The 104779-nt window shown below is 67.6% G+C and carries 96 protein-coding genes, 1 tRNA gene, 3 pseudogenes and 1 other annotated feature (1 of these 101 running past the window's edge); of the genes and pseudogenes, 48 read left to right on the forward strand and 52 right to left on the reverse strand.

The genetic code is table 11. From position 1 onward, the window contains the following. From tpiA to tsaD, 6 genes are all read right to left on the reverse strand, one after another. Positions 1–222: the 5' end (the start) of a triose-phosphate isomerase gene (gene tpiA, locus C1704_RS10655; protein ID WP_104302714.1), read on the reverse strand. Its footprint begins 519 nt before the window's first position; 222 of the gene's 741 nt are visible here — the first part of the coding sequence; the start codon lies at positions 220–222; its stop codon lies beyond the left edge, outside the window. A 32-nt stretch (positions 223–254) separates the two neighbouring features. Then, the gene (locus C1704_RS10660; protein WP_104302715.1) at positions 255–1265 is read right to left on the reverse strand and encodes an NAD(P)H-quinone oxidoreductase; all 1011 of its coding nucleotides are present in this window, start codon (positions 1263–1265) and stop codon (positions 255–257) included. Positions 1266–1293: 28 nt separating this feature from the next. After that, positions 1294–3441, reverse strand: coding sequence for a polyribonucleotide nucleotidyltransferase (pnp, locus tag C1704_RS10665; protein ID WP_104302716.1), 2148 nt, complete (start codon positions 3439–3441; stop codon positions 1294–1296). Between the two features lie 201 nt (positions 3442–3642). Then, the gene (rpsO, locus tag C1704_RS10670; RefSeq protein WP_104302717.1) at positions 3643–3912 is read right to left on the reverse strand and encodes a 30S ribosomal protein S15; all 270 of its coding nucleotides are present in this window, start codon (positions 3910–3912) and stop codon (positions 3643–3645) included. A 166-nt stretch (positions 3913–4078) separates the two neighbouring features. Then, on the reverse strand, positions 4079–5371 hold the full coding sequence (locus C1704_RS10675) for a branched-chain amino acid ABC transporter substrate-binding protein (protein WP_104302718.1): 1293 nt from the start codon (positions 5369–5371) through the stop codon (positions 4079–4081). Positions 5372–5459: 88 nt separating this feature from the next. Continuing rightward, positions 5460–6494, reverse strand: coding sequence for a tRNA (adenosine(37)-N6)-threonylcarbamoyltransferase complex transferase subunit TsaD (gene tsaD / locus C1704_RS10680; protein WP_104302719.1), 1035 nt, complete (start codon positions 6492–6494; stop codon positions 5460–5462). 221 nt (positions 6495–6715) lie between these two features. Between tsaD and C1704_RS10685 the strand changes: the two genes are divergently transcribed. From C1704_RS10685 to C1704_RS10705, 5 genes are all read left to right on the forward strand, one after another. Further along, positions 6716–6988, forward strand: coding sequence for a hypothetical protein (locus C1704_RS10685; RefSeq protein WP_104302720.1), 273 nt, complete (start codon positions 6716–6718; stop codon positions 6986–6988). Between the two features lie 45 nt (positions 6989–7033). After that, on the forward strand, positions 7034–7666 hold the full coding sequence (locus C1704_RS10690; RefSeq protein WP_104302721.1) for an ANTAR domain-containing response regulator: 633 nt from the start codon (positions 7034–7036) through the stop codon (positions 7664–7666). A gap of 299 nt (positions 7667–7965) precedes the next feature. Continuing rightward, positions 7966–9219 carry a CmpA/NrtA family ABC transporter substrate-binding protein gene (locus tag C1704_RS10695; RefSeq protein ID WP_104302722.1) on the forward strand — a complete coding sequence of 418 codons (1254 nt, stop codon included), beginning with the start codon at positions 7966–7968 and terminating at the stop codon, positions 9217–9219. Between the two features lie 22 nt (positions 9220–9241). After that, positions 9242–10138, forward strand: coding sequence for a nitrate ABC transporter permease (gene ntrB / locus C1704_RS10700; protein WP_104302723.1), 897 nt, complete (start codon positions 9242–9244; stop codon positions 10136–10138). 11 nt (positions 10139–10149) lie between these two features. Then, complete coding sequence (locus tag C1704_RS10705; RefSeq protein WP_104302724.1) at positions 10150–10953, forward strand: ABC transporter ATP-binding protein; 804 nt, start codon at positions 10150–10152, stop codon at positions 10951–10953. Here the strand turns inward: C1704_RS10705 and lgt are convergent. Beyond that, complete coding sequence (gene lgt, locus C1704_RS10710; protein WP_104302725.1) at positions 10929–11738, reverse strand: prolipoprotein diacylglyceryl transferase; 810 nt, start codon at positions 11736–11738, stop codon at positions 10929–10931. The two genes, C1704_RS10705 and lgt, sit on opposite strands and share 25 nt — an antisense overlap. Then, positions 11738–12646, reverse strand: a complete 909-nt coding sequence (locus tag C1704_RS10715) for a LysR family transcriptional regulator (protein WP_104302726.1) — start codon at positions 12644–12646, stop codon at positions 11738–11740. The genes lgt and C1704_RS10715 overlap by 1 nt, the downstream gene beginning before the upstream one ends. A gap of 126 nt (positions 12647–12772) precedes the next feature. Between C1704_RS10715 and ilvD the strand changes: the two genes are divergently transcribed. Beyond that, positions 12773–14452 (forward strand): dihydroxy-acid dehydratase, encoded by a 1680-nt coding sequence (gene ilvD / locus C1704_RS10720; protein ID WP_104302727.1) that lies wholly within the window; start codon positions 12773–12775, stop codon positions 14450–14452. Between the two features lie 7 nt (positions 14453–14459). On the opposite strand, the gene C1704_RS10725 is transcribed toward ilvD, so the two are convergent. Beyond that, a complete protein-coding gene (locus C1704_RS10725; protein WP_104302728.1) occupies positions 14460–14705 on the reverse strand; it encodes a TIGR04438 family Trp-rich protein in 246 nt (81 codons plus the stop codon). A 107-nt stretch (positions 14706–14812) separates the two neighbouring features. Here C1704_RS10725 and C1704_RS10730 point away from each other — a divergent pair, with 107 nt between their 5' ends. Then, positions 14813–15115 carry a c-type cytochrome gene (locus tag C1704_RS10730; RefSeq protein WP_104302729.1) on the forward strand — a complete coding sequence of 101 codons (303 nt, stop codon included), beginning with the start codon at positions 14813–14815 and terminating at the stop codon, positions 15113–15115. A gap of 56 nt (positions 15116–15171) precedes the next feature. On the opposite strand, the gene pabB is transcribed toward C1704_RS10730, so the two are convergent. Both pabB and acs read right to left on the reverse strand, forming a co-directional pair. Further along, positions 15172–16908, reverse strand: a complete 1737-nt coding sequence (gene pabB, locus C1704_RS10735) for an aminodeoxychorismate synthase component I (protein WP_104302730.1) — start codon at positions 16906–16908, stop codon at positions 15172–15174. 55 nt (positions 16909–16963) lie between these two features. Further along, the gene (gene acs / locus C1704_RS10740; protein ID WP_104302731.1) at positions 16964–18931 is read right to left on the reverse strand and encodes an acetate--CoA ligase; all 1968 of its coding nucleotides are present in this window, start codon (positions 18929–18931) and stop codon (positions 16964–16966) included. Between the two features lie 249 nt (positions 18932–19180). On the opposite strand from acs, the gene C1704_RS10745 reads away from it, so the two are divergent. The 9 genes from C1704_RS10745 (at position 19181) to mnhG (ending at position 26095) form a co-directional block, all read left to right on the forward strand. Continuing rightward, positions 19181–19783, forward strand: a complete 603-nt coding sequence (locus C1704_RS10745; protein WP_104302732.1) for a YqhA family protein — start codon at positions 19181–19183, stop codon at positions 19781–19783. Between the two features lie 8 nt (positions 19784–19791). Further along, positions 19792–20337 carry a DUF2062 domain-containing protein gene (locus tag C1704_RS10750; protein WP_104302733.1) on the forward strand — a complete coding sequence of 182 codons (546 nt, stop codon included), beginning with the start codon at positions 19792–19794 and terminating at the stop codon, positions 20335–20337. 195 nt (positions 20338–20532) lie between these two features. Next, on the forward strand, positions 20533–22785 hold the full coding sequence (gene mbhE, locus C1704_RS10755; RefSeq protein WP_170064678.1) for a hydrogen gas-evolving membrane-bound hydrogenase subunit E: 2253 nt from the start codon (positions 20533–20535) through the stop codon (positions 22783–22785). Continuing rightward, on the forward strand, positions 22782–23240 hold the full coding sequence (locus C1704_RS10760) for an MnhB domain-containing protein (protein WP_104302735.1): 459 nt from the start codon (positions 22782–22784) through the stop codon (positions 23238–23240). The genes mbhE and C1704_RS10760 overlap by 4 nt, the downstream gene beginning before the upstream one ends. Then, on the forward strand, positions 23237–23650 hold the full coding sequence (locus tag C1704_RS10765) for a sodium:proton antiporter (protein WP_104302736.1): 414 nt from the start codon (positions 23237–23239) through the stop codon (positions 23648–23650). Before C1704_RS10760 ends, C1704_RS10765 begins: the two co-directional genes overlap by 4 nt. Next, positions 23647–25101 carry a proton-conducting transporter transmembrane domain-containing protein gene (locus C1704_RS10770; protein ID WP_104302737.1) on the forward strand — a complete coding sequence of 485 codons (1455 nt, stop codon included), beginning with the start codon at positions 23647–23649 and terminating at the stop codon, positions 25099–25101. Before C1704_RS10765 ends, C1704_RS10770 begins: the two co-directional genes overlap by 4 nt. Positions 25102–25119: 18 nt before the next feature. Beyond that, the gene (locus C1704_RS10775) at positions 25120–25479 is read left to right on the forward strand and encodes a Na+/H+ antiporter subunit E (protein ID WP_104302738.1); all 360 of its coding nucleotides are present in this window, start codon (positions 25120–25122) and stop codon (positions 25477–25479) included. Further along, positions 25476–25754, forward strand: coding sequence for an MrpF/PhaF family protein (locus C1704_RS10780; protein WP_104302739.1), 279 nt, complete (start codon positions 25476–25478; stop codon positions 25752–25754). Before C1704_RS10775 ends, C1704_RS10780 begins: the two co-directional genes overlap by 4 nt. Next, positions 25751–26095 carry a monovalent cation/H(+) antiporter subunit G gene (gene mnhG, locus C1704_RS10785; protein ID WP_104302740.1) on the forward strand — a complete coding sequence of 115 codons (345 nt, stop codon included), beginning with the start codon at positions 25751–25753 and terminating at the stop codon, positions 26093–26095. The genes C1704_RS10780 and mnhG overlap by 4 nt, the downstream gene beginning before the upstream one ends. On the opposite strand, the gene C1704_RS10790 is transcribed toward mnhG, so the two are convergent. Genes C1704_RS10790 through C1704_RS10815 form a run of 6 tightly spaced genes read right to left on the reverse strand, consistent with a single transcriptional unit; the run spans position 26080 to position 32038 of the window. Then, complete coding sequence (locus C1704_RS10790; protein ID WP_104302741.1) at positions 26080–26421, reverse strand: Na+/H+ antiporter subunit G; 342 nt, start codon at positions 26419–26421, stop codon at positions 26080–26082. The two genes, mnhG and C1704_RS10790, sit on opposite strands and share 16 nt — an antisense overlap. A gap of 8 nt (positions 26422–26429) precedes the next feature. Further along, positions 26430–26714: a K+/H+ antiporter subunit F gene (locus C1704_RS10795; RefSeq protein ID WP_104302742.1), complete on the reverse strand. Its 285-nt coding sequence runs from the start codon at positions 26712–26714 to the stop codon at positions 26430–26432. After that, positions 26711–27259 (reverse strand): Na+/H+ antiporter subunit E, encoded by a 549-nt coding sequence (locus C1704_RS10800; protein WP_104302743.1) that lies wholly within the window; start codon positions 27257–27259, stop codon positions 26711–26713. Before C1704_RS10800 ends, C1704_RS10795 begins: the two co-directional genes overlap by 4 nt. Continuing rightward, on the reverse strand, positions 27256–28863 hold the full coding sequence (locus tag C1704_RS10805) for a monovalent cation/H+ antiporter subunit D (protein WP_104302744.1): 1608 nt from the start codon (positions 28861–28863) through the stop codon (positions 27256–27258). The genes C1704_RS10800 and C1704_RS10805 overlap by 4 nt, the downstream gene beginning before the upstream one ends. Then, a complete protein-coding gene (locus C1704_RS10810) occupies positions 28860–29204 on the reverse strand; it encodes a Na+/H+ antiporter subunit C (RefSeq protein ID WP_104302745.1) in 345 nt (114 codons plus the stop codon). The genes C1704_RS10805 and C1704_RS10810 overlap by 4 nt, the downstream gene beginning before the upstream one ends. Then, entirely contained in the window at positions 29201–32038 is a 2838-nt protein-coding gene (locus tag C1704_RS10815; RefSeq protein WP_104302746.1) for a monovalent cation/H+ antiporter subunit A, read from the reverse strand. The genes C1704_RS10810 and C1704_RS10815 overlap by 4 nt, the downstream gene beginning before the upstream one ends. A gap of 240 nt (positions 32039–32278) precedes the next feature. On the opposite strand from C1704_RS10815, the gene C1704_RS10820 reads away from it, so the two are divergent. Together C1704_RS10820 and C1704_RS10825 are read left to right on the forward strand one after the other, a co-directional pair. Then, positions 32279–33805, forward strand: a complete 1527-nt coding sequence (locus C1704_RS10820; RefSeq protein ID WP_104302747.1) for a fumarate hydratase — start codon at positions 32279–32281, stop codon at positions 33803–33805. A gap of 94 nt (positions 33806–33899) precedes the next feature. Beyond that, on the forward strand, positions 33900–35381 hold the full coding sequence (locus C1704_RS10825) for a potassium/proton antiporter (protein ID WP_104302748.1): 1482 nt from the start codon (positions 33900–33902) through the stop codon (positions 35379–35381). A 44-nt stretch (positions 35382–35425) separates the two neighbouring features. Here C1704_RS10825 and C1704_RS10830 read toward each other — a convergent pair whose 3' ends face one another. From C1704_RS10830 to C1704_RS10840, 3 genes are all read right to left on the reverse strand, one after another. Continuing rightward, positions 35426–37186, reverse strand: coding sequence for a cation:proton antiporter (locus C1704_RS10830; protein WP_104302749.1), 1761 nt, complete (start codon positions 37184–37186; stop codon positions 35426–35428). Positions 37187–37240: 54 nt separating this feature from the next. Beyond that, positions 37241–38572 carry a mechanosensitive ion channel family protein gene (locus C1704_RS10835; protein ID WP_104302750.1) on the reverse strand — a complete coding sequence of 444 codons (1332 nt, stop codon included), beginning with the start codon at positions 38570–38572 and terminating at the stop codon, positions 37241–37243. 68 nt (positions 38573–38640) lie between these two features. Continuing rightward, positions 38641–39576, reverse strand: coding sequence for a histone deacetylase family protein (locus C1704_RS10840; protein ID WP_104302751.1), 936 nt, complete (start codon positions 39574–39576; stop codon positions 38641–38643). Positions 39577–39626: 50 nt separating this feature from the next. Between C1704_RS10840 and C1704_RS10845 the strand changes: the two genes are divergently transcribed. The 4 genes from C1704_RS10845 to mltB are packed head-to-tail and all read left to right on the forward strand — an operon-like array spanning position 39627 to position 44772. Further along, entirely contained in the window at positions 39627–40565 is a 939-nt protein-coding gene (locus C1704_RS10845) for an AAA family ATPase (protein ID WP_419186795.1), read from the forward strand. Between the two features lie 4 nt (positions 40566–40569). Then, positions 40570–41562 carry a DUF58 domain-containing protein gene (locus C1704_RS10850; protein WP_104302753.1) on the forward strand — a complete coding sequence of 331 codons (993 nt, stop codon included), beginning with the start codon at positions 40570–40572 and terminating at the stop codon, positions 41560–41562. Beyond that, positions 41559–43655 (forward strand): transglutaminase TgpA family protein, encoded by a 2097-nt coding sequence (locus C1704_RS10855; RefSeq protein ID WP_104302754.1) that lies wholly within the window; start codon positions 41559–41561, stop codon positions 43653–43655. The genes C1704_RS10850 and C1704_RS10855 overlap by 4 nt, the downstream gene beginning before the upstream one ends. After that, positions 43648–44772 carry a lytic murein transglycosylase B gene (gene mltB, locus C1704_RS10860; RefSeq protein ID WP_104302804.1) on the forward strand — a complete coding sequence of 375 codons (1125 nt, stop codon included), beginning with the start codon at positions 43648–43650 and terminating at the stop codon, positions 44770–44772. The genes C1704_RS10855 and mltB overlap by 8 nt, the downstream gene beginning before the upstream one ends. On the opposite strand, the gene C1704_RS10865 is transcribed toward mltB, so the two are convergent. The 7 genes from C1704_RS10865 to C1704_RS10895 form a co-directional block, all read right to left on the reverse strand. Further along, positions 44759–44971, reverse strand: a complete 213-nt coding sequence (locus C1704_RS10865; RefSeq protein WP_104302755.1) for a hypothetical protein — start codon at positions 44969–44971, stop codon at positions 44759–44761. The two genes, mltB and C1704_RS10865, sit on opposite strands and share 14 nt — an antisense overlap. 99 nt (positions 44972–45070) lie before the next feature. Further along, positions 45071–45949 carry a transglutaminase family protein gene (locus C1704_RS10870; protein WP_104302756.1) on the reverse strand — a complete coding sequence of 293 codons (879 nt, stop codon included), beginning with the start codon at positions 45947–45949 and terminating at the stop codon, positions 45071–45073. An 18-nt stretch (positions 45950–45967) separates the two neighbouring features. Beyond that, a complete protein-coding gene (locus C1704_RS10875) occupies positions 45968–48415 on the reverse strand; it encodes a circularly permuted type 2 ATP-grasp protein (RefSeq protein WP_104302757.1) in 2448 nt (815 codons plus the stop codon). 35 nt (positions 48416–48450) lie between these two features. Then, on the reverse strand, positions 48451–51831 hold the full coding sequence (locus tag C1704_RS10880) for a transglutaminase family protein (RefSeq protein WP_104302758.1): 3381 nt from the start codon (positions 51829–51831) through the stop codon (positions 48451–48453). Between the two features lie 8 nt (positions 51832–51839). Then, positions 51840–52799, reverse strand: a complete 960-nt coding sequence (locus C1704_RS10885; RefSeq protein ID WP_104302759.1) for an alpha-E domain-containing protein — start codon at positions 52797–52799, stop codon at positions 51840–51842. Between the two features lie 2 nt (positions 52800–52801). Next, positions 52802–54238, reverse strand: coding sequence for a circularly permuted type 2 ATP-grasp protein (locus C1704_RS10890; RefSeq protein ID WP_104302760.1), 1437 nt, complete (start codon positions 54236–54238; stop codon positions 52802–52804). A 68-nt stretch (positions 54239–54306) separates the two neighbouring features. Next, on the reverse strand, positions 54307–56775 hold the full coding sequence (locus C1704_RS10895) for a ComEC/Rec2 family competence protein (protein ID WP_104302761.1): 2469 nt from the start codon (positions 56773–56775) through the stop codon (positions 54307–54309). Between the two features lie 77 nt (positions 56776–56852). On the opposite strand from C1704_RS10895, the gene C1704_RS10900 reads away from it, so the two are divergent. From C1704_RS10900 to C1704_RS10910, 3 genes are read left to right on the forward strand one after another with little or no spacing between them, the layout of a single operon-like run. Then, positions 56853–57308, forward strand: a complete 456-nt coding sequence (locus C1704_RS10900; protein ID WP_104302762.1) for a RidA family protein — start codon at positions 56853–56855, stop codon at positions 57306–57308. A 10-nt stretch (positions 57309–57318) separates the two neighbouring features. Next, positions 57319–57795, forward strand: a complete 477-nt coding sequence (locus tag C1704_RS10905) for a disulfide bond formation protein B (RefSeq protein WP_104302763.1) — start codon at positions 57319–57321, stop codon at positions 57793–57795. A gap of 15 nt (positions 57796–57810) precedes the next feature. Beyond that, positions 57811–58971 (forward strand): zinc-binding metallopeptidase family protein, encoded by a 1161-nt coding sequence (locus C1704_RS10910; protein ID WP_104302764.1) that lies wholly within the window; start codon positions 57811–57813, stop codon positions 58969–58971. Here C1704_RS10910 and parC read toward each other — a convergent pair. From parC to C1704_RS10925, 3 genes are read right to left on the reverse strand one after another with little or no spacing between them, the layout of a single operon-like run. Further along, positions 58960–61272 carry a DNA topoisomerase IV subunit A gene (parC, locus tag C1704_RS10915; RefSeq protein ID WP_245876452.1) on the reverse strand — a complete coding sequence of 771 codons (2313 nt, stop codon included), beginning with the start codon at positions 61270–61272 and terminating at the stop codon, positions 58960–58962. The genes C1704_RS10910 and parC overlap by 12 nt on opposite strands. Next, a complete protein-coding gene (locus C1704_RS10920) occupies positions 61269–61814 on the reverse strand; it encodes a GNAT family N-acetyltransferase (RefSeq protein WP_104302766.1) in 546 nt (181 codons plus the stop codon). The genes parC and C1704_RS10920 overlap by 4 nt, the downstream gene beginning before the upstream one ends. Before the next feature lie 10 nt (positions 61815–61824). After that, a complete protein-coding gene (locus tag C1704_RS10925; protein ID WP_104302767.1) occupies positions 61825–63819 on the reverse strand; it encodes a DNA topoisomerase IV subunit B in 1995 nt (664 codons plus the stop codon). A gap of 137 nt (positions 63820–63956) precedes the next feature. On the opposite strand from C1704_RS10925, the gene C1704_RS10930 reads away from it, so the two are divergent. The 7 genes from C1704_RS10930 (at position 63957) to bamC (ending at position 69643) form a co-directional block, all read left to right on the forward strand. Continuing rightward, positions 63957–64688 carry a hypothetical protein gene (locus C1704_RS10930; protein WP_104302768.1) on the forward strand — a complete coding sequence of 244 codons (732 nt, stop codon included), beginning with the start codon at positions 63957–63959 and terminating at the stop codon, positions 64686–64688. 62 nt (positions 64689–64750) lie between these two features. After that, on the forward strand, positions 64751–65986 hold the full coding sequence (locus C1704_RS10935) for an MFS transporter (RefSeq protein WP_245876453.1): 1236 nt from the start codon (positions 64751–64753) through the stop codon (positions 65984–65986). Positions 65987–65993: 7 nt separating this feature from the next. Then, the gene (locus C1704_RS17585; RefSeq protein WP_170064675.1) at positions 65994–66134 is read left to right on the forward strand and encodes a hypothetical protein; all 141 of its coding nucleotides are present in this window, start codon (positions 65994–65996) and stop codon (positions 66132–66134) included. A 7-nt stretch (positions 66135–66141) separates the two neighbouring features. Next, positions 66142–66948, forward strand: coding sequence for an SDR family oxidoreductase (locus tag C1704_RS10940; protein ID WP_104302770.1), 807 nt, complete (start codon positions 66142–66144; stop codon positions 66946–66948). Further along, positions 66945–67511 (forward strand): class I SAM-dependent methyltransferase, encoded by a 567-nt coding sequence (locus C1704_RS10945; protein ID WP_104302771.1) that lies wholly within the window; start codon positions 66945–66947, stop codon positions 67509–67511. Before C1704_RS10940 ends, C1704_RS10945 begins: the two co-directional genes overlap by 4 nt. A gap of 56 nt (positions 67512–67567) precedes the next feature. Beyond that, complete coding sequence (dapA, locus tag C1704_RS10950; RefSeq protein WP_104302772.1) at positions 67568–68449, forward strand: 4-hydroxy-tetrahydrodipicolinate synthase; 882 nt, start codon at positions 67568–67570, stop codon at positions 68447–68449. Between the two features lie 66 nt (positions 68450–68515). Continuing rightward, a complete protein-coding gene (bamC, locus tag C1704_RS10955; RefSeq protein ID WP_245876454.1) occupies positions 68516–69643 on the forward strand; it encodes an outer membrane protein assembly factor BamC in 1128 nt (375 codons plus the stop codon). A 119-nt stretch (positions 69644–69762) separates the two neighbouring features. On the opposite strand, the gene C1704_RS10960 is transcribed toward bamC, so the two are convergent. The 3 genes from C1704_RS10960 to C1704_RS10970 form a co-directional block, all read right to left on the reverse strand. After that, positions 69763–70008: a hypothetical protein gene (locus tag C1704_RS10960; RefSeq protein ID WP_104302773.1), complete on the reverse strand. Its 246-nt coding sequence runs from the start codon at positions 70006–70008 to the stop codon at positions 69763–69765. A gap of 119 nt (positions 70009–70127) precedes the next feature. Continuing rightward, entirely contained in the window at positions 70128–70631 is a 504-nt protein-coding gene (locus tag C1704_RS10965; RefSeq protein ID WP_104302774.1) for a hypothetical protein, read from the reverse strand. A gap of 18 nt (positions 70632–70649) precedes the next feature. Beyond that, positions 70650–71783, reverse strand: coding sequence for a JmjC domain-containing protein (locus tag C1704_RS10970; RefSeq protein WP_104302806.1), 1134 nt, complete (start codon positions 71781–71783; stop codon positions 70650–70652). Positions 71784–71808: 25 nt separating this feature from the next. Between C1704_RS10970 and C1704_RS10975 the strand changes: the two genes are divergently transcribed. Then, on the forward strand, positions 71809–72306 hold the full coding sequence (locus tag C1704_RS10975; protein ID WP_104302807.1) for an FKBP-type peptidyl-prolyl cis-trans isomerase: 498 nt from the start codon (positions 71809–71811) through the stop codon (positions 72304–72306). A gap of 6 nt (positions 72307–72312) precedes the next feature. On the opposite strand, the gene dut is transcribed toward C1704_RS10975, so the two are convergent. Further along, positions 72313–72762: a dUTP diphosphatase gene (dut, locus tag C1704_RS10980; RefSeq protein WP_104302775.1), complete on the reverse strand. Its 450-nt coding sequence runs from the start codon at positions 72760–72762 to the stop codon at positions 72313–72315. Then, a complete protein-coding gene (gene coaBC / locus C1704_RS10985; protein WP_245876455.1) occupies positions 72759–74009 on the reverse strand; it encodes a bifunctional phosphopantothenoylcysteine decarboxylase/phosphopantothenate--cysteine ligase CoaBC in 1251 nt (416 codons plus the stop codon). The genes dut and coaBC overlap by 4 nt, the downstream gene beginning before the upstream one ends. A gap of 107 nt (positions 74010–74116) precedes the next feature. Between coaBC and C1704_RS10990 the strand changes: the two genes are divergently transcribed. Genes C1704_RS10990 through C1704_RS11000 form a run of 3 tightly spaced genes read left to right on the forward strand, consistent with a single transcriptional unit; the run spans position 74117 to position 77052 of the window. Next, entirely contained in the window at positions 74117–74677 is a 561-nt protein-coding gene (locus C1704_RS10990) for a GbsR/MarR family transcriptional regulator (RefSeq protein ID WP_211286922.1), read from the forward strand. A gap of 21 nt (positions 74678–74698) precedes the next feature. Beyond that, the gene (locus C1704_RS10995) at positions 74699–76060 is read left to right on the forward strand and encodes a cytochrome ubiquinol oxidase subunit I (RefSeq protein ID WP_104302778.1); all 1362 of its coding nucleotides are present in this window, start codon (positions 74699–74701) and stop codon (positions 76058–76060) included. Then, on the forward strand, positions 76057–77052 hold the full coding sequence (locus C1704_RS11000; RefSeq protein WP_104302779.1) for a cytochrome d ubiquinol oxidase subunit II: 996 nt from the start codon (positions 76057–76059) through the stop codon (positions 77050–77052). The genes C1704_RS10995 and C1704_RS11000 overlap by 4 nt, the downstream gene beginning before the upstream one ends. A 9-nt stretch (positions 77053–77061) precedes the next feature. Here the strand turns inward: C1704_RS11000 and C1704_RS11005 are convergent, their stop codons facing one another. Both C1704_RS11005 and alaS read right to left on the reverse strand, forming a co-directional pair. Next, complete coding sequence (locus tag C1704_RS11005; RefSeq protein ID WP_146076070.1) at positions 77062–77670, reverse strand: NMCC_0638 family (lipo)protein; 609 nt, start codon at positions 77668–77670, stop codon at positions 77062–77064. A 13-nt stretch (positions 77671–77683) separates the two neighbouring features. Further along, positions 77684–80311 carry an alanine--tRNA ligase gene (gene alaS, locus C1704_RS11010; RefSeq protein WP_104302781.1) on the reverse strand — a complete coding sequence of 876 codons (2628 nt, stop codon included), beginning with the start codon at positions 80309–80311 and terminating at the stop codon, positions 77684–77686. A 195-nt stretch (positions 80312–80506) separates the two neighbouring features. Between alaS and C1704_RS11015 the strand changes: the two genes are divergently transcribed. Beyond that, positions 80507–81985 carry an NAD-dependent succinate-semialdehyde dehydrogenase gene (locus C1704_RS11015; protein ID WP_104302782.1) on the forward strand — a complete coding sequence of 493 codons (1479 nt, stop codon included), beginning with the start codon at positions 80507–80509 and terminating at the stop codon, positions 81983–81985. Between the two features lie 21 nt (positions 81986–82006). On the opposite strand, the gene C1704_RS11020 is transcribed toward C1704_RS11015, so the two are convergent. The 8 genes from C1704_RS11020 to C1704_RS11050 form a co-directional block, all read right to left on the reverse strand. Next, positions 82007–83524, reverse strand: coding sequence for a phospholipase D-like domain-containing protein (locus C1704_RS11020; protein WP_146076071.1), 1518 nt, complete (start codon positions 83522–83524; stop codon positions 82007–82009). A gap of 99 nt (positions 83525–83623) precedes the next feature. Then, positions 83624–83697, reverse strand: a tRNA-Gly gene (locus tag C1704_RS11025). A gap of 253 nt (positions 83698–83950) precedes the next feature. After that, positions 83951–84610 (reverse strand): nucleotidyl transferase AbiEii/AbiGii toxin family protein, encoded by a 660-nt coding sequence (locus C1704_RS11030; protein ID WP_104302784.1) that lies wholly within the window; start codon positions 84608–84610, stop codon positions 83951–83953. A 10-nt stretch (positions 84611–84620) separates the two neighbouring features. Beyond that, positions 84621–85112: a helix-turn-helix transcriptional regulator gene (locus tag C1704_RS11035; protein ID WP_104302785.1), complete on the reverse strand. Its 492-nt coding sequence runs from the start codon at positions 85110–85112 to the stop codon at positions 84621–84623. Positions 85113–85149: 37 nt separating this feature from the next. After that, entirely contained in the window at positions 85150–85722 is a 573-nt protein-coding gene (locus tag C1704_RS11040; protein WP_146076072.1) for a PD-(D/E)XK nuclease family protein, read from the reverse strand. Continuing rightward, positions 85719–86189 (reverse strand): CFI-box-CTERM domain-containing protein, encoded by a 471-nt coding sequence (locus C1704_RS17950; protein ID WP_336469942.1) that lies wholly within the window; start codon positions 86187–86189, stop codon positions 85719–85721. The genes C1704_RS11040 and C1704_RS17950 overlap by 4 nt, the downstream gene beginning before the upstream one ends. After that, positions 86186–86479 (reverse strand): hypothetical protein, encoded by a 294-nt coding sequence (locus C1704_RS11045; RefSeq protein ID WP_104302787.1) that lies wholly within the window; start codon positions 86477–86479, stop codon positions 86186–86188. Before C1704_RS11045 ends, C1704_RS17950 begins: the two co-directional genes overlap by 4 nt. Next, positions 86476–87525 (reverse strand): PRTRC system protein D, encoded by a 1050-nt coding sequence (locus C1704_RS11050; RefSeq protein WP_104302788.1) that lies wholly within the window; start codon positions 87523–87525, stop codon positions 86476–86478. Before C1704_RS11050 ends, C1704_RS11045 begins: the two co-directional genes overlap by 4 nt. Positions 87526–88457: 932 nt before the next feature. Here C1704_RS11050 and C1704_RS11055 point away from each other — a divergent pair. Continuing rightward, positions 88458–88844: a hypothetical protein gene (locus C1704_RS11055; protein WP_104302789.1), complete on the forward strand. Its 387-nt coding sequence runs from the start codon at positions 88458–88460 to the stop codon at positions 88842–88844. Next, a complete protein-coding gene (locus C1704_RS11060) occupies positions 88825–90132 on the forward strand; it encodes a phage integrase N-terminal domain-containing protein (RefSeq protein ID WP_245876456.1) in 1308 nt (435 codons plus the stop codon). The genes C1704_RS11055 and C1704_RS11060 overlap by 20 nt, the downstream gene beginning before the upstream one ends. A gap of 28 nt (positions 90133–90160) precedes the next feature. Here the strand turns inward: C1704_RS11060 and C1704_RS11065 are convergent, their stop codons facing one another. The 3 genes and pseudogenes from C1704_RS11065 to C1704_RS11075 form a co-directional block, all read right to left on the reverse strand. Next, positions 90161–92296, reverse strand: a complete 2136-nt coding sequence (locus C1704_RS11065; protein WP_104302791.1) for a ParB/RepB/Spo0J family partition protein — start codon at positions 92294–92296, stop codon at positions 90161–90163. 138 nt (positions 92297–92434) lie between these two features. Continuing rightward, complete coding sequence (locus C1704_RS11070) at positions 92435–92893, reverse strand: helix-turn-helix domain-containing protein (RefSeq protein ID WP_104302792.1); 459 nt, start codon at positions 92891–92893, stop codon at positions 92435–92437. 264 nt (positions 92894–93157) lie between these two features. Further along, positions 93158–93490, reverse strand: a pseudogene (locus C1704_RS11075) (integrase core domain-containing protein); the annotation flags it as partial. Positions 93491–93533: 43 nt separating this feature from the next. On the opposite strand from C1704_RS11075, the gene C1704_RS11080 reads away from it, so the two are divergent. Beyond that, the gene (locus C1704_RS11080) at positions 93534–94928 is read left to right on the forward strand and encodes an IS30 family transposase (RefSeq protein ID WP_211286923.1); all 1395 of its coding nucleotides are present in this window, start codon (positions 93534–93536) and stop codon (positions 94926–94928) included. A gap of 250 nt (positions 94929–95178) precedes the next feature. Here the strand turns inward: C1704_RS11080 and C1704_RS11085 are convergent. Beyond that, positions 95179–96107: pseudogene (locus tag C1704_RS11085) on the reverse strand (IS3 family transposase); the annotation flags it as partial. Continuing rightward, positions 95713–95829: a sequence feature (AL1L pseudoknot), on the reverse strand. It overlaps the preceding pseudogene by 117 nt. 499 nt (positions 96108–96606) lie before the next feature. Continuing rightward, positions 96607–97383 (reverse strand): sterol desaturase family protein, encoded by a 777-nt coding sequence (locus C1704_RS11090; protein WP_211286924.1) that lies wholly within the window; start codon positions 97381–97383, stop codon positions 96607–96609. 242 nt (positions 97384–97625) lie between these two features. Here C1704_RS11090 and C1704_RS11095 point away from each other — a divergent pair, with 242 nt between their 5' ends. Both C1704_RS11095 and C1704_RS17980 read left to right on the forward strand, forming a co-directional pair. Further along, complete coding sequence (locus C1704_RS11095) at positions 97626–98246, forward strand: cation efflux transmembrane domain-containing protein (protein ID WP_245876457.1); 621 nt, start codon at positions 97626–97628, stop codon at positions 98244–98246. Between the two features lie 193 nt (positions 98247–98439). Beyond that, positions 98440–98535 (forward strand): annotated as a pseudogene (locus tag C1704_RS17980) (hypothetical protein); the annotation flags it as partial. 38 nt (positions 98536–98573) lie between these two features. On the opposite strand, the gene C1704_RS18010 reads toward C1704_RS17980, so the two are convergent. Further along, the gene (locus tag C1704_RS18010) at positions 98574–98723 is read right to left on the reverse strand and encodes a hypothetical protein (protein WP_425342755.1); all 150 of its coding nucleotides are present in this window, start codon (positions 98721–98723) and stop codon (positions 98574–98576) included. Here C1704_RS18010 and C1704_RS11100 point away from each other — a divergent pair. The 6 genes from C1704_RS11100 to C1704_RS17870 are packed head-to-tail and all read left to right on the forward strand — an operon-like array spanning position 98722 to position 104021. After that, on the forward strand, positions 98722–101361 hold the full coding sequence (locus C1704_RS11100; RefSeq protein WP_425342752.1) for a heavy metal translocating P-type ATPase: 2640 nt from the start codon (positions 98722–98724) through the stop codon (positions 101359–101361). The genes C1704_RS18010 and C1704_RS11100 overlap by 2 nt on opposite strands. Beyond that, on the forward strand, positions 101342–101845 hold the full coding sequence (lspA, locus tag C1704_RS11105; protein ID WP_104302796.1) for a signal peptidase II: 504 nt from the start codon (positions 101342–101344) through the stop codon (positions 101843–101845). Before C1704_RS11100 ends, lspA begins: the two co-directional genes overlap by 20 nt. Continuing rightward, positions 101838–102620: a helix-turn-helix transcriptional regulator gene (locus tag C1704_RS11110; protein ID WP_104302797.1), complete on the forward strand. Its 783-nt coding sequence runs from the start codon at positions 101838–101840 to the stop codon at positions 102618–102620. The genes lspA and C1704_RS11110 overlap by 8 nt, the downstream gene beginning before the upstream one ends. Positions 102621–102638: 18 nt before the next feature. Beyond that, a complete protein-coding gene (locus C1704_RS11115) occupies positions 102639–103487 on the forward strand; it encodes an undecaprenyl-diphosphate phosphatase (RefSeq protein WP_104302798.1) in 849 nt (282 codons plus the stop codon). Between the two features lie 34 nt (positions 103488–103521). Continuing rightward, complete coding sequence (locus C1704_RS11120) at positions 103522–103914, forward strand: TlpA family protein disulfide reductase (protein ID WP_245876458.1); 393 nt, start codon at positions 103522–103524, stop codon at positions 103912–103914. Then, a complete protein-coding gene (locus C1704_RS17870; RefSeq protein WP_259371316.1) occupies positions 103896–104021 on the forward strand; it encodes a hypothetical protein in 126 nt (41 codons plus the stop codon). Before C1704_RS11120 ends, C1704_RS17870 begins: the two co-directional genes overlap by 19 nt. A gap of 102 nt (positions 104022–104123) precedes the next feature. Here the strand turns inward: C1704_RS17870 and C1704_RS11125 are convergent, their stop codons facing one another. Then, positions 104124–104681, reverse strand: coding sequence for a thiol:disulfide interchange protein DsbA/DsbL (locus C1704_RS11125; RefSeq protein ID WP_104302799.1), 558 nt, complete (start codon positions 104679–104681; stop codon positions 104124–104126). Positions 104682–104779: the final 98 nt, after the last annotated feature.

The raw sequence follows: 104779 nt of genomic DNA on the forward strand, positions 1-104779 counted from the left end.
GCCGGTGTAGGCGCCCTGCTCATGTGCGGAGCAGTCCTGCGCACCCAGCGCGATGTGACTGCCCTGCAAGGCCAGCACGCAGGCTGCCAGATAGGGATAAGGCGGGCACACGGCCGTGTCGCACACGAAAGGCTCGGCCGCACGCAAGCCGGCCAGCAGCTCGGCGTTGGCCGCCAGACTGCCGTGCATCTTCCAGTTCCCGATGACAAGTTTGCGTCGCATGCAGGGGCTCCACGCGGACAAAGCCACAAATTTTATGAGGAGACGCGCTCGGCCGACGTCCACACCAGGGCAAGCTTGCCGATGTGCTGGTTGGACTCCATCAACGCATGCGCCTGTGCCGCCTCGGCCGGATCGAAGGTGCGAAACACCACGGGCACGATGCGCCGCGCAGCCAGCAAGGGCCACACACGCTCGCGCAGTTCGCGAGCGATCTGCGCCTTGAAGGCCACCGGCCGGGGACGCAAGGTCGAGCCCGTCACGGTGAGGCGACGGCGCATCAGGGCGTTGAGGTCCAGCTCGGACTTGGCACCCCGCTGCAGGGCGATGATGACCAGTCGGCCGTCGTCGGCCAGGCAGGTGATCTCGCGCGGCAGATAGTCGCCAGCCACCATGTCGAGGATGACGTCGGCACCCCGGCCATCCGTCAACGCGCGCGTACGCTCGGCGAAGTCCTCGGTCTTGTAGTTGATCGCGTGATCGGCCCCGAGCTTCAGGCAGGCAGCACATTTGTCGTCGGAGCCCACCGTGGCGATCACGGTGGCACCGAAGGCCTTGGCCAGCTGAATGGCTGTGACGCCGATCCCGCTGGTGCCTCCCTGCACGAGCAGGGTTTCCCCAGGCTGCAGGCGGCCGCGCTGGAACACGTTGGACCACACCGTGAAGAAGGTCTCGGGCAGACCGGAGGCTTCAACGTCGGACCACCCCTCAGGCACCGGCAGGCACTGGGCGACTGGTGCTACGCACAGCTCGGCGTAACCGCCGCCCTGCACCAGGGCACAGACGCGGTCGCCCACCTTGAGACCGGCTTCAGACAAGGCCTGAGCGTCGCCGGCCACGATCTCGCCAGCCACTTCCAGGCCCGGCAGATCGGAGGCTCCCGGCGGCACGGGGTAGAGGCCCTTGCGCTGCAGCACGTCGGGCCGGTTCACACCGGAAGCCCCGACGCGGATCAACACCTCGCCCACCCCGGCGACGGGGTCGGGGCGTTCGGTCAGGCGCAGCACCTCGGGTGCGCCGTACTCGACGATCTCAACCGCTTTCATGGTCGGATGACGGACGCCAGCGCCCGGCTCACTGCTGCTGTTGTTGCTGCTGCTGTTCCTGGGCCTCGCGCTCGCCGGCAGGAGCCCGCTCGGCCAGAGCCTTCATCGACAGCTTCACGCGGCCCTTCTCGTCGGTCTCGAGCACCTTCACGCGCACGATCTGGCCCTCTTGCAGGTAGTCAGTGACCTTGGCCACACGCTCATGGGCGATCTGGCTGATGTGCAGCAGGCCGTCCTTGCCCGGCAGCAGGTTCACCAGCGCACCGAACTCGAGGATCTTGGTGATCGGGCCTTCGTAGATCTTGCCCACCTCGACTTCGGCGGTGATCTCCTCGATGCGCTTCCTGGCGATCTCGGCCTTCTCGCCATCGGTGGAGGCGATGGTGATGGTGCCGTCCTCGGCGATGTCGATCTGGGTGCCGGTCTCTTCCGTCAGGGCGCGGATGGTGGCGCCGCCCTTGCCGATCACGTCCCGGATCTTCTCCGGGTTGATCTTCATGGTGTACAGGCGCGGTGCGAACTGCGACACCTCGGTCTTGGCGCCACCGACCGCTTCGACCATCTTGCCCAGGATGTGCATGCGCGCTTCCTTGGCCTGCGCCAGCGCCACCTGCATGATCTCCTTGGTGATGCCTTGGATCTTGATGTCCATCTGCAAGGCCGTCACGCCCTCGGTCGTGCCGGCCACCTTGAAGTCCATGTCGCCGAGGTGGTCCTCGTCACCCAGGATGTCGGTGAGCACCGCGAAGCGGTTGCCTTCCTTGATCAGGCCCATGGCAATGCCGGCCACATGTGCCTTCAGGGGCACACCGGCGTCCATCAGGGCCAGGCAGCCGCCACAGACCGAGGCCATCGAGGACGATCCGTTGGACTCGGTCACCTCGGACACCACGCGCATGGCGTAGGCGAAGTCTTCCTTGGACGGCAGCACGGCAACCAAGGCGCGCTTGGCCAGGCGGCCATGGCCGATCTCGCGACGCTTGGGGCTTCCCACGCGGCCCGTCTCGCCGGTGGCGAACGGGGGCATGTTGTAGTGCAGCATGAAGCGGTCGGTAAACTCGCCGCCCAGCGCATCGATCTTCTGCGCGTCACGGTCGGTGCCCAGCGTGGCCACGGCCAGCGCCTGGGTTTCGCCGCGGGTGAACAGGGCCGAGCCGTGGGTGCGCGGCAACACGCTGGTGCGGATCTCGATGGGGCGCACGGTGCGGGTGTCACGGCCATCGATGCGAGGTTCGCCGGCCAGGATCTGGCTGCGCACGATGCGCGCTTCGATCTCGAACAGCAGGCCCTCGACCTTGACCTCGTCGAACTCGACGCCTTCGGCTGCCAGAGCCGACTTCACGGCGGCATAGGCTTCCCGGCAGGCCTGGGTACGGGCTTGCTTGGAACGGATCTGGTAGGCGGCACGCAGCTTGTCTTCAGCCAGGGCCGTGACCTTGGCGATGAAGGACTCGTCCTTGGGCGGCGGCTGCCAATCCCACTCAGGCTTGCCGGCCTGACGCACCAGTTCGTGGATGGCGTCGATCGCGATCTTGCCCTGTTCGTGGCCGAAGACCACGGCGCCAAGCATCACGTCCTCGGGCAGCTGGTCGGCCTCGGACTCGACCATCAGCACCGCGGCCTCGGTACCGGCCACCACGAGGTCCATGCGCGACTGCGTCTGCTGGGTCTTGCCCGGATTCAGGACGTATTCGCCATTGATGTAGCCCACGCGGGCTGCACCGATGGGGCCGTTGAAGGGAATGCCGGAGATGGACAGCGCCGCGCTGGTGGCAATCATCGCGGGGATGTCGGCGTCGACCTCGGGGTTGAGCGACAGCACGTGGACGACCACCTGCACTTCATTGAAGAAACCTTCAGGGAAAAGCGGGCGGATGGGGCGATCGATCAGGCGGGACGTCAGGGTCTCCAGTTCGCTGGGGCGACCTTCACGCTTGAAGAAGCTACCGGGGATCTTGCCGGCGGCATAGGTCTTCTCGATGTAGTCGACGGTCAACGGGAAGAAGTCCTGCCCCGCTTTCGCTGACTTGGCCGCCACCACAGTGGCCAGGACGACGGTGTCGTCCATGTTGACCACCACCGCACCGGTGGCCTGACGGGCGATTTCACCCGTCTCCATCGTGACGGTGTGCTGGCCCCATTGGAAGGTCTTGGTGATCTTGTTGAACATGCTCATGGCAGTCTCCAGTGATGTGCGCGCATGAGGTTGCGCGTGATACCCGAAGCCTCGTCACCGGAGCGGAGTGCCATTCCAGGGCGCCTGACCCGCAGGCGCATTGGAATGACACAGCAACCCCATTGCAGTGGCGCGGTCTCCGACAAAAAACAAGGAGCCTGTGCTGGGGTCCCAGACAGGCTCCTGGTCATCTCGGGGCGCTTACTTGCGCAGGCCGAGCTTCTGAATCAGCGCCGTGTAGCGGTCGGCGTCCTTGTCTTTCAGGTAGGCCAGCAGACGCTTGCGGCGGTTGACCATCTTCAGCAGGCCACGGCGACCATGATGGTCCTTCTTGTGGAGCTGGAAATGGGGAGTGAGTTCGTTGATGCGGGCGGTCAGCAGGGCCACCTGCACTTCGGGCGAGCCGGTGTCGGCGGTGCCGCGGGCGTGGGCCTTGATGATCTCGGCCTTGCTCAGATCTGCGATCGACATATCGTTCCTGGTGAATCGACCGCCCCGACGCGAGAGTGCCCCCTGGCGTCGGCAGCGGTTTCGTGGTTACTTGCGGTCGCGGGTGAAACCTCCCCACGCCGTGCCTGTTCTGCAGCGATGAACTGCAAAACCGCATGATTGTACACGACCTGTATGGATCGCCCGCTCAGGGGCGCTGCATCTGGCACTGATGCGGCTGTTCGGTGCGTGCCGCAGGCACGTGGCGCACCGTGACAAACCCATAGCCCGAGCCCTCGTTATCGAAGCGCACCCCCTCCCCGCCCGCCTTCTGCATCAGGCTCACGTAGAGCGGCTGGATGAACTGATGATCGGCCGCCCGCATGGTCCCGTGGTGAAAACCGCCCAGCCCCGCGCCGTCGTAACGGGCGCCCTCGAGGGCCCGAGCAACCGGCAGCGGATCGGTGGAGCCCGCGCGCTCGATGGCCGCGACCAGCATCTCAACCATGGCCTGCATGCGGGCATGCACGTAGTCATCGGCGGGACGGGGAAAGCGCTCGCGGAAGGCCGCATAGAACCGGTCAGAGGCGGCGCCCCCTACGTTGGGATGCCATTCGGCCACGGCCAGCACCTGGCCCACGCCCGCCTCCCCGATGGCCGCCGGCACGCCCAGCGCGTTGCCATAGAAGGTATAGAAGCGGGCCTTGAGGCCCACTTCGCGCGCTGCCTTGATCATCAGCGTCAGGTCGTTACCCCAGTTGCCCGTGACCACGGCCTGGGCGCCGGACGCCTTGATCTTGGCCACATACGGCAGGAAGTCCTTGATGCGCCCCATCGGGTGCAACTCTTCGCCGACGATCTTCAAGTCCGGCCGGCGCTGGGCCAGCATCTCGCGGCTCTTGCGCACCACATGCTGGCCGAAGCTGTAGTCCTGGCCGATGAGGTAGACACTGTCGACCGAACGGTCCTCGGCCAGCACGTCCATCAGGGCGGACAGACGCATGTCGGCGTGAGCATCGAAGCGGAAGTGCCAGAAGCTGCAGCGCTCGTTGGTGAGGATGGGGTCGACCGCGGAATAGTTCAGGAACAGCACGCGCCGCGCCGGGTCACGCTCGTTGTGCTTGTTGATGGCATCGATCAGGGCCGCTGCCGTCGCGGAACTGTTGCCCTGGGCCACGAAGGCAATGCGCTGGTCCACGGCAGAGCGCAGCATGGACAGGGCCTCCTCGGTGTTGCCCTTGCTGTCCAGGCGCACGATCTCCAGCGGGCGGGCACCACCGGGCAACTGCACCCCCCCGCGGGCGTTGACCCGTTCGGCAGCCCAGGCCAGGTTGCGATGCACCGCCTCGCCGGCATTCGCAAACGGACCCGACAGGCCCTCGATCAGGCCGATGCGCACGGGCTCAATGCGCGACTGAGCCGCCGCAGTGGTGATCAGACCCAAGGTGGCGGCCATCAAGGCCAAGCCGGTTCGCAAGGTGTTCTTGACAAGAGTTCTCATGTTCAGAAGGGCGTAACGGCCCGGTTGCGGATCGGGCGCGCATTGTGCCAGGGAAAACCCGGTGTGCGATCACCGCCCGACCGGCGGGTCAGGCTGCCGCCAGATCCCAGCGCGGAGCGATGTCGAAGGCATAGTCGCGGCGCGCCCGCTGCGGCTCCCGCTGAAGCCGCATGGCCGCCGCCAGGGCGATCATGGCCCCGTTGTCGGTGCACAGATGAAGCTCGGGGTAGTGCACCCGCCAGCCGCGGCGCTGCGCCTGGGCATCCAGCATCGCCCGCAGCCGTCGGTTTGCCCCGACGCCACCGGCGACGACCAGCCGGCTCAGGCCGGTCTGCTTCAGCGCTGCCAGCGATTTCTTCACCAGCACGTCCACGATGGCAGCCTGCGTGGAGGCGGCCAGATGCGCGCGGTCCTGCTCGCACACGCGGTCGCCAAGCTTGCGCACTTGAGTCCAGACGGCCGTCTTCAGCCCGGCAAAGGAGAAGTCCAGAGTGCCACTGTGCAGCAGCGGGCGCGGCAAGGTGAACACGTCGGGATCGCCGAATTCGGCCAGCCGGGCCAGGGCGGGCCCACCGGGATACCCCAGCCCCAGGAGCTTGGCCGACTTGTCGAAGGCTTCGCCGGCTGCATCGTCGATGGTCTCGCCCAGCAACTCGTAGCGGCCGACGTCTTCGACCCGCATGAGCTGGGTGTGGCCCCCGGACACCAGCAAGGCGACAAAAGGGAACTCGGGCGGGTCGGCCGACAGGAAGGGCGAGAGCAGGTGGCCTTCCAGGTGGTGCACGCCGACCACGGGGCGGTCCAGGGCGGCCCCCAGCGCACAGGCCAGGCCGGCCCCCACCAGCAGCGCTCCGGCCAGGCCGGGCCCGCGCGTGTAGGCGATGGTGTCAATGTCCTCCAGCCCGCAACCGGCCTGCGCCAGCACCTGACGTGTCAGGGGCAGCACGCGCCGGATGTGGTCGCGCGACGCCAGCTCCGGCACCACGCCGCCATAGGCCTGGTGCATGTCGATCTGGCTGTGCAGGGCATGGGCAAGCAAGCGTGGGGGGGCCGCCGGGCCCTCGGCACGCACCAAGGCCACGCCCGTCTCGTCGCAGGAGGATTCGATGCCTAGAACCAACATCCGGCCAGTGTATCGCCCTGGGGTTGTCCCGAAGTCTGGGCCGTTTTGGGGCAGCCTGTAACAACCTGGCACGATTTGTTAGCGCTTTGTCACAACTCCACCCTAGGGAATGCACGACACTGCGCCGAATTCCCTTCACAGGGAAGTGCACGGACGGTTAGCCTTGAAACCGTTCAGTTGCCGAAGATAGCGGCGATTCGACCGCACTGTCGTTTGGGATCATGAAGGAATACAAGCTTTCGGGGTGGCCTGAGCTGCCTCCCGCTTACCAACGCACCGCCTACCAGCGGATGTTGCACCAGATGTCCCAGGGCTTCGTCCCCCTGACGATGCTGGTGCGCGCCAGTGGCCTGGGTCGCGATGCGGTCCAGCACTTTCTGGCACAACTCAGCACCCGTGGCGTGCTGATCGAGCGCACCCCGCCGCGTGCGCCTCTGGGGGCCGGCATGGCCACCCGCTCGATGGCGTGGCTGCGCCGCACCCTGCGCGTCTGAGCTTCTCCGGCCCTTGCATGGCCCGATAGTTGCTGCGGGGCGGGCATGAGCCCGCCGACCGCCCTGCGCATTCTCATCGTCGCACCGGAAACGCTCACGCCCGACCCGGACGATGCCATCGCCGGATGGCAGGCTGAGCGCTCGCGCAGCCTGCGCATCGGGCTGCTGGAGGCAGGCTGCAACATCGTGGCCGTGCTCCCTGCCGACGTGTTCCTGCCCGAGCGGCTGGCCCAGATCCAGCCCGACATGATCATCGTGGATGCCGAGAGCGAGGCGCGCGACACGCTGGAGCACGTGGTGATGGCCACGCGTGATGCCCGCCGGCCCATCGTGCTCTTCACCGACGACGAGGACACGACCCACGTGCGAGATGCCATCGCGGCGGGCGTCAACGCCTACGTGGTGGCGGGCCTGGCACCGGAACGCGTCAAGCCGGTGCTGGAGGTGGCCATGGCTCGTTTCCAGCACGAGGAAGGCCTGCGGCGCGAACTGGCCGACGCCAGGACCCAATTGCAGGAGCGCAAGCTGGTCGATCGCGCCAAAGGCATCCTGATGACCCGCCAGGGCTGCTCGGAGGCCGAGGCCTACGCACGCTTGCGCAAGATGTCGATGGACAAGGGCTTGCGCCTGGCCGACCTGGCGCAGCGCCTGATCGACGCCAACGAGTTGCTGGCCTGAAGACCGGGTTCGCACCGGGATTGTGCGCCGCACCATGATTCATTAGGCACTGAGCGCGGCGCGCGCACCGCGCAGGGGCACCCCGGCCTGATTCTCGGCCCTTGGTCGCTGCCGCGGCCTGGCACGGCTCCTGCTTTGAGCTGTCTGCGCAGGTCAATGGTGACCGGCGCAAACGGCCCGCAGGCGTCAAGGACGACGCCCAGGCCCCAGGACGAAGGCGTCCCCACCGGTCTGTGAACGCAGGCCGTGTGAGGACGCCTTTTCTGTTTGGTGCTTCGATGAAATCAAGGACGCGACGCATGAAAGCCCACGACCTGCTCAAGGCCCGCCTGAGCCGCCGGACCCTGCTCAAGACCACGGCCGCTGCCAGCGCCACCGGGATGGTGCCAGGACTGCACACCGCCGTCTGGGCCCAGGGCTCGGACAAGCCCGAAAAGGAAGAGGTGCGGATCGGCTTCATCCCATTGACCGACTGCGCCTCCGTGGTGATGGCTTCGGTGCTGGGCATCGACAAGAAGCACGGCGTGAAGATCATCCCCACGAAGGAAGCCTCGTGGGCCGGTGTGCGCGACAAACTGGTCAACGGCGAGCTCGACATGGCGCACGTGCTGTGGGGACTGGTCTACGGCGTGCACGTGGGCGTGAGCGGCCCCAAGAAGGACATGGCCGTGCTGATGAACCTGAACCACAACGGTCAAGCCATCACACTGTCGAAGAAGCTCTCCGACAAGGGCGCCGTGGACGGGCCGACGCTTGCCAAGCTGATGGCGAGCGAGAAGCGTGAATACACCTTCGCGCAGACCTTCCCCACCGGTACGCACGCGATGTGGCTGTACTACTGGCTGGCCAGTGCGGGCATCAACCCCATGCGCGACGCCAAGGTCATCACCGTGCCCCCACCCCAGATGGTGGCCAACATGCGCGTGGGCAACATGGATGGCTACTGCGTGGGCGAGCCCTGGAACCACCGGGCCATTGCCGACGGCATCGGCATCACGGCCGCCACCACACAGGACATCTGGAAAGACCATCCCGAGAAGGCGCTGGGCACGACGGCCGAGTTCACCAAGAAGTTCCCCAACACCTGCCGCGCGGTGGTGGCAGCGATCCTCGAAGCCAGCAAGTGGATCGATGCCGGACTGCAGAACAAGCTGAAGATGGCCGAGATCGTGGCCGACCGCGCCTATGTGAACACCAGCGTGGACGTGATCAACCAGCGCATCCTGGGCCGCTACCAGAACGGCCTGGGCAAGACCTGGGACGACCCCAACCACATGAAGTTCTTCAACGATGGCGCGGTGAACTTCCCTTACCTGAGCGACGGCATGTGGTTCCTCACCCAGCACAAGCGCTGGGGTCTGATCAAGGAACACCCGAACTACCTGGAGGTGGCCCGTCAGATCAACCAGATCGACCTGTACAGGCAGGCCGCGTCGGCCGCGAAGGTGAACGTCCCGAAGGACATGCTGCGCTCCAGCAAGCTCATCGACGGGGTGGTCTGGGACGGGAAGGATCCGGCCAAGTACGCCGACAGTTTCAAGGTGAACGTCTGACACCCTCGCCCAGGAGAACATCATGGTCAGTGCCGTTTTTCACCCTTCCGTCGGTGAATCGCAGGTCGCAACACCGGCGGCTCCCCCAGCGCGCACCAAGCCGGCAATGCAGGCCCCGGCGGCGACCCAGCCGGCGCGCGTTCCCATCGACTGGCGCGGCTGGGCCCTCACCCTGCTGGCGCCGGTCTTCGGCGTGGCCCTGCTGATCGGCATCTGGGGACTGGCCACCGTCAACAGCACCAGCTTCCCCACGCCGGGCGCCACCTGGGAGGCCGCAGTCAAGCTCTTCGCCGACCCGTTCTACCGCAACGGGCCGAACGACCAGGGCATCGGCTGGAACGTGCTCTATTCGCTGGAACGCGTGGGCATGGGCTTCGGCCTGGCCGCTCTGGTGGGCATCCCGATGGGCTTCCTGATCGGTCGGTTTGCCATCGTCAACAGCATGTTCTCGCCCATCGTGAGCCTGCTGCGCCCAGTCTCCCCGCTGGCCTGGCTGCCCATTGGCCTGCTGGTGTTCAAGGCGGCCAACCCGGCGGCCATCTGGACCATCTTCATCTGCTCGATCTGGCCCATGATCATCAACACGGCGGTGGGCGTGCAGCGGGTGCCGCAGGACTACCTGAACGTGGCGCGCGTGCTCAACCTGTCGGAGTGGAAGGTGATCACCAAGATCCTGCTGCCCTCGGTGCTGCCCTACATGCTGACCGGTGTGCGCCTGTCGGTGGGCACGGCCTGGCTGGTGATCGTGGCCGCCGAGATGCTGACCGGCGGCGTGGGCATCGGCTTCTGGGTCTGGGACGAGTGGAACAACCTCAATGTGCAGCACATCCTGATCGCGATCTTCGTGATCGGCATCGTGGGCCTGCTGCTTGAACAAGCCCTCATCTTCATCGCCAAACGCTTCAGCTACGCCGAGTGAAAGGACGGATCATGACCCAGCATTTCATCCAGGTGCAGTCGGCCGAGATGGTCTTCCACACCAGGAAGGGCCGCTTTCACGCGCTGCGCGACATCCACCTCGACGTCGATCGCGGCGAGTTCGTGACGCTCATCGGTCACTCGGGCTGCGGCAAGTCGACGCTGCTCAACCTGATCGCGGGGCTGCTCAAGCCTACGGCGGGCGTGCTGCTGTGCGACAACCGCGAGATCCGCGAGCCCGGACCCGAACGGGCCGTGGTGTTCCAGAACCACTCGCTGCTGCCCTGGCTCACCTGCTTCGAGAACGTCTACCTGGCGGTGGACCGTGTGTTCGGTGGCAAGGAGTCGAAAGCACAACTGAAGGCGCGCACCCAGGCGGCGCTGGAACTGGTGGGGATGGGGCATGCCACCGCCAAGCGCCCGCACGAGATCTCGGGCGGCATGAAGCAGCGCGTGGGCATCGCCCGTGCGCTGGCCATGGAGCCCAAGGTGCTGCTGATGGACGAGCCGTTCGGCGCCCTGGATGCCCTCACCCGCGCCCACCTGCAGGACGAGCTGCTGAAGATCGTGGCCCGTACCCAGAGCACGGTCGTGATGGTGACGCACGATGTGGACGAGGCGGTGCTGCTGTCCGATCGCATCGTGATGATGACCAACGGACCGGCGGCCACCATCGGCGAGATCCTGCACGTGGACCTGGCACGCCCGCGCGACCGCGTGTCACTGGCCGAGGATGCCCGCTACATCGCCTGCCGCAAGGCGGTGCTGGACTTCCTCTACACCCGCCACGCTCATGTGGACCGGCTGGCCGCCTGACGGCCGGACCACCACCACAGCGCCACGCCGGCCGCAATCATCGGCAGGCACAGCCACTGGCCCATGCTGAGGTTCAGGGCCAGCAGGCCCAGGAAGCTGTCGGGCTCTCGGAAGTATTCCGCGATGAAGCGGAAGACCCCATAGCCCGCCAGGAAGGCCCCCGACACCTGGCCGGTGGCGCGGGGCTTGCGCGCGTACACCCACAGCAGCACGAACAGCAGCAGGCCCTCCAGCGCAAACTGGTACAGGGGCGACGGGTGGCGCGGGATGTCGGTGCCCGATTGCGGATACACCATGGCCCAGGGCAGGCTCGGGTCGGCCGCGCGGCCCCAGAGTTCGCCGTTGATGAAGTTGCCGATGCGGCCCGAGGCCAGGCCTGTCGGGACGCAGGGCGCGATCAGGTCGGTCACCTCGAGAAAGCGGCGCTTGCGCTGCCAGGCGAACAGCGCCATCGCGCCCATCACCCCGAGCAGGCCCCCGTGGAAGGCCATCCCGCCCTTCCATACGGCGAAGATCTCGAGCGGGTTTTCCGCGTAGTAGCCGGGCTTGTAGAACAGCACGTAGCCCAGGCGGCCGCCGATGATCACGCCCAGCACGCCGTAGAAGAGCAGGTCCTCGACATCGCGACGCGTCCAGCCGGTGTCGGCATAGGGCGGGCGCCCCACGCGGATCGAGGCCAGCCACAGGAAGAGGCCGAAGGCGACGAGGTAGGTCAGGCCATACCAATGGATGGCCACGGGCCCGATCTGCAGGGCCACGGGGTCGAACTGGGGATGCACGAGCATCAGGGAGTTTCCTTGTGGGAGGACAGCTCTGCAGCCGTCACATGATCGACAAAGCGGCGCACGACCGGGTGCTGCGGCAGCCGCCACACCAGGCTGGTCTCGCAAGCCAGGCCGGCATCCTCGACCGCCCGGTAGACGACCCCGGGACGTTGCAGCCGCGTGACCGATTCGGGCACCCAGGCCACGCCGATGCCGGCGGACACCAGGTTCACGATGGTCTGCATCTGGATGGCTTCCTGGGCGATGCGCGGTCCGGCCTGCCGGTCGCGATAGAACGCAAGCATCGCATCATAAAGCGAGGGGCTGATGACCCTCGGGAAGATCACCAGGGGCTCGCTCAGCACCGGCGTCGCCTTCACCCGCACCTGGGCCGCAAGCGGATGGTCGGCCGGCAGCGCCAGCACCAGGGGCTCGCCCAGCACCCGCACGGCGCCGAAGCCGCTCAGGCGGTCGCCCGGCGCGTGGAGCACAAACCCGGCGTCGATCTCGCCGGCCTCGAAGGCGGCCAGCTGCACGTCCAGCGTGGCCTCGCGCAGCGCCAGCTCCACCCCGGGATGGGCCTCACGGAAGGTCTTGAGCCAGCCGGGCAGCGGCCCGTAGCCGATGGTGGAGACAAAGCCCAGGCGCAGCCGCCCCAGCGTGCCCTGGGCGGCTGCGCGCGCCAGCGGCCCGAACTGCTCGGCCTCGGCCAGCAGGCGGCGGGCCTGCGGCAGCAGGGCCAGACCTGCCGGGCTGAGGGCCACCGAGCGCCGCGTGCGGTGGAACAGCTCGGCGCCCAGCAGGCTTTCGAGCTGGCGGATGCCCATGGTCAGCGGCGGCTGGGTCATGTGCAGACGTTCGGCGGCCCGGCCGAAATGCAGCTCCTCGGCCACCGCCACGAATTGCCTGAGATGGCGCAGCTCCAGCATTGATCTACCAGAAGAATCAGAATCGCTTGAAAGATATATTGGAATCGATTGTGCCAGCGCTGCATACTGCGCCCTGGCCGGCCGCCTGCCGCCCCTCCCCCACGACCCCCACCCCAAGGACGAGCCATGAGCTACAACCGCCGCTCGAAGAACATCACCGAAGGCGTTGCCCGCGCACCCAACCGTTCCATGTACTACGGCATGGGCTACCAGGAGTCGGACTTCGGCAAGCCCATGATCGGCGTGGCCAACGGCCACTCGACGATCACGCCCTGCAACTCCGGCCTGCAGCGCCTGGCCGACGCGGCCGTGGAAGGTCTCAAGGCCGCGGGCGCCAACCCCCAGATCTTCGGCACGCCCACCATCAGCGATGGCATGGCCATGGGCACCGAGGGCATGAAGTACTCGCTGGTGTCGCGCGAGGTGATCTCCGACTGTGTGGAAACCTGCGTGGGCGGGCAGTGGATGGACGGTGTCATCGTCATCGGCGGCTGCGACAAGAACATGCCCGGCGGCATGATGGGCATGCTGCGCGCCAACGTGCCCAGCCTCTACATCTACGGCGGCACCATCCTGCCAGGCCGCTACAAGGGCCAGGACCTCAACATCGTGAGCGTGTTCGAGGCCGTGGGCCAGTTCACCGCCGGCAAGATGAGCGAGGAGGACTTCTGCGAGATCGAGCGCCGCGCGATTCCCGGCAGCGGCTCCTGCGGCGGCATGTACACCGCCAACACGATGAGCTCGTCCTTCGAGGCCCTGGGCATGAGCCTGCCCTATTCGTCCACGATGGCCAACGTCGAAGACGAAGTGGTCGAGAACGTCAAGAAAGCCGCCGCCGTGCTGGTCGAAGCCGTCAAGAAGGACCTCAAGCCGCGCGACATCGTCACCAAGAAGGCCATCGAAAACGCCGTGGCGGTGATCATGGCCACCGGCGGCTCGACCAACGCAGTGCTGCACTACCTGGCCATCGCGCACGCGGCCGGGGTGGATTGGACGATCGACGATTTCGAGCGCATGCGCAAGAAGGTCCCCGTGCTGTGCGACCTCAAGCCCAGCGGCAAGTACCTGGCCATCGACCTGCATCGCGCCGGCGGCATCCCGGCCGTGATGAAGGAACTGCTCAAAGCCGGCCTGCTGCACGGCGACTGCATGACCATCACCGGCAAGACCGTGGCGGAGAACCTGGCCGACGTGCCTGAGCTCTCCCCCCACCAGGACGTGATCCGCCCGGTCAGCAAGCCCATTTATGCCCAGGGTCACCTGGCCATCCTGAAGGGCAACCTGGCCCCCGAGGGCTGCGTGGCCAAGATCACGGGCCTGAAGAACCCGCAGATCACGGGCCCGGCGCGCGTGTTCGATGATGAGCAATCAGCGCTGGCGGCCATCATGTCCAAGCAGATCCAGGCCGGGGATGTGATGGTGCTGCGCTACCTGGGCCCCAAGGGTGGACCGGGCATGCCCGAGATGCTGGCCCCCACAGGGGCGCTGATCGGCCAAGGGCTGGGCGAGTCGGTCGGACTGATCACCGACGGCCGTTTCTCGGGCGGGACCTGGGGCATGGTGGTGGGCCACGTGGCGCCCGAAGCCGCCGAAGGCGGCACCATCGCCCTGGTGAAGGAAGGCGACACCATCACCATCGACGCCCACACGCTGACGCTGCAGCTGCACGTCAGCGACGAGGAACTGGCCAAGCGCCGTGCGGCCTGGACCCCACCCGCCCCGCGCTACACCCGCGGCGTGCTGGCCAAGTTCGCGAAGCTGGCCAGCAGCGCCAGCTCCGGCGCCGTCCTCGACAAGTTCGAGTGAGCGGGCGTCAGATCTTGCGTTTACGGGGTTCCTGACCCAGAGCGGCCAAGTTCTTCTTGCGCCGCTCTTTCTTTTTCTCTTCCAGCTTGTCCATCTCACGTCGCTTGGTATAGCCCGAGGCGTCGGCCCAGGCCCACCACACCACCGCCAGCGCAAAGGGCGACAGAACGATCCACCACGACCATTCGGCCACGGCGCCGAACTCGGCGAGCTTCAGCAGGATCAGAAGGACACCCAGGATGATGAAATACATGCAGGACTCCACGGGCTTTGCGTCGGCCACGCGCCAGACGTCAACCCCAACGCCTAGAATTCGTTGACATCACTGTAAATCAACCCCACGAACGCCGAAAGGACGACATGAAGTCTCTTCTCGCTCTCGCCGCGCTGGCCTGTCTGAGCGCACCCGTGATGGCCAGCCAGCAACTGGCCCAGCAGAAAGCCTGCATGGCCTGCCACGCCGTTGACAAGAAACTCGTCGGTCCCTCGTACAAGGACATTGCCGCCAAGTACGCCGACCAGAAGGATGCTGTGGACAAGCTGGCCCAGAAGGTCATCAAGGGGGGTTCCGGCGTCTGGGGCCCGGTCCCGATGCCGGCCAACGCCTCCGTCAGTGAGGCAGACGCCAAGACCCTGGTGCAATGGATCCTGACCCACAAGTGATCCCGGCGCCGCAGTGCACCTGACATCGCACCCCGCTACGGCGGGGTGTTGTTTTTTCAGCGCTGCAGTTCGGCGGCCAGCCAGCCCCGCAGGCTGTTGAGGAAGGCCAGCCCTTGCGCCCGGGCGAGATCCTCGCGGCGCACCACCTGCTCGGCCACACGCCCCTCGCGCAGGGCCCGTGCCCGTCCGATGCCGCCCAGCAGACCGCACGACAGCGGCGGCGTCACCCAGCGGCCGTCGAGCTTCACCGCCACGTTGCCGCGGGTGAATTCGGTAAGCTCGCCCGATTCGTTCCAGAGCAAGGTGTCGAAGACCGCCGGATCGGTGGGCGCAAGAGCGTCGTAGTGCGCGCGCCGCGTGGTCTTGAAGCGAACGAACTCGCTGCGCGCATCGGCAAAGGGTTGGGCTGCCAATCGCACCCGTACCGGCTGTGCCATGGGGCCGAGCACAAAAGCTTCGGCACGACACGTCCCCAGGGCGTCGGCGAGCAGCCGCACTCGCCACACGCCTTGCGGATGGGTTGCGGCCACATGGGCCAGGGCATCGGCAGCAGCGCTTTCGTGCCAGGCGAAGCCGAAATGGCGGGCGGCAGCGGCCATGCGCGCCAGATGTTCGGTCGGGTGCAGCAGAACCCCCTCCTCCAGCCTCATCGTCTCGAGCAGCTCGAAGGGTGACTGCGCGCGCACCAGGAAAGCCTGCTTGCTGCGCCATTCAGCCCACTCGCCCGCTGCGTCGGCGTCGGCCGTGATGCCGCTGCCGATGCCGCAGCGCGCCTGGCCGCCGTCCACGCTGACGGTGCGGATGGGGACGTTGAACGTGGCTGAACCGTCAGGACGCACCACGCCCACGGCCCCGCAGTAGATGCCGCGCGGCCCCGCCTCGAGTTCGCGGATCCAGTGCATGGCCCGCAGCTTGGGCGCCCCCGTGACCGAGCCGCAGGGAAAGAGCGCCCGGAAGATGTCGACCAGGCCAACCCCGTGGCGTACCCGTGCGGTGACGTCGGAGGTCATCTGCCACACGGTGGGCAGGGCCTGCGTGTGGAAGAGCCGGGGCACCTGGACGCCGTGGGGCTGCGCCACCCGCGAGAGATCGTTGCGGATCAGGTCCACGATCATCAGGTTTTCGGCGCGCTCCTTGTCGCTGGTACGCAGGTGCTCGGCACGGCGCGCGTCCAGCTGCGGATCCGCCTCCCGCGCCGCCGTGCCCTTCATGGGGCGCGACAGCAGCTGTGGGCCGCGCCAATCAAAGAAGAGTTCGGGGGACACCGACAGCACCTGCTGGGCGCCTGTGTCGAGGTAGGCGGCATATCCGTCCGGCTGGGCGCGGTGCAGCGCATGGAACAGCCCACGGGGATTGCCTGCAAAGGCGCTGCGCCACGGTGCGGTGAAGTTGATCTGGTAGACCTCGCCATCGGCGATGGCCGCGTGGATGCGGTCGATGGCCAGCTCGAATGCAGTCCGGTCGATCCCCCCGCTCCATGACAGCGGCTCATAGGGAAGGTCCGAAAGCGCCGGCCAGGGCTGGGTCTGGTCGAAGACGGCGAACCACGCCAGCGGCCCATCTGCCGGATGGACGACCATTCCGGCATCGAAGGCCGGAGCCGCCTCGTAGGCGACGAAGCCCACGCACCATCGGCCCCGCCGCGCCTCGGCCTCGACCCGTTCCAGCACCGACGGCACCTCGTCCAGGCGGCGCGTCTGCAGCACCGTGAGCGGGTCGAAAAAGGCGAGGCGCTCCCGCGACGCCCCCTCGACGGGCGCGATGAAGTCGATCAGGGCGGTGGGGGCAGGCACGGGCGCAAGACGGGGACGGCGGATGGGGCCGCCAGTCTAGCGCCCGCGAAAGGCCTCAGTTGGCCTGTGACAACTGCTCAAGGATGGCCGGGTTCTCCAGGGTGCTGGTGTCCTGGGTGATGGCTTCGCCCTTGGCGATCGAGCGCAGCAGGCGGCGCATGATCTTGCCCGAGCGGGTCTTGGGCAGGTTGTCGCCGAAGCGGATGTCCTTGGGCTTGGCGATCGGGCCGATCTCCTTGCCCACCCAGTTGCGCAGTTCGGCAGCGATCTTCTTCGCCTCCTCGCCAGTGGGACGCGGACGCTTGAGCACCACGAAGGCGCAGATGGCTTCACCGGTGGTGTCGTCCGGACGGCCCACCACCGCGGCTTCGGCGACCAGTTCGGTGCAGCTCACCAGGGCGGACTCGATTTCCATCGTGCCCATGCGGTGGCCCGAGACATTGAGCACGTCGTCGATCCGCCCGGTGATGGTGAAGTAGCCCGTCCTGGCGTCGCGGATGGCACCGTCGCCGGCCAGGTAGTAGCCCTTGAGTTCGGGCGGGTAGTAGCTCTTCTTGAAACGCTCCGGGTCGCCCCAGATGGTGCGGATCATGCTGGGCCAGGGTTTCTTGACCACCAGGATGCCACCCTGGCCGTTGGGCACGTCATTGCCGGTTTCATCGACGATGGCAGCCTGGATGCCCGGGAAAGGCAGCGTGCACGAGCCCGGCACCAAGGGCGTGGCGCCTGGCAGCGGGGTGATCATGTGGCCGCCCGTTTCGGTCTGCCAGAAGGTGTCGACGATCGGGCAGCGCCCGCCCCCCACGTTGGCGTGATACCACTCCCAGGCCGCCGGGTTGATGGGCTCGCCCACCGAGCCGAGGATGCGCAGGCTGGAGAGGTCATAGCGCTTCGGATGGACCGCCTCGTTGCTCTCGGCCGCCTTGATGAGCGAGCGGATGGCCGTGGGTGCGGTGTAGAAGATGGTGACCTTGTGGTCCTGGATCATGCGCCAGAAACGGCCGGCGTCCGGGAAGGTGGGCACGCCCTCGAAGACGATTTCGGTGCCACCCAGCGCCAGGGGGCCATAGGTGATGTAGGTGTGGCCGGTGACCCAGCCGATGTCGGCCGTGCACCAGAAAATGTCGTTGTCCTTCAGGTCGAAGGTCCACTTGGTGGTGAGCGCGGCATGCAGCAGATAGCCGCCGGTGCTGTGCTGCACGCCCTTGGGCTTGCCGGTGGAGCCCGAGGTGTAGAGCAGGAAGAGCGGATGCTCGGCCTCGACCCATTCCGGCTCACAGGTGGCCGGCTGGTTCTGCGTGACCTCGTGCAGCCACGCATCGCGGGCGGGGTCGAAGGCCACGTTGCCGCCGGTGCGGCGGTACACGATGACCTTGCGGATGGTCTCGCAGCCCCCCAGCCCCAGCGCCTCGTCGACGATGGCCTTGAGCGGCAGCTGCTTGCCGCCGCGGACCTGCTCGTCGGCCGTGAGCACCATCACGGCACCGGCATCCTGGATGCGGTCGCGCAGCGACTGGGCTGAAAACCCACCGAAAACGACGGAATGGGTGGCGCCGATGCGGGCGCAGGCCTGCATGGCCACCACGCCCTCGACCGACATGGGCATGTAGATCACCACGCGGTCGCCCTTCTTCACCCCCTGGGCCTTGAGCGCATTGGCCAGGCGGCAGGTGCGCTCGAGCAGCTCGCGGTAAGTGACCCGCGTGACCTGGCCGTTGTCGGCCTCGAAGATGATGGCCACCTTGTCGCCCAACCCCCGCTCGACGTTGCGGTCCAGGCAGTTGTAGGAGACGTTGAGCGTGCCGTCCTCGAACCACTTGTAGAAGGGGGCATTGCTGGCGTTGAGCACCTTGGTGAAAGGCTGCTTCCAGGTGACCAGTTCGCGGGCCAGTCGGGCCCAGAACCCCTCGTAGTCGGCCTCAGCCTCGGCGCACAGCTTGTCGTAGGCCGCCATGCCGGACACGTGGGCGCCGGCAACGATCTGGGCAGGCGGGGGATAGAGCTTGCTCTCCTGGTCGGACATGGGATGTCTCCTGTCGGTGGTCGGTCAAATCCGGATGGTGCGAAACCTTAGGGGGAGGCTCTTACGAAGGCCTTACTCTGGCGCCCTCGGTTTTACCCCGACATGCGCCCGCCATAAAGGCCTGGAATACTTCCACACGCGCCGGTGAGGCGGCCGTGTCACTTCGCACGGTCGGCCCGCAGCGAGCCCCGCCGATAGTGTCGGCTGGCCCTAGAATCCGCGACATTCCGTAGTATCCCTAGGCCGTTGATGAGCGCCATTCCCGACCCCCGGGCCACCCGGCTGCGCCCGCTGCCCAACCTGATCTTTGCCAGCCGCTGGCTGCAGTTGCCCCTCTACCTGGGGCTGATCGTCGCCCAGGGGGTGTACGTCTTTCACTTCTGGGTGGAGCTGGTGCACCTGCTGGAGGCGGTGTTCGGAAGCCAGGAAGCGCTGACCAAGCTGGTCACCAGCATCGGTTACAAGACGGATGTGCAGGTCACGGCGCTGAACGAGACCATCATCATGCTGGTGGTGCTGGCGCTCATCGACGTGGTCATGATCTCCAATCTGCTGATCATGGTGATCGTGGGCGGCTACGAGACTTTCGTTTCGCGGCTCAAGCTCGAAGGGCACCCCGACCAGCCGGAATGGCTCAGCCACGTGAATGCCTCGGTGCTGAAAGTCAAGCTGGCCACGGCCATCATCGGCATCTCGTCCATCCATCTGCTCAAGACCTTCATCAATGCCGGCAACTATGACGAGAAGGTGCTGATCTGGCAGACGCTGATCCACATCGCCTTCCTCTTCTCGGCCCTGGCCATCGCCCTGGCCGACCGGCTGATGAGCCACTCGACTGCCGACTCTCACTGAACCTCTCCATGAAGCGCTGGGTGCCCACCCGTGAGCAGTTGCTGGCGTCCAAGTGGCTGCGCCCGGTGGCGCACCGCCTGAAGGACGAGCACCTGTGGCACCTCGACCGCCATTCGGTGGCGCGGGCCGTGGGGATCGGCCTGTTCTTCGGCTTCATGCTGCCCTTCGCGCAGTTCCTGTTTGCGGTGGTGACGGCGGTCTTCCTGCGGGCGAACGTGGCCGTGGCTGCCGCCTCGACCCTGGTGACCAACCCCTTCACCTTCCCGCCGGTGTACTGGCTCGCCTACCAGATCGGCAGCTGGATCCTGAGCGCCGAGCGCGGCGAGGTGGTGGCGCAGGCCCTGGAGGCGCACGTCGAAACGCTGGCGGCCCAGCAAGGCTGGTGGCAGGCGCTGTGGCATTCCATCCAGGCAACCGGCACGCCCTTGCTGCTGGGGCTGACCGTGCTGGCCGTCACCAGTTCGGTGCTGGGCTACCTGGCCGTGTGGCTGCTGTGGCGGCCTCGCGCCCAGCACGACGTGGCCTCACACGAGGCCGGATCCGGCGAGACCTGATCCGATTGCGGGAACTTCCGCGCGACGACCGGCTCCATGGGGGGTCGGGCGTCGCGGCATCGCCGCGACGCGTTTGTTTTTTGCTACGCTGTGCAGGACCCCTGTCTGCGCAGCGTTGTTGCGCGCATCCGCCCCATGGCCACAATCACAACAAGCGCGCCAGCCCACCCACACCCGGACGCCGGCGGTCTCGGCTTGGCCGGACGAGCGGCATTCACTGCCGTTCCCGTGGTGGCGCTGGCTTGGGTTCTCTGGCTGCTGACAACCCAGTCCCTGCCCGTCCAGGGTCAGATCGCATGGATTCCCGATCTGGGGATCGACCTCGCCTGGCGCATCGACGGCCTGTCGGCGTTGATGTTGCTGATGATCACGGGCGTGGGCAGCGCCGTGTTCGTCTATGCCGGCGGCTACCTGGCCGGCCATCCGCAGCAGTCGAGGCTGTACGTGCTGCTCTCGCTCTTCATGCTGGCGATGATCGGCTGCGTGACGGCGGACAACCTCATCGTGCTCTTTGTGTTCTGGGAGCTCACCAGCCTCACCTCCTTCCTGCTGGTGGGCTTCAACCACACCGAGTTGTCCAGCCGCAAATCGGCCCAGCAGGCCTTCCTGGTCACGGGCACCGGGGGGCTCGCCTTGCTGGCCGGTCTGCTGCTGCTCGGGCAGCAGGTGGGCACCTACTCGCTGTCGGCCCTCATCGAGCAGATCCCCTATGAGGCCCCCACCCCGGCACTCACCACCGCGCTGGTCCTGATCCTCGTCGGCGCCTTCACCAAGAGCGCCCAGTTCCCCTTCCATTTCTGGCTTCCCAACGCAATGTCGGCACCGACGCCGGTGTCGGCCTACCTGCACTCGGCCACGATGGTGAAGCTGGGCGTGTACCTGCTGGCGCGGCTGGATCCGGCATTCGGCGAATGGGACCTCTGGGAAATCGCGCTCAAGACGGCAGGCTCGATCACGGCCGCCTGGGGCATGGTGCTGGCGCTGCGTGAGCGTGATCTCAAGCGCATCCTGGCCTGGTCCACCGTCGCCACCCTGGGCACCCTGGTGGTGCTCATCGGTCTGCGCGGCGAAGGTGCCACGGTGGCTGTGGGCGCACTCCTGCTGGCCCATGCGCTGTACAAGGCACCGCTGTTCTTTGTGGCTGGCAACATCGACCACGGAACGGGCACCCGGGTGATCGACCGCCTGGGCGGTCTGCGCAAGGCCATGCCCTTCACGGCAGCGGCTGCCCTCCTGGCCGGCGCCTCCATGGCCGGCATGCCGCTGTCCTTCGGCTACATCGTCAAGGACGTGATCCTGGAGGTGAAGAGCGCCGACGACGTCTTTGCCTTCGCGCGCGCAGCCAACACGGTCTTCGGGGCGATCGCGGTGGCCGTGGCTGGTGTGGCCGCTCTGCGAGTGTTCTGGCGCCATCCCGGCGCGAACGAGACCCCGCACGCCCACGAGGGTGGCCCTGCCCTCGTGCTGCCCCCTCTGGTGCTGGCCAGCGTGGGCATCGGCCTGGGCCTCTTCCCCTTCTTCGTGGACGAACTGCTGGCCGACGCCTCCCTGGCCATGACGCCGGGCACGGAAGCCATCGTGATCAGCCTGGCGCTGGAGATCGGCCCGTCGCTTGGGTCCCTGGCCGTCACCTTGCTGATCGGTGCCCTGATCTATGTGTTCTGGGATCCGCTGCACCGGCTCTTCGAGGCCTTGGGAGCGAAGATTGGCCGCATTGGCATGGCGTCCCACTACGAGCGTTCGCTGGTGTGGCTTCCCAAGGCGGCTGCGGCGGTGACACGACGCCTGCAGCACGGGCGCCTGCCCGGGTACATGACGCTGACGATCGGTGCCGTCTCGGTGGGTCTGCTCGCAGCCCTCGGCCCCGCGTTGCTGACCTTGCCCGGGCCGATGCCGGGGCCCTGGTCCTGGGGTGTGGTGGGTTCGGTGATGCTGATCGGCCTGGGGGCTGTGGCGGCGGCCCTGCTGCGCGACCGGCTCACCCTGCTGCTGGCCAGTGGCCTGGTGGGCTATGGCAGTGCGGCGCTGTTCCTGTTCGTCGGCGCGCCCGACCTCGCTTTCACCCAGTTCACCGTGGAAACGGTGTTCGTCGTGGTCGTGGCGGCGGTGCTGCTCAAGCTCAAGCGCCTGGGGCGACCGGCATCGATCGAGGAGCCCGCCTGGCGGCCCGGTGCCGCGTTCGTGTCGATGGCTTTCGCCACCCTGATCACGGCCTTGCTGCTGCTGACCGTGGCCACCCCCTTCGATGCCTTCCTCTCCGACTTCTTTGCCCAGCGCAGCGTGCCCGAGGCCTACGGGCGCAATGTGGTCAACGTGATCCTGGTGGACTTCCGAGCCCTGGACACCCTGGGCGAGATCGCCGTGGTGGCGCTTTCCTTCCTGGCAGCCCTGCCACTGTTGCGCAGTCTGCGCGGGGCGTCTGAGGCACAGCAGGAGGGCCGTCGATGAACCCGCGCATCGTGATCCTCGACGTGGTGGCCCGCGTGTTGTACTGGGTCATCCTGGCAGCATCGATCTGGGTGCTGCTGCGTGGCCACAACGAACCTGGCGGCGGCTTCATCGGGGCCCTGGTGGCCGTGAGCGCGTCCGTGCTGTGGGGCATCGCACGCTCGCCCGCCGAGGCCGCGCGGCGCCTGCCCACCGGGTCGGCCGTCGGCCTGGCCGCGCTGGGTGTGCTGCTGGCGGGACTGTCGGGCCTGCCCGCCGTCTGGCAGGGTCAGGCCTTCCTCACGCACTGGTGGGGCAGTCTCAACCTCGGGTTCACCGAGTTCAAGATCTCGACCGTGCTGCTCTTCGACATCGGCGTCTATCTGTGCGTGTGGGGCGCGCTGGCCGGCTACGCCCTCGCGCTCATCGACATCGATGAGCCTTTGTCCAAGGATTCCAAGGAGACCCGATCATGACCTGGGCGCTGGCCGCCGCTGTGTGGATTTCCGTGGCCCTGGGCCTGTACCTTGCGCTCTCGCGCGACGTGCTGCGCTGTGTGCTCGGCCTGGCCGTGCTGGGCGCCGGGGCCAACCTCGTGCTGTTTTCTGCCGGCCGCATCGGCTCGACGCAACCGCCTGTGGTGCCGCTGGGCGAGAGTGTGCTCGCCGGTGCGGCGAACCCGCTGCCCCAGGCGCTGGTGCTCACGGCAATCGTGATCGGCTTTGCCCTGATGTGCTTCTCGCTGGTGCTGGTGCTTCGCCTGATCGAGCGGGCGCGCACGGATGATGCGCTGGCGCTTCGCGAGGCCGAACCCGAACCCACCGACCCCGTCAAGCCGCCGCTGCCCACGCGGGAGGCTGACGCCCGTGCAGGGAGCACCGCATGAGCGTGAGCTTCCTGGCTGTCTCCCCGGTGCTGGTGCCGCTGGGCACCGCCATGCTGGCCACGGCGGCTTCCCGGCGACCGGGTCTGCAACAGGCCATCAGCTTTGCGGGCATCGCCGCGCTGGCCGTGTGCGCGCTGATGCTGGTCGCACAGGCCTCCTCCGGCGTCCCGGCTGTCGCTCAGTTCGGGGGCTGGGTGGCCCCCTTCGGCATCGAGTTCGTGGTGGACGGAACCGGCGCTTCGCTGGTGCTGATCACGGCGCTGATGGGGGTGGCCTCCCTGCTCTTCCTGGTGAGCGACGCCGATCCGGGGCCACGTCATCCGCTGTTGCTGCCCCTGGTGCACGGGGTGCTCGCCGGCGTGGGGGGCTCCTTCAGCACAGCCGACCTCTTCAACCTCTATGTGTGGTTCGAGGTGATGCTGATCTGCTCCGTCGGCCTCTTTGCGATCGGCGGCCGTGTGGACCAGCTCGACGGCACCTTCAAGTACCTGGCGCTCAACCTCTTCGGAACCATGCTGCTGCTGATGAGCGTGGGCCTGATCTACGGCGCCACCGGTCACCTCAACTTCACGGCATTGGGCGAAGCGTCTGCCCAGTGGCCGCCGGCCCTGGGGCTCGCCCTGCTGGCCGCGTTGACACTGTCCTTCCTGATCAAGGCGGGCGCCTTCCCGCTGTTTGCCTGGCTGCCGGCGTCCTACCACACGCTGCCCGCTCCGGTGCTCGCCCTGTTTGCCGGCCTGCTCACCAAGGTGGGTGTCTATGCCGTGCTGCGCACGCTGGGCGACGTGTTCAGCCCGGCACCTCAGGTGCTCTACGAGGCCCTGGGCTGGATTGCCGCCGCCACGATGATCACCGGCGTGCTGGGGGCCGCCTACCACTGGGACATCCGCCGCATCCTGGCCTTCCACATCGTTAGCCAGATCGGCTACATCCTGCTCGGCATCGCGCTGGCCACGCCGGAAGGGCACGCCGCCACGCTCTTCTACACCTTGCACCACATCGTGGTGAAGGCCAACCTCTTCCTCATCGGCGCGATCGTCTGGGCGCTGACCGGCAGCTACGACCTGCGCCGCATCGGCGGGCTGTATGCCCTCAAGCCGCTGCTGGCCGTGCTTTTCCTGATCCCGGCGCTGTCGCTGGTGGGCATTCCGCCGCTGTCGGGCTTCTGGGCCAAGCTGCTCATCCTTCGCGAGGCCATCGCCCAGGAACGCATCGTGTGGACGGTGGCCGCCCTGCTGGTGAGCGTGCTCACGCTGTACTCGATGATGAAGATCTGGATGGAAGCCTTCTGGAAGGCTCATCCTGACGAGACCTGGCAACCCGCCCGGGTGCGACTGGGCGCCGCCTATCTGGCCACGACGGGCCTGGCCGCCGTGACACTGTGGATCAGCCTGTCGCCGCAGAGCCTGCTGGGCTACGCAACGGCCGCGGTGGCCGGGTTTGGCCGCTGAGGGCCGGGGAGCATCACCATGTCCATCCTGCGTCATCCCCTGGTCAGTCTCGTGCTGCTGCTGCGCTTCCTGCGCGCGGTGGTGGTCTCGGGCTGGCAGACCGTGCGTGTCATCCTGCGCGCCAGCGGACCCGGTGGAGAACGTCCGCCGGTGGGTTTCGTGCGCATCCGCTTCGCACCCATGAGCGAACAAGGGGCGGCCCTGCTGGGCTGCATGATCTCCCTCACACCGGGCACCACCACCATCGACATCGACATGGAGCGTCACGAAATGCTGCTGCACATGCTCGACACCACCGACGTCCCGGCTGTCGTGAACGGCATCCGAAACGACTTCGAGCGCTACCTCGTCATTCTTTTCGGAAAGGGTCGGGCATGATCGTCAGCCTGCTCGTCCTGTGCGCGCTGGCGGCCTCGGTGCTGGCCACTGTGCGCATCGTGAAGGGGCCCACCCATGCCGATCGCGTCGTCGCCCTGGACATCCTGCTGGCGGCCGGAGTGGCGCTGTGCGTGGCGGCCTCCCTGGCGACCTCGCGCACGGTGTTCATGGATGTGGGGATCGGCCTGGCCCTGGTCGGTTTTGTGGCCACCATCGGCTGGGCCCGCCTGATCGACCGGGCGCCCCGCGAAGGGACCGGGGAGGTGTCACGATGAACGGCTTGCTGGAGATCGTCGGCTCGCTGCTACTGCTTGCGGGTGCCATCTTGATCCTGATTGCCGCCTGGGGTGTGATTCGACTGCCCGATGCCCTGGCCCGCCAGCACGCAGCCACAAAGGCCGGGACGCTGGCGCTGGCCTGCGTGTGCGTGGGCGCGATGCTGTGGGCGCAGGACACCGGCTGGACCCTGCGCCTGCTGGTCATCCTGGCCTTCCTGCTGGCGACCTTGCCCGTGGCATCCCACCTGCTCGCACGCGCCGCCGTCCGCGAGAGCCAGGCCCAGGACGAGCTGGACGCGGCGCGCCTGGTCGATACGCAGTCTCAGGGGCGCGGCTGATCCTCAGGAACCGGCGCTTTGGAGCGGTTGCGCAGGTGCATGGCCGCCTTCGCCAGGAGGTTGGCTGACACCGGGGCGGTCACGAACAGGAAGAGCGTGATGAGCAGCTCATGCAGGCCGTAGCGGCCCTCGGCCCAGTTGGTGGCCATGCTGGCGACGAGCACGCCGCCCACGCCCAGCGTCGTGGCCTTGGTGGGGGCATGCAGGCGCATGTAGAAATCGGGGAAGCGCAACATCCCGATGGCCCCCACCAGGGCAAACACCCCGCCGACCACGAGCATCAGCGCGATGCCGGCCTGCAGGACCCAATGCAATTCAGTCCACATCGTTCACCTCACTCCAGCACGTCGCCGCGGCTGAGATAGCGCGCCAGGGCCACCGTCGAGGCAAAGCCCAGCAACGCGATGATCAGCGCCGCCTCGAAGAAAAGCTCGGTGCCGAAGCGCATGCCGAACAGGATGACCAGGGCCACCACATTGATGTACATCGTGTCCAGGGCCAGCACACGGTCGGTCACCTCGGGGCCACGCAGCAAGCGCCAGGCACACAGCAGCAGGGCCAGGCCCACCGCCACGAAGGCGAAATCGAGCGCCCAGTCGATCAGGGGCCATCCGTTCATCCGAGGATCTCCATCAACGGTTGTTCATAGCGCTGCTGGATCTGCTCGACCAGCGCCTGCGGATCGCTGCAGTCCAGGGCATGCACCAGGATCTCGTGTCGTTCGTCATCGACGATGCACGACACCGTGCCCGGCGTGGTGGTGATGATGGTGGCCAGCAGCGTGATCGCCCCCGGCTGCTGCAGCCGCAGCGGAACGCGGACCCAGGCCGGCTGGGGGTTGGATCCCGGCGAGAGCACGATGCGCGCCACCGTGAGGTTGGACACGACAATGTCCCACAGCACGATGATGACGAAACGCAAAGCCAGCCCCAGGCGCCGGGGCGCCATCGCCGGGCCAAGAAACCCATGGATGAGGCGTGGCACGAGCAGCCCCAGCACGATGGCCGCGAGGATCTGAGCGGGCGCGAGGCTTTCCTGCAGCAGCAGCCACACGGCGGCAAGCAACAGGGACAGGGCCGGATGGGCCCACCAGCGACGTGGGCCCAGCTGCTCGCGTCGCGTCCCGGTCCCTGCGGACGATGGGGAGTGCGGGGGTTGGATCATCGTGGAGCCTCCTTGCGCACGCGGTAGGGACGGGTGGTGTCGGCCTGCTCTCCGCCCACGTCGCGCAGCGCCGCGCGCGCATAAGCAGAGCGATCGCTCAGTTGCATTGCCGTGGCCTCGGTGTAACGCTGGATGGGTGCCGCCAGCACGCTCAGTGCCACGCTGGCTGCCAGCAGCAAGAACGTGGCCGCGACCAGCTTGGGGCTCGCCCCGGAGGTGCCGCAAGCGGGCAGGTCGTCACGCACATGCCAGAAGAGGATGCTGCCGGCACGGGCCAGGCCCACAAGGGTCAGGAAGCCCACCACGAGCACCACCGACCACACGGCGGTGTGCCAGGCGTGGCTGCTGGCGGCCTCCAGGATCATCAGCTTGCCGATGAAGCCCGGCAGCGGCGGCAAGCCTGCCGTGGACGCCGCCGCCAGCAGCAGCATCAGCCCGAGCAGTGCCGGTTGGGCCACTGGTGAAGCCGGCACCAGCTGGGTCGATGCGTCTCCCCGCTGTGCGCCCACCAGTTCGGCCAGCAGGAACAGGCCGGCGATCACCAGGGTGCTGTTGAGCATGTAGTAGAGCGCCGCAGACCAGGCCTCGGCCGAGAACAGCCCGATACCGGCCAGCACGGTGCCCACGGAGGCCACCGTCAGCCAGGCCACCAGCCGCGGCAAGGTGCGCGACGCGAGGGCACCACACACCCCCACGGCGCTGGTCAGCAGGGCCAGCGGAAGCAGCACGGGCTCCACCGTCAGGGCGGCATCCCCGGCCCCGGCGCCGAAGACCACGCCGTGCACCCGCACGATGGCGTAAACCCCTACCTTGGTCATGATGGCAAAAAGAGCCGCCACCGGCGGACTGGCCGCCGAGTAGGTGGCCGGCAGCCACATGGCCAGGGGCATCAGTGCCGCCTTGAAGCCGAACACCACCAGCAGCACCAGGGCAGCCGCCTGCAGCACCACGGATTCCGGTGTCGTGACCTTGGGCACCCGCAAGGCAAGGTCGGCAAGGTTGAGCGTGCCGGTCTTGGCGTAGATGAGCGCCACGCCGATCAGGAAGAGCGACGAGGCCGCGAGGTTCAGCACCACATAGTGCACGCCCACGCGGAAGCGCTCCTTCCCCTGCCCGTGCACCATCAGGACATAGGACGCAATGAGCAGCACCTCGAAGAAGACGAACAGGTTGAACAGATCGCCGGTCACGAACGCACCGTTCAACCCCATGAGCTGGAACTGGAAGATGGCGTGGAAGTAGCGGCCATGCGCATCCCAGCCCCCCGTGGCGTACCACAGCACCGGCAGGGCCACGCAGGAGGTGAGCAGCAGCATCATCGCCCCGAGGCGATCGATGAGCACCATGATGCCGAAGGGGGCCGGCCAGTCGCCCACCTCGTAGGCCTTGAGATCCCCCTGACCCGCCTCGATGGCCAGACGTGCGGCAATGACCAGACCCAGGATGACCGACGTCAGCGCGATGCGACGCGCCCACAGCAGCTTGCGGTGGCCATGGCTGCCATGGGCATCGCCCCCATGGTCGCCGATGAGCAGCAGCACGACCGCCGTGAGGGCCGGTAGCAGCACGGGCAGGATGGGCAGGTGTTCGCTGAACCAGTTCATGCCTGCTCCGCCTTGTCCGGATGCCCATCGACGTGGTCGCTGCCATTCTCATGGCGGCTGCGCAGCGCCATCTCGATCACGAAGCCGGTGGTGGCGAATCCGATCACGATGGCGGTGAGCACCAGGGCCTGGGGCAACGGGTCGGCCACGGCGCTGCCTTCGGTGAGGATGGGGGGTGCGGCACTCCACAGTCGCCCCATCGCGAAGATGAAGACGTTGACCGCATAGCCCAGCAGGGTCAGGCCAATCACCACTGGGAAGGTGCGCCCGCGCAGCAGCAGATAGATGCCACACGCGGTCACCCAGCCGATGCCCGTGGCCACGAGGAACTCCATCGTCATGCCGTCACTCCCTTGTCCTTGGCCACTTCCTTGCTGGCCGCTCCCAGCACCGACAGCATCAGCATCGTTGCTCCCACCACCGTGATGTAGACCCCCAGGTCGAAGAGTGCCGCGGTGGCCAGCGGCAGCTCACCCAGCACCGGCACGACAGGATGGCCGTGCGCACTGGTCAGGAAGGGTTTGCCGAAGAAGAAGGCCCCCACGCCAGTGAGCCAGGCGATGCCCAGGCCGATGCCGATCCAGCGCACGAAGCGCCGCCCGGCCGCGCCGCGCAGCACGGCCTCGGCACGCGCCTGACCCATGGCCATGTACTGCAGCACCAGGGCCACCGCCGTGATCAGGCCGGCGATGAAGCCACCGCCGGGCAGGTTGTGCCCTCGCCAGAAGATGAAGGCACTGACCACCAGGGCCAGCGGCAGCACGAGGCGGGCCACGACACGCAGCATGAGCGGCTCCTGGCTGTAGCTCCAGGCGCGGCCCTGCGGATCCACCGTCGGGCGGCGCACGCGCATGCCATCGAGCAGGGCCAGCACGCCCAGGGCTGCGATGCCAAGGACGGTGATCTCGCCGAAGGTGTCGTAGCCGCGGAAGTCGACCAGGATGACGTTCACCGCGTTCGTGCCCCCGCCTTCGGGCAGCGACTTTTCCAGGAAGTACCAGGAGATCGAATCGTGATCCCGCGTGAGCATCAGCCAGCTCACCCAGGCCACGCCACCGCCACCGGCCAGGGCGAGCAGGCCGTCGCGCAGCTTGCGGCCGGTGCTCGACTCCGCCGGGGTGGTCTGCGGCAGCAGCGCCAGGCCCATCAGCAGCAGCACGGTGGACACCACGTCCACCGACAGCTGGGTCATGGCGAGATCCGGCGCCGACAGGGCGATGAAGGCCAGCGAGGTGACCAGCCCCACCGCACCCGCCAGGACCACCGCGATATAGCGCTGGCGGTGGGCCCGCAGCAGCGCAGCGCCCACCACCAGCAGAACGCCCCAGATGGCGATCGCCACGGGCGGCGCCGGCAACAGTTCGCGCCCCTGGGCACCGAGGTTGTCGGCTGCCGGGAGCCAGAAGGGCCAGGCGGCCAGACCAATGGCCAGCGCGATCATCCAGGCGAGGTAGCGCTGCAACGACCCGTTCTCCAGCGCACCACTGATGCGACCGGCGAGCCCGAACAGGCCGTCAATGAACGCCGTGAAGACGGCCTTGCCACTGAAAGCGCCGGGCAGGTAACGGTGCAGGCGACCCCCGGACTGCATGGCGAAGTAGTAGAGGGCCCCGCCGCCCACTGCAATCGCGCTCATCAGCAGCGGCAGGTTGAAACCATGCCACAGGGCCGGGTGGAATTCCGGCGGCGGCGCACCCAGCACCGCGGTGGCGGCCACCACCACCAGCGGCCCCGTGAGCAGTGCCGGCATCAGACCCACGGCAATGCAGATCACCACGAGGAGTGCCACAGGCGCCTTCATACCCCACGGGGGTTCATGCGGGTGCCCCGGCAGGTCCTTGGCCGGGCCGTTGAAGAAGACGTCATGCACCAGTCGCAGCGAATACGCCATCGAGAAGAGGCCGCCCAGGGTCGCCAGCACCGGCACCAGCCAGTTCAGCGACCCCCAGAACTGCGCGTGCACCGCCTGCTCGAGCATCATCTCCTTGGACAGGAAGCCGTTGAAGGGCGGCAGCCCGGCCATCGAGGCCGAGGCCAGCAGCGCAAAGCTGCCGATCCAGGGCATGGCCTTCATCAGGCCGCCCAGGCGGCGCATGTCGCGCGTGCCGGTTTCGTGGTCGACGATGCCTGCCGTCATGAACAGCGCGGCCTTGAAGCTGGCGTGATTGAGGATGTGGAAGATGGCCACCACGGCCGACATCGGCGAGGACAGGCCGATCAGGAAGGCGATGAAGCCGAGGTGACTGATCGTCGAGTAGGCCAGGAGTCCCTTCAGGTCGTGCTTGAACAGCGCCACGAAGGCGGCGAAGACCATGGTGACCAGACCCACGGTGGCCACGATGCTCTCGAAGAGCACGTTGCCACCGATCACCGGGTACAGGCGCGCCAGCAGGAAGAGGCCCGCCTTCACCATGGTGGCCGAATGCAGGTAGGCCGACACCGGCGTGGGCGCCGCCATGGCCTCGGGCAGCCAGAAGTGGAAGGGAAACTGGGCGCTCTTGGTGAAGCAGCCCAGGAGGATGAGGATCAGCGCCACCGGGAACATCGGATGGGCCTGGATCTCGGCGCCACGACCCAGCATCTGCGAAAGCTCGTAGGTGCCAGCGATCTGCCCCAGCACCACAAAGCCCGCCAGCAGGGTCAGGCCCCCGCCGCCGGTGACGGCCAGGGCCATGCGAGCGCCGGCGCGCGACTCCTCCTTGTTTCCCCAGTAGCCGATCAGCAGGAACGATGAGATGCTGGTCAGCTCCCAGAACACCACCAGCAGCAGCAGGTTGTCTGACAGCACGATGCCCAGCATCGCGGCCATGAACAGCATCAAGGTGCTGAAGAACTTGCCGGCCGGATCGTCGTGATGCAGGTAGAACGCGGCATACAGCACGATGAGGATGCCGATGCCGCTGATCAGCGCGGCGAACATCCAGGCCAGGCCATCGAGGCGGAAGCCGAGGTTCAGGCCGATGGCCGGCACCCAGGGTGCGTGGTGCAGCACGGTCTGACCATCGAAGACAGCGCCGGCCTGGCTGGCGAGCAGAGCCAATGCCGCCGCGGCCACCAGGCCTGCCGCCCAGGCGGTGGCACGGCGGCGGGCCGGGGTCTCCACCCGGCCGAGCCAGAAGCACAGGACGGTGCCCAGCACCAGGGGCAGCAAGACGACCGTGGCAAGGAGGTTCATCGTGTGAGACAGGTAGGTGGCAGGACTGGCCCCCCGTAGGGGTCGAGCACACAAAAAACGGCTGATTGTAGAAACATGTGGGCACAACCTTCCCTTGTGGCAACCACGCAGGCGATCCTGGGGACGCTGTCATGTCCATGCAAGGTGGATCGGTTCTCCTCGGGGCCGACCACGCCGGGATCGCTAAAATCAACGGGTTTGCGGCTCCGGCCCTCCTCGCTCCACAACCTCGAAGCCCCCATGACCACCACGATCCAGCACGACGACCTCGTCGAAAGCGTGGCTGCCGCCCTGCAGTACATCAGCTACTACCACCCGGCCGACTACATCGCCCACCTGGCGCGGGCCTACGAGCGCGAGGAGTCGCCGGCCGCCAAGGACGCGATCGCGCAGATCCTCACCAACTCGAAGATGAGTGCCGAGGGCCGCCGCCCGATCTGCCAGGACACCGGCATCGTGAACGTCTTCCTGAAGATCGGCATGGACGTGCGCTTCGCCAACTTCCCCGGCTCGATCGCCGATGCCATCAACGAGGGCGTGCGCCGCGGCTATCTGAACCCGGACAACAAGCTGCGCGCCTCGGTGCTGGCCGACCCGCACTTCGAGCGCAAGAACACCAAGGACAACACGCCGGCCGTCATCCACATGGAGCTGGTGCCCGGCAACACCGTGGACGTGACGGTGGCCGCCAAGGGGGGCGGCTCCGAGAACAAGACCAAGTTCGTGATGATGAACCCCAGCGACTCGCTGGTGGACTGGGTGCTCAAGACCGTGCCCCAGATGGGTGCCGGGTGGTGCCCGCCGGGCGTGCTGGGCATCGGCATCGGCGGCACGGCCGAGAAGGCGATGCTGCTGGCCAAGGAATCGCTGATGGAAGACATCGACATGTACGAGCTCCAGCAGCGTGGCCCGCAGAACAAGCTGGAAGAACTGCGCCTGGAGCTGTACGAGAAGGTCAACGCCCTGGGCATCGGCGCACAGGGCCTCGGGGGCCTGACCACGGTGCTCGACATCAAGATCAAGACCTACCCCACGCATGCGGCCTCCAAGCCCGTGGCGATGATCCCCAACTGCGCCGCCACGCGCCATGCGCACTTCGTGCTCGACGGCTCGGGCCCGGCCTATCTGGAGCCGCCCAGTCTCGACCTGTGGCCCGATGTGCACTGGGCGCCCGACTACAACAAGAGCAAGAAGGTGGACCTCAACACCCTCACACGCGAGCAGGTGGCCAGCTGGAAGCCGGGCGAGACGCTGCTGCTGTCAGGCAAGATGCTCACCGGCCGTGACGCGGCGCACAAGCGCATCGCCGACATGCTGGCCAAGGGCGAGAAGCTGCCGGTGGACTTCACCAACCGCGTGATCTACTACGTCGGCCCGGTCGATCCGGTGCGTGACGAGGTGGTGGGCCCGGCCGGCCCCACCACCGCCACCCGCATGGACAAGTTCACCGACATGATGCTGGCCCAGACGGGACTGATCGCGATGATCGGCAAGGCCGAACGCGGCCCGGTGGCCATCGAGGCCATCCAGAAGCACAAGAGCGCCTACCTGATGGCCGTGGGTGGTGCCGCCTACCTCGTGAGCAAGGCCATCAAGGGTGCCAAGGTCGTCGGCTTCGAGGACCTGGGCATGGAAGCCATCTACGAGTTCGACGTGGTGGACATGCCGGTGACGGTGGCGGTGGATGCGGGCGGCACGAGCGCCCACATCACGGGCCCGCGCGAGTGGCAGGCGAAGATCGGCAAGATCCCGGTCGCGGTGGCCTGAGGCCACCGCCGCGTGCGTGCGCATCGATGTGGTGATCCCCAACGGGGATCACCACAGTGGCTGTTACGCTTGAGGGGTCACGGCCTGTCTGCGCATGGATTTCAATTTCATCAATGTCCCCCTGCTCATCGCCTCCGCGCTGCTGCTGAGCAGCGTGCTGGCCGGCATGCTGTCGGCCCGGGTGGGCTTCTCCTTCCTGCTGATCTTCCTGATCGCCGGCGGTCTGGCCGGTGAGGATGGCCCCGGCGGGCTGCGGTTCTCGGATTTCACGCTGAGCTTCTGGGTGGGCAACGTGGCGCTCGCCGTGATCCTGCTCGATGGCGGCTTGCGCACCTCGCTGTCCACGTTCCGCACAGGACTGAAACCCTCGCTGCTGCTGGCCACCGTAGGCGTGCTGATCACGGCGTTGCTCACCGGCCTGGGCGCCATGCTGTTGCTGGACCTGTCGTGGCAGCAGGGCATGTTGTTGGGCGCCATCGTGGGCTCCACCGATGCCGCTGCGGTGTTTGCGCTCCTGAAGACCTCGGGGGTGCAGCTCAATGAACGCGTGGCAGCCACGTTGGAGATCGAATCGGGGATGAACGACCCCATGGCCGTCTTCCTGACGATGGCTTTCATCACCCTGATCACGGTGGCCCCCGGCAGCGGCTCTGGGCTGACGATGATGCTGTGGTCTTTCGCGCAGCAATTCGGCCTGGGCACGCTGATCGGGGTGGGCGCAGGCTTTGTGGTGAGCGAAATGGTGAACCGCCTGCCTCGTCAGCACGGCGGTGGCGGCATCATGGGCCTGCTGCTGGCGTCTTCGGGCCTGGCGGTCTTCTCTCTCACAGGGGTGGCAGGCGGTTCGGGGTTTCTGGCGATCTACCTGTTCGGCATGGTCGTGGGCAACCGCGGCGGACGTCGCGTGCGTTCGGCGTTTTCGGCCATGGACGGGTACGCCTGGCTGTCTCAGGCCGTGATGTTCCTGCTGCTGGGGCTGCTCGTGACCCCCTCTGGCCTGTTGGGCAGCGCCCTGCCGGCCCTGGGGGTGGCGGCGGTCCTGATGTTCGTGGCCCGCCCCTTTGCCGTGTGGCTGTGCCTGGCGCCCTTCCGCTTCGGCGCAAAGGAGGTGTGGTTCATCTCCTGGGTGGGCCTGCGAGGAGCCGTGCCCATCGTGCTGGCCATCTTCCCGCTGATGGCCGGTGTCCCCAATGCCACCTTGCTGTTCCAGGTGGCCTTCATGGTTGTGCTGGTGTCACTGATCTTCCAGGGCACCACCATCGGCTGGGCCGGGCGTCGTTTCGATGTTGCGCTGCCCGATCAGGATGACGAAGAAGGCACGCGCGCCGTGTTCGGTGACTTCGTGCTCGATGGCCACCAGCCGACGGGCCTGTTGTGCGAGTTCTACGGCCTGCCTGCAGTCCCGGACGCCGAGCTTCCGCTGGCGGACTGGGTCGCCCGCCGGCTGGGGCGCCCCGCCATCGTCGGAGACCATGTCAACCTGGGCGAAGCCGTCCTGAGCGTGCGCGAGATGGAGGGCGCCCGCATACGAAAGCTGGGGCTGTCCATCCCGCTGCACCCGGCTGAGAACGCCTAGCCCATGCTCCCCTGACGTCCTCCCGCGGGTCGCCCGGGCGGGTGTCACCGGGGAACAGAACGGTGCGATGTCTCGCCCGAGCTGGCACCCGGATGCTCACCGTCGTTTCTATACAGTGCGCTGAGCGAACCATACCGCGACAGCTGCTGCTCGCGAATCCGCAGCATCACAGTGGACGGCGCCACCCCAGCCAGGAGCAAGACGTGCGCCGCCATCATCAAGGCCGCCTCCAGGGTTTCAGGAATGACCTCTCTGGCTCCGGCTGCCAGCAACTCATCCAGATGCTCCTCGTCCCGGGTGCGTACCGTCACCGGCAACTCGGGCCGCAGTCGCCGCGCGTGCGCCAGCGTCTTGCGTGCTGCACCCAGATCATCGTGCGTCACCACCAACAGTCTGGCCTGATCCAGCCCCAGCGCCTCCAGGATATCGGCCTCGGCAGCGTCGGCGTAGTAGACCGGTTCGCCCTGTGCAAAGGCGTTGCGCACCAGATCGGCATCGAGATCCACCGCCACGTAGGGCACGCCCTCGCGAGCCAGAAAAAGAGCGACGCTTCGACCCACGCGCCCATATCCGCACAGGATCACATGATCCTGCAACCCGGATGGAGGTGCCACCAAGTCGTCTGTGCGGGCCTTCACGGCACCGTGGCGCCATAGCCACGCAGCCAGTGAGCCGTTGGAGCGAATCACCAGAGGACCCAAGGCCATGCTCAACAACACGGCGTTCAGCACGACCTGGGCGTGCAGCGGATCGAGCAACCGGGCCTCCAGCGAGATTGCAAGCAGTGCGAAGCCAAACTCGCCACCAACAGCCAGCACCAACCCCACGCGCAGGGCCGTGCGCATGTCAATTCCGCCCAGACGGACAATCCCGGACACGAGCAGCGCCTTGACCACCATCAGACCGACCGCGGTGATCGCGACTTGCTGCCAGATGCTGGGCAGGACAGAAAAGTCCGCAAGCATGCCGATGGTGACGAAAAACAGCCCCAGCAGCACGTCGCGAAAGGGCCGAATCGACGATTCCAGCTGGTGACGGAACTCCGTGTCTCCCAGCATCATGCCGGCAAGGAAGGCCCCCAGTGCCATCGACAGGCCAAGCGCGGAGGTCAAGGCGGCAGCGAGCAAGGTCACCAAGAGCACCGCAAGGGTGAACATTTCGGGCGAACGGCTGTTGGCCACCACGTGAAACGCCGGGCGCAACAACCATCGACCGGCGCCGTACACCAGCAAGAAGGCCAGCAAGGCCTTGCCCGCGGCAAGCGCCAGGGGCCCCCCCATGCTGCCGCCCATGCCGCCAAGCACCGGCAGAATCACCACCAGCGGAACGGCCGTGACATCCTGGAAAACCGACATGGCGGTTGCCAGGCGACCGTGACGGGTGTCACCCTCTCCCTGCTCGGCGAGTTGCCTGGCAATGACGGTCGTGGACGATTGCGCCACCACGGCGCCAACGGCCAGCGCTGCCACCAGCGGCAGTCCTGCCCACCAGAGCCCCGCGCCGACCAGCACCGTCGTCAACAACACCTGGGCCGTTCCCAGCACAAACACCGAGCGCCCCATGGCTCGGATGCGCGGCAACGAGAAGTTGAGACCCACCGTGAACAGCAGGAACACAATGCCCAGTTCGCCAATCACCTTGGCACGATCAGGTTCCGGAGCCAGGTTCAAGGCATGAGGTCCCAGCACGATGCCCACAGCCAGGTAGCCCAGGCTGCTGGGCATGCGCAGACGCTGCAGCAGCATCACGGCGGCGAGCGCGCCCGCGATGAGAAGGATCACCTGCCCCAGGAAGATGTGTGTCATGACCGCCAGAACCTTGCGGGCAGGATAGCCAGGCCCGGAGTGCTCGACTTGATGTCAGTCAAGACACTGGCCCCTCCCGGGCGACGGTTCTGCGGCCGCGGGCGGCTTCACGTCCTGAGCCGGCGCTCGCACGTGAACCACCCGCTGTGGGTAGGGGATCTCCACGCCCAACTCATTGAACAGGGACAGGATCGCCAGGTTGACGCCCGAGCGCACACCTGCCTGGCCGTTTTCCGGGTCGGCAATCCAGAAGAAGACCGTCAGCTCCAGGCCGTCGGCGGCAAAGGCCGTGAGGTGCGCTGCAGGACCGGGCTCCTGCAACACGCGCGGCACCTGGCGCACCCGCTCAATGATGCGCGCTCGCAGACCGTCGACATCGGTCCCGTAGGCCACCTGCACCACGGTGGACAGCAGCATGTTGCGATCGGCCAGTGAGAGGTTCTCGACCCGGGTGGTGATCAGCATCTCGTTGGGCACGATGGCCTCGCGGCCGTTGGCCGCACGCACAACGGTGTAGCGCGTCGTGATGTCGGTGACGCGGCCCTCGAAATCGGCCACCCGCACGAAGTCGCCAATGCGCAGCGAACGCTCGGCAAGGATCACGAAACCGCTGACATAGTTGGCCGCCAGCTTCTGCAGGCCAAAGCCGATGCCGACCCCGACGGCCCCACCCAGCACCGACAAGGCGGTGAGGTCGATCCCCACCGAAGACAGCGCCACGAGCAGCCCCACGAACACGAGCCCCGCACGCACCGCGTTGGAGGCCGCCTTGCGCAGCGACAGCCTCTCACCCATCACCCCCTTGAGCAATTGCGCCTCGATCGCGGCCGAGATCCACAAGGCCACCATCATGACGAAGCCGGCTGACAGCGTTCCTTCCAGGATCTGGCGCAGGGACACGGTTGCTCCACCGAGCTTCCACTGGATGCGTTCGAGCTCCTCCAGCAGCACGGGCAGGACACCGGTGATCCACAGGACGACCGCCATCCACGCCACCCAGGAGATGGTGCGCTCGGCCGCACGCATGAGCGCCGATTCCGGGAAGGCCGCCGACAGCACACGCACGCTCATGCGGATGATCACGAGCGACATCAGCACCGGCACGGCCACGCGGAACACGGCCAGCGGCACCCAGCTTTCGGCCGCCACCCGCGCGCCATAGACCAGTGCCAGTGCCACGACCGGGAACAGCACACCATCGATGACGCGCCGGCCGAACCAGACCGACGCCTGCGGCGCATGCGGCCCGCGAACCAGCCGCACCAGGGCCCAGGCCAGCACCAGGCAGGCCGCGATGACCGCCAGTTCGATCAGCGAGGATGGCTGAGCCAGCGCAGCCAGCAGGGAAGGCAGATCCTTGGGTGTGTCAGCAACGGCAGACGTCATGGGGTGTAGACCGGAAGTGAAACGCGGCGCGAAGCATAGCGCCGCCGGGGCCCTCCCCCGCAGGGGCGTCAGACGTCAGCCAGCACGCGAAGGTGAGTCGCCACGCTGCGTGCCAGCGCGCCCAGGTGGTAGCCGCCTTCCAGGCAGGAGACCACGCGCCCTTTCGCATGGCGGTTCGCCACGTCCATGACGCGCTGGGTGATCCATTCGTAGTCGGCCTCCACCAGGCCCAGCTGGCCGAGGTCGTCATCCCGATGGGCGTCGAAGCCGGCCGAGATGAAGATCATCTGCGGCTTGAAACGCTCCAGTCGCGGCATCCAGATCATCTCGATCAGCTCGCGCACATCCATGCCCTTGGTGTAGGCCGGCACCGGCAGGTTGCACATGTTGCCCGCCGACGGCTGGTCACCGCTGTAGGGGTACAGGGGATGCTGGAAGAAGCTCACCATCAGCACGCGGTCATCACCGGCCAGGATGTCCTCGGTGCCGTTGCCGTGATGCACGTCGAAGTCCACCACCGCCACGCGCTTGAGGCCCCGCACGTCGAGTGCATGGCGTGCGGCCACGGCCACGTTGTTGAAGAAGCAGAAGCCCATGGCCTGACCGCGCATCGCATGATGGCCCGGCGGGCGCACGGCGCAGAAGGCGTTGTCCAGTCGCCCGTCGATCACCGCATCGGTGGCCGCCACGGCCGCGCCGGCAGCGCGCAGCGCGGCCGCCCAGGTGTGCTCGCACACCACCGTGTCCATGTCGATGGCCCGGCGCTCGCCCGAGGCCGCCACCTGCTCCATGAAATCCTTGAGGTTGGCCACGTAGGCGGCGTGATGTGCGAGTTCGACATCTCGCAGGTCCACAAGTGGCGCATCGTGCCGCTCCAGGGCCACATCCAGGCCCGTGGCGATGAGGTGATCGTCGATGGCCGCAAGGCGTTCAGGGCACTCGGGGTGGCCGGGTCCCATGTCATGACGCCTGCAGTCGGAGTGACTGAAGTAGCCGGTCGCCATCGTGAACTTGTCCCCTTTGGGTCTTTCTGATTTCGGGTAAGGTCCGCGCCATGAACGCGCCGACCTTTCCCGACATGCACAGCCAGCTCCGGCGGCTGCGCGATCAGATTAACACGATCATCGTGGGCAAGTCGGCCCAGGTGGACGATGCCCTGGCGTGCCTGCTGGCCGGCGGCCACCTGCTCATCGAGGACGTGCCAGGCGTGGGCAAGACGACCCTGGCGCATGCCCTGGCGGTGTCGCTGGGCCTGCGGTTCTCACGCGTTCAGTTCACCGCCGACCTGATGCCCACCGACCTGGTGGGGGTGAGCGTCTACGAGCGCGGCAAGGAGGCCTTCGTTTTCCACCCCGGCCCGGTATTCGCCCAGGTGCTGCTGGCCGACGAGATCAACCGCGCCGGGCCCAAGACGCAGAGCGCGCTGCTGGAGGCCATGGAAGAGCATCAGGTGAGTGTGGAGGGCGAGACCCGACCCCTGCCGTCCCCCTTTTTCGTCATCGCCACCCAGAATCCGAACGACCAGCTCGGCACCTACGCCTTGCCGGAATCCCAGCTGGATCGCTTCCTGATGTGCATCACGCTGGGCTACCCGGACCGGGCTGCCGAGCGCGAACTGCTGGCCGGCAGCAACCGCCGCGACGCCGTCTCGCGCCTGATGCCGGTGATGAGTCCGTCGGAGGTCCAGGCGGTGCAGCAGGCGGTGCTCGCGGTGCACGCCGCCGCCCCCTTGCTCGACTACTTGCAGGACCTGATCGCCGCCACCCGCAGCGGGCGGTGGTTCGTGGAGGGACTGAGCCCACGCGCGGGGCTGGCGGTGCTGCGGGCCGCACGCGCCCGGGCCCTGCTGGCGCAGCGCGACTACGTGGCCCCCGACGACATCCAGGCCATCCTGCCGCAAACCATTGCCCACCGGCTCCAGCCGGTGCCCGGCAGCGGGCGGGGACGCACCGAACAGGTGCGCGCCATGCTCGAGACGGTCCCCCTGCCCTGAACCCATGGCTGCCGTGCATGCCCGGCCCAGCCCGGCCGTCGGCCTTCGCCAGCGTTGGCAGCGATGGTGGGAGGAGCGACTCCCGCGCAGCGACACGCTGGTGCTGACGCAGCGCAATGTCTACATCCTGCCGACCCGGCCAGGCGCCATGTTCGCCCTCACGCTGCTGGTGCTGCTGGTCGCCTCCATCAACTACCAGCTCAACCTGGGCTACCTGCTCACCTTCTTGCTGGCCGGCGCCGCGGTGGTCGGCATGCACATCACCCACAACACCCTGCGCGGCCTGACCCTGTCGCTGCGCGCGCCGCCCCCCTCGTTCGCCGGGCAGGCCGCAGCGCTCGAGGTGGTGCTGCAGCACGACCGTGCGACCTGGCGCCACGGAATCGGGCTGCGGGTGCGCGATGACACCCTCGGACGGCCGCCGGCCTGGGTGTGGACCGACGTGCCCCCGGCCGGGCAGACCAGCATCCACCTGAGCTTCACTCTCCCCCGGCGCGGATGGTGCGACGTCCCGACCCTCAGCGCCGAAACCCGCTTCCCCCTGGGCATCTTCCGGGTCTGGTCCGTGTGGCGGCCCGCCGCCCGCGTGATGGCTTACCCGCGCCCCGAAGAGCCCTGCCCACCACTGCCCCCTGCGCAGGCGCAACCGGGGGGCGCCGTGAAGGGGCAGGTCCGCGAAGGGTTGGAGACCGAGGGCGTACGGGCCTATCGCCGTGGTGATGCCCCCAAACGCGTGGTCTGGAAGAAGGTCGCCAAGACGGATCAGCTGGTCAGTCGCGACGGCAGCGCGAGTGCCCAGCTCGAACTCTGGCTGGACTGGCACGACGCCGGCGGACTGGACCCGGAGCGGCGACTGTCGCGTCTGTGTGCCTGGGTGCTGGCTGCCGACCGGGCCCAGGTGCGCTACGGCCTGCGCCTGCCTGGCGTGGAACTGTCACCGGATGCAGGCGAAGCCCATCGGCGCGCCTGCCTCCAGCACCTCGCCTTGTGGACATGAAGACACCGCACGCCCTGCGCTCCGCGCCGGCCCCGGGTGCGCGCTGGCAAACGCTCCCGCGGGAAGCCCGGGACACCCTCTTCCTGCTGGCCGTGATCGCCTGGGTCGTCCTGCCGCACAGCGGGCACCTGCCCGCATGGTGCATCGGCCTGACCGCTCTCGTGCTGGCCTGGCGAGCCCACCTGGCCTTGAGCGGAGGCGCCCTGCCGGGCCGCTGGGCCCGCGCAGGCGTGCTCCTGCTGGCCCTTGCCGCCACCGCCTGGTCGCACGGCACCTTGCTGGGCAAGGAGGCCGGCGTGACCTTGCTGGTGGTGCTCGTGGCCTTGAAGACCCTCGAGCTGCGTGCGCGGCGGGACGCCTTCGTCATCTTCTTCCTGGGCTTTTTCCTCGTCCTGACGAACTTCCTCTACTCGCAGGCCCTGCTGGTGGCCGTCGCCATGGTGGTGGCCGTGTGGGGCCTGCTCAGCGCCCTGGTGCTGGCCCACATGCCCGTGGGCCAGCCCAGCCTGCGCCAGGCAGCCGCACTGTCGGCCCGCATGTGTCTGCTGGGTGCCCCCATCATGGTGGTGCTGTTCCTGCTGTTTCCGCGCATGGCGCCCCTGTGGGGAGTGCCCGGCGAGGACCTGGGAGGGCGGACCGGCCTGTCGCAACGCATGAGCCTGGGCACGGTGGCCGAACTGGCGCTGGACGACAGCGTCGCCATGACCGTGCGCTTTTTCGGCGCCGCACCGCCGGCCGAGAGCCTGTACTTCCGGGGGCCGGTGCTGAGCGAGTTCGACGGCCGCGAATGGCGCCCCGTCGCTGCCGGACGTTTCCTGCCTGGCCTCGTCCGGCCCGAGTTGCGCGTGACCCGGGCCTCCGGGGTGGACTATGAAATCACCCTCGAACCGACCAAGGTGCCCGTGCTGCCGATGCTGGAGCTGACGCCGGAGTTGCCCCTGGACGGCATCCCACCCACCCTGAGGCCGGACTTGCGCAGCGATCTGCAGTGGCGCACGATCCACCCGCTGGATGAGCGGCTGAGGCTGCGCGCCACGGCCTACCCACGCTTCGAGCATGGTCCAACCGAGGCGGTCTCCGGTCTGCGGCACTACGTCGAGCTGCCCGCCGGCTACAACCCTCGCACCCTGGCCTGGGCCGCCGCGCTGCGCCGCGACCCACAGTACGCCGAGGCCGACGCCGATACCCTGGTCGCCGCGCTGCTGCGCCACATCCGCACCGGCGGCTACACCTACACCCTGGCGCCAGGACGGTACGGAGACGCCCAGGGGAGGCACGCCATCGACGAGTTCTGGCTCGACCGGCGTGAGGGGTTCTGCGAGCACTATGCAGCGGCGTTCACCGTGGTGCTGCGTGCCCTGGACGTTCCCGCGCGCATCGTGACCGGCTACCAGGGTGCCGAGCGCAACCCCGTGGACGGCTACTACCTCGTGCGCAACAGCTTTGCGCACGCCTGGGTGGAGTACTGGCAGGCCGGGCGCGGCTGGGTGCGGGTGGACCCCACGTCGGCCGTGGCGCCCGAGCGCATCGTGCAGCATCTCAACCTGCGCCCTGCACCGGGGATGATGGCCACGGCCCTGGGCACCCTCACGCCGAACCTGCTCGCGCAACTGCGCCATCAGTGGCAAGCCCTGAACACCGCCTGGAATCAATGGGTGCTCAACTACTCGGCCGGCCGCCAGCTGGACCTGCTGCGCCAGCTGGGTGTGCGTTCGCCCTCCTGGCAGGACCTCGTGCTGGCGCTGCTGGGCCTGGTGGTCGCCGCCAGCGCCCTGGGGGCCGCGTGGGCCTGGTGGGAACGCCGCCATGTGGACCCCTGGATGGCCGCCTACAGGCGCATGCGCCAGGTGATGGGACGCGCCGGCCTGCCCAGCGACGAGGCCACGGCCCCTCGCACACTGGCCGTACAAGCCCGCGCACGGTGGGGAGACGCCGCCCGCGACGCCGAGTCCACCCTGCTCGCCATGGAAACCCTGCGGTATGGCCCCCCTGGATCGTCGACCTCGGCCAGCGGGGCTACACTGAGCCGTACCGAATTGCGACGCCTCGTGCACCAGCTTCGGCAACATGCCGCCCGACTGCCTCATGCCTGACCTCGATGCCCTCCTGCGCACCCGCTGGCCTCACGGCGTGCTGGCCCTCGTGGTGAGCGCGGCACTGGCCAGCCTGCCTTCAACATGGGCGCAGGGCTCCCCGCCGTCCAAGCGCGCCGCGGCCGACACGGCAGCTCCGACCTACGCCGGCCGTGCCGACGCCATGGCACTGGCGGACGAGATCGCACAGCGCCACGGCCTCGATGCCGCCTGGGTGCGGGGTCATCTGGCCAATGCCCGCCAGCTGGCAGCGGTGCAGCGGCTCATCATGCCGCCTGCCGCCGGCACCGCGAAGGACTGGGCGGCCTACCGCGCCCGTTTCGTCGAGCCTCGCCGCATCGGCTGGGGCGCCGACTTCTGGCGTGCCAACGAGCGTTCGCTGCGTCGCGCCGAGGAAGTCTATGGCGTGCCGCCGGATATCGTCGTCGGCATCATCGGTGTCGAGACCCTGTACGGCCGCAACATGGGCAGCTTCCGCGTGATCGACGCGCTGGCCACGCTGAGCCTGGATTTCCCGCCCGGGCGGCGCGACCGCAGTGCCTTCTTCCGCGAGGAGCTGGGTCAGCTGTTCGTGCTGGCTCACAGCGAAGGCCTCGACCCGACCTCGCTGCGGGGCTCCTATGCCGGCGCCATGGGCATGCCGCAGTTCATGCCCAGCAGCTGGAACCGTTATGCGGTGGATTTCGATGGCGACGGTCACGTGGACCTGCACGCCAGCGCGGCCGACGTGATCGGCAGCGTGGCCCACTATCTCGCCGAGTTCGGATGGACGCGGGGGCTGCCGACGCATTTCGACGTTCGGCCGCCGGTGGACACTTCTGATCGCGCCACCTTGCTCGGACCCGACATCGTGCCCAGCTTCACCGCCCAGGAGTTCGTCGCGCGGCAGGCCTGGCTCCCCGAAGCTGCGCAGTCGCACGCAGGCCTGCTGGCCCTGGTGGAGTTGCAGAACGGCGAGGCCGCGCCCAGCTACGTGGCCGGCACCTCGAACTTCTACACGATCACCCGCTACAACTGGTCGAGCTACTACGCGATGGCGGTCATCGACCTGGGGGCGGCGGTGGCCCGCGCCGTGGGTGCGCCCAGCACTGCCTCGCTCTCGGTCAGGCGCCCTTGAAGAGATCCTCGGGCAGGTCGGTCATCTCAGTGACTTCCAGCCCCTGCTCCAGCTCATGCGCGGAATCCATCCACCAGACCTTCTCGGTGGCTTTCCCCGCCGCGTCGGCCGGACTGCTTTCCATCGGGGCTGCCGCGCGCATGGCTTCAGGTTGGCGTGACCCCGGCTTGTGCGTCAACTTGCTGGCAAAGGAAAACATGGGCGACCTCGACTGCTGATCTGGTCCTCATGATGCGCTGGCGCCGGCCGACCGGCCACCCCGCATTCACGTGGGAGATGTCCCCAGGCGTGAGAGAGTTCACGGCTGAGGGCACACGCTCACTTCCACGCTCAGTCGCTGTTCCCCCCCACCCAGGATGACGCCGCGCAAGGGAGCCACGTCACCGAAGTCCCCCCCCCAGCCCAGCAGCACGAAGCGTTCGTCTGCCAGGGCGTTGTTGGTGGGGTCGAACTCCACCCAGCCGAGCCCGGGCGCCCAGGCCGCCACCCAGGCGTGACTGGCATCCACGCCCATCAGTCTCGGCTGGCCAGGTGGCGGCCGGGTCAGCAGGTAGCCGGACATGTACAGCGCCGGCAAGCCCAGGGCTCGCAGTCCGGCAATCATCAGGTGGGCGAAATCCTGGCAGACCCCAGCGCGACGATCGAGCACCGTTTCCACGGGCGTGCTGACGGTGGTGACGCCATTTTCGAAGCGAAAGTCGGCGTGAATCCTCTCCATCAGGTCGTGCACGGCCTCGAACCAGTTGCGCCCTGGCGGGAAGCTGCGGCGCGCATAGTCCAGGGCCGCCGCCGACCAGGGCAGCAGGGAGGAGGCCTCGCGCGCCTGGGCCGGCAGCAGCCCGGGAGGCGGGTGCGGCGGCAGCAGGGTGTCTCGCACGGCCTCCCAGCCAGGTGCCCCCGAGGGCCCGGCGACGGGGCGCGGACCCAGCTCCACCTCGCAGACCATGTGCACCCTCAAAGCCGGATGCGGCCGGTGCAAGGCAAAACGGGTCACGGTATTGCCGAAGCTGTCCTGACGGGTTTCGACCTCGTCCGGCACCGGGTCCACCAGCAGCCGGTGCCACACCAGGTGCTGCCACGCGAGCTCACGGGGTGTCAGGTGGGCCATCTGCCAGGAATCCGACACGGCCGCGCCGTAGTCGTAGCGGGTCTCGTGTTCGATGCGGTAACGGGGCATGGCGATGATCAGGCCGGCTCACGCCGCCATGTGCAGCAGGCTGCGCGGCAGGGCGTGGGTGAAAAAGCGGTGGGTGATGTCGTCGGACAGCCGGCAGGCGCTGTCTCGCAGGCCGATCAGCAACGGGCCGAGCGCCGGGTTGTCCGGGTGCAGGTCCGTCGGTGCGAGCCGCGTCAGTTGGTCGGCGCAGCGCACCAGCCCGTGGTGAGCAAAGGCGCCGTGCTGCGTCTCCAGCCGCTGCACAAAGTCCACCAGCCCGCGCACCTGGAATCCGACCGAGCGTGGGTTGCTGTCGTCGCGCAAGAGCAAGTCCAGCACAGGCAGCCATTCCGGGGCCACGAGGAAGCGGGAACGGTAGGTGACGCTGGAGTCGCACAGCTCCAGGAGCCAATCCAGGCCGCTGTCGGGCCCTGCGCTCAGGGCCGCCTCCAGAGCCTGCGTGAGAAAGCACAGACGCTCGATGCGCCGCCCGATCGACAGGAAGCGCCAGTCCGTGCCGCGTGACATGCCGTCCAGCGCAAAACCCGACAGCGTCATCAACCCGATCACGGCACGGTCCAGCCAGTTCAACGTCGCGGGCAGCGTGGCCTGCTTCTGGAACACCTCGTCGTGAGCCAGCTGCTGCAGGACACGCCAATGATCCAGTGACAGGCGGTCCCGCAGGTGAAATCCCGCGCGAGCCAGTTGGGTCAGCACGGCACCCAGCCCCTGGTCCGGGCTGGTGGCGGCGCGCAGCAGCGCCGGCACGGCGTCGGATGTGTCGTCCAGCAGACCCCACGCGCGCGCCAGCGCCCAGGCCGCGGCTGCCCCCTCCTCCTGTTCGGCTGCCTCGCTGACGCTGCGCGTCAGCGCCACGCGCAGCAGGCGGGCGGTGCAGTCGCTGCGCTCGCCGTAGCGGCCAAACCAGAACAGGTTCTCCGCCGCGCGCGAGGACAGGTGGCCTCTCGAGCGCGCGAGATCGTCGGGCGTGACCGTCGTGCGCAGCAGGGAAAAGGCGGAGTTCACGGGCTCCTCGCAGAGCACCCAGGCATCCTTCGATCCGCCACCGCGCTGCATGGAGATGGCCTCCGTATCGCCAGGCCCGCCCACGCGCACGAGCCCGCCGGGCATCACCGCATGGCCATCCGGGGTGGCCACCGCGAACGCTCGCAAGCCCACGGCACGCGCCGCCAGATGGAGGGGGCGATGACGGTCCAGCACCGGGGCCTGCGACAGCCTCACCCACTCCTGGGCGACATAGCGGTGCGGCTGCAATTCGATCTGCGCGCGCAAGGCTGCGCGTTCGGCTTCCCCGAGGCTGCGCCCGTGAACGGGCTGCAGGGTCAGGCTGCGATCGGCCGGTTTGATGACCAGCTCATCCAGGCGGGCCCAGGCATCGTCCAGGGCAGCGGGCTCGCCCAGCCACCAGGTGGCGACGGACGGGAGCCGCAAAGGCTCACCCAGCAGCCGTTCACACAGTGCCGGAAGGTAGCCCATCAGAGCACCGGATTCGAGCACCCCCGCACCGAGGCCGTTGGCAAGGAGCACGCTGCCCCGGCGCGCGCATTCGGCAAGACCCGGCACCCCCAGGGCGGAATCTGCGCGAAGCTCCAGCGGGTCGCAGTAGTCGTCGTCCTGGCGCCGCACGATGGCATGCACGCGGCGCAGCCCGTCCACGGTCTTGAGCCAGACCTTGCCCTGGCGCACCGTCAGGTCGCTCCCCTCCACCAGCACGAAGCCCAGGTAGCGGGCCAGCAGGGCATGCTCGAAATAGGTTTCGTTGTAGGGCCCCGGGGTGAGCAGCACGATGAGCTGGGGCCCGTCACCGCGTGGTGCAAGGTGTGCCAGCGATTCCCGCCACGTGGCAAAGAAGGCAGCGTGATGCTGCACCCTCAGCCGCGCAAAGGCCTCGGGAAACATCCGCGAGACCATGAGCCTGTTCTCCAGCGCATAGCCCATGCCCGACGGCGCCTGGGTCCGGTCGGAGAAGACCCACCATCGTCCATCCGGTGAGCGGGCGAGGTCGGCCGCATACTGGAAGAGGTGGATGCCGCCGGGCGGGCGGATGTCGCGCGCCGGGTGAAGGTAGCCACGGTGGCCGTACACCAGGGCCGGTGGGACCAGCCCTTCGCGCAGCAGCTGCTGCGGGCCGTACAGGTCCTTCAGAATGAGGTTGAACAGCCGCGCACGCTGGGCCACACCAGCTTCGATCATCTCCCAGTCGGCCTCGTCGAGGAGCAAGGGGATGGGGTCGACCACCCAGGGTCGGTCGGCGCCCTGAGGGTCGGCATACACGTTGTAGGTGATGCCATGTTCCCGGATCTCGCGTTCGACCATCGCCATGCGCTCGGCCAGCTGGGCAGGCGCACTCGCGCGCAGATCGTCGAGGAAGGGGCGCCAGTGCGAGCGGACCGTGCCGTCGGCCTCGCGCAGCTCGTCAAAGCGGTCGCTCAGACTGCGGTAGCCGTCGAGAAGATCGTCAGACATGGGTGCAGTCTGCCATTGCCCCGCCTGGGGCCGCATCAGGCTCCACCCGGGCGCCGCAGGTCCAGCGTGAAAGGAAAGTCGGGGTTGCGAGGCTCGCGCTTCACGCGCACCGGGCCCGGGCTGTGGCCCATGCGGAAGAAGCGCGCGAGCCGCCGGGCCTCGGCCTCGTAGGCATTGACGGGAAAGGTGGCATAGCTGCGTCCCCCTGGGTGGGTCACGTGGTACTGGCACCCACCCATCGAGCGCTGCATCCAGGTATCGACCAGATCGAAGACCAGCGGGGCATGCACACCGATCGTGGGATGCAGAGCCGACGGGGGTTGCCAGGCACGGTAGCGCACGCCGGCGACGAATTCGCCCACCCGGCCGGTGGGCTGCAAAGGCACCACCCGCCCGTTGCATGTGAGCACATGGCGGTCATCCACCAGGCCGGTGACATGCAGCTGCAAACGCTCGACCGACGAATCGACGTATCGGACCGTTCCGCCAACGGCCCCCTCCTCGCCCATCACGTGCCAGGGCTCGAGTGCCAGGCGCAGCTCCACAGCCACGCCTCGCGCAGCGAAGTCGCCCAGGTGCGGGAACCGGAACTCGAAGTGGGGGGCAAACCAGTCCAGCTCCAGCGGAAAGCCGAAGTCGCGCAACTCCTCGATGACGTCGCGCAGATCCTCCCACACGAAATGCGGCAGCATGAAGCGGTCGTGCAACTCGGTGCCCCAGCGCTTGAGCCGCTCGGGCCGGTAGGGGTGCTGCCAGAAGCGGGCGATCAGCGCGCGCATCAGCAGCTGCTGTGTCAGGCTCATGCGCGCATGCGGCGGCATTTCGAAGGCACGCATCTCCAGCAGGCCCAGACGGCCGGCCGGTCCGTCCGGCGAATACATCTTGTCGATGCAGAACTCCGCCCGGTGGGTGTTGCCAGTGACGTCGATGAGCAGGTTGCGCATGAGCCGGTCGATGAGCCACGGCGGGCAATGGTTGCTCTGCGCCTGGCGCTGCAGTTCGGCCAGCGCGATCTCGATCTCGTAGACCGAATCGTTGCGAGCCTCGTCCACCCGCGGTGCCTGGCTGGTCGGCCCGATGAACAGGCCCGAGAACAGGTAGGACAGCGAAGGGTGGTTGTGCCAGTAGGCCACCATGCTGGCGAGCAAATCCGGCCGGCGCAGGAAGGGCGAATCGGCCGGCGTGGCGCCCCCCAGCACGAAGTGGTTGCCGCCACCGGTGCCAGTATGGCGGCCATCGACCATGAACTTCTCGGTCGACAGGCGGGCCTGGAACGCCGCGTCGTACAGGAAGCTGGTCTGGTCGACCAGCTCGCCCCAACTCGACGCCGGGTGAATGTTGACTTCGATCACCCCGGGGTCGGGCGTCACGCGCAGGGTCTGCAGGCGCGGGTCGCGCGGCGGCTCGTAGCCTTCGAGCACCACCGGCAGGCGCATCTCGGCCGCCGTGGCCTCGATGGCTGCCACCAACTCGAGGTAGTCCTCCAGGTGGCTGAGCGGCGGCATGAAGAGGTAGAGCCTCCCCTCGCGCGGCTGGGCGCACAGGGCCGTGCGGGTGATCGACACGGCCGACTCGAAGGCCCGAGGGCGCTGGTCGGCCGCGAGGGCATCGCCTTCCCTCCCCTGACCTTCGCAAGCCGCCTCCGCCCGCGCGGCGGCCGCTTTCAACCGCTGGGCCTGGGCCACCCCGGCCATGCCAGGCAACTGCGCCTGAATGCGCTGATAGGCAGGCAGCGGTGCCAACTCCTCGGTCAGGTCGCGGTCGTACTGATAGGGATAGTCTGATTTGGCCACCCAGGGTTGTGAATCGAGCGGCAAGCGATAACCCATGGGGGAGTCGCCCGGCACGAGGTAGCAGCGTTCGGCCCGCAGGAACCACGGACCGCTGCCCCAGCGCTGTCGGCCGCGCGGCAAGCGCTGCAGCGGCAGCACATGCCCCACCACCGCCGACAGGCCCTGCTCGAAGACGCGGCGCAAGCGGTCGCGTTCGAGCGGATCGTCCAGGCGGGCATCGAAGGGATCGACGTTGACGGGCAGCCGCCGCTCGCGCCAGAGGTAGTACCAAGTGTCTTCGTAAGCCGCAAAGATGTTGCCGCTGCCCACCGCCAGGCGTTCGGCCACCCCTTCGAGAAAGCGCCGGGCATGGGCCTCGTGCACGCCGTGGTCAGCTTTCTCGTCAGCCAGGAGCGAAGGGTCGGACCAGATGGGCTCTCCGTCCTTGCGCCAGAAAAGGTTGAGCGACCAGCGCGGCAGCTGCTCGCCCGGATACCACTTGCCCTGCCCGTAGTGCAAGAGTCCACCGTCGCCGTAACGCGCCTTCAGGCGTGCAAGCAAGTCAGCGGCCAGTCGTCGCTTGGTGGGGCCCAGGGCATCGGTGTTCCATTCCGCGCCATCGCGGTCGTCCACCGAGACGAAGGTCGGCTCGCCACCCTGGGTGAGGCGCACGTCGCCGCGCCGCAGCGTCTCGTCGACCTCGTGGCCCAAGGCCTCGATGCGCGCCCATTGCTCGTCGGTGTAGGGCTTGGTCACGCGCGGGGCTTCCCACACCCGCTCGACCTTCATGTGGTGTGCGAACTCGACCTCTGCCTTGTCCATCAGCCCGGTCACCGGCGCCGCCGATGAGGGCTCTGGCGAGCAGGCCAGCGGGATGTGGCCTTCGCCGGCCAGCAGGCCCGAGGTCGGATCGAGCCCGATCCAGCCAGCCCCGGGCAGAAAGACCTCGCACCAGGCGTGGAGGTCGGTGAAATCGGCCTCGGGGCCCGATGGGCCATCGAGCGACTTCACGTCGGGCACCAGCTGGATGAGGTAGCCCGACACGAAGCGCGCTGCCAGGCCCAGGTGGCGCAGCAGCTGCACCAGCAGCCAGGCCGAGTCGCGGCAGGAGCCGGAGCCCAAGGTCAGCGTCTCCTCGGGCGTCTGCACGCCGGGCTCAAGGCGAATGAGGTAGCTCACGTCGCGTTGTACGCGCTGATTCAGTTCCACCAGGAAGTCGATCGTGGCCTTCGGCTCGGGCGGGATGGCGGCCAGGTAACGCTCGAAGGCGGGTGTGGCGGGCAGCTCGACGAGGTAGGGCGCCAGCTCGCGCTGCTGGGCGTCGTCATACGCGAATGGAAACTTCTCGGCGTGCGGCTCCAGAAAGAAGTCGAAAGGGTTGAGCACCGCCATCTCGGCGACCAGGTCCACTTCGATGCGGAACTCGGTCGTCTTCTCTGGAAAGACCAGGCGTGCCAGGTAGTTCGACTGTGGGTCCTGTTGCCAGTTGATGAAATGCTGGGCCGGCGTGACCTGCATCGAATAGCTCAGGATGCGCGTGCGTGCGTGTGGCGCCGGCCGCAAGCGCACGACCTGGGGCCCCAGTTGCACCGGCCGGTCGTAGCGATAGTGGGTGACGTGGTTCAGTGCAACGTGGATGGACATGGTCCGACTCAATGCGTCACGGGAACGAGGAAGTCGCGGCTGATGCCCCGGCCCAGGTCACCGATGCGGTCAAGGAACTGCGTGAGGTAGGCGTGCAGTCCGGTGGACAGGATCTCATCGATGCGGGCGTACTGAAGGTCGGCCTGAAGACGGCCCGCGCGACGCTGCGTCTCAGCCGATTGCTCATTGGCCACGTGAGACAGGTTGGACACCACCTCACCCACGCAGGCTGCCAGTGAACGCGGCATGTCCGGGCGCAGAATCAGCAGTTCGGCCACCTTCTCCGGCCGGATCACGTTGCGATAGACCTTGCGGTACACCTCGAAGCCCGAGACCGATCGCAGGATGGCCGACCAGTGATAGAAGTCGTACTCCTGCTCCTTCGCGGCCTGGCTGCCGAAGAAGTCGCCGCCCATGCCCTGGAACTTCACGTCGAGCAAGCGGGCCGTGTTGTCGGCGCGTTCGAGGAAGGTCCCCAGGCGCAGGAAGTGGAAGGCCTCGTCCTGCAGCATGGTGCCCAGCGTCACCCCGCGCGAGAGGTGTGACCGGAACTTGACCCACTCGAAGAACTCGCCCGGGTCGCGCTGGAAGCTGCCATCGCCGATGAGCCGCTTGAACTCCAGCCAGGTCTGGTTCTGCGTTTCCCACACCTCGGTGGTGAGCGCCCCCCGCACCGCGCGTGCGTTCTCACGCGCGGCGCGCAGGCAGGAGTAGATGCTCGACGGGTTGCGCTCATCACGCACCATGTAGTCCATCACCTTGCGCGAAGCGATCGCGCCGTAGCGATCAGCATAGTCGCCGGCCAGCTCCGAGATGCTGAGCAGGCCGCGCCAGAGCTGCTCGGCCGAGGCCGCCGCACGCGGCATCAGCAGGGTCTGGTAGTTCACGTCGAGCATGCGCGCGGTGTTCTCGGCCCGCTCCATGTAGCGGGCCATCCAGAAGAGGTGGTCTGCCGTTCTCGAAAGCATGATCAGGCCTCCAGTACCCAGGTGTCCTTGGTGCCCCCGCCCTGCGAGGAGTTGACCACCAGCGAGCCTTCCTTCAGCGCCACCCTGGTGAGCCCGCCCGGCACCATCTGCACGGTCTTGCCGCTCAGCACGAAGGGTCGCAGGTCGATGTGGCGCGGGGCGATGCCGCTGTCCACGAAGGTCGGGCAGGTGGACAGGCTGAGCGTGGGCTGAGCGATGTAGCCGGCCGGATGGGCCAGAAGTTGCGCGCGGAAGGCCTCGATCTCGGCCTTCGTCGCGGCCGGTCCCACCAGCATGCCGTAGCCGCCGGCGCCATGCACCTCCTTCACCACCAGGTCGGTGAGGTGGTCGAGCACGTACTTCAGGTCGCTGGCCTCGCGGCACTGGTAGGTGGGTACGTTGTTCAGCAGCGGCTTCTCGCCCAGATAGAACTCCACCATCTTCGGCACATAGGGGTAGATCGACTTGTCATCGGCAATGCCGGTGCCGATGGCGTTGGCCAGCGTGACGTTGCCGGCACGGTACACGCCCAGCAGACCGGCACAGCCCAGCGCCGAGTCGGATCGGAAGGCCAGCGGGTCGAGGAAGTCGTCGTCCACACGCCGGTAGATCACGTCCACCCGCCTGGGGCCACGGGTGGTGCGCATGTAGATGAAGTTTTCCTTGACGAAGAGGTCCTGTCCCTCCACGAGTTCCACACCCATCTGCTGCGCCAGGAAGGCGTGCTCGAAATAGGCGGAGTTGTACATCCCCGGCGTCAGCACGACCACCGTGGGTTCGTTCACGCCGGCCGGCGCCACGGCCCGCAGGGAGTCGAGCAGCAGGTCGGGATAATGGGCCACCGGTGCCACCGCGTGCTCGCTGAAAAGATCGGGGAACAGCCGCATCATCATCTTGCGGTTCTCCAGCATGTAGCTCACGCCACTGGGCACGCGCAGGTTGTCCTCGAGCACGTAGTAGCTGCCACTGCCGTCCGGGTTGGCCGCCCGCACGATGTCCACCCCGGCAATGTGCGCATACACGCCCGAGGGCACGTCCACGCCCAGCATCTCGGGGCGGAACTGGGCGTTCTGGAAGATCTGTTCGGCCGGCACGATGCCCGCCTTGATGATTTCCTGGTCGTGATAGACATCGTGGATGAAGCGGTTGAGCGCCGTGACGCGCTGGGCGAGGCCCTTCTCCATCTCGCGCCATTCCTGAGCCGGGATGATGCGCGGGATCAGGTCGAAGGGGATGAGGCGCTCGGTGCCGGCACCATCCTCGTCTTTGGCCCCATAGACGGCGAAAGTGATGCCCACGCGGCGGAAGATCATTTCCGCCTCCTCGCGCCGCGACCGCATCAGGTCGCGCGGCTGGCGGGCCAACCAGCGATCGTAGGTTTTGTAGTGGTCACGCACCGTGGTGCTCGTGGCCTGCATCTCGTCGAAGCTGGGTCTCATGGGCTGCTCATCTCCAAGGGCGGTCAAGCAAGAAGCGGGCCCGACTCCTGATAACACGGCCAATCCGGTCAGGACGCCCTGCGCCCATGGTGCCAGTAACGCGGCCGCAGGTCACGCTCGCAGCGCCCTTGCCCCTGCGACCATCGGTAGGCGCCGCAGTTCGGCGTTGCGATGCGCTCGATGCCCCGTTCGCCATAGCGCTCCCACACCTCGCGCGCCGGATGGCCGAATCGGCTGCGGTAGGCCACCTGGAAGACCGCCACGCGAGGTCGAACGGCCTCCAGAAAGGCTGAGGTGCTGGAGGTCCTGCTGCCGTGATGGGGGGCGATCAGGAGGTCAGACGCCAGAGCCGCACCCCATCGAGCAACCAGCCGGGCCTCCTCACCATGCTCGATGTCGCCGCTCAGCAAGGCGCTGTGCCCGCCGCCGCTCACGCGCAACACGCAGGACACCTGATTGGGCTTGAGTGGCGGGGCCTGATCCTCCGCCCCAGGGTGCAAGACCTCGAAAAGCACCCCGTCCCACTGCCAAGCCTGGCCGGCCCGGCAGGGCTCGTGCCGGGCCATGTGCTGCAGCAGTTCATGCCCTTCCTCGAGCGAACTCGACACGGCGATGCCGGGGTGGCGCGCCAGCATGGCCCGGGCCCCTCCCACGTGGTCGATGTCCCGGTGAGACAGCATCAACAGGTCGATCCGGCGTTCCCCGAGCGCCTGCAACACGGGGATCAGCACACGCTGGCCGGCATCGCTGTCGGCCGAATACACGGGGCCGGTGTCATACACCAGCGTATGGCGGGCGGTGCGAACAAGCACGGCCGTACCCTGCCCCACGTCCAGTGCGATCACCTCGAAAGTTCCTGCCACAGGCCGCGACACGGGCGGCCACAGCAAGGGCAGCACCAGCAGCAGGGCCAGGGCCCGAGGCCCGCGGGGGCCAGGGAGCACCGCCAGCACGGCCCCCACGACCCCCGCGCCCATCGCCCAGCCGGGTGCGGCCGCCGTCAGCCACTCGGCCAGCGGCCATTGCGCAAGCCAGCCCAGCCAGGCGCTGAGCCCGCTCACGGCCATGGCAGCCAGGTCCCAGCATGGTGCGGCCACCACGCCCAGCATGGCCAGGGGTGTGACGACCAGGGTGACCACCGGAATGGCCACCAGATTGGACACGAACCCCACCACCGACACCTGCTGAAAAAAGATCAGCGTGAGCGGTGCCAGGCCCACCGTGGCGATCGCCTGGGTGCGCAAGCCTGCACCCACCGATTGCCGCAGCCATGCGGTCCAGCGGCTCCAGCGGCCCGGATCGGTCGAGACCGTGGCCTGAACCCAGGCCCCGTCGCCGGACGCCATCAGCAAGGCCACCGCCACGAAGGAGAGCCAGAACCCTGGGGCCAGCAACGCCCAGGGATCGACGGCCGCCACGACGGTGGCCGTGCACATGAGCATCAGCCCCCAGGGCCAGCGCCGGCCGCTCTGGGCCAGGACCGCCACGGTGGCCAGCATCCAGACCGTGCGCTGGGCCGGCACCCCCCAGCCCGAGAACACGGCATAGCCCAGCGCCAGCACCAGACCACCCCAGCGCGCGGCCACCGGGGCGGGCAGGGCGAGCATCCAGCCGTGACGGCTGCGCCAGACGCGGCGCAACACGCCGGCAGCCAGCCACGCGAACATCGTCACGTGCAACCCGCTGATGGCCATCAGGTGCGAGACGCCCGTGACGCGGAACAGGTCCCAGTCGGCCCGCTCGATGGCCGACTGCTCGCCCACCACCAGCGCTGCCAGCACGCCAGCACTGCGCCCATCGGGCACGCGCGCGCGGATGGCATCGGCCACGGCCTGGCGGGCGCGCTGCACCGGATAGCCCGGTGCCATGCCCAGCCATTCATGGCGTTGGCTGCGCAGGGAGCGCACCGAGCCCGTGGCGCCCAGGCCGTTCTCGAACAGCCACAACTCCACGTCGAAGCCGTGCGGGTTGAAGCTGCCATGCGGCTGACGCAGCCTCACGACGAATCGCCAGCGCTGGCCGGCCTGCAGGTCCTCGGGAGGACGGCGCTGCCAGGCGCCATTGGCAAAGCCCCCGCCCCAGGTGAGCAGCACGCGTGACGGCACCCCGGCCAGCGCTGGCGGCTGCGCTTGCTCATCTTCGCCCGCAAAGGCCGGGCGGGCGGACTCCACGTCGAAGCGAAAGCGCGCGCTGCCTTCGCGCCACTGAGGCAGGCTGGCGATCACACCGACGAGTTCCAGGTCCTGGCCTTCGAGCTCCAGGGACAGACGGTCGCCCAGACGTCCGTGCGCCCGGAGATCGGCCACCGCGGCGGCCAGGCATGCGGCGAGCAAGGCCCACACCAGCCGGCTCACCCAGCTCGACGCCTCTGCCCGCCCCCGCTGCCACGCCCAGGCCGCCAGCCCGGCCCCGGACAGCAGCGCCAGCCCCAGACTCCACGCCCAGGGCCACACGGCCGCCTGCTGCAACTGCCACAGCGTGCCCGCCAGATACCCACCCAGGGCCCAGCCCAGCCCCTGGCCTTCCACCTTGCGCATGCGGCTCCCTTCCCTGAACAGCCGTCGTCTTGTGCGCGAAGTGTAGGATTGGCGATTCGCTTCCTGGAGCCCCTGACATGTCTGTTTACAACCAGCTCAAAGCCCTTCACATCGAACTGCCCCCCGTGGCCACGCCGGCGGCCGCCTATGTGCCCTTCGTGCGCACCGGCAACCTGGTGTTCGTCTCCGGCCATATCGCCCGCAAGGACGGCAAGCCCTGGGTGGGCCAGCTCGGCAAGGAGATCGGCACCGAAGAAGGCAAGGCCGCCGCCCGTGCGATCGCCATCGACCTGATGGGCACCCTGCAGGCCGCCGTGGGCGATCTGAACAAGGTCAAGCGCATCGTCAAGCTGATGAGCCTGGTCAACAGCGCCCCCACCTTCACCGAACAGCACCTGGTGACCAACGGCGCCTCCGAGCTCTTCAGCCAGGTCTTTGGCGACAAGGGCGCCCATGCGCGCAGTGCCTTCGGCGTGGCCCAGATCCCCATGGGTTCCTGCGTCGAGATCGAGCTGATCGCCGAAGTGGAATGAGGGCAGGGTCTTGAAACGACTGAGCCTGAACGGCGCCCTCGTCGGCGTCATCGTGCTGTGCCTGGGCGGTGTGGCCGCCGCCCTGGTCTCGCAGTACGTCTTCGACATGCTGCCTTGCCCCTGGTGCATCCTGCAGCGTGTCATCTTCCTGACGATCGCGCTCCTCGCGCTGGTGGCCCTGGTGCTGCCGGGCCGCCCTCTCAAGCTGGGTCTGAGCGCCCTCGGACTGACGCTCGCCGCCTCGGGCGTGGCGGCGGCGATCTACCAGAACCGCGTGGCCGCACAGGAGTTCTCCTGCAATCTCACGCTGGCCGACCGCATCATCAGTGCCCTCGGCCTGGAAAGTGCCGTACCCTTCCTCTTCCGCATTTCGGCCTCGTGCATGGACGCCGCGGTGGACCTGCTGGGCCTGCCCTACGAGGCCTGGAGCGGCCTGCTCTTCGTGATCGTGGGTGGCGTGCTGGTTCTGGGGCTGCGCGCACGCTGAGTGGAGGGACAGGCGATGGCGAGCCTCTTCGACCTCCTGTCCACTCAGCTGGGCGAGGCCTGGAGGCCCCGGCGCCGCCCCACGGCCCATCGCGCGTATCGTTGCGTGTGCGAGCGGCCTGTCTTCTTCCGCAACAGCGAGTGCCTGGCCTGTCACACCCCGCTGGGCTACGAACCTCAACGCGCCCTGGTCGTGCCGCTGCGTGCGGTCCCGGGTGACGACACCCTCTGGGAGACTGCCACCGGCGCCCCTGGACGCTTTCGTCGCTGCGCCAATTTCCATCTCGCGGCCGGCTGCAACTGGCTGGTGGCGGCCGAGGACCCGGCGCCACTGTGCGTGGCCTGCCGGCTGAACCGCACCATCCCCGACCTGGACCGCGAAGACAACGCCCAGCTCTGGCAACGCATCGAAGTGGCCAAGCGGCGACTGGTGTCCTCGCTGGTGGCCCTGCGGCTGCCGGTGCGCTCTCGAGTGAGCGAAGACCCGGACCATGGCCTGGCGTTCGACTTCCTGCGTGCGGCACCCGACGGCCCCCCGGTGCTGACCGGCCATGCCCAGGGCATCATCACGCTGAACGTTGAAGAGGCCGACGACGCCTACCGCGAGCGCGTGCGCACGGCCCTGCGAGAGCCCTACCGCACGCTGCTGGGTCATTTCCGGCACGAGGTGGGCCACTACTACTGGGACCGTCTGGTCGCCGGCACGGCCTGGCTGGAGGACTTCCGCGAGCTGTTCGGCGACGAGCGATCAGACTACGCCGCTGCCCTTCAGCGCCACTACGAAGAGGGCCCCGCGCCCGACTGGGCCCACCACCACGTGAGCGCCTATGCCAGCACCCATCCCTGGGAAGACTGGGCCGAGACCTGGGCCCACTACCTGCACATGGTGGACACGCTGGACACGGCCCTGAGTTTCGGGCTGGAAGCCGACGACCTGGAAATCAGCTACGAACCTTTCGGGCCGGACAGCCTCTTCCGGCCCGACGCCCCCGGCGCCGCACGCTTCCTGTCCTTCGTGAACGCCTGGACGGAGCTCACCGGCGTCCTCAACGAACTCTCACGCAGCATGGGCCTGCACGACTTCTATCCCTTCGTGCTGCCGCGCGAGGCGGTCGCCAAGCTGCAGTTCGTGCACCTCGTCATCAGCGATGCCGGATCTGCCACCTCAGCCCGGTAGCACCCGCGTGGCCTTGAAGCCCACCGCCTTACCTTTGCGGGCACGCTTGCCCACATACTCGGCCAGCGCGGCCCCGCGATAGTCCTCGTCCTTGGCTTTGCCGCCGCGGCCCGTGCCCAGCACCTTGAGTGTCCCGGCAAAGGCAGCCACCGACACCAGGGGGTCCTTGGCGTCCACGTCCATCAGCGTGAGGCCTCGCCCACCCTTGGGCTGCAGCTTCAGTTCATCCAGCGCAAAGACCAGCAGCCTTGCGCTCATCGACAGGCAAGCCACCTGGCCAGCCCCTGCCGCCACGGGTGCGGGCGGCAGCAGGCGTGCACCGTCATCGAGGTCCAGGAAGCTCTTGCCGCCCTTCTGGCGCGACACCATATCACCGATGCGCGCGAGCAGGCCGTAGCCGGCTGTGCTGGCCAGCAGCAGCGTGGTCTCGAGCGGGCCCGCCACATAGTGGGCCAGTTGGGTACCTGCTTCCAGTTCGATCATCGTCGTCACCGGCTGCCCATCGCCGCGGCCCCCCGGCAGCGTGCTCACCGCCACGGTATAGACACGGCCGTTGCTGCCGAGGACCAGCAGCGTATCGACCGTGCGGCACTCGAAGGTGCCATACAGGCCATCGCCAGCCTTGAACGCAAAGCTCGCCGGATCATGGCCATGCCCCTGCCGGGCGCGCACCCAGCCCTTCTGGCTCACCACCACGGTGACCGGCTCGTCGATCACCTTGACCTCGGCCACCGCCTTCTTCTCTTCCTGGATCAGGGTACGACGTTCGTCACCGTACTGCTTGGCATCGGCCTCGATCTCCTTGACCACCGTGCGCCTGAGCGCGGCCGGGCTGCCGAGGATGTCTTCGAGCTTGGCCTGCTCGCCGCGCAGCTCCTTCAGTTCCTGTTCGATCTTGAGTGCTTCCAGGCGCGCCAGCTGGCGCAACCGGATCTCGAGGATGTCCTCGGCCTGGCGCTCACTGAGGCGAAAGCGCTCGATCAGCGCCGGCTTGGGCTCATCGGCGTTGCGGATGATGCGGATCACCTCGTCGATGTTCAGCAGCACCAGTTGCCGGCCTTCCAGCACATGGATGCGGTCGAGCACCTTGTTGAGGCGATGGCGGGTGCGGCGCTCCACCGTCGCCAGGCGGAATCCGATCCACTCGGTCAGCACCTGGCGCAAGGACTTCTGCGTAGGCCGGCCATCGCTGCCCACCATCGTCAGGTTGACCGGTACCGAGCTTTCCAGGCTGGTGTGCGCCAGCAGCGTGGTGATCAGCTCCTGCTGCTCGATGCGGCTGGTCTTGGGCTCGAACACCAGGCGCACCGGTGCGTCCTTGCTGGATTCGTCGCGCACGGCGTCCAGCACGGCCAGCACCGTGGTCTTGAGCTGGAGCTGCTCGGTGGTGAGCGCCTTCTTGCCGGCCTTCACCTTCGGGTTGGTCAGCTCCTCGATCTCTTCCAGCACCTTCTGTGCGCTGGTACCTGGCGGCAATTCGGTCACCACGAGTTGCCATTGCCCGCGCGCGAGGTCCTCGATCTTCCAGCGTGCACGCACCTTCAGGCTGCCGCGGCCGCCCGCATAGGCCTCGCGGATGTCGCTGGCGCTGCTGATGATCTGGCCGCCCCCCGGGAAGTCCGGCCCCGGCAGCAGGCCGAATAGCTCGTCGTCGGAGAGCTTCTCGTTCCTGATCAGCGCCACGGCAGCCGCCGCCACTTCACGCAGGTTGTGCGAGGGGATCTCGGTGGCCAGGCCCACCGCAATGCCGCTCGCACCGTTGAGCAGCACGAAGGGCAGGCGCGCCGGCAGCTGGCGCGGCTCCTGCGTCGAGCCGTCGTAGTTGGGGATGAAATCGACCGTGCCCTCGTCGATCTCGTCGAGCAGCAGCCGCGTGATCGGCGCCAGGCGTGCCTCGGTGTAGCGCATGGCCGCTGCGCCGTCACCGTCACGCGAACCGAAGTTGCCCTGGCCGTCGATGAGCGGATAGCGCTGGCTGAAGTCCTGCGCCATGCGCACCAGCGCGTCGTAGGCCGCGGTGTCTCCATGCGGGTGGTAGCGGCCCAGCACGTCGCCCACCACACGGGCGCTCTTCACGGGCTTGGCGCCACCGCTGCCAGTGAAGCTCAGGCCCATGCGCTCCATCGCATAAAGGATGCGCCGCTGCACGGGTTTCTGCCCGTCGCACACGTCGGGCAGGGCCCGGCCCTTCACCACGCTCAGTGCGTACTCCAGGTAGGCGCGTTCCGCGTAGCGGGCCAGGGCCAGGTTGTCGTCGCCCTCGCCACCGCTCGAAAAATCCATCGTGGTCTGATCCATCATGTCTGTGCACCGCCCTCGTCGGCGGTCTCCTGGCCCGTCTCGACCCGGGCACGGTATTCGTCTTCGAGCATCGACATCACGATGAGGGATTCATAGCCGTGATCGGTCAGCACGCTCTCCCGCAGCCGCCCTTCCTCGACGAAGCCCTCGGTGTCATACAGCGTCTTGGCACGGGTGTTGTGGGGACGCACGTCCAGCCAGAAGCGGTGCGCCCCCAGCTCGTTGAAGGCGATGCGCTTGAGCAGGCGCAGGCAGGCCCGGCCCAGCCCCTGACCCTTGGGCTGGATCACCATGCGCTTGAGTTCGATCGAGCGGTGCCGGTTCCGGCAGCCCACCAGGATCACGAACCCCACCGGCACGTGTGCCTCGCCGGTTTCGACGATGAAGTGACGGAAATCGGGGATGCGCACGGCCGCTTCGTGCTGCGTACGATCCCAGGGGGTGATCGTGGGCCGGTTGACCGGGTCGTTTTCCATCGCCACGACCTGGTCCAGGTCGTCGATCAGGGTGGGCCGCAGGCGGACCCGGGTGTTGCCGAGCATCGGTGGCCCTTCAGATGTCGATGTCCACGGCGTCGCCGTGCAGTTCCATCAGGTCGCGGCGCGCCTGGGCCTCGCCCTTGCCCATGAGCTTGTTCATCGAGCGCTCCGTGTCGGCAAAGCCCAGGTCGCCGTAGGCCACCCGCAGCAAACGCCGGGTGTCGGGGTTGAGCGTGGTTTCCCACAGCTGCTCGGCGCTCATCTCGCCCAGGCCCTTGAAGCGACTGATGGTCCAGGCCCCTTCGCGGCAGCCTTCCTTGCGCAGCTTGTCGAGGATGGCCGTGAGTTCGCCCTCGTCCAGGGCGTAGAGCTTGGCCGCGGGCTTTTTGCCGCGGGCCGGCGCATCCACGCGGAAGAGCGGCGGCTTGGCCACGTACACGTGGCCGCGCTCGATCAGCCTGGGGAAGTGGCGGAAGAAGAGCGTGAGCAGCAGCACCTGGATGTGCGAGCCGTCCACGTCGGCATCCGACAGGATGCAGATCTTGCCGTAGCGCAGCCCCGACAGGTCGGGCTCGTCGTTCGGCCCGTGCGGGTCCACGCCGATCGCCACGGCGATGTCGTGGATCTCGTTGTTCTTGAACAGCAGGTCGCGCTCCACCTCCCAGGCGTTGAGCACCTTGCCGCGCAGCGGCAGGATGGCCTGGGTTTCCTTGTCGCGGCCCATCTTGGCGCTGCCGCCGGCCGAGTCGCCTTCCACCAGGAAGACTTCATTGAGCGACAGGTCGCGGCTTTCGCAGTCGGTGAGCTTGCCCGGCAGCACGGCCACGCCAGAACCCTTCTTTTTCTCGACCTTCTGTCCGGCACGCTGACGGGCCTGGGCCTGCTTGATCACCAGCTCAGCCAGCTTCCTGCCCTGGTCCACATGCTGGTTCAGCCACAGCTCCAGCGCCGGCTTCACGTAGGTGGACACCAGGCGCAGCGCGTCACGGCTGTTGAGCCGCTCCTTGGTCTGGCCCTGGAACTGCGGGTCAAGCACCTTGGCGCTGAGCACGAAGCTCGCCCGCGAGAACACGTCCTCAGGCATCAGCTTCACGCCCTTGGGCAGCAGGCTGTGCAGTTCGATGAAGCCCTTGACCGCACCGAACAGGCCGTCCTTCAGGCCCGCCTCGTGGGTGCCCCCGGCCACCGTGGGGATCAGGTTGACATAGCTCTCGCGCATCGGCGCACCGTCTTCGGTGAAAGCCACGCACCAGGCGGCGCCCTCGCCCTCGGCGAAGTTCTCGGTCTCGCCCTCTTCAGCGTAATGCTCCCCCTCGAAGAGCGAGATCACCGGGTCGGAGGGCAGGGTCTGCAGCAGGTAGTCGCGCAAGCCGCCCTTGTAGAGCCAGGTCTGGGTCTCTCCGCTCTTTTCGTAGGTGAGCGTGACCGTCACCCCCGGCATCAGCACGGCCTTGCTGCGCAGCAGGTGCACCAGCTCGTGCTTGGGCAACTCGGCACTCTCGAAGTACTTCGCGTCGGGCCAGGCCCGCACCGTGGTGCCCTGCTTGCGCTCACCCGCCTCGGCCTTGCGTTGCACCAGGGGCTCGATCACGTCGCCGCCACTGAAGGCCAGGCTGGCCACTTTGCCTTCGCGCCAGACCTGCACCTGCAGGCGTTTCGACAGCGCATTCGTCACGCTCACGCCCACACCATGCAGGCCCCCGGAGAAGCTGTAGGCGCCCCCCGAACCCTTGTCGAACTTGCCGCCGGCATGCAGCCGCGTGAAGACGATCTCGACCACCGGCACCTTCTCCTCCGGGTGCAGCCCGAAGGGAATGCCGCGGCCGTCGTCCTCGACGCTGACCGAGCCGTCGGTGTGCACGGTGACCGCGATGCGCCGCCCGAAGCCGGCCAGGGCCTCGTCGGCCGCGTTGTCGATGACTTCCTGGATGATGTGCAGCGGGTTGTCGGTGCGCGTGTACATGCCCGGGCGCTGCTTGACGGGCTCCAGACCCTTGAGCACGCGGATGGACGCTTCGCCGTAGGTGCCGGCGCCGGCGGAGGAAGACGGACTGGTTCGGGTAGCCATATGGCCCGCGATTCTAGGACCGCATTCGGTTACGTCTGCCGGGCCCGGTCGGTGTTAGTCTGCGCGGTGCAATGCGGGCGGTGTCCCGCGCGTCCATGTTTCACCGTTCCTCTGGAAAGCCGATGTCCCGATCCCCGATGTCCCACCCCCTTCTGCGCCTGGCCTCCAGCCTGGCCGTCTTGGCCGCTTCAGCCCCGCTGGCCCAGGCCGCCGATCTCGACAGCATCAACCTGCTCACCCAGCGCGAGTTCCGCCAGCTCAGCGAGGATGTGGCCGCCATCACCTCCTTCAAGCCACTGATGGGCGCCGAACCCGGTGGCATCACTGGCTTCGATGTGGGCGTGACGCTTTCGGCCACGGAACTGGCGCACCGCGGCGTGTGGCGCAAGGCCGCTGGCGGCTCCAGCGTGCCTGAGGTGGTGCCCGTGCTCGGCCTGCGCGCCCACAAGGGCCTGCCGCTGAACCTCGATGTGGGCGTGTTCTACAACACCCTGCCCGACTCCAACGTGCGCGCCACCGGCGGCGAGCTGCGCTGGGCGGCCCTGCCGGGCAACGCCGTGCTGCCGGCCGTGGCCTTCCGGCTGTCGGCCTCGTCGCTGTCGGGCGTGGACCAGATGAAGCTGCGCACCACGGGTGCGGACGTGTCCATCTCGAAGGGCTTCCTCTTCGTCACGCCCTATGCCGGCGTCGGTCAGGTGCATGTGCGCTCCTCTGCACGCGGCGCACCGGCGCTTCGCAGCGAAAGCTTCACCCAGACCAAGCTGTTCGCCGGTGCCAACGTGGGCCTGGGCATCGGCAACCTCGCCTTCGAGGCCGACAAGACCGGCGACACCAGCAGCTTCGGCGTCAAGCTCAGCCTCGGCTTCTGAGCGCCGGCGCGCGTGCGGCCGCGCGCCGCACGCGTTTGGCGGCAAAACGCTAAAGTGCGAGGATGTCTGCCGATTCCTCCGCTGCCGCCTCCCCTGCCCCCCGCCTGTCGATGACGCAGGTGCTGATCTGCGGGGCCCTGATCGTCACCTTGTCCATGGGCATCCGCCACGGCTTCGGCCTGTGGCTGCAGCCCATCACCATGGAGCGGGGCTGGACCCGTGAGACCTTCGCCTTCGCGATCGCGATCCAGAACCTGATGTGGGGCGCCACTGGCCCCTTTGCAGGCATGCTGGCCGACCGCTTCGGCGCCTTCCGCGTGCTGCTGGCCGGCGCCGTGCTGTACGCCGTGGGCCTGGTGCTGATGGGCCTGGCCACCTCCGGCCTGGCCTTCACCGGCAGCGCCGGCCTGCTGCTGGGCATGGCCCAGGCGGGCACCACGTATGCCGTCATCTACGGCGTGATCGGCCGCAACGTGGCGCCCGAGAAACGCTCATGGGCCATGGGCGTGGCCGCCGCAGCCGGCTCCTTCGGTCAGTTCCTGATGGTGCCGGTGGAAAACTGGCTGATCGGCAGCTTCGGCTGGCAAAACGCCCTCTTCATCCTGGGCTGCCTGGCGCTGGCCATCATGCCGCTGGCCATCGGCCTGAAGGAACCCAAGGTTCCTGGCCACGTAGTGGGCTTCCAGCAAAGCATCGGCCAGGCCCTGCGCGAAGCCTTCGGCTACCGCAGCTTCCAGTTGCTGATGGCCGGCTACTTCGTCTGCGGCTTCCAGGTGGTCTTCATTGGAGTGCACATGCCCAGCTACCTCAAGGACCAGGGGATGTCGCCCGAGGTGGCCACCTATGCGCTGGCCCTCATCGGCCTGTTCAACGTCTTCGGCACCTACGCGGCCGGCAGCCTGGGTCAGCGTCTGGCCAAGCGGCACATCCTGGCTGCGATCTACTTCCTGCGCTCGGTGGCCATCGTGGCCTTCCTGTGGGCGCCGCTCACGCCCATGAGCGTCTATGTCTTTTCGGCCGTGATGGGCGTGCTGTGGCTGTCCACCGTGCCACCCACCAATGCGGTCGTGGCGCAGATCTTCGGTGTGCAGTACCTGTCGATGCTGGGCGGCTTCGTCTTCTTCAGCCACCAGATCGGCTCCTTCCTGGGCGTGTGGCTGGGTGGCCTGCTCTACGACAGCACCGGCAGCTACGACATCGTCTGGTGGATCGCCGTGGCCCTGGGCATCTTCGCCGCCCTGGTGAACCTGCCGGTGCGGGAAACCGCCATCCAGCGCGCCGCTGCGGCTGCGGCATGATGGAGCCATGAACCCGATGCGCCATCCTCGTGTGCTCCAGGCCCTGGCCTGGACCGTGGGCGTGCTCGTGCTGCTCGGGGTCTTCGCCTGGTATGCCCAGCCGGCCATGGTGGTCGAACTGGCCAACCAGCTCTGGAATTGTTTCTAGGCCTTCCATGCAGGTGATCGTGTTGACCGGTGCCTCCGAGGGCATCGGGGCAGAGATGGCGCGCCAGCTGGCGCAGCGCCATGGCAGCGGCCTGGCCCTGGTGCTGGCTGCGCGCAACCTCGAACGGCTGGAAGTGGTGGCCGCCGAATGCCGCGATCGCGGCGCCCAGACCCTCGTGCAGCGCACCGATGTGGGTGTCGAGTCCGAGTGCCGCGCGCTGATCCAGGCCGCCGCGCAGACCTTTGGGCGTCTCGATGGCCTGATCAACAACGCCGGCATGTCGGCCCACGCCCTGCTACGTGAAGTCCATGACCTCAGCTGGTACGAACAGCTCATGCGCATCAACCACTGGGGCGCCGTGTGGTGCACCCATGCCGCCCTGCCCCACCTGCTGGCCAGCCGGGGCCGGCTGTGCGCCGTCAGCAGCCTGGCGGGGCTGGTGGGTGTGCCCGGACGCACGGCTTACAGTGCCACCAAGTTCGCCATGACCGGCTTCTTCGAGGCCCTACGCGCCGAACTTGGCGGCACGGGCGTGAGCGTGACCACGGCCTACCCGGGCGTGGTGGACACCGAGATCCGCCGGCGAGGCTACAACGCCGCGGGGCAGCCGGCCGGCAAGAGTGGCCTCGACGAACGAGGGGCAATGCCCGTGGCGACCTGCGCGCGGCTGATCATCGAGGGCATGGAGCAGCGTCGTCGCGAGGTGGTGATGACGGCCCAGGGCCGGCTCGGTCGCTGGCTCAAGCTGCTTGCGCCCAGCCTCGTCGACCGCATGGCGCTGGCAGCCCTGCATCAGGACGCGCGGCCCCGATGAGCGAAACTCCCGCAGGAACTCCCGCACATGGGCAGGAGGCCCCGTCGGTCTGGGTGCAGCGCTGGGCCCATCTGATCCCATCGGGCGGTACGGTGCTCGACGTGGCCTGTGGCGCCGGCCGCCACCTGCGCTGGCTGGCCGGCCGCGGTCATCCGGTCACCGGGGTGGATCGTGATGCGCAGGCCGTGGCCGCGCTGCAGGATCTGGGGGAAATCGTGGTGGCCGATATCGAGAACGGCCCCTGGCCCTTCGCCGGGCGGTGCTTCGCGGCCGTGGTGGTCACCAACTACCTCTGGCGGCCCCTCCTCCCCACCCTCATCGACTCGGTGGCCCCGGGGGGTATCCTGCTCTACGAGACCTTCGCAGCCGGCAACGAAACGGTCGGGCGCCCGCGCAACCCCGATTTCCTGTTGCGTCCGGGCGAACTGCTTGAGGCCACCCGCCCGGCCCTGCGGGTGGTGGCCTACGAGGACGGCTATGCCGAGCCACCGCCGCGCTTCATCCAGCGTCTGGCGGCTGTGCGGGAGGCCTCCTCCGGCCCGCAGGTGTACCGGCTGGCCTGAGCGCCGGCCAGGCTGGGTCAGATGGGTAGAATCGCCGGATTCACAGGATCACTCCCATGACACGCATTACCGGCAGCATCGTGGCCCTGGTCACGCCCATGCATGAAGACGGCAGCGTCGATCACGACGGTCTGCGCAAGCTGATCGACTGGCACATCGCCGAAGGTACCGACTGCATCGGTGTGGTGGGCACCACCGGCGAGTCCCCCACGGTCACCGTGGAGGAACAGGCCGAGATCATCCGCATCGCCGTCCAGCACGCCAAAGGCCGCGTGCCCATCATGGCCGGTGCGGGGGCGAACTCCACACGGGAGGCCATCGAACTGTCGAAGTTCGCCAAGCAAGCCGGCGCCGACTGCACGCTGCAGGTCGTTCCCTACTACAACAAGCCCACCCAGGAAGGTATCTACCGCCACTTCAAGGCCATCGCCGAGGCGGTGGACATCCCGATGGTGCTGTACAACGTGCCTGGCCGCACGGTGGCCGACATGCAGCACGAGACCGTGCTGCGCCTGGCCCAGGTGCCCGGCATCATCGGCATCAAGGAGGCCACGGGCAACATCGACCGCGCTGCCTGGCTGATCAGGCAGGCCCCCAAAGGCTTCGCCATCTACTCGGGTGACGATCCGACGGCCGTGGCCCTGATGCTGCTGGGGGGCCATGGCAACGTCAGCGTGACCGCCAACGTGGCACCCAGGGCCATGCACGAGTTGTGCGCGGCGGCCATCGCAGGCGATGCCCGCCGTGCCGCCGAGATCCACATGCGTCTGCTGCCGCTGCACAAGCAGCTCTTCGTCGAACCCAATCCCATCCCGGTGAAGTGGGCGCTGCAACGCATGGGCATCGTGGGGGGGGCGTTGCGCCTTCCGCTCACCCCGCTGGGCGAGGCCTCCCAGCGTGCCGTGGAACAAGCCCTGCGCGAAGCAGGTCTCATCTGAGCTGGCACCCGTCCCGGGCTCGCTCCGGGGCCGCTGCCAGTTCCCCCAAGGTAACGGAGAACACTTTTGCTGAACGCGTTCCTGACCCGGCCGGTTCCGGCCGCCTGCATGGCCCTGCTGGCGCTCACCCTGGCCGGCTGCTCGTCGGTGTCGAATGTCCTGTCGGGCGACAAGGTGGACTACCGCAGCGGGAGCACCGTGCGTGAGAGCAACCTGGACGTGCCCCCCGATCTGACGCAGCTCTCGCGCGATTCACGCTACGCCGTCTCGGGCGGCAGTGTGAGTGCCGCCAGCTTCCAGAGCACGCGCCCCGCCGCCGGCACCGCCCCCACCGTGGCCCCGCGCGAACTCGGTCAGGCTCGCATCGAACGCGCGGGCAGCCAGCGCTGGCTGGTGGTGGACCTGACGCCCGAGCAGCTCTGGCCGCGTCTGCGCAGTTTCTGGCAGGAGATCGGCCTCAACCTCGCCGTCGATGCGCCGGAGGCCGGCGTCATGGAGACGGAGTGGGCCGAGAACCGGGCCAAGCTGCCCCAGGACATCATCCGCCGCACACTGGGCCGTGTGCTGGAATCGTTCTACTCCACCGGCGAGGTGGATCGCTACCGCATTCGCGTGGAGCGCACGACCGAGGGCAGCGAGATCTACCTGAGCCACCGCGGCATGGAGGAGGTCTATACCAACCAGCTGCAGGACAGCACCCGCTGGCAGCCCCGACCCTCGGACCCCGACATGGAAGCGGTCATGCTCACCCGGCTGTTGAACCATCTGGGCAAGACGACCGAACAGGCGCAGGCCACGCTCGCGCAGGCGCCCGCCCAGCAACCAGCCCGAGCCCGGGTGGTCGATGAGGACGGCGCCCCGCTGGTGCTCATCGACGACGGCTTCGATCGCGCCTGGCGCCGCGTGGGCCTGACGCTGGACCGTAGCGGTTTCACGGTCGAGGATCGCGACCGGGCCCGGGGCCTGTACTTCGTGCGCTACGTCGAACCCCGTGCACCGCAGCCCGAACCAGGTCTGCTGGGTCGGGTGTTCGGACAAAGGAATGCCGAAGCGCCCAAGCCGCAACGCTATCGCATCGAAGTGCAGTCGCGCGGCGAGCGCAGCGCCGTGTTGCTCAGCAACGAACAAGGCCAGCGCCAGACCGGAGACGCCGCCCGTCGCATTCTGACCCTCGTGGCCGAGGATTTGCGATGACCGAAGAACTGAAAACCTCCTGAAACATTTACAGGGAATATATTTCAGGGCTTACATTCAAATACCTCTGCCCACAAAAAAGCCGCCCTTGGGCGGCTTTTTGTTCATGCGCTGCAGGCTTACTTCGAGGCGGCAGCAGAGGCGGCTTCGGCCACGGCGGCTGCAGCTTCAGAAGCAGCATTGGCCGTCGCGGCAGCGGCCTCGGAAGCAGCCTCCGTCACGGCAGAAGCCGCTTCAGCCACAGGAGCCGGCGCAGGCGCCGGGGCTTCCACGGCGGGAGCAGGAGCGGGCGCTTCTTCCTTCTTGCCGCAGGCGGCCAGAGCCAGAGCGGCGACGATGGAAGCCAACACAAGCGACTTGTTCATTGCATGTTCCTCGAAAGGGTCGAACCAGGTGAATGATTTTGGGCAGGAGGTGGAGCCGATAACCCTCGGGAGGGGCTCCACTCAAACCGGGCGATATTATATCTAGGGTTTGCCCTAAATCACAAACCAAGGGTGGTGACGGGGAATGCCGGCACCCCGCGTGCCGCCAGTTCCTGAACCTGTTCGCCAACCCGCAGCAGGTCGGCCGGGGTGGTGTCGATGAAGCCACGGTAGCGCAGCGGATCCACCAGCCGCACGGCCTGCAGGCCGGGAGCGAACCAGAAGCACGGCATCTGCGACGGCTCGATCTCGGACAGGGCCAGGCACTCCACCACATGGCCCCAGTCGCGCCGCCAGTTCACCCAGCGCGCATGCCGTCGCGGCACTTCATCGAAGTGGCAGGCCAGCAGGGTCAGGCGCCGGTGGGCATAGGCCCAGCGCGTGAGGGCTTCCACCACGGCGCGCTCCCCCAGCGGCCAGTCGGCGAAATCGACGTCGCACAGCCAGATCTCGCGGCAGCCCTGCTCGGCCGCCCGCTCGAAGGCCTTCACGATCTCACGATGGAAGTCGGACCGGCTCGCGATGGGAGGAACCGGCGCGGTCGAAGAAGAAGGGGTGTCCATGGGGTAGGTCTCCAGGGGTCAGGCCACAGGCCTGTCGATGGGATGCAGCCAGCCGTCATCGGCCCAGCGGGTGAGCAAGGCCCGCGCAGCTTCGCTGGCGCCATCCCAGGCTCTGGCGTCCAGCCTTCGGGTGTCGGCCAGGCGACGCATCAGCCGCGCATCGGCGCCCGCGGCGCGGAAGGCTTCACCGTTGATGAAGACATGCTGGCTGTCATACATCATCCGCGTGCGCCGGTCCAGTTGCAGCCCATGGGAGAGGTCGGCAGCGGAGCCGATGTCGAACCAGACGCCTGATTTCGGCTCGGTGAGGTATTCCCCCAAGGCACATGCCAGCGCACCGCGATCGCGCAGCAAGGATTGCACGGCGTCGAGCGCAAACTGCTGCAGGGTCTCGGGCACACGGCCCGGCGTCGCAGTCGCAGCCTGCCTGGGATCGGTGTAGAGCGGGCTGTCGTCCTCGCCCTCACGGGCCTCGAGTTCGCGCACCAGCACCTCGCGCAGCAGTTCTTCCCGGCGCGGTGCGCGAAAGCCGATCGAGGCCGTCATGCACTCGCCCTCGGCCACGCCATCGTGGGCCCAGCGCGGCGGCAGGTAGAGCATGTCGCCGGGCTCCAGCACATGCTCCTCCTCGGCCCGGAAGTTGGCAAGGATCTTGAGCGGCACCCCTTCCACCAGCCGGGCGTCGTCCAGGCGGCCGATGCGCCAGCGGCGCTTGCCATGCACCTGGAGCAGGAAGACGTCGTAGGAATCGAAATGCGGGCCGACGCCGCCGCCATCGCTGGCGTAGGAGATCATCAGGTCGTCCAGCCGCGCGTCCGGCACGAAGCGAAAGGCCTGCAGCAGTCGGTGGGCCGGGTCATGGTGCAGGTCCACGCCCTGCACGAGCACCGTCCAGCCCGGGCGCGACAACGGCGGCAGGGCCCGTCGCGGCAGGGGGCCATGACGCACCTGCCAGCGGTGATCGGCCTGGCGGATCAGGCGCGACTCCACATCGTCTCGCGCGGCCAGGGCAAAGAGTTCGTCGCGCGTGGGCAGGTCGATCGGCACGGGCACGGCCCCGCGGACAAGCAGCGGACGCTTGTGCCAGTGCCGGCGCATGAAGGTCTCGGGGCTGAGCCCCCCGAGCAGGGCCAGGGGTCGTGAAATCTGCATGGGTGCCATTGTGCGATCATTGCTCATGCGCATCACATCCCCCTGCGTCGTCAGCCTCACCTGGCGACTCGAAGACACCCTGGGCCACCTCATCGACGAGCTGGCCGAACCCGTCGAGTTCTTCTACGGCGGCGATGACCTGCTGGCCAAAGTCGAGGAAGCCCTGGAGGGCCAGGATGTGGGCTTCGAAGCCCATCTGCACCTGGAACCCGAGCATGCCTTCGGCGACTACGATCCGGCGCTGGTCTTCTTCGAAGACCGCAAGATCTTCTCCGAGCACATCGAACCCGGCATGCAGTTCGATGGTCTGCCCGAAGGCGTCAAGATCTACACCATCACCGAGGTCTATGACAGCCACGTGGTGCTCGACGGCAACCACCCGCTGGCCGGCATCGCACTGCGTCTGGCACTGAAGGTGCGCGACGTGCGCGAGGCCCGTGAGGAAGAGATCGAACGCGGCTCGGTGGGCCTGCCTGTCGTCTCCTTGATGGGTACCGGGCGGGGCGACGAGCCCCTGCACTGATCCCCGTCAGCGCCTACCGGTCGAGCCGAAGCCCCCCTCGCCTCGGTGCGAGGCGTCGAAGTCCTCGACGATCTCGAACTTCGCCTGCACCACCGGCACCAGCACGAGCTGGGCGATGCGCTCCATGGGGTGCACGGTGAAGGTCGTGTGCCCCCGGTTCCAGCAGCTCACCATCAGCTGGCCCTGGTAGTCGGAATCGATGAGGCCCACCAGGTTGCCCAGCACGATGCCGTGCTTGTGACCGAGGCCCGAGCGCGGCAGGATGAGCGCAGCGAGCCCTGGATCGGCGATATGGATGGCCAGACCGGTGGGGATCAGTTCGGTCTGCCCGGGCTCGAGCACCAGCGGTGCATCGAGGCAGGCGCGCAGGTCCAGGCCGGCGCTGCCGGCAGTGGCGTAGGCGGGCAGGTGCCCGGCCATGCGGCCGTCGAGCACCTTCAGGGCAATCGGGGTCATGCGGAAGCGGCGTCCAGGCGGTTGGCGATCTCGTGCACCAGCAGGCGCGCGAGGGAGAGCTTGTCGGTGCGCCGACCGTCCTCGGGCAAAGGGCGCTCCCCCGCCGCATCGACCAGCAGCACCGCATTGTCATCCTGGCCGAAGGTGGCCGGGCCGAGGTTGGCCACGAGCAGCGGCACCCCCTTGCGCTCACGCTTGGCACGGGCATGCTCGGCGAGCTTTTCGCTTTCGGCAGCAAAGCCCACGCAGTAGGGCGCCTTGGGCAGGCGGGCCACGCCGGCCAGGATGTCGGGGTTCTCGACGAAGCTCAGCGCCGGGCACTGGCCCGAGCCGTCCTTCTTGAGCTTGTGTTCGGCAGCCGTGGCCGGGCGCCAGTCGGCCACCGCGGCCGTGGCGATGAAGACATCGTGCTCAGGGGCCAGCGGCAGCACGGCATCGCGCATCTGCACGGCGCTGCGCACGTCGATGCGGCGCACGCCGCGCGGCGTGGCTTGCGACACCGGGCCGGCCACGAGCGTGACCTCGGCGCCCGCTTCCCGGGCCGCGCGGGCCAGCGCAAAACCCATCTTGCCGCTGGACAGGTTGGTGATGCCGCGCACGGGGTCGATGGCCTCGAAGGTGGGCCCGGCCGTGATCAGCACGCGGCGGCCGCGCAGCGGCTTGGGCTGGAAGAAGGCCACGATCTCGTCGAAGAGTTCCTCGGGCTCCAGCATGCGGCCATCCCCGATCTCGCCACAGGCCTGGTCGCCGTGGGCCGGGCCCAGCAGCACGGCCCCATCGGCCACCACCTGCGCCACGTTGCGACGCGTGGCCGGGTGCGACCACATCTCGCGATTCATCGCCGGCGCCAGCAGCAAGGGGCAGGGCTGCTGCGCCATCGTCCAGGGGCGGGCCAGGCACATCAGGCTGATGAGGTCGTCGGCGCGACCTTGCGCCAGCGCCGCGATGCAGTCCGCGCTGGCCGGCGCAACCACGATGGCGTCGGCCCCGCGCGTGAGGTTGATGTGCGCCATGTTGTTCGGCTCGCGCGCGTCCCACTGGCTCGTTGTGACCGGCTGCCCCGACAGGGCCTGCATCGTGACGGCCGTGATGAAGTGCTCGGCGGCTTCGCTCATCACGACTTGCACCGAGGCCCCCGCCTTGACGAGCAGGCGCAGCAGTTCGGCACTCTTGTAACAGGCAATGCCGCCAGAGAGGGCCAGCACCAGACGGCGGCCCCGCAGGGCGGGAAGGGATTCGGGCTTCACGGGCGGCACTTTACCCGAGCCATCGCCTTGGGAATTTTCTGTGATTTCAGTAATTTCTGAAATTTCAGGCGAAACTTGCCACATATCAAGATCCGGTCGAGGCCTCCATGACCACCATGACTCCCCTGGTACGCAGCTTCGTCTCCCATTTCGGCGAGATGGGCAGCCGCTGGGGCATCAATCGCACCGTCGGGCAGATCTATGCCCTGCTCTTCGTCTCGCCGCATCCGCTGAACGCCGAGGACATCGCGGAGAAGCTGGAGTTCTCGCGCTCGAACGTCAGCATGGGCCTGAAGGAGCTTCAGGCCTGGCGGCTGGTGAAGCTCAAGCATCTTGCCGGCGACCGTCGCGACCATTTCGAGGCCCCCACCGACGCCTGGGAGATTTTCCGCACCCTGGCCGAGGAGCGCCGCCGTCGCGAGATCGAGCCCACGCTGTCGATGCTGCGCAATGCCCTGCTGGAAGAACCCACGCAGGAGGAAGACCGCATCGCCCAGGAACGCATGAAAGGCATGCACGACCTCATCGAACTGATGACCACCTGGTTCGACGACGTGCAGCGCATGGATGCCCAGACGCTCGCCCAGCTCATGAAGATGGGCTCGCGCGTGGGCAAGCTGCTCGAATACACCGGCAAGCTGCGGCCCCAGCCTGCCTTGTCCCGCTGACCAACTGCCCTGCACACCGCCATGGACGCCCTCCTCCTCGCCCGCCTGCAGTTCGCGGCCAACATCACCTTCCACATCCTCTTTCCCACCATCACGATCGCGTTGTGCTGGGTCCTGCTCTTCTTCCGCTGGCGCTGGCTGCGCACGCAGGATGCTGCCTGGCTCGGCGCCTACCGCTTCTGGACCAAGGTCTTCGCGCTGAGCTTCGCGCTTGGGGTGGTGTCGGGCATCACGATGAGCTTCCAGTTCGGCACCAACTGGCCGGGTTTCATGGAACGCGTGGGCAACATTGCCGGCCCCCTGCTGGGCTACGAGGTGTTGACCGCCTTCTTCCTGGAAGCCACCTTCCTGGGGGTGATGCTCTTCGGTCACGGCAAGGTGAGTGAAAGGGTGCACCTGCTCGCCACCTTCCTGGTGGCCCTGGGCACGACGATGAGCGCCTTCTGGATCCTCAGCCTCAATTCGTGGATGCAGACACCCGCCGGCTACGAGATCATCAATGGCGAATTCCACGTGACAAGCTGGGCCGAGGTGGTCTTCAACCCCTCCTTCCCCTACCGCCTGAGCCACATGCTGCTCGCCTCCGGTCTGACGGTGGCCTTCCTGCTGGCGGGTTTGAGCGCCTGGCAGGTCCTCAAGAACAAGGCGAATGCCTCCACGCCCAAGGTGATGCGCACCGGCCTCACGCTGGGCGCGGTGCTCATCCCGCTGCAGATCTTCGTGGGTGACCTGCACGGCCTGAACACCCTGGAGCATCAACCCCAGAAGATCGCGGCCATGGAAGGTGTGTGGGAGACCGAGCGGGGTGCTCCGCTGCTGCTGTTCGCATGGCCCGACGAGGCGACGCGCAGCAACCGCTTCGAAGTGGGCATCCCCAAAGGGGCCAGCCTCATCCTCACGCATGAACTCGACGGCGAAATCCGTGGCCTCAATGAATTTCTCGGCTCGCACCCGCCGGTCGCACCTGTCTTCTTCGGCTTTCGCATCATGGTGGGCACGGGAGTGCTGATGCTGCTGATGAGCTGGCTGGGCTGGTGGATGCTGCGCCGGCGCGGCTGGGCACCCGATGGGCTTCCGCGCCCCCTGCTCTGGGGTCTGACCGCCATGAGCTTCTCCGGCTGGGTGGCCACGGTCGCCGGCTGGTACGTCACGGAGATCGGCCGCCAGCCCTACATCGTGCAAGGCCTGCTGCGCACGGCCGAGGTTGCGTCAACCACTCCCGCACCGATGATCGCGCTCACCCTGGCCGCCTACGTCACGGTCTATCTCGCCCTGATCGTGGCCTACGTTGGCGTGATCGCCCACATGGCAGGCAAGCCCATCGACGCCCCGGTGCGCTACGCCAGCACCCGCCTGACCCAGGCCACGGAGGCCCGCTCATGAGCTTCGACGACACCCTGCCCCTGATCTTCATGGCCGTGATGGGCCTGGCCATGCTCGCCTACGTCGTGCTCGACGGCTTCGACCTGGGCGTGGGCATGCTGATGCACCGCGCCACCCCCGAGCAGAAGGACGTGATGGTCTCGTCCATCGGACCCTTCTGGGATGCCAACGAGACCTGGCTGGTGCTGGGCGTGGGCATCCTGCTGATCGCCTTCCCCAAGGCTCACGGCATCGTGCTCACGGCCTTGTACCTGCCCGTGGCGGTGATGCTCATCGGCCTGATCCTGCGCGGTGTGGCCTTCGACTTCCGCGTCAAAGCTCAGGATGAGCACAAGCCCCTGTGGAACCGTGCCTTCTTCGTGGGCTCGATGATGGCCTCGCTGGCCCAGGGCTGGATGCTGGGCCGCTACATCACCGGCTTTGCCGACGGCTGGCAGTTCACCGCCTTCGCGGCCGCGATCGCCATCGCCCTGGCAACGGCCTATGTGCTGCTGGGGGCGACCTGGCTGATCATGAAGACCGAAGGCGACTTGCAGGCCCGGGCCGCCGGCTGGGCCCGGCTGGCCTGGCTGCCGGTGGCCGTGGGGATGGCGCTCATCTCGCTGGCCACCCCATGGGTCAGCGAGACCGTGCGCAGCCGTTGGTTCTCGATGCCCGAGTTCATCGCCCTGCTGCCCATCCCGCTCGTCACGGCCGCGGCTCTGGTGACCCTGCGCGTGGTACTGAACTCGCCACGCATCCTGGGCCGCCTGTGCTGGGTGCCCTTTGCGCTGGTGGTGGCCGTGTTCGTGCTGGGCTTCTTCGGCCTGGCCTACAGCCTCTACCCCTATGTGGTGATGGACAGGCTCACCATCTGGGAAGCCGCCAGCGCCCCGGCCTCGTTGAAGGTGATCCTCTTCGGCACGGCGCTCACCGTGCCGGCCATCATCGGCTACACCGTCTTTGCCTACCGGGTGTTCTGGGGCAAGGCGCGTGAACTGACCTACGCCTGAGCCGACAGTTCAGCGTCGCGGCAGTCCGTCAGGGTCGGACGCCGGCCCGACGGGCGGCACGCGCGAGAGCTGCAGCACCTGGGCGGCGGGTGCATCGGTCAGCGTGGTGACCGAGCCCAGACCCAGGTCCATCGACCCGCCCACGCGGCGATAACGGGCCTGCCACTGGCGCCGCCAGGCGCCCGCGCGCTCGATGTGGCGCTCGAACTGCACCTGCACGCGGGCCCCGCGGCTGCCGAGCTGGCCGATGGCCTGCTGCAGCGCAAGGAACACCGCCGGCCCCGCGCTGCGCTCGGCCCACACGGTGCAGGCCCCATCGGTGGTGGTGGCCAGCATCACGGCCCCGTCGGGGCTGCGCAGCACGGCGCCCGCGCGGCCGGCCAGCAAGGCCCCCACCTCGGGGAAAATCGGGTCAAGCGGGTCGAAGCCCTGGGTGAGCGCCCAATCCATCACCGGCACCGGTTCCCCTTCATGGGCCACACAGCCTTCGACGAACCAGCGCACCACCTCGGCCGGCACGGCTTCACGTGAGGCGCTGGGCTCCTGAGCCCAGACGCTGGAGGCACCGGCAGCGCACAACGCCGCGGCCAGGCCTGCAAGACGCCAGCGAGCCGTCACGGGCGCTGCGCCCTCAGACGCGCTCGGCCACCCAGGCCTGCACCGAGGCCAGGGCCTGGAGCAGCTTGCTGGCGTCCGTGCCTCCGGCCATGGCCAGGTCGGGCTTGCCGCCACCCTTGCCACCCACCTGCTGGGCCACGAAGTTCACCAGCTCGCCGGCCTTCACCTTGGCCGTGCTGTCGCTGGTGACACCGGCTGCGAGCTGGACCTTGCCGCCATCCACGGCCGCCAGCACGATGGCCGCCGTCTTGAGCTTGTCCTTGAGCTTGTCCATGGTCTCGCGCAGGGTCTTGGCGTCGGCCCCGTCGAGCGTGGCAGCCAGCACCCGGATGCCCTTCACATCGACGGCCTGGGACAACAATTCGTCGCCTTGAGCCGAAGCCAGCTTGCCCTTCACGGCGGCCAGTTCCTTCTCGAGCGCACGCACCTGGTCGAGCACCTGCGCCACGCGGTTCGGCACTTCGGCGGCCGTGGCCTTGAGGGTGCCGGCGAGCTGGTTCACCGTGGACTCCAGGCCTTGGAGATAGGCCAGGGCGTTCTCGCCCGTCACCGCCTCCACGCGTCGCACACCGGCAGCGACTCCGCCTTCGGCCACGATCTTGAAAAGGCCGATGTCACCGGTGCGTGCGACGTGGGTACCGCCGCACAGTTCACGGCTGGAGCCGATGTCGAGCACACGCACCTCGTCGCCGTACTTCTCGCCGAACAGCATCATCGCGCCCAGCTTCTGAGCCTCCTCGATCGGCATCACGCGCGCCTGCGTGTCGGCGTTGGAGAGGATCTCGGCATTGACCAGGGCTTCCACCTTGCGGATCTGTTCCTCGGTCATCGGCGCGTTGTGCGCGAAGTCGAAGCGGGTGCGCTCGGCATTCACCAGCGAGCCTTTCTGCTGCACGTGGGCGCCCAGCACCTCGCGCAAGGCCTTGTGCATCAGGTGGGTGGCACTGTGGTTGCGCACCGTCTTTGCCCGCTGCTCGCCGTCCACACGGGCGTTGAGCGTGTCGCCGACCTTGATCTCGCCTTCCACGACACGGCCATGGTGGCCAAACACATCGGCCTGGATCTTCTGCGTGTCTTCCACCATGAAGCGGCTGGTGTTGTTGCGCAGCTCGCCGGTGTCACCCACCTGGCCACCGCTTTCGGCATAGAAGGGCGTGTGGTCAAGCACGATCACCGCGTCATCGCCGGCGCGGGCCGCAGACACCGGGCTGCCGTCCACATAGACGGCCGTGACCTTGGCGCCCTCATGCGTCAGGTGGTCGTAGCCGTGGAAGGTGGTGGGCGCTCCGCTGTACTCGAGGCCCGCCGCCATCTTGAACTTGCCGGCCGCGCGGGCCTGCTCGCGCTGGCGCGTCATCGCGGCGTCGAACCCGGCGGAATCCACCGTCACGCCGCGTTCGCGGCACACGTCGGCGGTGAGGTCGAGCGGGAAGCCATAGGTGTCATGCAGCTTGAAGGCGAGTTCGCCGTCCAGCTGCTTCGTACCGCCGGCCAGCGCGCCTTCCAGGATCTCCATGCCATGCGCGATGGTCTGGAAGAAGCGCTCTTCTTCCTGCTTCAGCACCTCAGTGATGCGGGTCTCGTGCTGGCGCAGCTCGGGGTAGGCCTCGCCCATCTGGTTCACCAGCTCGCGCACCAGACTGAAGAAGAAGGGCTTGCGCGCACCCAGCTTGTAGCCATGGCGGATGCCGCGGCGTGCGATGCGGCGCAGCACGTAGCCGCGGCCTTCGTTGCCAGGGATCACACCATCAGCCACCGTGAAGGCACAGGCGCGGATGTGGTCGGCGATCACCTTCAGCGACGGAGACTCCTTGTCGCAGTCTCCGGCGCCTGCGGCATCCACCGCCCGCTTGGCGGCCGCCAGCAGCGCCACGAACAGGTCGATCTCGTAGTTCGAGTGCACCCCCTGCAGCACGGCGGCAATCCGTTCCAGGCCCATGCCCGTGTCCACGCTGGGCTTGGGCAGCTTGTGCATCACCCCCGCCTCGTCGCGGTTGAACTGCATGAACACGTTGTTCCAGATCTCGATGTAGCGGTCGCCGTCTTCGTCGGGGCTGCCGGGTGGGCCGCCGGGGATGCCCTCGCCATGGTCGTAGAAGATCTCGGTACAGGGGCCGCAGGGGCCCGTGTCGCCCATCATCCAGAAGTTGTCGGAGGCGTAGCGCGCGCCCTTGTTGTCGCCGATGCGCACGATGCGCTCGGCCGGCACGCCCACGTCCTTGTGCCAGATGTCGTAAGCCTCGTCGTCCTCGGCGTACACCGTGACCCACAGCTTGGAGGCCGGCAGCTTGAAATGCTCGGTCAGCAGTTCCCAGGCGTACTTGATGGCATCGCGCTTGAAATAGTCGCCAAAGCTGAAGTTGCCCAGCATCTCGAAGAAGGTGTGGTGCCGGGCGGTGTAGCCCACGTTCTCCAGGTCGTTGTGCTTGCCGCCGGCGCGGATGCACTTCTGGGCGGTGGTGGCACGGGTGTAGGGCCGCTTGTCGAAGCCCAGGAAGACGTCCTTGAACTGGTTCATCCCGGCGTTGGTGAAGAGCAGCGTCGGGTCGTCGCCGGGCACCACGGGGCTGGAGGCCACGATGGTGTGTCCCTTGGACTCGAAGAACTTCAGGAAGGTCTGGCGGATCTCGGCGGCTTTCATCCGGGGGCTTTCTGGGCAGGCAAGACATTTCGCCAGACGCATGGGTCGCGGCGCGACCCGGTAAATGCTTGATTTGGCGAAGTTTTCGATTATAGGAAGCCCGCCGCTGCCATGTATTGCGTCGCCCAGGTGTCAGCGCTTCGCCGCCTCGCGTCCTATGATCGATGCACCCGATTCATCCGAGGACGCATGCCCATGGATTCCGCCCCCTCCCCCCTGGCCACCCTCAAGGACCCCAGCCTGCTGAAGACCGACGCTCTGATCAACGGGCAGTGGGTCGCAGGCAGCCGGCGCTTCGAGGTGAGCGACCCCGCCACCGGCCAGCACCTGGCCGACGTCGCCAACCTCGGCGCGGCGGACACGGAACAGGCCATTGCCGCCGCCCACGCCGCCTGGCCGGCCTGGCGGGCCCAGACGGCCAAGCAGCGCGCCGCCGTGCTGATGAAGTGGTTTCAGCTCCTGAACGAGCACGCCGACGACCTGGCCCGCCTGATGACCGCCGAACAGGGCAAGCCCCTGGCCGAGGCCCGGGGCGAGGTCATCTACGCCGCCAGCTTCGTCGAATGGTTTGCCGAAGAGGCCAAGCGGGTCTACGGCGAAACCGTGCCTACCACCGACCCCACCAAGCGCTACCTGGTCATCAAGCAGCCCATCGGCGTGTGCGCGGCCATCACGCCCTGGAACTTCCCCATCGCCATGATCACCCGCAAGGTGGCGCCGGCCCTGGCCGCGGGGTGCCCGGTGGTGATCAAGCCGGCCGAGCAGACGCCGCTGTCGGCCCTGGCCGCCGCCGAACTCGCCCAACGCGCCGGCATGCCGCCAGGGGTGCTGAACATCGTCACCGGCGACAGCACGCAGTCCGTCGAGATCGGCAAGGTGCTGTGCGGCAGCGACGTGGTGCGCCATCTGTCCTTCACCGGCTCCACCGAGGTCGGCCGCATCCTGATGCAGCAATGTGCCCCCACGATCAAGAAGATATCGCTGGAACTGGGCGGCAACGCACCCTTCATCGTCTTCGACGATGCCGACGTGGACAGCGCGGTGGAAGGCGCCATGGCCAGCAAGTACCGCAATGCGGGCCAGACCTGCGTGTGCGCCAACCGCCTGTACGTGCAGGACGGCATCTACGAGGCCTTCACCGCGAAGCTGGCCGAGAAGGTGCGCAATCTCAAGGTGGGCAATGGCTTCGAGGCCGGCGTGCAGCTCGGCCCGCTGATCGACGAGCCGGCCCTGGCCAAGGTGGAGGCCCACGTGGCCGACGCCACGGCCAAGGGGGCACGGGTGCTGACCGGCGGCCAGCGCATGGGTGAGCGCTTCTTCTCGCCCACCGTGCTGGCCGACGTGACGCCCGACATGCTGTGCTCGCGCGAGGAAACCTTCGGCCCGGTGGCCCCGGTGTTCCGCTTCAAGACCGAGGACGAGGTCATCGCCCTGGCCAACGCCACGGAATTTGGTCTTGCAAGCTACTTCTTTAGCCGCGACATCGGCCGCATCTTCCGGGTGGCCGAGGGGCTGGAGTACGGCATGGTGGGCATCAACACCGGCCTGATCTCGGTGGCCGAGGTGCCGTTCGGCGGGGTCAAGCAATCGGGCCTGGGCCGCGAGGGCTCGCACCATGGCATGGACGATTACGTCGAGCTGAAGTACCTCTGCCTGGGCGACCTGCACAAGTGAGATGAGGCGACGCCTCGCACGTCACAACATCTCTTCCGGCGCAAAGGGGCCGAGCAGCAGCAACAGCAGCTGACGCCCCGCCCCGGCCTCCGGCTCCGTCCCGGTCACGCTGGGAACGTCGGGGTTGTCACTGACCCAGTGCAGCGTGCCATCGCCCAGCCGCTGCACGTGGTATGCGCTGCGCTGGATCACCTCGTCAAACAGCGTGGCCAGCTCGTCGGCCAGCGCCGGGCTGCGCATCACCAGGCCGATCTCGCTGTTGAGTCGTGCCGAGCGCGGGTCCATGTTCATCGAGCCGACCAGCACCGTGCGACGGTCGATCACCAGCGCCTTGGCATGCAGGCTGGCCGACGAGGACCCGAAGCTCCCCAGGCGTGAGCGCTGCGGTGCCGCGTGGGGGGCCAGTCTGGGCCGCAGTTCGTGCAGATCCACCCCCAGCCCGAGGAGGTCGCCCCGGTAGCGGGCGTAGCCGATGTGCACCACCGGGGCATCGGTGGCGGCCAGCGAGTTGGTCAGCACCCGCATGCGCACGCCGCGCTGGCGCAGCTCCCGCGCCAGCGCCACGCCACGGCGTCCGGGCACGAAATACGGTGAGATGATCAGCACCTCCTGCCGGGCGGTGCGCAGCAGGCCCAGGATGTCATCCTCGATGGTCTCGGACCGCCCGGGGTTGCCTTCGCTCGCGATCTTCGAGGGCTTGTCCGCGATCACCGTGGCCGGCACCCAGAACAGTCGCTCTCGCCCGCCCAGCACGCCATGCACCACGCTGGCGTCCATGCGAGGCGCCGTGTCGATGCCCTTGTCCTCTTCGGCCGCGGCCGTCGCGACGGCGCCAGCGCAGTCGGGTTTGCCAGTCACCAGTCGATGCACAGGATAGGCCAGCGCACTGTTCCAGAAACTGTCGAAGGAGGCGGACAACTCCTGCACGGCCGGCCCGGCCACCAGCACGTCGAGATCCACGAAGTTCGTGTTGGGGCTGTTGAGGAAATAGGCGTCCCCCAGGTTGCGCCCGCCCGTCACGGCCATGGCGTTGTCCGCCACGAACATCTTGTTGTGCATGCGGTGGTTGATGCGAGGCAGATCGGTCAGCGAGGCCAGCACACGCGTGGCGGTTGAGAAACGGCCGGACGGAAACGGGTTGTACAGCCGCACCTGGATGTTCGGGTGGTCGGTCAGGCACAGCAGGCTGGCCTCCTTCGCCGCCGTGTTCAAGTCGTCCACCAGGAAGCGCACCCGAACGCCGCGCATTGCAGCGGCATGGACGCGGCGCAGGACCGCGCGGGCCGCCGCATCGTTGTGCACCAGGTAGTACTGCAGGTCCAGGGTGCGCTCAGCGCGATCAGCCAGCGCCATCAGGGCGCCCAAAGCCTCGTCACCGGCCACCAGCAGACGCACGCCCGAGTACTGGCGGTTCGGCGCCGCCTGTACCGCCCAGCGGCCCAGACTCGTGGCCTGCGGCTCCCTCAGGGCCTGGGTGGGTTCGTGCGGGACAGGGTCGGGCAGGGAGGCACAACCTTGCAGGCCCGCCAGCAGCAACAAGAGGGACCACAGGATCCGCTTGGCAAGGCTGTCGATCGCCGCGTGCACACTGCCGCCCCCCAGATGACAAAGGGCCGCTGGACGCGGCCCTGGAATGTGTGGAGCGGGTGAAGGGAATCGAACCCTCGTATCAAGCTTGGGAAGCTGGCGTTCTACCATTGAACTACACCCGCGTCAGCCCCGGCATTATAGAGAGCCCTACCCGGGAAAGACAAAGGCCTTCGTTCAGACGAAGGCCTTTTGCAGGGGTTATGGGGTGGCTGATGGGATCCAAAACGGCGACCTAAGCTGTTGATCTCATTGGGAAAAGCGCCGAGGAAAACTGACTTGTTCCCCCGTCTGTTCCCCTTGTCCGCATGGGACGTCTTGAGACCGTCAGCCACGACATTCTGGCGGTCCTGCCCGTCGCCCGCAACGTCGCGATGCTCATCGGTCCTTCAACGCGGAAAGGTAGGCGGTGGCAACCTCTATGCAGTGCTCCAGGCTCGGCTGATACCCGGTCGCAGCGATCGCCTCGAAGGTCGCCACAAACCCTGGCCCGGGTCGTCGGATCTGCTCGAGGAACCGGTCCCGGTGCCGCATGAGGAATGGTCCGGCTGCCGCCAGCGCATCCGGCTCCCGCTCGACCACCATCGCGAGGTCGAACAGATCACGCGCCGTCGCACGGTCCCCGCGGTGGTACATCTTCTTGGCGATCACCTCCGCAGCTGTCTCGACGCGCACCGGCCGCCCCTGGATCTCCCACCACTCCCAGGCCACGTCGGTGAGGTTCGGTGCGGCCACGAAGTCGATCTCGCCTTCCTCGAACTGCAGCTTGACGAACGAGCCCGGCATCTCCGTGTACTCCTCGGTCAGGGATGCCGCCGTGTCGCTGAGTCGGGGCGTCACGTAGCCGAGGTACTGCGGGTCCGGCACGAAGATGTCGATGTCCTTGCTGAGGCGGTGTCCGTACCTGAACATCAGGACGGTTCCGCCTCCGAAGGTCCAGAACGGGTCCGCAAGCCCGCCATGGCGCTGGATGTCGTCGACCAGCCGCAGCGCTCGCTGGAACAGCACTTCCCAGGGGCCGGACGGCAGCGACTTCATCACGCTCTCATCACGCCCACAGGCCCTGCCGGTGCACCGCCAGTGACCTGGCCAGCTTCGCGACGTTGCGCCACACAGCCTTTGGGGCCACGCCCTCGTTCGCGGCGGCTTCCTCCACGGCCATCACCACCAAGGGCACCGGCGCCTCGTCGAGCAGGTGCGTCAGGTGGGCCGCGTAGCCCTTCGGTACGCTGCCGCTGACCAGCGCGTGACCGAGCGTGTCAGGCGGCACCTCCTGGACGTAGCTCACGCTGGCGTTCTTCGCCGCCATCCACAGGCCCCGCTTCCGGGCGCGCGCTGCCTGGCTGGGCGGATCGAGGTCCAGCCCCAGCACGGCCAGCACCTGGGCCACCCGGTTGAATCCCAGATCGCTCAGGGCGCCCGCTTCCAGCCCGACCAGCGTCTGCCGCGAAAGCCCGCTCAGTTGCGCAAGCCGGGACTGCGTCAGTCCCAGCGCCTCGCGCCGCTCGCGGATGATGGTGCCCAGGTTGGAGAGGTCCACAGATTGGCCTGAAGAATTGTCGAATATTTTTGACATTCTAGCGCCTCCGGACCATACCCGCCAGGCGCTCGCCAGCGGCGCCGCAGGCCGCTCGCTGCCCACAGCCGTGACATATGCGCTCGCTGTCGGGCCACTGCGGGCGATCGAGTCCATCGATCAGTCGACGGTGTCTCGCTGCAACGGCTTCGACTTGCTCCCGCGACATCAAGCGGACCGCTCGTGAGGTCGGTGGCGCTGAGTGCCGGCCGGGGAAGATCACGAACGCCTCGTCAGACACACAAACACGGAGTTCGTCCTCCACGGCCACCCGCTGCGCCGAGAGCTGGATGACATCCGACGTCTTCACCGCTGGGGCCGACCGCGTCTTCAGTTCGACCAGCACGACCAGACCGGTCGGCAGCCGATAGGCCCTGTCCACCCTGGCCACGATGGGCCAGCGGCTCTTCGACCTGAACTGCGACTCCACGCAGATCAGTTCGGCGTCCCGCAGCCCGGCCGGTCGGTCCCGCCGCTCCGCGACGCGTGCGCGGTGCCGCCGGACCAGGTGCCACGTGACCGCCAAGGCAACAGCCAGGAGCAGCACCCACGGCCACATCAGCTCGAACCTCATGGTCGCCGCCTCGCCGACCATCGCCGCCACCCATGCGCCACGAAACCCAGGATGCCCCTGGTCATCCGCAGCAACGGCGGGCAGCGCTGGAGCACTCTGCAAAGGCGCGGACCGGCAGCATAGTAGGCTGCCACCAGGCGTCGCCCCCAAGGCCGCGGCCTCAGGACCGTGTCCCTGAAGTCGCGCAACGCATCGGTCTGCCAGGCGTCCCCGAAGACCATCGTCGCGATGAAGCATCTCTCGCCCGGTCGTCGAGTCGACCCGTCGCCTGGCGCTGTGGCGCGCCGACCCTGCAACTCGAAGCGCACATGGGCAGCGATGCCCCTCCGGCGCGCCCCTTCCTGTGAAGTGCTTCGACGCGGGCCGTGCAGGGATTCGAGAACCACCAGGCGTTCGCACCGGCCCATCTGCGCCAGCTCGGAGGCCCCTACCGACCTACCCTGGCGACACCTCGCCCGGCTCCTCATGGCCCATCCCGGCCATCGATCGCGGGCTCGAAGAGTCCGTTCGTGACCTCCGCCCCGTCGCCGTCGAAACCGATCGAGCCGGACACATCGCTGGCTTCCTGCCCAGCGAGTTTCAGGACGCCCTGCTGGACCAGCAGTCCCTCGTAGGCCAGCGTGCGCAGCCTGCCGACACGCTTCACTCCCTTGTGGAACCGTGCGAGCTCGTCGTAGAGACGAGGCAGTTCCGCCCGCTCGAGCTGGAACACGAGCCGGATGCGCGGCGGCTCCGAGGTCTTGTTGGGGCCGTTCATGCGGCATCTCCGGCAGCGCGCTCGGCCGTGGCCGACCTTTCGCGATCGGCCGCCAGCACGGTTCGCGCGTAGGTCATCCCGGCCAGCTGAAACCCCCTCACGTTGGCGAACACAGGCTCCTTGATCTCGAGGATCCGGTGGCGCGGAAACGCCGACTTCACGGCCTTCCGGAACAGGAAGGCGCCTCCGCCCACGAGGATGATGTTCTGCAGGCTGTGCGGCGATTCGATCCACTCCTTCATGCTCGACACGGCCTGCTCCGTCACGCTCTCGGCCAGCGGCAGCAGCCGCTTCAGGTCGTAGGGCTTCTGGAAGATCACCGGGGCCTTGCCGGTCCGCAGGGCCATGTCGATGGCGTCCAAATCGCGAAAGGGCGTGCCGATGTCCTTGGTGATCTCGGCGGCGAGCAGCTTCAGCACGTCGGCGACACCCCGATTCACGGAGTGGCTCTGCTTCTGGACCAGTCGCATGCCTTGGGCGACGAGCCAGTCGAAGGTCCTCGCACCGGGATCGATGATCAGGCTGCGCTCCTTGGCGATCTCGGCGAGCTTGCCGTGGGCGTGCGCGTAGAAGGCCAGCGCGCCTTGAGGCTGGGCAACAGCCAGCGTGCGCACCACACTGACCTTCTTGCCACCGCCGACATCGTGCTCGCCTGTCATGACCCGCTCCAGGGCCGCCTTCTTCACCGCGAACAGCGCCACCGGAAGCCCGACGACCAGCAGGTCGATCTGGCTCTGCCGCATTGAGCGCAGCGCACCGCGCAGCAGCGCCATGTACTCCGGCGACTCGATGTAGTCGTCGTGCAGCTGCGTCGCCCGGAAGGTGTCGGCCGCGAGCCTGACCTCGGGACCGACTTCATAGAAGAGCGACCCGACCGGGATGAACATCGTCTTGGCCCCATCGCCGCCAGGCCAGAGTGGTTGTCCGTTGCTGGACGGGTATGCCAGCGACGGAAAGCTTGCGCAGCGGATCTCGCTGTCTGCCGTGCCGGTGACGAACTTGGTGTTGCCGGAACCGACATCCACCGCCCTCACGATCAGGTTCATGGTGTTCTCCGAGTGAACGAACGACTGCTCAGGATCGACAGACCGACCCTGTTCCTCCACGCGGATACCGGCCTCTGCAGGCGCGATTTCGACATCGGATCCCTCCCGGTGTCACTGCGCCGGCACTGCAGAATCACTGCACTGACCCTCGGACGACACCGAATGGACGAGGCGGCCGCGTGGTGTCACCACGGTCACACTGCAAAGTCACTCGTCAACCCCGTCCATCGGCGCGCACGCCGGTGCCTGACACGGCCTGGGGAGGCCGGTGCCGGCCCAGTCGGGGTACCTGAGGCGGCAGCCTTGCCTGTCAACCCCGCGCCGTTGCTGGCGATCCGAGCCATTGCCACGCTAGATGGGCCCTGCCGCCGAATCGCACGCCGTCAACTGCCTGCCCCAAGGGCCGACCGATCAGGGACCTTGCGGCGGGCGCTAGGCATGCGGCCTTGACCGTGGATGCCGTCGCGGTTTCCACTGTGGGCTCCCGAGGGCTCCTGGCCCGCTCCGTCCTCTCGAAGAAGACGAGCAATGCAGGCGTCGCAGTCGTTACCTGCCTCGTGCCTTCAACCGAAGTTCCCGTCCCGAACGGGTGGCGCGACCGGCCTCGACCTCCAGAAGGATCGACGCCGCGAGCGTGCCGAGTCATCTCATCAGCAGTGATCTGCCCGGTCCTTGCCTGCCGCATCCCCGCGATGACGGCTGGGCGCTCCTGAAGCGCACCGGCGCACCAGAACCCCGTGGCGGCACCTGATGCCGCGTACCGTTCCCGCCAGCCCTTGAGCACGCGCGCATGACGCGCATCGCGCGGCGTGATGGCCTCCATGAGGCTCCCCGCACGACCCTCGCTCATCAACTCGACACCGCCCTGGACTCTCGGTCAGGGGTGGACCCATGCGAGCGGCCGGCGCTGCACACCAGGCCTGATCCACCGAATGACCCAGGGCTCGACCCTGGCGTCGATGTCGCACCCAGCCCCGAGCGGGGTGGACATCACCCATGTCGTCGCGTCGCAGAAATGCGCAGACGGCCTGGATCAACGTGTTCCATTTTTAAGTCTGACCGAGCTGACCAGGCCCCTCGCCGAAGACCATGAGGCGCCCGGACCAGCAAAGCCATGGGTGGGTGTGGCGCTGCAGAGATCGACCGCCGCACCGACGTTGCACACGATCTCCATCGCCGTGGGCTTGCCAGGAATCGGCCCCGGGGATGTCCAGATGGATTCCTCCGATTCCGGTCCCCCGGACCGTTCATCCACAGGCGTGCTGTTCGGGCAGTCCGCCACCTTGCAGAAAGCCCACCATGTCCCGTATCCGCCGTGAAGAACCCTCGCGCCGCCGCCGGCAGGCACCGCTCTCCCTCAACGACCGCCGCAATGACCCGCGCAATGGCTCCACCCTGCCCTCCTCATCCACCCGCCCTTCCAGGACCACCGCGATGACCTCGGCCAGCCCAGGCCGCCTGCATGGCCAGGACTCGCCACGCCGCCAGAACTGGGCCGGCAAGTCGCCCCAGCAAGTGCTGGACATGTACCCGCCGGGCAGGACGCCCGTGAACCGGGTGGTGGACGTGCTGATCGAGCTGTTCAACCCGCTGCACACCGCGCTGGAGAAGACCGTGTCGCACAAGACGCGCTACGAGCGCGCCCACTTCCTGCGACGCTTCTTCCGCGAGCTGCACACGGACGCCGGCTTCAAGCTGGCGCCCGATCCTCGCAACCTGGGCCAGCGGCATGTCCAGGCGATGGTGAAGGTCTGGCAGCGCCGGAAGCTTTCGCCGGGGACGATCCAGACCTACCTGAGCTTTCTGCGTGGCCTGGCGATGTGGCTCAACAAACCGGGCTTCATCCGCAGGCCCGAGCACTACGGCCTGACGCCTGACGAGTACGAGCGCCACGAGAACGCCCAGCGCGACAAGAGCTGGAGCGGCAACGGCATCGACGTGGAGGCCTTACTGGCCCAGGTCTCTGCCTACGATGCCCGCATCGGCGCGTCGATGCGCCTGATGGTGAAAGTCGGCCTGCGGCGCAAGGAGTCCGTGATGTGCCGCCCCTACGCCCACGTCCACCCCTTTGAGGAGACAGGCCTGCCCGACGAACAACGGGAGGCGGATCGGTATCTGTGGACGAAGGGCAAGGGAGGCCGTGCGCGCTGGCTGCCGCTGGCCACCGAGGAGCAGCAGGCGGCCATCGCGCATGCCCGCAGCGTGGTCAGCGGCCATGACGCACACATGGGGGCGCCGGATCGGGACCTGAAGTCCAACCTCCGTAGGCTGGACTATGCGCTGCGCAAGTTCGGCCTCACGAACCGCGAGAGCGGCACCACCGGCCACGGGGCGCGGCACGACCACCTTCAAGGCCAGTACCAGGACACGACGGGCACGCCCGCGCCGGTGCGTGGCGGTGGGCCTGTCGGTCAGGACCTCGACCGCCAGGCGCGGCTGCGTGTGGCCCGTATCGCGGGCCATGCCCGCCTGCGCTCGGCCGGCGCCTACATCGGTGCGATCCGGCGCTCGCTTTCAGGGGGCCGCGACCCGGCCCAGGGCGAGACCGGCAAGCCCGGGCCGCGGAGCATCGGGGACGACGGTGACACGCCTGTCCCGGTCGCATGAGCCGGCCCGGCCCGGGCCGGCCCTGCGTTCAGGCGCAGGCGGGCGCCTCGGTCCGGGCAGGATCGTTGGCGTCGACCTCCTCGCCACCCGTCGCCGGGGCATCGGCGTGCGGCTGCACGCGCAGGCAGTCTGGCAACCAGCCACGCCCGGCGAGCAGTTGTTCGGCCTGCGCCACCGCGGCATCCTTCTTCAGCGCCGCGAGCGGACCAGCAACCTTCGCGCCGGCCACCGCATGCACCACCTCGACCACCCTCGCCTTGGACACGTGCTGAAGGTAGGCCTCCCCCGTCGCCGACCACCATCGCGTCATGTCCAGGCTGAGGGCGCGGGCCAGACCGTCATTGACCGGTCGGCCGGTGTCGGTGCCGGTGATGCCGTTCACGGTGGACGCGACCAGGAAGGTCAGCAGCCGCTGCACCGTCTGCGGCGGCTGCCGCAGCATCCAGTCGAACACCGCGTCGGGTTCCTTGGGCAGGTGCTCGATCCAGGCGATGCGGTCGGCTTCGATGCGCTGGGCCGCCTGGCATGCCTCGATGTCCTCGGCCGCTCCCCGCAGTTCGTGCTGGTTGCCGGTCGCGCTGATCGCCAGCAGGTTGGGCAGTCGGTAGGCGCCATGGAGCGGGTCGGCCAGCAGCTTCAGCGCCAGGTGGGTCGTCAGTGCCGCCAGCGCAATCTCGGGGCGGTCCAGCAGCTCGGCCTGGATCGCGGCGACACGGTGGGCCGTGAGACGGCGCATGAGCTTCTCGGAGTGCACGGGCCGTGCCGTGGCGCCGGCTGCCGATGGAAGCGACTGCAGGGCCGGGAGCCCCGAGCCGCGCGCAGCATCCGCGTCGTCTTTCGAGCCGCCTTCACCGGCCGACTTCTGTTCGGCAGCCTTGGTGATGGCCTGCGCCAGATCGGCCCGATCCTCGGGACGGATGAGCCCTGCCCTGATCGCGGCACGGCCGTCCGCGCCCACATGCAGCACGCACCCGGCGAGCGCCATCCAGGCCACGGGCCATTCGGTCAGCGCTTCCAGTCTCGCCTTGCGCTCTTCCTCCAGCCCATCGGCCTCGGACTCCAGGGCGAGGAAGGCACGGTCGCGCGACGCGTCGTTCTCGTCGGCGGCGTCGTTCGCCTCGCTGGCGCCGGTGACGTCCCCGCCGGCATCGCCATCGCGGTCCACCAGCGAGTCCATCTGCTCGTGCAGGGCAGCGATGCGCGTGTCCAGCTCCTTCAGCGCCTCGGCCTCCTCGGACGTCGGTGCGCGGCGGGGCTTACGCAGCTCGCCGTGCTTGACGTACTCGTCGTAGGCGAAGCGCGGACGGATGTCGACCCACTTCCAGCCCTCGGCCAGCAGTTGCTTCGCGCGCTTGCCCAGCTTGTCGGCGGCGAGGCGCTCCAGCAGGGCCGGGTCCAGCAGGTAGGCCTTGCGGTCGTCGTCGCTGAACAGGTCGCGGCGCAGGGGTCCGCCGGCCTTCTCGTAGGCCTTGACGGTAACGTAGCGGGCCAGCGGGTCGGCGTCCGATTCGATCTCGCCCCGGGTCAGCAACTGCCGCAGATGCTCCGGGCGCTGGTTCCAGCTCGGCAGACCGGCCCAGGCCTGCTCCTGGCGCTGGTGATCGTCGACCGAGGCCAGCACCATGAGGCAGTCCAGGCCGATGCCGCCTTCGCGGTACAGGGCCATCAGCCGGGGCGAGACGGTGGCGAGCTTCATGCGCCGCTTGACGATGAGAGGCGTCACGCCGAAGGCTGCGGCCACATCCTCGACGGACTTGCCCTGCGCAAGCAGTCTGGCGAAGGCGGCGAACTCGTCGGCCGGGTGCATCGGCACGTGGAAGCAGTTCTCGGCAAGGCTCGCGATGAGCGCCTTGTCAGCCGGCACGACGAGCACCGGCACGGGGTAGTTGTCGGCGATGTCGCCCTGCTGCACGAGCAGCGTGAGCGCGGCGAGCCGCCGCCCGCCGGCGCAGACCTCGTAGCGCCCGCGCGCCGCCTGGACCACGACGAGGTTCTGCAGCACGCCACTGTCCTTGATCGACGCGGCCAGTTCCGGCAGCGACATCGCGGGCGTCGTGGCACTGCGGGCCTGGTGGTCCTCGGACAGCACCAGCTTGTTGAAGGGAACGAAGGTGCGAGGGGACGCCTCGATGATGGCGTCGACCTCGGCTTTGGAGAATTTCATGAGGGACTCCTGATCGGTTGCATGGCAGGCCGGCGGCCCACCATGCAGTCAGGATCCCATCGAGCCCGTGCACTTCAAGGGTGGCGAGGAGCGCTCGCCGGTGGTCCGGTCAGGACGCCAGACCGCGCGTCGGCTCGCCTACGACGGCCCGCCCGACTTCAGGGCTGCCAAACGCTCCACCACCTCGCGTTTACCAACCCCGCGCAAGGCAGCGATGGCGGCGAGGTTCCTGCCCTGGGGGTGCGCCTTGCCCTGCTCCCAGGCGTACACGCTCTGCCCCGATGCGCCGACCAGCAGCCCGAAATCCGCAGCCGACAAGCCCAGGCGCTTGCGATTGCTGGCCATGCCGGAGGCGCGGAACCGGAATTTGTCGGCCCCGTCCCCTTCCTCGGCCCGAGGTGGCGATGGCGGCCGAGCGGGGGCGGCGCGCGCGGACTGCCGCACGGACCGCTCCAATTCGCTGACCCTGCGCTTCAACGCGGCGCTTTCCGCGCGCGCTGCCGCGAGCGCCTTTCTGATCGAATCGACCTCGCCGCGCGATTCCTTGCGAGCCAGACGAACGATCTCGGCCTTGAGCAGGGATGCAATGTTGGGCATTGGCCGATTGTGCCAAGGGCCCGAGGAAGGTCGGGGATCAGCGCTGTGCGGGTGGAAGCCGTCAGGAGCCGTGTCGCACTTCAAGGAGCGACCGCTTTCCGGCGTTCAAATCAGCGGCGTCGCTGAACCGCACCGGGAATCGAGGAGGCCTGTTGGCTTGAGTCAGACCGCTGTGGTCTGACGGTTCTTGGGTTCAGGCTTTCTCTCTATCAGCCCCCCGCAGGGGCCGCCGGAGGCCCTCCGGTTGGGCCATGTATTCGTGGTTCAACCTTCCTGCGGCGCTGCCGTCGAAGCAGGTTCTGTTGCGGCCAGTGCCTGCTGCCGACGCCAGTAGTTTGCCTCGGCTTCGGCCGGCGGGATGTAGCCGATGGGTTCGAGCAAGCGATGGTGGTTGAACCACGACACCCACTCCAGCGTCGCCAGTTCGACCGCCTCTCGTGTCTTCCACGGCCCGCGCCGGTGGATGATCTCGGCCTTGTACAGCCCGTTGATGGTCTCGGCCAGCGCGTTGTCGTAGCTGTCGCCGGTGCTGCCTACGGACGGTTCGATGCCCGCCTCGGCCAGCCGTTCGCTGTAGCGGATGGACACGTACTGGGTGAGTTCAACCGGTCGTCGCAACACTTCCTGATCGGAGGTGTTGATGAAAGTCGAAGGTCGAAGAGCGAGAGCGGCAGGGCGCGGGAAGTTGCGTTCGCCAGGGCGACCGCCGGTGTTGCATCGATCCGAGCGACGGCCGTTCTGGGATGCGATCGCGGCAGGTTGTTCCAGCGAGGACGCTGCGAGGCTGGCCGGCGTGTCGCAAGCGGTGGGTACCAGATGGTTCCGAGAATGCGGAGGTATGCCTCCATCACATCTCGCGCCGTCGGCACCACCACCAACGGGAAGGTACCTGTCGTTGGCCGAGCGCGAGGAGATTGCGCTTGCACGGGCGCGCGGTGCCGGCGTCCGAGAGATCGCCGCGCAACTCGGACGCGCGGCCTCGACGATCTCGCGTGAGTTGCGGCGCAACGCCGCCACGCGCGGCGGCAGCGCCGAGTACCGGGCGATGACGGCGCAGTGGCATGCAGATCGTGCGGCAAGGCGTCCCAAGCCTGCCAAACTGCTGACCAATCCGGCGCTGCGCGCGTATGTCCAGGACCGGCTCGCCGGCAACATCGCGACGCCTGACGGTTCAGTGATTGTCGGACCAAAGGTGGCTTGGAAGGGGCGCCGCCACGGGCGCAGAAAGTCGCGCCGGTGGGCGCGAGCATGGAGCCCTGAACAGATCGCCAACCGGCTGCTCATCGACTTCCCGGACGACACGTCCATGCGCATCAGCCATGAGGCCATCTACCAATCGCTGTACGTGCAGGGCCGTGGCGCGCTTCGTCGCGAGCTGACGGCCTGTCTGCGAACTGGAAGAGCCTTGCGTGAGCCGCGGCAGCGCGCGCGAGGGCGTGGCAAATCCTTCGTGACGCCGGACATCCTCATCAGCGAACGACCGGCTTCGGTGCAAGACCGTGCGGTGCCGGGTCACTGGGAAGGCGATCTCATCGTGGGCCTCGCCAGCTCGGCCATCGGCACGTTGGTGGAGCGCACGACGCGATTCACGATGCTGCTGCACCTGCCGCCGATGCCGGGACATGGTGAACGGCCACGTGACAGGACCGGGCCTGCGCTCACTGGTCACGGTGCTGAGGCGGTGCGAGAAGCGATCACGCGCGCCATGTCGTCATTGCCACAGCAGCTTCGGCGGTCGCTGACGTGGGATCAGGGGGCGGAGATGAGTCAACACGCCCAGCTCTCGATCGACACCGGGCTGCTGGTGTACTTCTGCGATCCACAAAGTCCCTGGCAACGCGGTACCAACGAGAATACCAACGGGCTGTTGAGACAATACTTCCCCAAGGGGACGGACCTCAGTTCTCACCGAGCCAGTGACCTGCAAGCCGTGGCTCTTGCATTGAACACGCGCCCGCGAAAGACGCTCCAATGGCGAACGCCGGCCGAAGCACTCAACAAGCTGCTGCGGCAGACGCAACAGCCATGCGTTTGAGCCTGGGCACGCGTCGAGCACCCGCCGTGCCGCTGAAAACGGGTTACCCAACGGGTGCTTCGCACCTGTGGACAAGCCGCCGCGTGCTGGTTGAAGGGCCCGTCGGCTTGTCCACAGGCAAGCCCGTTGGATAACCCTGCGCCCTGCCGTTCCATCCATTCCTGTCGAGAACGCGAATCAACGATGCCCCCGTCAGCGAGGCTGCTACGCTCGGCAAACCAAGCTGTTGCGACGACCAGTTGAACTTGGGCTGCGAGCCGCGGTCACTGTGGTGCACCAGGTCGCCTTCGCGCTCGGCCCGCCGCGCGTACAGCGCCTGTTCCAGCGCGTCGAGCACGAAGTCGGTCTGCATGGAACTGCTGACCCGCCAGCCCACGATGCGCCGTGCGAAGACGTCGACCACGAAGGCGACGTACACGAAGCCCTGCCAGGTCGAGACGTAGGTGAAGTCCGCCACCCACAGCTGGTTCGGCCGCCGCGCCTTGAATTGCTGGTTCACACGGTCCAGCGGGCAGGCGGCCTTGGCATCGCGCACCGTCGTGCGCACGCCCTTGCCGCGCCTGGCTCCTTGCAGGCCCAGCCTGCGCATCAGCCGCTCCACGGTGCAGCGTGCCACCGCCACGCCTTCGCGCAGCAACTGCCGCCACACCTTGTCGGCGCCGTAGACGCGCAGGTTCGCGTCGTACACGCGTTGCACCTGCGGCATCAGGGCCACGTCGCGCTGCGCCCGCGCGGGCAGCAACGCAGGTTGGCGCTGACGTGCCACGTGACGCCGGTACGCCGACGGGGCGACCTGCAGTGCGCGGCAGATCGACTCGACCCCCAGGCGAGCGCGATGCTCGTCGATGAAGGCGTTCACTTCTTGTGGTGGCGGTCGAGCTCCGCCTGGGCGAAATACGCGCTTGCCAGCTTCAGGATCTCGTTGGTCTTGCGCAGCTCACGGACCTCGCGTTCGAGCTCCTTGATGCGCTGCTGCTCGGCCGTCGTGGCGCCCGGCCGCACGCCGCTGTCGCGCTCGCCTTGGCGCACCCACTTGCGCAGCGTCTCGGCCGTGCAGCCGATTCTGCCGGCGATCGACTCGATCGCTGCCCACTGCGACGGGTACTGGTCCTTGGCGTCGAACACCATGCGCACCGAGCGCTCGATCACCTCGGGTGAAAACTTCGGGGACTTCCGCATCTTGGCTCCATTCTCAATCGAAGGAGCCTCCTCGAAAGACGGGGCGGTTCATCGCTGTCCCTGAACGACCCGGAAGAGACATAGGCCGTCCCGATCTCACCGCCCTGAAGCTGCCGGTCGGGCAACCTCCCAGTCACCCGTAAGAGGCCCCGAGACCAAGGGAACACGCCGGCTGGCCGTACTCAAGGACATTGAGGCACGGAGCGCGGCTTGAGACCGTGCGGCTCACCCACCGGGAGCCCATCGTGCGAGCCACGGCGCAGCAGCCCCAGCGGGCTCCCGATGGCACCCTGGTCGCGATCCATGCTCACTCGATCCACTTTCGATCTCCACTTTCGCGGCGCAGACGACGACCGCGAGCACGACGTTATCGACCGGCGCATGCATCCGGGCCGGCGCGACGCAACAGGAAGTACGCGACTGGCGATGGCGGGCGCGGCGGTTGCGTCGGGTACCAGCCGATCGTTTGCGTGAAGGACGGCATGCAAGTCCGCAAGGTTCAGACATGGTTCGCGCGGGGCGGGTGGAGCGGAACGGATACGCCAGTTGCTCGGCATAACTGTGGGGGACCCGGATCACCCTCAATGCCGACCGGACCAAGCGCCGCGTCGGGCCGATAGAAGGTTCGGAAGCAGTGGTCCCAGACCAGCCAGAACTCGCCAAAGTTGACCTGGGCGGCCTTGAAGCGCTCCCGATGGTGCCAGCGGTGGACTTCGGCGACACCGGCGAGGTAGCTGCGCGGCCCCAAGCGGTAGTCCAAGTTGGCATGCTGGGACGCGAGGTGCATAGCGAGGATTGCCAACCACCCGCCCAGAACTTCGGCAGGGGTGCCGAGCAGGCCCAGCACCAGCAGCCCCGGGCCGGCCATCAGCGCCGCGTGGATTGGGTGCCGACGCTCACCGTTCAGCCAATAGAGCCGGCGCGGTGAGTGGTGGATGCTGTGCAGCCGCCACAGCACACCGTAGCGGTGGCTTAGGCGGTGCATGACGTACAGAGACAGGTCCAGCGGCAGGCCGGCCAGGAACACCTGTGCCAGATACGGCCACTCGGTCGGCCACCGAACGCCTTCCCGCTCCACCGAGGCCCGGAGCAGGACAAAGCCCATCACCGCACCGTGCATGACTGCAAGGTTGACGATGGCGTGAGCAACGTCGGCCGGAAAGTCGCGGTCCCGCACTTGCCACTGCAATTCGAAGGGGAACCAGCGCTCGAGCAACGCCACGGCCGCTAGGCCGCAAACGACCAGCGCTATCAGCCATGCAATCGGGTTGCCCATGGACGGCGCCCAAGCCACTCCGACGATGACCGACGCCATCAGGGCGGGATACGCCACGTACCGGACCGCTAAACCAAGCCATCGCAACCCCCGTTCGTTGCCGGGAGTGTTGCCAGGGGGCCCGGTGCGGGCGCTTGAACAAACCTGCTACGGAGGGGCAGCTTGACTCTGTACTTGCTGCAGGGTTTCCAATGGGGGTCGTTGAAGGTGTCCTGCTGTGCGCGGGATCGCAAAGGAGACGAGTGAGCTTCGACGATGAGCACGACCTCGACGCCAGCCGGGCGGCCGACCGCCGCATCCTGTGGTGGGTGCTGCTGATCAATGTCGGCCAATGCGTGGCCGGCGTGGGCGTCGGGTTGTGGGCGGCCTCCACGGCGGTGATCGGCGCCGCGCTCGACAATCTCGCCGACGCGTCGGTCTATGGCGTCAGCCTGTACGCGGTCGGCCGCGCGGCATCGATCAAGGTGCGGGCCGCGCGCTTGTCTGGATGGCTGTTGATCGGGCTGGCGGCGATGCTGGCAGTAGAAGTGCTGCGCCGCTTCTTCGGCGGCGAAGCGCCGATAGGCCCCGCGATGATGGCGATGGCCGCCGTCAACGCCGCGCTGAACATCGTCTGTTTGCGCCTGCTCAAGCGTCACCGCGGGGAGGACGTCAACTTCAAGGCGTCCGCCATCTTTACGAGCAACGATTCGATCGTGAACCTGGCGATCGTGCTGTCGGGCGCGCTCGTGATCTGGTGGGGATCGAACCTGCCGGACGTCGTGCTCGGCCTGGTGGTGGCCGCCATCGCCGCCAACGGCGGCCGGGAGATCCTGGCCGAGGCTCGCGAGGCCGCGGAGAGAGCGGACGCCAAAAAAGCGTGACGATCGTCAGACGATGCCGGATGGGCACTTGACTCTGTAGTCACTACAGGCGGTTAAATCGAACTCCGAAGCGAGTGAAAGTCGAGCGATGCAGACCGAACAAGTTCAAGACACAGGTGCGCCACTGCGCTCCGATCAAAGCCATCCCGTGCCCTCGCCAAGCTTGCGGACCACGGCCTTCCGCGTTGCCAACATGGACTGTCGCAACGAGGAAGCAGCGATCCGGGCCCGGTTGTCCCAGCTTCCCCAGGTCGGGTCACTCTCGTTCGACCTGCCTGCCCGCAGGCTCGTTGTCGAGCATGAGCTGCCCGATCCCCGGCCCCTGCTTCAGGCCTTGACCGAGATCGGCATGTCCACTTCGTTGGAAGCCGAAGGCACGGTCGCCGGGGGCGACGCATGCGGCTCCGCTTGTTCTGCGGCCTGCGGCGGCAGCGTCGTGAGCTTGCCTTCGACGCATGTCTTCACGGTGCCGGACATGGACTGCCGCAACGAGGAAGCGGCGATCCGAGCCCGGCTGGAGCCACTGGACGGGGTCAACTTGCTGGAGTTCGACCTGCGAGCGCACCGGCTGTCGGTGGTGCACACCTTGCCCTCCGCCGAGCCGATCCTGCAGCAGTTACGGGCGCTAGGCATGTGCGCGCACCTGGGCAACACCACGGAGGTGGCACCACCCTCGAGCCCCGACGCGGACGCCGCTTGCGGCCCCTGCGGCAAGCCCGAACCGTCGCTGGTGTCGGTGCCTGCGGCAAGCGGCAACACCACGCAGTTCCTGATCACAAACATGGACTGCCCGACCGAGGAGGCGCTGATCCGCAAGCACCTGGGCAAGCTCGACGCGATCGACCGGCTCGACTTCGACCTGATGAACCGCCGGCTGGCCGTGCAGCACCGCCTGGGCGATCCCGCACCCGTGCTCGATGCGCTGCGCGAGATCGGCATGCAGGCCACCGTCGAACGCGAGGCCGGGGCCAGCCCGCAGGGACAGGCCACCTATCTGATCGAGAAGATGGACTGCCCTACCGAGGAGGCGCTGCTGCGCAAGGCCCTCGAAGGCCTGCCTGGCGTGGCAGCGCTGCAGTTCGACCTGATGAGCCGCACGCTGACCGTCAGCCACTCGCTCGACGACGCGTCGCCCATCACGGCGGCCATCGAGCGCCTGGGCATGGCGCCGGTCCTGCGCGACAGCAGCCGGCCCGCGCCGGCGGTGACAAGCGAGTTCGGCAGCGGCATCTCGAAGAGCCAATGGCTGCGCATGGCCGCCGCCGGCGTGCTGGCGATCGGTGCCGAAGTAATGGCGTTCTCCGGCATGGGTGAATCGTCGCTGCCGGTGGTGGGCGCGTCGCTCGCGGCCATCGCCCTGGGCGGGATCGAGACGCTGAAGAAGGGCTGGATCGCGCTGCGCACCCGGTCGCTCAACATGAACCTGCTGATGACGGTGGCCGTCATCGGCGCCGCGCTGATAGGCCAATGGCCGGAAGCCGCGGTCGTGATCTGGCTGTTTGGCATCGCCGAGATGATCGAGGCGCTGAGCCTGGACCGCGCCCGCAACGCGATCCGCAAGCTGATGGACCTGGCTCCCGAAACGGCGCTCGTGAAGCAGCCCGACGGCCGCTGGGAAGAGGTCAAGGCCGAGACCGTGCCGCTCAGCGCACTGGTCCGCGTGCGCCCCGGCGAGCGCATCGCGCTCGACGGCGTGGTCGTCTCGGGCGCCTCGGCGGTCAACCAGGCGCCCATCACCGGCGAGAGCATGCCGGTGGAGAAGAACCCCGGCGACACCGTCTTTGCCGGCACGATCAACGAGCGCGGCACGCTCGAGTTCGAAGTGCGCTCGCGCAAGGGCGAAACCACGCTCGACCGCATCGCCCGCTCGGTGCAAGACGCGCAGGGCCAGCGCGCGCCGACACAGCGCTTCGTCGACCGCTTCGCGAGCGTCTACACACCGGTGGTCTTTGCGCTCGCGATCGCCATCGCCGTGATCCCGCCGCTGTTTTTCGGCGGCGGCTGGTTCGACTGGGTCTACAAGGCGCTGGTGATGCTGGTGATCGCGTGCCCCTGCGCGCTGGTCATCTCGACGCCGGTCACCGTGGTCAGTGGCCTGGCGGCGGCGGCAAGGCGCGGCATCCTCGTCAAGGGCGGCCTGTACCTGGAACAGGGTCGCATGCTGCGCTCCGTGGCGCTGGACAAGACCGGCACCTTGACGCACGGCCGGCCGTCACTGACCGAGACGGTGCCGGTGGCCTCGATGCCGCGCGAAGAAGTGTTGCGCGTCGCGGCGAGCCTCGACGCCTTGTCCGAGCACCCGGTTGCCACCGCGATCGTCAATGGGTATGGGGACCGGCCGCACGCCACCGTGCAGCGCTTCGAGGCCTTGGCCGGTCGCGGCGTCAAAGGAGACATCGACGGCCAGACCTACTACATCGGCAACCAGCGGCTGGCCACCGAGCTGGGAGTCGCGACCGAGCCGGTGCGCACGCTGCTGGAGCAGTTCGAAGCCCAGGCCAAGACCGCCGTGGTCCTTGCCACGGCCCAGCAAGCGCTGGCCGTACTGGCGGTGGCTGACACCGTGCGCAACAGCAGCAAGCAGGCGGTCGCCGAGTTGAAGCGGCTCGGCGTGGAGCCGGTGATGCTCACCGGCGACAACAGCAAGACGGCCCAGGCCGTGGCGGCGCAGGTCGGCATCACCGATGCACGCGGCGAGCTGCTGCCGCACGACAAGCTGGAGGCCATCGAGAAGCTGGCGGCCCAGGGCCCCGTGGGCATGGTCGGCGACGGCGTCAACGACGCGCCTGCGCTGGCGAAGTCGAGCATCGGGTTCGCCATGGGCGCCGCCGGCACCGACACCGCGATCGAGACCGCGGACGTGGCGCTGATGCAGGACGACCTGCGCAAGCTGCCCGAGTTCATCGCGCTGTCCCGCAGGGTCGGCGGCATCCTGAAGGCCAACATCACGTTCGCGATCGGCACCAAGGCGGTCTTCATGGTGCTCGCCTTCACCGGCCATGCCAGCCTGTGGCTGGCAATACTCGCGGACATGGGCGCGAGTCTGCTCGTCGTCTTCAACGGACTGCGCCTGTTGGGCCGTTCGGCACCCACCGATGGCCGTGCTGCCGGCTGAGCGCGGCGTGCGCCTGGGCTTCGCGCTGGCAGGCCTGGTGCTGGCCGCCGACGTGGCGACGAAGGCCGCGATCGTCGCGTGGGTCGAGTACGGCGCGGTCCACGAGTGGCTGCCGATTCTCAACATCGTGCACGTGCTCAACCGCGGCGCGGCCTTCAGCTTCCTGCACGATGCGGGCGGCTGGCAGCGCTACTTCTTCATCGTGATCGCAATAGCGGCGTCGGTCTTCCTGATCTGGATGATCCGGCGGCCCGGTACGTCGATCATGGAGCGCACGAGCTTCGGACTGATCCTCGGGGGCGCCTTGGCGAACATGGTCGACCGGCTCGTGCGCGGCGCCGTGGTGGACTGGATCGACTTCCATTGGGGCCCGCACCATTGGCCGGCGTTCAACATGGCGGACGTCAGCATCAGCATCGGCGCGGTGCTGCTCGTGGTCCACGAGGTATTCGGCAGGAAGCGGCTGCGCGAAGCGAATGGATGAACTCGGCGCATCCGGCCGGCCGTTGTTGGTCATGGGCCGAGGTTGGGCCGTCTACGCCGGTCCAGTGGAGCCCGGCCGGCTGCACCGGCACCAGGCGACGCAGCTGGCATGGTGTTCGCACGGCACCTTGCAACTGGAAGGCGCGTGGGGCGTGATGGACACTCCGGGGCACTTTCTGCCCGCCCCCGTACCGCATCGGCTCGTGGCCGCCCAGCCCTTGCGCATGGTGTTCCTCGATCCGACCGTGCTGGGGCACGAGCCTGCGCGGAACCTCCCCGCGGGCGCGGCGGCGCTGACCGCCCTGCAGGTCGACGTTCTGGAAGACGAGCTTGACCGCTGGTTGCGAGGCGAGGACTTGGCCGGCGTGCACCACCCGCCGGACTCTCGCACCGACAACGATCCGCGCTGGGAGGCCGTCCTCGCTTGGCTCGAGCAGGCGCTCGAAACGTCGGTGCGCGTCGAGGACGCAGCCGAAGCGGTGGGCCTGTCGTCCTCGCGCTTCATGCACTGGTTCGCCGAAGCCTCCGGCCTCACGTTTCGCGCCTACATACGTTGGCTGCGCCTGCAACGTGCCGTGCGCACCCTCTCCGATGGGTCAACACTCACCGAAGCAGCGCACTTGGCCGGCTTCGCCGACAGCGCCCATCTGACACGCACCTTCGTCGCCACGTTTGGCGTGCGCCCGGCGCCATTGCGCGGGGCACGCATCGTTTGCGCGGACCACGTCACGCCGCCGCTCACGCCGCACGGGCTGGCACTTGTCGAAACGTCCTGAGCATCGCTCGAACTGAACATGGACTTGATGCTGCTGGCCAAGGCGATCGCGCTGGGCATCGTGGAAGGTCTGACCGAGTTCCTTCCTATCTCTTCGACCGGTCATCTGATCCTCGCGTCGTCGTTGCTGCGCTTTGATCACCATGCCGCGCAGGTGCTCGAGATCACGATCCAGGCCGGCGCGATGCTCGCCGTGGTCTGGCACTACCGGGCGCCGTTGGCGGCCACCGCTTTCGGCCTGACTTCCGATCCTGCGCGTCGGCGGTTGGCGCTGAATCTGTTGGTCGCCTTCGTTCCGGCGGCCGTCCTGGGCCTGCTGTTCGGTTCGTTCATCAAGGGCCACCTGTTCAACCCGACCACGGTCGCCATCGCGTTTGTGCTTGGCGGAGTGGTCATCCTGCTGGTGGAGCGTTCGCAGCGAAGGCGTCCTCGCGGCACCTCGCGACGCGCGGACATCGGCACCGTGGACGATCTAACTCCGAGAGACGCATTGCGCATCGGTCTCGTGCAATGCGCGGCACTGATCCCGGGCACCAGCCGATCCGGGGCGACGATCATCGGTTCGATGCTGCTCGGGCTGCCGAGACAGGTGGCCACCGAGTTCAGCTTCTACCTCGGCATCCCTACCCTCTTCGCGGCGGCTGCCTACTCGACGTGGCAGCACCGCCACGCGCTGCGCCTCGACGACGTCCCGCTGTTCGCCACGGGGACCATGGTGGCATTCGTCAGTGCGCTCACGTGCATCCGCTGGCTCATCCGTTATGTCTCAACGCACGACTTCAGCCCGTTCGGCTGGTACAGGATCGCCTTCGGTGCACTGATCTTGTTGAGCTCGGCCGCGGGCTGGATGTCTTGGCCGGGGTCGTGATTAACTCTTTCACCGCACAGGGGGCCGAACGTCAGTGACTCGCACGCTTGCAATTGCACTTGGCTTTTGGGCGCTGATGGCTTCCTCCGGCGCCGAGGCGCAGGCAGTCGGAAGCAGCGCGCCTGCATTCGAGCTTCCCACCGCCGACAAGCCGGTTCGTCTGGCCGATCTGAAGGGTCAAGTCGTGTACGTCGACTTCTGGGCCTCGTGGTGCGTTCCGTGCAAATTGTCGTTTCCGTTCATGAACGACATGCACGCCAAGTACGGGCCGCTGGGCTTGACGATCGTCGCCATCTCGGTCGACCGCAAACGCGAGGATGCAGACAGGTTCCTACGCGCAACGCCCGCCAGGTTCGTCATCGCATACGACGCGGAAATGAAGGTCGGGACCTGTACCAGCCGAAGGGCATGCCCACCTCCTACCTGATCGGCACGGACGGCAAGGTGCGCGCCGTTCACGTCGGCTTCCGCTTGGACGATCGAGAGAAGATCGAGAAGGAGATTCGGGCGGCTCTCGGTGTCGCTCGCAAGTAAGTGGAAGCGGCGACGACCTTGCACGGCGCTGCCGAGGCCGTCAACTGTCGGCGGCAACCGTGCCTGCCGGAACTCCGTTGACAGGGGGACCCATACCCGCTTTCAGGTGCGCCGCTTTGCCAGGCGCATCAGATGCTCGGCCACCTCCAACGACTTGGGGTTCGAGCCCGCCATCGAGCCCGAGGTGAGCCAGCGGCCGTCGACGCCTATCGACGGCGTTCCCTGGAAGCGGTAACCGTTGGCCAGGGTGGTGGCCTGCGTCACCTTGGAAGCAACCGAGAAAGAGTTCACCGTGCTGACCAGACGGCCGGCATCGACGCCGTTCCTGGTTGCAAAATCCGCAACGTGCTCGACCGTGTCGATGCGCCTGCGCTCCTCGTGCAGGGTGGTGAACACTTTGCGATGCAGTTGCTCCACGAGCCCCAAAGATTCGATCGCGAAGTACAGCCTCTGGTGCAACACCATGGGGCCTGCTCGAAAGGCGACGGGAATGCGCCGGAATCGCACGTCGCTGGGCAGCTTCTTCTGCCAGGCGTCGATCGTCGGCTCGAAGGCATGACAGTGTTCGCAGCCGTACGCGAAGAACTCCAGAACCTCGACCTGGTTGGGGTCCAGTGTGGGCTGGCGGGGCGACACGGCCACGTAGTGCTTGCCTTCCACAGGCCACGGTTCGGCTAGGGCCTGTTAACACATCCGCAGTCCATCAGCGACGAGAACGAAGGTGATGAAGCCGAGGAACATGATGTCGAGCTTTTCGA

The organism is Caldimonas caldifontis (assembly GCF_002930615.1).
GTDB classification, from domain to species: Bacteria; Pseudomonadota; Gammaproteobacteria; order Burkholderiales; family Burkholderiaceae_C; genus Caldimonas; species Caldimonas caldifontis.

Coding starts and splice junctions, on each gene's coding strand:
- C1704_RS10780 (WP_104302739.1), top strand. CDS start 25,476: ATGATCGTCAGCCTGCTCGTCCTGTGCGCGCTGGCGGCCTCGGTGCTG.
- C1704_RS11050 (WP_104302788.1), bottom strand. CDS start 87,525: ATGAACCTGATCGTGAGGGCGGTGGATGTCGGTTCCGGCAACACCAAG.
- C1704_RS10930 (WP_104302768.1), top strand. CDS start 63,957: ATGTCCCACCCCCTTCTGCGCCTGGCCTCCAGCCTGGCCGTCTTGGCC.
- C1704_RS10745 (WP_104302732.1), top strand. CDS start 19,181: ATGAGCGCCATTCCCGACCCCCGGGCCACCCGGCTGCGCCCGCTGCCC.
- C1704_RS10960 (WP_104302773.1), bottom strand. CDS start 70,008: ATGAACAAGTCGCTTGTGTTGGCTTCCATCGTCGCCGCTCTGGCTCTG.
- C1704_RS10925 (WP_104302767.1), bottom strand. CDS start 63,819: ATGGCTACCCGAACCAGTCCGTCTTCCTCCGCCGGCGCCGGCACCTAC.
- C1704_RS10825 (WP_104302748.1), top strand. CDS start 33,900: ATGGATTTCAATTTCATCAATGTCCCCCTGCTCATCGCCTCCGCGCTG.
- C1704_RS11055 (WP_104302789.1), top strand. CDS start 88,458: ATGACCCAGGGCTCGACCCTGGCGTCGATGTCGCACCCAGCCCCGAGC.
- C1704_RS11100 (WP_425342752.1), top strand. CDS start 98,722: ATGGACTGCCGCAACGAGGAAGCGGCGATCCGAGCCCGGCTGGAGCCA.
- rpsO (WP_104302717.1), bottom strand. CDS start 3,912: ATGTCGATCGCAGATCTGAGCAAGGCCGAGATCATCAAGGCCCACGCC.
- dapA (WP_104302772.1), top strand. CDS start 67,568: ATGACACGCATTACCGGCAGCATCGTGGCCCTGGTCACGCCCATGCAT.
- mltB (WP_104302804.1), top strand. CDS start 43,648: ATGCCTGACCTCGATGCCCTCCTGCGCACCCGCTGGCCTCACGGCGTG.
- C1704_RS10690 (WP_104302721.1), top strand. CDS start 7,034: ATGAGCCCGCCGACCGCCCTGCGCATTCTCATCGTCGCACCGGAAACG.
- C1704_RS11015 (WP_104302782.1), top strand. CDS start 80,507: ATGGATTCCGCCCCCTCCCCCCTGGCCACCCTCAAGGACCCCAGCCTG.
- C1704_RS10775 (WP_104302738.1), top strand. CDS start 25,120: ATGTCCATCCTGCGTCATCCCCTGGTCAGTCTCGTGCTGCTGCTGCGC.
- C1704_RS10805 (WP_104302744.1), bottom strand. CDS start 28,863: ATGAACTGGTTCAGCGAACACCTGCCCATCCTGCCCGTGCTGCTACCG.
- C1704_RS10760 (WP_104302735.1), top strand. CDS start 22,782: ATGAACCCGCGCATCGTGATCCTCGACGTGGTGGCCCGCGTGTTGTAC.
- parC (WP_245876452.1), bottom strand. CDS start 61,272: ATGATGGATCAGACCACGATGGATTTTTCGAGCGGTGGCGAGGGCGAC.
- C1704_RS11065 (WP_104302791.1), bottom strand. CDS start 92,296: ATGAAATTCTCCAAAGCCGAGGTCGACGCCATCATCGAGGCGTCCCCT.
- dut (WP_104302775.1), bottom strand. CDS start 72,762: ATGACCCCGATTGCCCTGAAGGTGCTCGACGGCCGCATGGCCGGGCAC.
- C1704_RS10795 (WP_104302742.1), bottom strand. CDS start 26,714: ATGAACGGATGGCCCCTGATCGACTGGGCGCTCGATTTCGCCTTCGTG.
- C1704_RS10725 (WP_104302728.1), bottom strand. CDS start 14,705: ATGTATTTCATCATCCTGGGTGTCCTTCTGATCCTGCTGAAGCTCGCC.
- C1704_RS10835 (WP_104302750.1), bottom strand. CDS start 38,572: ATGACGTCTGCCGTTGCTGACACACCCAAGGATCTGCCTTCCCTGCTG.
- C1704_RS10975 (WP_104302807.1), top strand. CDS start 71,809: ATGCGCATCACATCCCCCTGCGTCGTCAGCCTCACCTGGCGACTCGAA.
- C1704_RS10820 (WP_104302747.1), top strand. CDS start 32,279: ATGACCACCACGATCCAGCACGACGACCTCGTCGAAAGCGTGGCTGCC.
- C1704_RS10660 (WP_104302715.1), bottom strand. CDS start 1,265: ATGAAAGCGGTTGAGATCGTCGAGTACGGCGCACCCGAGGTGCTGCGC.
- C1704_RS10920 (WP_104302766.1), bottom strand. CDS start 61,814: ATGCTCGGCAACACCCGGGTCCGCCTGCGGCCCACCCTGATCGACGAC.
- C1704_RS11090 (WP_211286924.1), bottom strand. CDS start 97,383: ATGGGCAACCCGATTGCATGGCTGATAGCGCTGGTCGTTTGCGGCCTA.
- C1704_RS10770 (WP_104302737.1), top strand. CDS start 23,647: ATGAGCGTGAGCTTCCTGGCTGTCTCCCCGGTGCTGGTGCCGCTGGGC.
- C1704_RS11110 (WP_104302797.1), top strand. CDS start 101,838: ATGGATGAACTCGGCGCATCCGGCCGGCCGTTGTTGGTCATGGGCCGA.
- C1704_RS10855 (WP_104302754.1), top strand. CDS start 41,559: ATGAAGACACCGCACGCCCTGCGCTCCGCGCCGGCCCCGGGTGCGCGC.
- alaS (WP_104302781.1), bottom strand. CDS start 80,311: ATGAAAGCCGCCGAGATCCGCCAGACCTTCCTGAAGTTCTTCGAGTCC.
- C1704_RS18010 (WP_425342755.1), bottom strand. CDS start 98,723: ATGTCCGGCACCGTGAAGACATGCGTCGAAGGCAAGCTCACGACGCTG.
- C1704_RS10875 (WP_104302757.1), bottom strand. CDS start 48,415: ATGTCTGACGATCTTCTCGACGGCTACCGCAGTCTGAGCGACCGCTTT.
- C1704_RS10800 (WP_104302743.1), bottom strand. CDS start 27,259: ATGATCCAACCCCCGCACTCCCCATCGTCCGCAGGGACCGGGACGCGA.
- ntrB (WP_104302723.1), top strand. CDS start 9,242: ATGGTCAGTGCCGTTTTTCACCCTTCCGTCGGTGAATCGCAGGTCGCA.
- C1704_RS10675 (WP_104302718.1), bottom strand. CDS start 5,371: ATGAGAACTCTTGTCAAGAACACCTTGCGAACCGGCTTGGCCTTGATG.
- C1704_RS11060 (WP_245876456.1), top strand. CDS start 88,825: ATGTCCCGTATCCGCCGTGAAGAACCCTCGCGCCGCCGCCGGCAGGCA.
- C1704_RS10965 (WP_104302774.1), bottom strand. CDS start 70,631: ATGGACACCCCTTCTTCTTCGACCGCGCCGGTTCCTCCCATCGCGAGC.
- C1704_RS10880 (WP_104302758.1), bottom strand. CDS start 51,831: ATGTCCATCCACGTTGCACTGAACCACGTCACCCACTATCGCTACGAC.
- C1704_RS10870 (WP_104302756.1), bottom strand. CDS start 45,949: ATGCCCCGTTACCGCATCGAACACGAGACCCGCTACGACTACGGCGCG.
- C1704_RS10935 (WP_245876453.1), top strand. CDS start 64,751: ATGTCTGCCGATTCCTCCGCTGCCGCCTCCCCTGCCCCCCGCCTGTCG.
- C1704_RS10730 (WP_104302729.1), top strand. CDS start 14,813: ATGAAGTCTCTTCTCGCTCTCGCCGCGCTGGCCTGTCTGAGCGCACCC.
- C1704_RS10865 (WP_104302755.1), bottom strand. CDS start 44,971: ATGTTTTCCTTTGCCAGCAAGTTGACGCACAAGCCGGGGTCACGCCAA.
- C1704_RS11115 (WP_104302798.1), top strand. CDS start 102,639: ATGGACTTGATGCTGCTGGCCAAGGCGATCGCGCTGGGCATCGTGGAA.
- C1704_RS11030 (WP_104302784.1), bottom strand. CDS start 84,610: ATGAAGTCGCTGCCGTCCGGCCCCTGGGAAGTGCTGTTCCAGCGAGCG.
- C1704_RS10815 (WP_104302746.1), bottom strand. CDS start 32,038: ATGAACCTCCTTGCCACGGTCGTCTTGCTGCCCCTGGTGCTGGGCACC.
- C1704_RS10895 (WP_104302761.1), bottom strand. CDS start 56,775: ATGCGCAAGGTGGAAGGCCAGGGGCTGGGCTGGGCCCTGGGTGGGTAT.
- C1704_RS10810 (WP_104302745.1), bottom strand. CDS start 29,204: ATGACGATGGAGTTCCTCGTGGCCACGGGCATCGGCTGGGTGACCGCG.
- pnp (WP_104302716.1), bottom strand. CDS start 3,441: ATGAGCATGTTCAACAAGATCACCAAGACCTTCCAATGGGGCCAGCAC.
- C1704_RS10995 (WP_104302778.1), top strand. CDS start 74,699: ATGGACGCCCTCCTCCTCGCCCGCCTGCAGTTCGCGGCCAACATCACC.
- C1704_RS10850 (WP_104302753.1), top strand. CDS start 40,570: ATGGCTGCCGTGCATGCCCGGCCCAGCCCGGCCGTCGGCCTTCGCCAG.
- C1704_RS10705 (WP_104302724.1), top strand. CDS start 10,150: ATGACCCAGCATTTCATCCAGGTGCAGTCGGCCGAGATGGTCTTCCAC.
- C1704_RS10685 (WP_104302720.1), top strand. CDS start 6,716: ATGAAGGAATACAAGCTTTCGGGGTGGCCTGAGCTGCCTCCCGCTTAC.
- C1704_RS17950 (WP_336469942.1), bottom strand. CDS start 86,189: ATGAGGAGCCGGGCGAGGTGTCGCCAGGGTAGGTCGGTAGGGGCCTCC.
- C1704_RS10765 (WP_104302736.1), top strand. CDS start 23,237: ATGACCTGGGCGCTGGCCGCCGCTGTGTGGATTTCCGTGGCCCTGGGC.
- C1704_RS17585 (WP_170064675.1), top strand. CDS start 65,994: ATGAACCCGATGCGCCATCCTCGTGTGCTCCAGGCCCTGGCCTGGACC.
- mnhG (WP_104302740.1), top strand. CDS start 25,751: ATGAACGGCTTGCTGGAGATCGTCGGCTCGCTGCTACTGCTTGCGGGT.
- acs (WP_104302731.1), bottom strand. CDS start 18,931: ATGTCCGACCAGGAGAGCAAGCTCTATCCCCCGCCTGCCCAGATCGTT.
- C1704_RS10695 (WP_104302722.1), top strand. CDS start 7,966: ATGAAAGCCCACGACCTGCTCAAGGCCCGCCTGAGCCGCCGGACCCTG.
- C1704_RS10840 (WP_104302751.1), bottom strand. CDS start 39,576: ATGGCGACCGGCTACTTCAGTCACTCCGACTGCAGGCGTCATGACATG.
- C1704_RS10845 (WP_419186795.1), top strand. CDS start 39,627: ATGAACGCGCCGACCTTTCCCGACATGCACAGCCAGCTCCGGCGGCTG.
- C1704_RS10940 (WP_104302770.1), top strand. CDS start 66,142: ATGCAGGTGATCGTGTTGACCGGTGCCTCCGAGGGCATCGGGGCAGAG.
- C1704_RS10885 (WP_104302759.1), bottom strand. CDS start 52,799: ATGCTTTCGAGAACGGCAGACCACCTCTTCTGGATGGCCCGCTACATG.
- C1704_RS10830 (WP_104302749.1), bottom strand. CDS start 37,186: ATGACACACATCTTCCTGGGGCAGGTGATCCTTCTCATCGCGGGCGCG.
- C1704_RS10715 (WP_104302726.1), bottom strand. CDS start 12,646: ATGCTGGAGCTGCGCCATCTCAGGCAATTCGTGGCGGTGGCCGAGGAG.
- C1704_RS10945 (WP_104302771.1), top strand. CDS start 66,945: ATGAGCGAAACTCCCGCAGGAACTCCCGCACATGGGCAGGAGGCCCCG.
- tsaD (WP_104302719.1), bottom strand. CDS start 6,494: ATGTTGGTTCTAGGCATCGAATCCTCCTGCGACGAGACGGGCGTGGCC.
- C1704_RS10900 (WP_104302762.1), top strand. CDS start 56,853: ATGTCTGTTTACAACCAGCTCAAAGCCCTTCACATCGAACTGCCCCCC.
- C1704_RS11040 (WP_146076072.1), bottom strand. CDS start 85,722: ATGAGGTTCGAGCTGATGTGGCCGTGGGTGCTGCTCCTGGCTGTTGCC.
- ilvD (WP_104302727.1), top strand. CDS start 12,773: ATGAGCTACAACCGCCGCTCGAAGAACATCACCGAAGGCGTTGCCCGC.
- C1704_RS11070 (WP_104302792.1), bottom strand. CDS start 92,893: ATGCCCAACATTGCATCCCTGCTCAAGGCCGAGATCGTTCGTCTGGCT.
- C1704_RS10910 (WP_104302764.1), top strand. CDS start 57,811: ATGGCGAGCCTCTTCGACCTCCTGTCCACTCAGCTGGGCGAGGCCTGG.
- C1704_RS10750 (WP_104302733.1), top strand. CDS start 19,792: ATGAAGCGCTGGGTGCCCACCCGTGAGCAGTTGCTGGCGTCCAAGTGG.
- C1704_RS11080 (WP_211286923.1), top strand. CDS start 93,534: ATGAAAGTCGAAGGTCGAAGAGCGAGAGCGGCAGGGCGCGGGAAGTTG.
- lgt (WP_104302725.1), bottom strand. CDS start 11,738: ATGCTCGTGCATCCCCAGTTCGACCCCGTGGCCCTGCAGATCGGGCCC.
- C1704_RS11045 (WP_104302787.1), bottom strand. CDS start 86,479: ATGAACGGCCCCAACAAGACCTCGGAGCCGCCGCGCATCCGGCTCGTG.
- C1704_RS10990 (WP_211286922.1), top strand. CDS start 74,117: ATGACCACCATGACTCCCCTGGTACGCAGCTTCGTCTCCCATTTCGGC.
- C1704_RS10970 (WP_104302806.1), bottom strand. CDS start 71,783: ATGCAGATTTCACGACCCCTGGCCCTGCTCGGGGGGCTCAGCCCCGAG.
- C1704_RS10890 (WP_104302760.1), bottom strand. CDS start 54,238: ATGAGACCCAGCTTCGACGAGATGCAGGCCACGAGCACCACGGTGCGT.
- lspA (WP_104302796.1), top strand. CDS start 101,342: ATGGCCGTGCTGCCGGCTGAGCGCGGCGTGCGCCTGGGCTTCGCGCTG.
- C1704_RS10790 (WP_104302741.1), bottom strand. CDS start 26,421: ATGTGGACTGAATTGCATTGGGTCCTGCAGGCCGGCATCGCGCTGATG.
- C1704_RS17870 (WP_259371316.1), top strand. CDS start 103,896: ATGCCCACCTCCTACCTGATCGGCACGGACGGCAAGGTGCGCGCCGTT.
- C1704_RS11000 (WP_104302779.1), top strand. CDS start 76,057: ATGAGCTTCGACGACACCCTGCCCCTGATCTTCATGGCCGTGATGGGC.